101 protein-coding genes, 3 tRNA genes and 1 pseudogene (2 of these 105 only partly in view) are annotated in these 114,628 nt (G+C 63.9%); 59 read left to right on the top strand and 46 right to left on the bottom strand.

All coding sequences use genetic code 11. The annotated features are described in order from the left end of the window. From JMY29_RS14910 to JMY29_RS14890, 5 genes are all read left to right on the top strand, one after another. A protein-coding gene (locus JMY29_RS14910; RefSeq protein ID WP_189075304.1) for an LLM class flavin-dependent oxidoreductase crosses the window boundary here: on the top strand, positions 1-246 show its 3' end. Its footprint begins 798 nt before the window's first position; only the last 246 of its 1,044 coding nucleotides appear in the window; its start codon lies off the left edge, out of view; its stop codon occupies positions 244-246. Positions 247-365: 119 nt separating this feature from the next. Then, the gene (locus JMY29_RS14905) at positions 366-1,277 is read left to right on the top strand and encodes a glutaminase (RefSeq protein WP_055971492.1); all 912 of its coding nucleotides are present in this window, start codon (positions 366-368) and stop codon (positions 1,275-1,277) included. 112 nt (positions 1,278-1,389) lie between these two features. Further along, the gene (gene cobA, locus JMY29_RS14900; RefSeq protein WP_039242585.1) at positions 1,390-2,652 is read left to right on the top strand and encodes a uroporphyrinogen-III C-methyltransferase; all 1,263 of its coding nucleotides are present in this window, start codon (positions 1,390-1,392) and stop codon (positions 2,650-2,652) included. Positions 2,653-2,672: 20 nt separating this feature from the next. Continuing rightward, positions 2,673-4,139, top strand: a complete 1,467-nt coding sequence (locus tag JMY29_RS14895) for an FAD-dependent oxidoreductase (RefSeq protein ID WP_055971495.1) — start codon at positions 2,673-2,675, stop codon at positions 4,137-4,139. Positions 4,140-4,220: 81 nt separating this feature from the next. Beyond that, positions 4,221-5,600 carry an MBL fold metallo-hydrolase gene (locus tag JMY29_RS14890; protein ID WP_189075303.1) on the top strand — a complete coding sequence of 460 codons (1,380 nt, stop codon included), beginning with the start codon at positions 4,221-4,223 and terminating at the stop codon, positions 5,598-5,600. A gap of 8 nt (positions 5,601-5,608) precedes the next feature. Here the strand turns inward: JMY29_RS14890 and JMY29_RS14885 are convergent, their stop codons facing one another. The 3 genes from JMY29_RS14885 to JMY29_RS14875 form a co-directional block, all read right to left on the bottom strand. Continuing rightward, positions 5,609-6,289, bottom strand: a complete 681-nt coding sequence (locus tag JMY29_RS14885) for a FadR/GntR family transcriptional regulator (protein ID WP_079580847.1) — start codon at positions 6,287-6,289, stop codon at positions 5,609-5,611. After that, positions 6,286-7,566, bottom strand: a complete 1,281-nt coding sequence (locus JMY29_RS14880; protein ID WP_189075302.1) for an MFS transporter — start codon at positions 7,564-7,566, stop codon at positions 6,286-6,288. Before JMY29_RS14880 ends, JMY29_RS14885 begins: the two co-directional genes overlap by 4 nt. Positions 7,567-7,630: 64 nt before the next feature. After that, the gene (locus JMY29_RS14875; RefSeq protein ID WP_018776810.1) at positions 7,631-9,073 is read right to left on the bottom strand and encodes a PucR family transcriptional regulator; all 1,443 of its coding nucleotides are present in this window, start codon (positions 9,071-9,073) and stop codon (positions 7,631-7,633) included. A gap of 143 nt (positions 9,074-9,216) precedes the next feature. On the opposite strand from JMY29_RS14875, the gene JMY29_RS14870 reads away from it, so the two are divergent. The 4 genes from JMY29_RS14870 (at position 9,217) to JMY29_RS14855 (ending at position 12,979) form a co-directional block, all read left to right on the top strand. After that, complete coding sequence (locus JMY29_RS14870) at positions 9,217-10,647, top strand: gamma-aminobutyraldehyde dehydrogenase (protein WP_018776809.1); 1,431 nt, start codon at positions 9,217-9,219, stop codon at positions 10,645-10,647. Positions 10,648-10,719: 72 nt separating this feature from the next. Further along, positions 10,720-12,075, top strand: coding sequence for a 4-aminobutyrate--2-oxoglutarate transaminase (gabT, locus tag JMY29_RS14865; protein ID WP_018776808.1), 1,356 nt, complete (start codon positions 10,720-10,722; stop codon positions 12,073-12,075). Positions 12,076-12,272: 197 nt separating this feature from the next. Then, the gene (locus JMY29_RS14860) at positions 12,273-12,659 is read left to right on the top strand and encodes a hypothetical protein (protein ID WP_189075301.1); all 387 of its coding nucleotides are present in this window, start codon (positions 12,273-12,275) and stop codon (positions 12,657-12,659) included. 23 nt (positions 12,660-12,682) lie between these two features. Beyond that, a complete protein-coding gene (locus JMY29_RS14855; protein ID WP_189075300.1) occupies positions 12,683-12,979 on the top strand; it encodes a hypothetical protein in 297 nt (98 codons plus the stop codon). A 48-nt stretch (positions 12,980-13,027) separates the two neighbouring features. On the opposite strand, the gene JMY29_RS14850 is transcribed toward JMY29_RS14855, so the two are convergent. The 3 genes from JMY29_RS14850 to JMY29_RS14840 form a co-directional block, all read right to left on the bottom strand. Beyond that, complete coding sequence (locus JMY29_RS14850; RefSeq protein ID WP_229778564.1) at positions 13,028-15,448, bottom strand: polysaccharide lyase 8 family protein; 2,421 nt, start codon at positions 15,446-15,448, stop codon at positions 13,028-13,030. Positions 15,449-15,579: 131 nt separating this feature from the next. Further along, the gene (locus tag JMY29_RS14845) at positions 15,580-16,674 is read right to left on the bottom strand and encodes a LacI family DNA-binding transcriptional regulator (RefSeq protein ID WP_189075298.1); all 1,095 of its coding nucleotides are present in this window, start codon (positions 16,672-16,674) and stop codon (positions 15,580-15,582) included. Then, positions 16,674-17,699, bottom strand: a complete 1,026-nt coding sequence (locus JMY29_RS14840; RefSeq protein ID WP_227453546.1) for a hydroxyacid dehydrogenase — start codon at positions 17,697-17,699, stop codon at positions 16,674-16,676. Before JMY29_RS14840 ends, JMY29_RS14845 begins: the two co-directional genes overlap by 1 nt. A gap of 256 nt (positions 17,700-17,955) precedes the next feature. On the opposite strand from JMY29_RS14840, the gene JMY29_RS14835 reads away from it, so the two are divergent. From JMY29_RS14835 to JMY29_RS14815, 5 genes are all read left to right on the top strand, one after another. After that, complete coding sequence (locus JMY29_RS14835; RefSeq protein ID WP_018776804.1) at positions 17,956-18,999, top strand: ABC transporter permease; 1,044 nt, start codon at positions 17,956-17,958, stop codon at positions 18,997-18,999. Further along, the gene (locus JMY29_RS14830) at positions 18,983-19,912 is read left to right on the top strand and encodes a carbohydrate ABC transporter permease (protein WP_018776803.1); all 930 of its coding nucleotides are present in this window, start codon (positions 18,983-18,985) and stop codon (positions 19,910-19,912) included. Before JMY29_RS14835 ends, JMY29_RS14830 begins: the two co-directional genes overlap by 17 nt. 31 nt (positions 19,913-19,943) lie before the next feature. Further along, positions 19,944-21,593 carry an extracellular solute-binding protein gene (locus JMY29_RS14825; RefSeq protein ID WP_189075296.1) on the top strand — a complete coding sequence of 550 codons (1,650 nt, stop codon included), beginning with the start codon at positions 19,944-19,946 and terminating at the stop codon, positions 21,591-21,593. A gap of 68 nt (positions 21,594-21,661) precedes the next feature. After that, complete coding sequence (locus JMY29_RS14820; RefSeq protein ID WP_189075295.1) at positions 21,662-23,611, top strand: DUF2264 domain-containing protein; 1,950 nt, start codon at positions 21,662-21,664, stop codon at positions 23,609-23,611. Then, the gene (locus JMY29_RS14815) at positions 23,611-24,972 is read left to right on the top strand and encodes an alpha-L-fucosidase (protein WP_189075449.1); all 1,362 of its coding nucleotides are present in this window, start codon (positions 23,611-23,613) and stop codon (positions 24,970-24,972) included. Before JMY29_RS14820 ends, JMY29_RS14815 begins: the two co-directional genes overlap by 1 nt. On the opposite strand, the gene rarD is transcribed toward JMY29_RS14815, so the two are convergent. Next, on the bottom strand, positions 24,973-26,043 hold the full coding sequence (gene rarD, locus JMY29_RS14810) for an EamA family transporter RarD (protein ID WP_189075294.1): 1,071 nt from the start codon (positions 26,041-26,043) through the stop codon (positions 24,973-24,975). Positions 26,044-26,161: 118 nt separating this feature from the next. On the opposite strand from rarD, the gene JMY29_RS14805 reads away from it, so the two are divergent. The 6 genes from JMY29_RS14805 (at position 26,162) to JMY29_RS14780 (ending at position 33,970) form a co-directional block, all read left to right on the top strand. Beyond that, complete coding sequence (locus JMY29_RS14805; RefSeq protein WP_064721539.1) at positions 26,162-27,601, top strand: FAD-dependent oxidoreductase; 1,440 nt, start codon at positions 26,162-26,164, stop codon at positions 27,599-27,601. A gap of 145 nt (positions 27,602-27,746) precedes the next feature. After that, positions 27,747-29,090, top strand: coding sequence for a helix-turn-helix domain-containing protein (locus JMY29_RS14800; protein WP_189075293.1), 1,344 nt, complete (start codon positions 27,747-27,749; stop codon positions 29,088-29,090). Between the two features lie 96 nt (positions 29,091-29,186). Further along, a complete protein-coding gene (gene exaC, locus JMY29_RS14795; RefSeq protein WP_018776796.1) occupies positions 29,187-30,710 on the top strand; it encodes an acetaldehyde dehydrogenase ExaC in 1,524 nt (507 codons plus the stop codon). 95 nt (positions 30,711-30,805) lie between these two features. Further along, the gene (adhP, locus tag JMY29_RS14790) at positions 30,806-31,828 is read left to right on the top strand and encodes an alcohol dehydrogenase AdhP (protein WP_179128300.1); all 1,023 of its coding nucleotides are present in this window, start codon (positions 30,806-30,808) and stop codon (positions 31,826-31,828) included. A gap of 11 nt (positions 31,829-31,839) precedes the next feature. Continuing rightward, positions 31,840-32,256, top strand: coding sequence for a DUF779 domain-containing protein (locus JMY29_RS14785; RefSeq protein ID WP_026267023.1), 417 nt, complete (start codon positions 31,840-31,842; stop codon positions 32,254-32,256). Between the two features lie 166 nt (positions 32,257-32,422). Then, entirely contained in the window at positions 32,423-33,970 is a 1,548-nt protein-coding gene (locus JMY29_RS14780) for an amino acid permease (RefSeq protein WP_018776793.1), read from the top strand. Positions 33,971-34,147: 177 nt separating this feature from the next. Here JMY29_RS14780 and JMY29_RS14775 read toward each other — a convergent pair whose 3' ends face one another. The 4 genes from JMY29_RS14775 to JMY29_RS14760 all read right to left on the bottom strand — a co-directional run bounded on the left by JMY29_RS14775 (position 34,148) and on the right by JMY29_RS14760 (position 37,708). Further along, the gene (locus tag JMY29_RS14775) at positions 34,148-34,783 is read right to left on the bottom strand and encodes a DUF2461 domain-containing protein (protein WP_189075292.1); all 636 of its coding nucleotides are present in this window, start codon (positions 34,781-34,783) and stop codon (positions 34,148-34,150) included. 148 nt (positions 34,784-34,931) lie between these two features. After that, entirely contained in the window at positions 34,932-36,413 is a 1,482-nt protein-coding gene (locus JMY29_RS14770) for a catalase (protein WP_189075291.1), read from the bottom strand. Between the two features lie 14 nt (positions 36,414-36,427). Further along, positions 36,428-36,907, bottom strand: a complete 480-nt coding sequence (locus tag JMY29_RS14765) for a Fur family transcriptional regulator (RefSeq protein WP_189075290.1) — start codon at positions 36,905-36,907, stop codon at positions 36,428-36,430. A 30-nt stretch (positions 36,908-36,937) separates the two neighbouring features. Continuing rightward, positions 36,938-37,708: a hypothetical protein gene (locus tag JMY29_RS14760; protein WP_229778563.1), complete on the bottom strand. Its 771-nt coding sequence runs from the start codon at positions 37,706-37,708 to the stop codon at positions 36,938-36,940. A gap of 63 nt (positions 37,709-37,771) precedes the next feature. Between JMY29_RS14760 and JMY29_RS14755 the strand changes: the two genes are divergently transcribed. Continuing rightward, positions 37,772-39,043 (top strand): MFS transporter, encoded by a 1,272-nt coding sequence (locus JMY29_RS14755; RefSeq protein ID WP_189075289.1) that lies wholly within the window; start codon positions 37,772-37,774, stop codon positions 39,041-39,043. 112 nt (positions 39,044-39,155) lie between these two features. Then, positions 39,156-40,025: a zinc metalloprotease HtpX gene (htpX, locus tag JMY29_RS14750; protein ID WP_039242510.1), complete on the top strand. Its 870-nt coding sequence runs from the start codon at positions 39,156-39,158 to the stop codon at positions 40,023-40,025. 17 nt (positions 40,026-40,042) lie between these two features. Here htpX and efeB read toward each other — a convergent pair whose 3' ends face one another. From efeB to JMY29_RS14730, 4 genes are all read right to left on the bottom strand, one after another. After that, the gene (gene efeB, locus JMY29_RS14745) at positions 40,043-41,317 is read right to left on the bottom strand and encodes an iron uptake transporter deferrochelatase/peroxidase subunit (RefSeq protein ID WP_233461361.1); all 1,275 of its coding nucleotides are present in this window, start codon (positions 41,315-41,317) and stop codon (positions 40,043-40,045) included. A gap of 131 nt (positions 41,318-41,448) precedes the next feature. Then, positions 41,449-42,621 carry an iron uptake system protein EfeO gene (efeO, locus tag JMY29_RS14740; RefSeq protein WP_189075287.1) on the bottom strand — a complete coding sequence of 391 codons (1,173 nt, stop codon included), beginning with the start codon at positions 42,619-42,621 and terminating at the stop codon, positions 41,449-41,451. Between the two features lie 65 nt (positions 42,622-42,686). Continuing rightward, positions 42,687-43,541, bottom strand: coding sequence for an iron uptake transporter permease EfeU (gene efeU / locus JMY29_RS14735; protein ID WP_189075286.1), 855 nt, complete (start codon positions 43,539-43,541; stop codon positions 42,687-42,689). Positions 43,542-43,758: 217 nt separating this feature from the next. Continuing rightward, complete coding sequence (locus JMY29_RS14730) at positions 43,759-44,250, bottom strand: YajQ family cyclic di-GMP-binding protein (protein ID WP_018776783.1); 492 nt, start codon at positions 44,248-44,250, stop codon at positions 43,759-43,761. A 183-nt stretch (positions 44,251-44,433) separates the two neighbouring features. Between JMY29_RS14730 and JMY29_RS14725 the strand changes: the two genes are divergently transcribed. Continuing rightward, on the top strand, positions 44,434-44,700 hold the full coding sequence (locus tag JMY29_RS14725; RefSeq protein ID WP_018776782.1) for a hypothetical protein: 267 nt from the start codon (positions 44,434-44,436) through the stop codon (positions 44,698-44,700). Between the two features lie 127 nt (positions 44,701-44,827). Further along, positions 44,828-44,909: transfer RNA gene (locus JMY29_RS14720), tRNA-Tyr, on the top strand. 224 nt (positions 44,910-45,133) lie between these two features. Here JMY29_RS14720 and JMY29_RS14715 read toward each other — a convergent pair. Then, positions 45,134-45,892: a potassium channel family protein gene (locus JMY29_RS14715; RefSeq protein WP_026267022.1), complete on the bottom strand. Its 759-nt coding sequence runs from the start codon at positions 45,890-45,892 to the stop codon at positions 45,134-45,136. A 49-nt stretch (positions 45,893-45,941) separates the two neighbouring features. Continuing rightward, entirely contained in the window at positions 45,942-46,160 is a 219-nt protein-coding gene (locus JMY29_RS14710) for a hypothetical protein (RefSeq protein WP_026267021.1), read from the bottom strand. Between the two features lie 209 nt (positions 46,161-46,369). On the opposite strand from JMY29_RS14710, the gene JMY29_RS14705 reads away from it, so the two are divergent. Beyond that, positions 46,370-46,915 (top strand): acyl-CoA thioesterase, encoded by a 546-nt coding sequence (locus tag JMY29_RS14705; RefSeq protein ID WP_079581001.1) that lies wholly within the window; start codon positions 46,370-46,372, stop codon positions 46,913-46,915. Here the strand turns inward: JMY29_RS14705 and JMY29_RS14700 are convergent. From JMY29_RS14700 to JMY29_RS14690, 3 genes are read right to left on the bottom strand one after another with little or no spacing between them, the layout of a single operon-like run. After that, on the bottom strand, positions 46,912-47,712 hold the full coding sequence (locus JMY29_RS14700) for an ABC transporter permease subunit (RefSeq protein WP_189075285.1): 801 nt from the start codon (positions 47,710-47,712) through the stop codon (positions 46,912-46,914). The two genes, JMY29_RS14705 and JMY29_RS14700, sit on opposite strands and share 4 nt — an antisense overlap. Next, positions 47,705-48,697: an ABC transporter ATP-binding protein gene (locus JMY29_RS14695; RefSeq protein ID WP_064721549.1), complete on the bottom strand. Its 993-nt coding sequence runs from the start codon at positions 48,695-48,697 to the stop codon at positions 47,705-47,707. The genes JMY29_RS14700 and JMY29_RS14695 overlap by 8 nt, the downstream gene beginning before the upstream one ends. Next, on the bottom strand, positions 48,694-49,371 hold the full coding sequence (locus JMY29_RS14690; protein WP_064721551.1) for a TetR/AcrR family transcriptional regulator: 678 nt from the start codon (positions 49,369-49,371) through the stop codon (positions 48,694-48,696). Before JMY29_RS14690 ends, JMY29_RS14695 begins: the two co-directional genes overlap by 4 nt. A 141-nt stretch (positions 49,372-49,512) precedes the next feature. On the opposite strand from JMY29_RS14690, the gene trxA reads away from it, so the two are divergent. Beyond that, on the top strand, positions 49,513-49,902 hold the full coding sequence (gene trxA, locus JMY29_RS14685) for a thioredoxin (RefSeq protein ID WP_018776775.1): 390 nt from the start codon (positions 49,513-49,515) through the stop codon (positions 49,900-49,902). Between the two features lie 98 nt (positions 49,903-50,000). Here trxA and JMY29_RS14680 read toward each other — a convergent pair whose 3' ends face one another. Continuing rightward, positions 50,001-50,279, bottom strand: coding sequence for a putative quinol monooxygenase (locus JMY29_RS14680; protein ID WP_018776774.1), 279 nt, complete (start codon positions 50,277-50,279; stop codon positions 50,001-50,003). 83 nt (positions 50,280-50,362) lie between these two features. Between JMY29_RS14680 and JMY29_RS14675 the strand changes: the two genes are divergently transcribed. Together JMY29_RS14675 and JMY29_RS14670 are read left to right on the top strand one after the other, a co-directional pair. After that, positions 50,363-52,039 (top strand): AMP-binding protein, encoded by a 1,677-nt coding sequence (locus tag JMY29_RS14675; protein WP_189075284.1) that lies wholly within the window; start codon positions 50,363-50,365, stop codon positions 52,037-52,039. Between the two features lie 132 nt (positions 52,040-52,171). Next, positions 52,172-53,092 carry an endonuclease domain-containing protein gene (locus tag JMY29_RS14670; protein ID WP_189075283.1) on the top strand — a complete coding sequence of 307 codons (921 nt, stop codon included), beginning with the start codon at positions 52,172-52,174 and terminating at the stop codon, positions 53,090-53,092. A gap of 67 nt (positions 53,093-53,159) precedes the next feature. Here JMY29_RS14670 and JMY29_RS14665 read toward each other — a convergent pair whose 3' ends face one another. Next, positions 53,160-54,131, bottom strand: a complete 972-nt coding sequence (locus JMY29_RS14665; RefSeq protein WP_055971556.1) for a DNA-3-methyladenine glycosylase family protein — start codon at positions 54,129-54,131, stop codon at positions 53,160-53,162. A 143-nt stretch (positions 54,132-54,274) separates the two neighbouring features. Here JMY29_RS14665 and JMY29_RS14660 point away from each other — a divergent pair, with 143 nt between their 5' ends. Genes JMY29_RS14660 through JMY29_RS14645 form a run of 4 tightly spaced genes read left to right on the top strand, consistent with a single transcriptional unit; the run spans position 54,275 to position 58,603 of the window. Beyond that, positions 54,275-54,667 (top strand): VOC family protein, encoded by a 393-nt coding sequence (locus JMY29_RS14660; protein WP_189075282.1) that lies wholly within the window; start codon positions 54,275-54,277, stop codon positions 54,665-54,667. Between the two features lie 45 nt (positions 54,668-54,712). Next, positions 54,713-56,098 carry a cystathionine beta-synthase gene (locus JMY29_RS14655; protein WP_018776769.1) on the top strand — a complete coding sequence of 462 codons (1,386 nt, stop codon included), beginning with the start codon at positions 54,713-54,715 and terminating at the stop codon, positions 56,096-56,098. A 47-nt stretch (positions 56,099-56,145) separates the two neighbouring features. Beyond that, the gene (locus JMY29_RS14650) at positions 56,146-57,315 is read left to right on the top strand and encodes a cystathionine gamma-synthase (RefSeq protein ID WP_018776768.1); all 1,170 of its coding nucleotides are present in this window, start codon (positions 56,146-56,148) and stop codon (positions 57,313-57,315) included. Between the two features lies 1 nt (position 57,316). Next, positions 57,317-58,603 carry a glycosyltransferase 87 family protein gene (locus JMY29_RS14645; RefSeq protein ID WP_189075281.1) on the top strand — a complete coding sequence of 429 codons (1,287 nt, stop codon included), beginning with the start codon at positions 57,317-57,319 and terminating at the stop codon, positions 58,601-58,603. A gap of 90 nt (positions 58,604-58,693) precedes the next feature. Here JMY29_RS14645 and JMY29_RS14640 read toward each other — a convergent pair whose 3' ends face one another. Further along, positions 58,694-60,808, bottom strand: a complete 2,115-nt coding sequence (locus tag JMY29_RS14640) for a phosphocholine-specific phospholipase C (RefSeq protein WP_229778562.1) — start codon at positions 60,806-60,808, stop codon at positions 58,694-58,696. Positions 60,809-60,972: 164 nt separating this feature from the next. Here JMY29_RS14640 and JMY29_RS14635 point away from each other — a divergent pair, with 164 nt between their 5' ends. After that, positions 60,973-61,506 carry a winged helix-turn-helix transcriptional regulator gene (locus JMY29_RS14635; RefSeq protein WP_055971564.1) on the top strand — a complete coding sequence of 178 codons (534 nt, stop codon included), beginning with the start codon at positions 60,973-60,975 and terminating at the stop codon, positions 61,504-61,506. Beyond that, positions 61,503-62,873 carry an MFS transporter gene (locus tag JMY29_RS14630; RefSeq protein WP_189075279.1) on the top strand — a complete coding sequence of 457 codons (1,371 nt, stop codon included), beginning with the start codon at positions 61,503-61,505 and terminating at the stop codon, positions 62,871-62,873. Before JMY29_RS14635 ends, JMY29_RS14630 begins: the two co-directional genes overlap by 4 nt. A gap of 75 nt (positions 62,874-62,948) precedes the next feature. Here JMY29_RS14630 and JMY29_RS14625 read toward each other — a convergent pair whose 3' ends face one another. The 4 genes from JMY29_RS14625 to JMY29_RS14610 are packed head-to-tail and all read right to left on the bottom strand — an operon-like array spanning position 62,949 to position 69,225. After that, positions 62,949-66,035 carry a glycoside hydrolase family 2 TIM barrel-domain containing protein gene (locus JMY29_RS14625; protein WP_189075278.1) on the bottom strand — a complete coding sequence of 1,029 codons (3,087 nt, stop codon included), beginning with the start codon at positions 66,033-66,035 and terminating at the stop codon, positions 62,949-62,951. Beyond that, complete coding sequence (locus tag JMY29_RS14620) at positions 66,036-66,950, bottom strand: carbohydrate ABC transporter permease (RefSeq protein ID WP_039242474.1); 915 nt, start codon at positions 66,948-66,950, stop codon at positions 66,036-66,038. Next, positions 66,947-67,894 (bottom strand): carbohydrate ABC transporter permease, encoded by a 948-nt coding sequence (locus JMY29_RS14615; RefSeq protein ID WP_189075277.1) that lies wholly within the window; start codon positions 67,892-67,894, stop codon positions 66,947-66,949. Before JMY29_RS14615 ends, JMY29_RS14620 begins: the two co-directional genes overlap by 4 nt. After that, entirely contained in the window at positions 67,891-69,225 is a 1,335-nt protein-coding gene (locus JMY29_RS14610; protein WP_189075276.1) for an ABC transporter substrate-binding protein, read from the bottom strand. Before JMY29_RS14610 ends, JMY29_RS14615 begins: the two co-directional genes overlap by 4 nt. 144 nt (positions 69,226-69,369) lie before the next feature. Here JMY29_RS14610 and JMY29_RS14605 point away from each other — a divergent pair, with 144 nt between their 5' ends. Then, positions 69,370-69,984: a TetR/AcrR family transcriptional regulator gene (locus tag JMY29_RS14605; protein ID WP_018776759.1), complete on the top strand. Its 615-nt coding sequence runs from the start codon at positions 69,370-69,372 to the stop codon at positions 69,982-69,984. A 37-nt stretch (positions 69,985-70,021) separates the two neighbouring features. Here the strand turns inward: JMY29_RS14605 and JMY29_RS14600 are convergent, their stop codons facing one another. Then, a complete protein-coding gene (locus JMY29_RS14600; protein ID WP_018776758.1) occupies positions 70,022-71,197 on the bottom strand; it encodes an acyl-CoA dehydrogenase family protein in 1,176 nt (391 codons plus the stop codon). Positions 71,198-71,329: 132 nt separating this feature from the next. On the opposite strand from JMY29_RS14600, the gene JMY29_RS14595 reads away from it, so the two are divergent. Beyond that, a complete protein-coding gene (locus tag JMY29_RS14595) occupies positions 71,330-72,688 on the top strand; it encodes a glycosyltransferase 87 family protein (RefSeq protein WP_229778561.1) in 1,359 nt (452 codons plus the stop codon). A 72-nt stretch (positions 72,689-72,760) separates the two neighbouring features. On the opposite strand, the gene JMY29_RS14590 is transcribed toward JMY29_RS14595, so the two are convergent. The 3 genes from JMY29_RS14590 to JMY29_RS14580 are packed head-to-tail and all read right to left on the bottom strand — an operon-like array spanning position 72,761 to position 76,214. Further along, positions 72,761-74,287: an APC family permease gene (locus JMY29_RS14590; RefSeq protein ID WP_189075275.1), complete on the bottom strand. Its 1,527-nt coding sequence runs from the start codon at positions 74,285-74,287 to the stop codon at positions 72,761-72,763. Next, the gene (locus tag JMY29_RS14585) at positions 74,284-75,489 is read right to left on the bottom strand and encodes a glutathionylspermidine synthase family protein (protein WP_018776755.1); all 1,206 of its coding nucleotides are present in this window, start codon (positions 75,487-75,489) and stop codon (positions 74,284-74,286) included. Before JMY29_RS14585 ends, JMY29_RS14590 begins: the two co-directional genes overlap by 4 nt. Positions 75,490-75,491: 2 nt before the next feature. After that, a complete protein-coding gene (locus JMY29_RS14580) occupies positions 75,492-76,214 on the bottom strand; it encodes a hypothetical protein (RefSeq protein WP_018776754.1) in 723 nt (240 codons plus the stop codon). A 152-nt stretch (positions 76,215-76,366) separates the two neighbouring features. Between JMY29_RS14580 and JMY29_RS14575 the strand changes: the two genes are divergently transcribed. The 9 genes from JMY29_RS14575 (at position 76,367) to JMY29_RS14535 (ending at position 85,329) form a co-directional block, all read left to right on the top strand. Beyond that, positions 76,367-77,884: a sensor histidine kinase gene (locus JMY29_RS14575; protein WP_189075274.1), complete on the top strand. Its 1,518-nt coding sequence runs from the start codon at positions 76,367-76,369 to the stop codon at positions 77,882-77,884. Further along, positions 77,881-78,555, top strand: coding sequence for a response regulator (locus tag JMY29_RS14570; protein WP_018776752.1), 675 nt, complete (start codon positions 77,881-77,883; stop codon positions 78,553-78,555). The genes JMY29_RS14575 and JMY29_RS14570 overlap by 4 nt, the downstream gene beginning before the upstream one ends. Positions 78,556-78,587: 32 nt before the next feature. Next, positions 78,588-79,244: an MOSC domain-containing protein gene (locus JMY29_RS14565; RefSeq protein ID WP_055971594.1), complete on the top strand. Its 657-nt coding sequence runs from the start codon at positions 78,588-78,590 to the stop codon at positions 79,242-79,244. A 381-nt stretch (positions 79,245-79,625) separates the two neighbouring features. Continuing rightward, a complete protein-coding gene (locus JMY29_RS14560; protein ID WP_079580800.1) occupies positions 79,626-81,812 on the top strand; it encodes a DEAD/DEAH box helicase in 2,187 nt (728 codons plus the stop codon). Positions 81,813-82,024: 212 nt separating this feature from the next. Beyond that, positions 82,025-82,567 (top strand): LysM peptidoglycan-binding domain-containing protein, encoded by a 543-nt coding sequence (locus JMY29_RS14555; protein WP_189075273.1) that lies wholly within the window; start codon positions 82,025-82,027, stop codon positions 82,565-82,567. 118 nt (positions 82,568-82,685) lie between these two features. After that, positions 82,686-82,757 (top strand) — tRNA-Thr (locus tag JMY29_RS14550). A gap of 61 nt (positions 82,758-82,818) precedes the next feature. Beyond that, positions 82,819-82,892 (top strand) — tRNA-Met (locus JMY29_RS14545). Between the two features lie 81 nt (positions 82,893-82,973). Next, on the top strand, positions 82,974-83,630 hold the full coding sequence (locus JMY29_RS14540) for an SDR family oxidoreductase (RefSeq protein ID WP_189075272.1): 657 nt from the start codon (positions 82,974-82,976) through the stop codon (positions 83,628-83,630). A 127-nt stretch (positions 83,631-83,757) separates the two neighbouring features. Next, positions 83,758-85,329 (top strand): Na+/H+ antiporter, encoded by a 1,572-nt coding sequence (locus tag JMY29_RS14535; protein WP_039242464.1) that lies wholly within the window; start codon positions 83,758-83,760, stop codon positions 85,327-85,329. Positions 85,330-85,397: 68 nt separating this feature from the next. Here the strand turns inward: JMY29_RS14535 and JMY29_RS14530 are convergent, their stop codons facing one another. Beyond that, a complete protein-coding gene (locus tag JMY29_RS14530) occupies positions 85,398-86,627 on the bottom strand; it encodes an ROK family protein (RefSeq protein WP_189075271.1) in 1,230 nt (409 codons plus the stop codon). Between the two features lie 279 nt (positions 86,628-86,906). On the opposite strand from JMY29_RS14530, the gene JMY29_RS14525 reads away from it, so the two are divergent. The 5 genes from JMY29_RS14525 to JMY29_RS14505 all read left to right on the top strand — a co-directional run bounded on the left by JMY29_RS14525 (position 86,907) and on the right by JMY29_RS14505 (position 92,817). Continuing rightward, positions 86,907-88,139: an ABC transporter substrate-binding protein gene (locus JMY29_RS14525; RefSeq protein WP_189075448.1), complete on the top strand. Its 1,233-nt coding sequence runs from the start codon at positions 86,907-86,909 to the stop codon at positions 88,137-88,139. A 22-nt stretch (positions 88,140-88,161) separates the two neighbouring features. Next, complete coding sequence (locus tag JMY29_RS14520; protein ID WP_189075270.1) at positions 88,162-89,106, top strand: carbohydrate ABC transporter permease; 945 nt, start codon at positions 88,162-88,164, stop codon at positions 89,104-89,106. Then, positions 89,106-90,014, top strand: coding sequence for a carbohydrate ABC transporter permease (locus tag JMY29_RS14515; RefSeq protein ID WP_179128299.1), 909 nt, complete (start codon positions 89,106-89,108; stop codon positions 90,012-90,014). Before JMY29_RS14520 ends, JMY29_RS14515 begins: the two co-directional genes overlap by 1 nt. A gap of 78 nt (positions 90,015-90,092) precedes the next feature. Continuing rightward, complete coding sequence (locus JMY29_RS14510; RefSeq protein ID WP_055971610.1) at positions 90,093-91,847, top strand: glycoside hydrolase family 13 protein; 1,755 nt, start codon at positions 90,093-90,095, stop codon at positions 91,845-91,847. 52 nt (positions 91,848-91,899) lie between these two features. Then, positions 91,900-92,817: an aldo/keto reductase gene (locus JMY29_RS14505; RefSeq protein WP_039242560.1), complete on the top strand. Its 918-nt coding sequence runs from the start codon at positions 91,900-91,902 to the stop codon at positions 92,815-92,817. Between the two features lie 108 nt (positions 92,818-92,925). On the opposite strand, the gene JMY29_RS14500 is transcribed toward JMY29_RS14505, so the two are convergent. From JMY29_RS14500 to JMY29_RS14485, 4 genes are read right to left on the bottom strand one after another with little or no spacing between them, the layout of a single operon-like run. Next, complete coding sequence (locus tag JMY29_RS14500) at positions 92,926-93,864, bottom strand: TauD/TfdA dioxygenase family protein (RefSeq protein ID WP_055971613.1); 939 nt, start codon at positions 93,862-93,864, stop codon at positions 92,926-92,928. Between the two features lie 55 nt (positions 93,865-93,919). Next, entirely contained in the window at positions 93,920-94,840 is a 921-nt protein-coding gene (locus JMY29_RS14495) for an ABC transporter permease (protein ID WP_055971616.1), read from the bottom strand. After that, entirely contained in the window at positions 94,840-95,727 is an 888-nt protein-coding gene (locus tag JMY29_RS14490; RefSeq protein ID WP_026267016.1) for an ABC transporter ATP-binding protein, read from the bottom strand. Before JMY29_RS14490 ends, JMY29_RS14495 begins: the two co-directional genes overlap by 1 nt. A gap of 2 nt (positions 95,728-95,729) precedes the next feature. Next, on the bottom strand, positions 95,730-96,758 hold the full coding sequence (locus tag JMY29_RS14485; protein WP_189075269.1) for an ABC transporter substrate-binding protein: 1,029 nt from the start codon (positions 96,756-96,758) through the stop codon (positions 95,730-95,732). Positions 96,759-97,149: 391 nt separating this feature from the next. On the opposite strand from JMY29_RS14485, the gene JMY29_RS14480 reads away from it, so the two are divergent. From JMY29_RS14480 to JMY29_RS14450, 7 genes are all read left to right on the top strand, one after another. Then, entirely contained in the window at positions 97,150-98,013 is an 864-nt protein-coding gene (locus JMY29_RS14480; RefSeq protein ID WP_018776736.1) for an HpcH/HpaI aldolase/citrate lyase family protein, read from the top strand. Between the two features lie 19 nt (positions 98,014-98,032). Then, positions 98,033-98,950, top strand: a complete 918-nt coding sequence (locus JMY29_RS14475) for a DUF2797 domain-containing protein (protein ID WP_110503822.1) — start codon at positions 98,033-98,035, stop codon at positions 98,948-98,950. 95 nt (positions 98,951-99,045) lie between these two features. Then, complete coding sequence (locus JMY29_RS14470; RefSeq protein ID WP_018776734.1) at positions 99,046-99,270, top strand: DUF3188 domain-containing protein; 225 nt, start codon at positions 99,046-99,048, stop codon at positions 99,268-99,270. A gap of 54 nt (positions 99,271-99,324) precedes the next feature. Continuing rightward, positions 99,325-99,774 carry a MaoC family dehydratase N-terminal domain-containing protein gene (locus JMY29_RS14465; RefSeq protein WP_189075268.1) on the top strand — a complete coding sequence of 150 codons (450 nt, stop codon included), beginning with the start codon at positions 99,325-99,327 and terminating at the stop codon, positions 99,772-99,774. A 2-nt stretch (positions 99,775-99,776) separates the two neighbouring features. After that, a complete protein-coding gene (locus JMY29_RS14460; protein ID WP_018776732.1) occupies positions 99,777-100,214 on the top strand; it encodes a MaoC family dehydratase in 438 nt (145 codons plus the stop codon). Positions 100,215-100,267: 53 nt separating this feature from the next. Then, the gene (locus JMY29_RS14455) at positions 100,268-101,557 is read left to right on the top strand and encodes an MFS transporter (protein WP_189075447.1); all 1,290 of its coding nucleotides are present in this window, start codon (positions 100,268-100,270) and stop codon (positions 101,555-101,557) included. 9 nt (positions 101,558-101,566) lie between these two features. Further along, entirely contained in the window at positions 101,567-102,634 is a 1,068-nt protein-coding gene (locus JMY29_RS14450) for a UDP-N-acetylmuramate dehydrogenase (RefSeq protein WP_189075267.1), read from the top strand. 87 nt (positions 102,635-102,721) lie between these two features. Here the strand turns inward: JMY29_RS14450 and JMY29_RS14445 are convergent, their stop codons facing one another. Then, complete coding sequence (locus JMY29_RS14445; RefSeq protein ID WP_018776729.1) at positions 102,722-103,201, bottom strand: hypothetical protein; 480 nt, start codon at positions 103,199-103,201, stop codon at positions 102,722-102,724. Between the two features lie 85 nt (positions 103,202-103,286). On the opposite strand from JMY29_RS14445, the gene JMY29_RS14440 reads away from it, so the two are divergent. Continuing rightward, complete coding sequence (locus tag JMY29_RS14440) at positions 103,287-104,408, top strand: winged helix DNA-binding domain-containing protein (RefSeq protein ID WP_189075266.1); 1,122 nt, start codon at positions 103,287-103,289, stop codon at positions 104,406-104,408. A gap of 195 nt (positions 104,409-104,603) precedes the next feature. After that, positions 104,604-105,437, top strand: a pseudogene (locus JMY29_RS20940) (type IV toxin-antitoxin system AbiEi family antitoxin domain-containing protein); the annotation flags it as partial. 183 nt (positions 105,438-105,620) lie between these two features. Here JMY29_RS20940 and asd read toward each other — a convergent pair. From asd to mshD, 9 genes are all read right to left on the bottom strand, one after another. After that, complete coding sequence (gene asd, locus JMY29_RS14430; RefSeq protein WP_055971632.1) at positions 105,621-106,763, bottom strand: aspartate-semialdehyde dehydrogenase; 1,143 nt, start codon at positions 106,761-106,763, stop codon at positions 105,621-105,623. Between the two features lie 95 nt (positions 106,764-106,858). Then, complete coding sequence (locus tag JMY29_RS14425) at positions 106,859-107,092, bottom strand: NF038396 family protein (protein WP_018776726.1); 234 nt, start codon at positions 107,090-107,092, stop codon at positions 106,859-106,861. A 2-nt stretch (positions 107,093-107,094) separates the two neighbouring features. Beyond that, the gene (locus tag JMY29_RS14420) at positions 107,095-107,712 is read right to left on the bottom strand and encodes a dihydrofolate reductase (RefSeq protein ID WP_189075265.1); all 618 of its coding nucleotides are present in this window, start codon (positions 107,710-107,712) and stop codon (positions 107,095-107,097) included. Continuing rightward, entirely contained in the window at positions 107,709-108,470 is a 762-nt protein-coding gene (locus JMY29_RS14415; protein WP_052247255.1) for a thymidylate synthase, read from the bottom strand. Before JMY29_RS14415 ends, JMY29_RS14420 begins: the two co-directional genes overlap by 4 nt. Positions 108,471-108,505: 35 nt before the next feature. Next, complete coding sequence (locus tag JMY29_RS14410; protein WP_018776723.1) at positions 108,506-108,916, bottom strand: GntR family transcriptional regulator; 411 nt, start codon at positions 108,914-108,916, stop codon at positions 108,506-108,508. Then, entirely contained in the window at positions 108,913-110,556 is a 1,644-nt protein-coding gene (locus JMY29_RS14405; RefSeq protein WP_189075264.1) for a hypothetical protein, read from the bottom strand. The genes JMY29_RS14410 and JMY29_RS14405 overlap by 4 nt, the downstream gene beginning before the upstream one ends. 76 nt (positions 110,557-110,632) lie before the next feature. Next, entirely contained in the window at positions 110,633-111,601 is a 969-nt protein-coding gene (locus JMY29_RS14400; RefSeq protein WP_039242427.1) for an NUDIX hydrolase, read from the bottom strand. Between the two features lie 7 nt (positions 111,602-111,608). Next, the gene (locus JMY29_RS14395) at positions 111,609-113,858 is read right to left on the bottom strand and encodes an RNA degradosome polyphosphate kinase (protein ID WP_018776720.1); all 2,250 of its coding nucleotides are present in this window, start codon (positions 113,856-113,858) and stop codon (positions 111,609-111,611) included. A 103-nt stretch (positions 113,859-113,961) separates the two neighbouring features. Beyond that, positions 113,962-114,628: the 3' portion of a mycothiol synthase gene (gene mshD / locus JMY29_RS14390; protein WP_189075263.1), read on the bottom strand. 305 nt of this gene lie beyond the right edge of the window; only the last 667 of its 972 coding nucleotides appear in the window; the start codon falls outside the window, past its right edge — the gene reads right to left on this strand; its stop codon occupies positions 113,962-113,964.

Genomic DNA, 114,628 nt, shown 5'->3' with positions numbered 1-114,628 from the left:
CAGGCGGACAGCCAGGACCAGGTCGGGATCCTCGACGGAGCCTTGTCCAGGTTCGGCAAGAGCTACATCGGAGAGCCGGACGCCCTTGCGGACGAACTGGCCAATGACGCAGCTGTCCAGGCTGCGGACACCGTCCTGCTGACGGTACCCAACCAGCTGGGAGTGGAATACAACGCCAAGCTGCTGGGGAATGTGGCCAAACACATAGCGCCAGCGTTCGGATGGCAGGCCAACCACGTAGTGTGAACCGGACGGCCCCTAACGGCCGGTAGTGTTGCTCGCTGTGCGCGGTTGCCGTGCACCCCAGGAGCACTTGTGCGCCACGTCAACGACGACGGGACGCACCCAGACATTAGAGGTTTCCCATGGACATTCAGAATCTCCTCGAAGACATCGTCGGCGCAGTCCAACCGCACGTTGGCCAAGGGAAGGTGGCCGACTACATTCCACAGCTGGGATCCGTAGACCCGGACCAGTTCGGGATCTCGGTGGTTACCCGGGAAGGCGAGGTGTTCTCGGCCGGGGATGCCCATGTGGAGTTCTCCATTCAAAGCATCTCCAAAGTCTTCGCCCTCGCCTTGGTTCTGGCTTCCGACGGCGACCGTATCTGGAAGCGCGTCTTCCGCGAACCCTCGGGCAACCCCTTCAACTCGCTGGTCCAGTTGGAAAGCGAGGAAGGCATTCCCCGGAATCCGTTCATCAATGCCGGTGCGATCGTCGTGACGGACCGGCTCCTGAGCCTGACAGGCGACGCTGCGCACGCCGTCCGGGAATTGATGCGCCAGGAAACCGGAAATACGGGCCTCGATACGGATCAGGTCGTGGCGTCGTCCGAACTGGGCAAAGGGCACCGGAATGCTTCATTGGCCCACTTCCTGGCCAGCTGCGGCAACTTGGAGAACCCGGTCGATGATGTCCTGGACTCCTACGCCAAGCAATGCGCCCTGGCCATGACCTGCGAAGACCTGGCGCTGGCGACCCGGTTCCTCGCTTCGAACGGCCTGGGAGCCGACGGAACCCTGGTGCTGTCACCGGCGCAAACCAAGAGAATCAACGCCGTGATGCTCACCTGCGGGACGTACGACGCCGCCGGGGAGTTCGCGTACCGGGTGGGCCTGCCGGGGAAGAGCGGGGTTGGTGGCGGAATCGTGGCCGTGGTTCCGAACAAGTGCGCCATCAGCGTGTGGAGCCCTGGGCTGGGGCGTTCCGGCAATTCCGTGGCAGGTGTGGCCGCGTTGGACGAGTTCACCACGCGCACCGGGTGGTCCGTCTTCTAGCCCGCCGGATCCCGGGGCCCTTTGCAGACTTTTTGTGACGTTGGATTACCCAGCGTTACCGGTTGTTTCCGAGCCTTTGAAGCATATTACGGCGCCGCCCTACAGTTTTTTCATGGCAATACAGGACATTTACCCCACCGCGCTGAGGCTGCTCGGCCGCCCGGTGCTGGTCGTGGGCGGCGGCCCCGTCGCGGAACGCCGCGCCAAGGGGCTGCTCGACGCCGGTGCGAAAGTCACCGTGGTCGCTCCCATTGCCACTGAAACACTTCAAGGCCTCGACGCTTCGGGACTCCTCTCCTGGGAAGCGCGCGAATACCGCACGTCAGACCTCGACGGCGTCTGGTTCGTCCAGACGGCGACCGGCACATCCGCCGTGGACACCCAGGTGGCAGCCGACGCCGAGGCGCAGCGCATCTGGTGCGTCAACGCCTCCGACCACGAAGCTTCAGCCGCGTGGACGCCTGCCGTGGCCGTGGTGGACGACGTCAAGATTGCCATCAACGCCGGAGGAGACCCACGCCGCGCCATGGCACTGCGCAACGCTGTGGCCACAGCCCTTGAAACAGGTGACCTCCCGCTTCGCAGGCACCGCAAGCCGGGCGCAGGCGGCTCTGTGGCTCTGGTCGGTGGCGGTCCGGGCGACTCGGGACTCATCACCGTCCGCGGCAGGCGCCTGCTGGGCCAGGCCGACGTCGTTGTTGCCGACCGTCTTGGTCCCCGCGAGCTGCTCAAAGAGCTTGCGCCGGACGTCCGCGTGATCGAGGTCGGCAAGACGCCAGGCCACCATCCCGTGCCGCAGCTCGAGATCAACCGCATCCTCGTGGACGAAGCCCTGAAGGGCAATCGTGTGGTCCGCCTGAAAGGCGGCGACCCCTACGTCCTGGGGCGCGGTGGCGAGGAAGCAGAATTTTGCCGGCAGAACGGCGTCGAGGTTGAAGTGGTGTCCGGCGTGACGTCCGCGATTTCGGTTCCGGCAGCCGCCGGCATCCCGGTGACCCACCGCGGCCTGGCGAAGGGCTTCAGCGTGGTCACCGGCCACGAGGAGCTGTCCGAAGTTCCCGCACGGCCCGATCACACTGTGGTGTTGCTCATGGGAGTGGCGCAATTGCGCGATTCCGCGGCTGCCCTGGCAGGCTCGGGTCTGCCTTTGGACACTCCAGTGGGTATCGTAGAGAACGGGTATTTGCCGGACCAGCGCGTCACCATCGGCACTTTGGGAAGCATTGCGGACCAGGCGGAAGCCGTGGGTGTGGCCAATCCAGCGGTCATCGTGATCGGCGACGTCGTCCGGGTCAGCCCCTTTGCGCCCCAGCATTTCAAGACCGCCGACTACAGCACCATCACCCCCAACCGTCCCCGCGTCCGCAGTAACTGAGAAGAAGAAGGAACACAGCCGTGTCAATTAGCACCCCCGTAGGTTCTGCGGACCGTCCGCTCCGCGTCGCCGTCATCGGCTCCGGCCCCGCCGGCGTGTACGCAGCTGACATCCTGACCAAGAGCGAGGCCGTCAAGAGCGGCGAACTCAACGTCAGCATCGACCTCTTCGACCGCTACCCGGCCCCCTACGGCCTGATCCGTTACGGCGTTGCTCCGGACCACCCCCGCATCAAGGGCATTGTCAACGCCCTGCACAAAGTGCTGGACCGCGGCGACATCCGCTTCTTCGGCAACGTCGATTACGGCACGGACATCTCCATCGAGGACCTCCGCAAGCACTACGACGCCATCATCTTCGCCACCGGTGCCATCAAGGATGCCGACCTGAACATCCCGGGCATCGAGCTTGAGGGTTCCTTCGGCGGCGCGGACTTCGTGTCCTGGTACGACGGTCACCCGGACGTTTCCCGCGAATGGCCCCTGGACGCCAAGGAAATCGCCGTCCTGGGCAACGGCAACGTGGCCCTGGACGTGGCACGTGTCCTGTCCAAGCACGCTGATGACCTCCTGGTCACCGAGATCCCGGACAACGTCTACGCCGGCCTGAAGAATTCCCCGGTCACGGACGTCCACGTCTTCGGCCGCCGTGGCCCGGCCCAGGTCAAGTTCACCCCGCTGGAACTCCGGGAGCTTTCGCACTCCAAGGACGTCGACATCATCCTCTACGCCGAGGACTTCGAGTTCGACGAAGAGTCCGACCGCCAGATCCAGACGAACAACCAGACCAAGACCATGGTCGGCACTCTCACCAACTGGATCGCCGAGCAGCCCGAGGACCTGTCCGAGCTGAAGGCTTCCCGCCGCCTGCACCTGCACTTCCTGCACAGCCCGGTGGAGATCGTCGACTCCGCGGAGACTCCGGGCAAGGTTGCCGGCATCAAGTTCGAGCGCACCGAGCTGGACGGCACGGGCAACGCCCGCGGCACCGGCGAGTTCATCGACTACCCGGTCCAGGCCGTGTACCGCGCCATCGGCTACTTCGGTTCGGCGCTGCCGGACGTCGAGTTCGACCACAAGAAGGGCGTCGTGACCAACGACGGCGGCCGCGTCCTGGACGCCGACGGCCAGCACGTTCCGGGCCTCTACGCGACCGGCTGGATCAAGCGTGGTCCCGTCGGCCTCATCGGCCACACCAAGGGCGATGCCCTGGAAACCGTCACCTACCTGCTGGAGGACCGCGAAAACCTGCCGCTGGCTGAGGTCCCGGCGGCAGACGCCGTCGTGGATCTGCTGGATGCCCGCGGCGTGAAGTTCACCAGCTGGGAAGGCTGGCTGGCACTGGATGCCCACGAGCTCGCCCTTGGCGCAGCAGCCACCGAAGCCGGCGGCTCCCACGGCGTCGAAGTCCAGCGTGAGCGCATCAAGGTTGTGCCGCGTGAGGACATGGTCGACATCTCCCGCGATGGAGTCTCGGCACAGGTCTAAGACCAACGCGGGGTCACTTAGGGCCCATTCGGAGCTTCCGGATGGGCCCTAAGTGACCCCGCGTTGTTTTAAGGTGGGGGTATGGACGTCGTCGTCATTGAAACGCCCCAGCTGGGGGACCGGAGCTACCTTGTCCACGACGGTGCCGTCGCCCTGGTGATCGACCCGCAACGGGACATCGACCGGGTGGAAGCGGCAGCCGCCGACGCCGGCGTCCGGATCACCCATGTGGCCGAGACCCACCTTCATAACGACTACGTCACTGGCGGCCTCGTCCTGGCTGAAGCGCACGGAGCCGAGTACTGGGTGAACGCTGCGGACGAGGTGTCATTTGCGCGCGTCCCCGTCTCCGACGGCCAGGTTCTCCGCGTCGGACGGCTGTTGGTGAAAGTGGTTGCCACTCCGGGGCACACCCACACGCACCTCTCATACGTGGTCCGCGATGACGCGCCCGACGGCGGTCCGGAGGCTGTGTTTTCAGGCGGCAGCTTGCTCTACGGTTCCGTTGGGCGGACGGACCTGGTGTCACCCCACGACACCGCCAAGCTGGCCCACAAACAGTATTCTTCGGTCCGTCGGCTGGTGGACGCGGCACCCCCGGACGCGGCACTCTACCCAACCCACGGATTCGGCTCGTTTTGTTCCAGCGGACCCGCGAGCTACCAGGATTCATCGACGATCGGCGAGCAAGTCCGGTCCAACCATGCCTTGACGGATCCCCATGAAGACCACTTCGTCTCCGAGTTACTGGCGAACATTACGGCCTACCCTGCGTACTACGCCCACATGAGTCCCCTCAACGCGGCTGGTGTTGGTCCGGCGGAGCTGGGGGTGCCGGACTCCGTGGATGCCACGGAATTGGACAGGCGTCTCAAGGCGGGGGAGTGGGTGGTGGATCTGCGCAACCGCGTGGCTTTCGCCGAGAGCCATCTGCACGGCAGCGTGAGCTTCGAGTACGGGAAGGGGGACAACTTCACCAGCTACCTCGGCTGGGTGATCCCGTGGAACCAACCGCTCACCTTGCTGGGACCGCGGGACGAGGTGGAGAAAGCGATCCGGGACCTGGCGAGGATCGGCATCGAAAGGCCGGATGCCGCCGTCGGGCCTGACGGCGGAGCCGTGGACATAGGTGCCTTGGCGCCGGAGTCTCCACAGGCGAGCTACCCTCACGGTGACTGGGCTGCACTCCTCAAGGGCAGGGAACCGGAGGACATGGTGTTGGATGTGCGCCGCCCGGAGGAATTCGAGGCGTCCCACATCAAAGGCGCCCTGAACGTTCCTGTCTACGAGCTCCTCGGCAGGATCACCGAGCTGCCCGACGCCAGGATCTGGGTGCACTGTGCCACGGGATACCGCGCCAGTGTTGCTGCCAGCCTGCTGGACCGGGCCGGCCGTGACGTGGTGCTGATCAACGCAAGGTTCAGGGACGCGGCCGGAGCAGGGATCGAGACCACGCCGTAATTGATGGGCTAGCGCGGGTTTTGGTCCGAGCAATAGTCGAGATTCCGGTAGACGCTGCGGACAGCGGCGTCGGGATCCCGCGCTTCCAGGGCGTCCACCAGTTCGTCGTGGCCCTCACGGGGAATGCCGTTGAAGCCGCCCTTGCGTTGCTGCCGCAAGAGATCGTTGTGGAACACGCCGCCAAAGGAAACATAGAGCTGGTGCAACAGCGGATTGCCTGATGCCAGGGCGACGCGTTCGTGGAACTCCCAATCGGCGCTGGCCCATGCAGGGTAATCTTCCGCAAGCCATGCATCGTGGCGGGCGGCAAGGAGCCGGCGCATCTCTGCCAGATCCTCCGTGGTGGCGTGCTTGGTGGCCAGGCGGGCAGCCTGGGTGTCCAGGCCAAGCCGGACTTCCACGATGTGTTCCTGCGTGTGCTCGAGGTACATGCGCTGGGCTGCCCCGGACATCTCGCTGTTTGCACGCACATACGTGCCGTCACCGCGGCGGACTTCGAGCATGCCTGAGTGCGCCAGTGCTTTGATCGCCTCGCGGAGGGTGCCTCGGGAAACCCCCAACGTGGACATGAGCTCGGGCTCAGCCGGGATGCGTTCCTGCAATGGCCACTCGCCGGACTTGATCATGTCCCGCAGCTTCGCGGTGATTTCCTCGGCCAGGGCCGGGCGGTGGGAAGGCGTCAGGGTCATACGGTCCTCGGTGCGGTCTTGGTGGCAGTGCGCTTGCTGGTGAGCAGGTGGCAAGTGACCATGAGCGCCACAGCCACGATGGACAGCAGGCTCATGGGCAACACCCAGCCGCCGGTGGCGCTGTGGAGCAGCCCCATCCCGAAGGGGCCGATTGCCGCAATCAAGTATCCCAGCGATTGGGCGATGGTGGAGAGTGCGGTGGTTTCCGCCGTCGAACCTCCGCTTCGGCTGATGATCACCAAAACCAGCGGGAAGATGCCCAAGCCGAAGCCGAACAGCACAGCCGGCACCACGGCCATCGACGTCGGCAGCCACAGCATGGCGGCGATGGCCACCAGCGTGGAGCTGCTTGCGAGGTAGAGCGCGGGGCGGAGCATGCCGGGCCGTGAGCCGAAAGCGAGGAGGATCATTCCGGCCGCCACCGAAACCAACTGCATGACGCCGAACTGGAGGCCGCTTTCGGAGGCACTCAGCCCTTGGGAGGTGAGGATATAGGCGAACCAGCTCATCACGGCATATGCGAGGAAGGCCTGGAAGGTGAAGATGGCGGTGATCAGGATGCCGAGGCGCGTGCGGAGCAGTGGCCACATGGAGACGCGCGGGCGGTCGGTCTTGGTGGTGTTCCGGTGCGTGTGCAGGACTACGGGCAGGAGACCGAGGAGCGCCGCGACACCCAGCAGGCCCCATGCCGCCAGCCCCATGGACGGCGAGCCGAGCTGCTGTGCCAAGGGAACGCTGACCGCTGCGGCGAAGGTTGCGCCGCCGGACATGGTGAACGTGTAGAGGCCGGTCATCATGGACGTGCGGTCCGCATAGTGCTCGCGGATGAACGACGGCATGGCCACGTTGCACACTGCCAGCCCTGACATGGCCAGGACCGTGCCGCCCAGCAGGGCGCCAGTCACCGGCACGCCACGGACCAGCAAGCCCGCAGCCAGGAGGGCCAAGGCGATGGCAATGGCTTTTTCGACACCTACGCGGCGGGTCAACCACGAGGTTCCCATGCCCGCCACCGCGAAGCACAGCAGAGGGATGGATGGCAGGACCGATGCCACCAGGGCCCCGTAGCCCAGGACCTGCTGCAGCTCGTGGAACAGGGCCGCGGCACTGGTAATCCCGGCACGCAGGTTCAGGCCGATGAGCACTACGGCAATAATGCCGACGACGGCGACGACGCGCGTCCTGGGGACTGCCTGGCTGGCCGAAGCGGAAGAAGCCTGGGTAGCAGCAATCGTCGGGATGTTTCCTGTCGTGGGTGTCAGAGGGGTCGTCGCCATATTTAAAGGTTAGACGTTTGACGTCTAATGTCTACAGTTTTGTGGCGAAGCTCTCCGGGAGCGGCTACCTGGGGTTGCGGGAGCCGAGCCGTTGGACCGCCAAGGCGAGCCATAGCTGCACCCGGTCCTGGGTTTGCGAGGGGTCGTAGCCGGTCAGTTCCGTGATCTGGGCCAGACGGTACCGCACGGTGTTCCTGTGGAGGGTAAGCGCCTCGGCAACCGCGGCCACGGAGCCGTTGTGGTTCAGGTAGCTCTCCAGGGTGGCCACCAACTCTGCGCCATGGGCGGCATCAAACTTGCGCAGCGGGGTGAGGGACTCGCTGGCCATGTCCGCCAACGGAACATCCTCGCTGGCCAGCAGCAGTGACGTCAGGCTCAGCCGTTCGGGCTCGTTCACCGGCAAGCCGTGCGCCGCGGCGTCGCGCGCTTCGAAGTAGCTCCACCGCAGGCCGTTCGGCTTGGTGTAGGCCCCGCCGATGCCGATCACGGCGTGAATGCCGGCCTCTTGCAGGTGATCGCTAAGGCTCTTGGCCAGGGCGGTGGCGGAACTGCCGTCGTCGCTGACTACCGTCACCAAATCCTTGCCGACGACGGCGCTGACGCCGCCTTCCAGCGCCTGGGGCAGGGAAATACTGACCAGCTGTTTGTGGTGTGCCGTGGACTCGGCAACCAGCACGACGTTTTTCCTTGTGCTGTTGATCCCGACACCTGCCAAACGGCGGGCTGCCTCGATGGTTTCCAGGGTGCCGTGGATGACGTCGTCCAGCACCTGCCCGGCCATGGCACGCTGGGACTGCCGCTGCTTGACCATGTTGTTGAGCTCCACGCTGATCAGGTTCTGCGCGTAGCTGACGATTCCCGAGTCGATGAAAGGCTGCCGCAACCAGAGCGTGCAGGCGTCCCTGCGGCCGGTGGGAATCGGATACGAAGCCCAACCGTCCGCCGTCGGGGCCGGTTTCCCCACCACGCTGTTATAGAGCTGCGCGCTGAACTGGGTGAGCACGACGTCAGTTCGCAGCATGCTGCCAAGTTGCTTGAGGAGTTCATTGAGGCCGCCGCCGGTCAGCAGTGAGCGGGCAAGGATCTGGTGCCCGGCCAGGAGGCGTTCGAGGTTGGAATAATGGTCGGCGGAGTGGGACTCTGCCACGAGTTTGCCGATGGCGATGAACGGGATTTCGTAGGGCACCTCCACCAAGGGCAATCCCCAGCGGTTGGCCTCTGCGATCAGGGCTTCGGGAACCGATTCATGGGTGAGGCCTATACCGAAACCGATCCCCACAGCACCCGCGCGTTGGACCTGGCGGACGAAGCGCCGCTGATCAGCCGCGCTTTTGAGGCGAAGGCCCGTGGTGAGGACCAGCTCGCCGCCACTGAGGAAGCGTTGCGGGTCTTCCAATTCGGTCACCGCGACCCAGCTGATGTCCTGGTTCCACGTGGTCTCGGCGAGGCCGGACTGACGGAGTTTCAGGGAGGGGACAGCGACGAGCGAAGCGAGGGACAGAGCCATGTTTAAAGCGTAACCCGGCGCTGGGCAAGCGCACTAAGCGGGGTGTGCTTGTGTGTGCAGCTGACTATTCCTTGCACCCCCTCCCTGGCATAGGCTCTGATCAGCTAAATCCATGCCCAGACACCGAAAGAGGGTTGCACGCCGTGGTTCAAACCTTGCAGAACTTCATCAATGGCGAATTCGTCACGCCGGCAGGTACGGGTCTCCTGGACATCGTTAACCCTGCCACCGGGGAAATCGTTGCCAAGTCGCCCATTTCGGTGCAAGCCGACGTGGACGCAGCCATGACCGCCGCCAACGAGGCCTTCAAGACCTGGAAGAAGGCAACCCCCGGCCAGCGCCAGCTCATGCTGCTCAAGCTCGCCGATGCCGTGGAAGCCAACAGCGACGAACTGGTGGAAGCCCAGCACCGCAACACCGGCCAGGTCCGCTCCCTGATCGCATCCGAGGAAGTTGCGGCCGGCGCCGACCAGCTCCGCTTCTTCGCCGGTGCCGCCCGCATCATGGAAGGCAAGTCCGCAGGCGAGTACTTCGAGGGCCACACCTCCTACGTGCGCCGCGAACCGATCGGCGTCGTAGCCCAGGTTGCGCCGTGGAACTACCCGTTCCTCATGGCCATCTGGAAGATCGGCCCCGCCTTGGCCGCGGGCAACACCGTGGTCCTGAAGCCCTCGGACACCACCCCGGAGTCCACCCTGGTACTGGCACGCCTTGCCGGCGAGATCTTCCCGGCCGGCGTCCTCAACGTTGTCCTGGGCACCGGCGAAACCGGCGCCATGATGGTTGACCACAAGGTTCCCGGACTGGTGTCCATCACGGGCTCCGTCCGCGCAGGCATCGCAGTTGCCAGCGGCGCAGCCAAGGGCCTCAAGCGTGCCCACCTGGAACTTGGCGGCAAGGCTCCGGCCATCGTCTTCAAGGATGCCGACATCAAGAAGAGCGCAGCGGCCATCGCCGAGTTCGCCTTCTTCAACGCCGGCCAGGACTGCACCGCCATCACCCGCGTGCTCATTGAGGACTCCGTCCACGATGACGTCGTGGCAGCCATGGTGGAGCACACCAAGACCCTGCACACCGGTTCGCAGAACGACGAAGACAACTACTTCGGTCCGCTCAACAACGTGAACCACTTCAACGCCGTGACCTCCGTGGTGGAGCACCTCCCGGCGAACTGCAAGATCGAAACCGGTGGCCACCGCGCAGGCGAGAAGGGCTTCTTCTTCGAGCCCACCATCATCACCGGCGCCAAGCAGAGCGACGACATCGTGCAGAAGGAAACCTTCGGTCCGGTCATCACCGTGCAGAAGTTCAGCACGGAAGAAGAAGCACTCGAGCTGGCCAACGACGTCGAATACGCCCTGGCGTCCAGCGTCTGGACCACCGACCACGGGACGGCCATGCGCATGAGCCGCGACCTGGACTTCGGTGCGGTCTGGATCAACACCCACATCCTCCTGACGGCAGAGATGCCGCACGGCGGCTTCAAGCAGTCCGGCTACGGCAAGGACCTCTCCATGTACGGCGTCGAGGACTACACGCGGATCAAGCACGTGATGAGTGCATTGGATGCATAACGCAATTGCATAACGCAGTTGCGTAACGCGTCCGCGTAACCCGTACGAATTTCCCAGAAAGGCAACCACCCCATGACCACCACCGCGAACGAACTGTCGTACCGCATCGAGCAGAAGCGCAACATCAACGGCGCTTTCCCCGGACCCAAGTCGCAGGCACTGGCCGAGCGTCGCTCCGCCGTCGTTGCTGCCGGCGTCGCCTCGGGCGTCCCCGTCTACGTTGAAGACGCCGACGGCGGCATCATCCGCGACGTCGACGGCAACTCCTTCATCGACCTCGGCTCCGGCATCGCCGTGACCAGCGTCGGCGCGTCTGATCCCGCCGTCGTCGCCGCTGTCCAGGAAGCTGCAGCGCACTTCACGCACACCTGCTTCATGGTTACCCCCTACGAGGGCTACGTTGCAGTTGCCGAGCAGCTCAACCGCCTCACCCCGGGCGACCACGCCAAGCGCACCGTGCTGTTCAACTCCGGCGCTGAAGCCGTGGAGAACGCCGTCAAGGTTGCACGCCTGGCCACCGGCCGCGACGCCGTGGTTGCTTTCGACCACGCCTACCACGGCCGCACCAACCTGACCATGGCACTGACCGCCAAGGCCATGCCGTACAAGACCAACTTCGGCCCGTTCGCGCCCGAGGTCTACCGCATGCCAATGAGCTACCCGTTCCGTGAAGAGAACCCGGAGATCACGGGTGCCGAGGCAGCCAAGCGCGCCATCACCATGATCGAGAAGCAGATCGGTGGCGACCAGGTTGCCGCGATCATCATTGAACCCATCCAGGGCGAGGGCGGCTTCATCGTTCCGGCCGAAGGCTTCCTGCCGGCACTGTCCGCATGGGCCAAGGAAAAGGGCATCGTCTTCATCGCCGACGAAGTCCAGTCCGGCTTCTGCCGCACGGGCGAATGGTTCGCCGTTGACCACGAAGGCGTTGTCCCGGACATCATCACCATGGCCAAGGGCATCGCCGGCGGCCTCCCGCTGTCCGCGATCACCGGCCGCGCCGACCTGCTCGACGCCGTCCACCCGGGCGGCCTCGGCGGCACCTACGGTGGCAACCCGGTTGCCTGCGCAGCAGCACTCGCCGCGATCGACACCATGGAACAGCACGACCTCAACGGCCGCGCCCGCCACATCGAAGAGCTCGCCCTGGGCAAGCTGCGCGAACTCGCTGAAGAAGTTTCCGTGGTCGGCGATATCCGTGGCCGTGGCGCCATGCTGGCCATCGAGCTCGTCCAGCCCGGATCCAAGGAACCCAACGCCGAGCTCACCAAGGCCGTTGCCGCTGCTTGCCTCAAGGAAGGTGTCATCATCCTCACCTGTGGCACCTACGGCAACGTGATCCGTCTGCTCCCGCCGCTGGTCATCAGCGACGAACTGCTCCTCGACGGCCTCGAGGTCCTCGCCGCAGCCATCAAGGCCAACGCGTAACTTTCACCGCTGTACACAGAAGGAGGGCCGGGGTTTCCCGGCCCTCCTTCTGTGTGTGCGCCGGGTTCGCTGGGTTCGCTGGAGTGTGCCGGGATCGCTGTTCCTCGCCGAGTTCGCCGTTGCTATCCAGCGATCCTGCATGGCTCCCGCGATTTCGACGCCGGAGCGCCCTAGGTGCCCAGCGTCAGGTTCTTCTGGTGACCGTGTCCGTCCAGCTGGACCTCGTTGACCACGGGCCCGGCACTGACCAGGCCCACGCCGGGATCACCGTAGCGAGCCGAGATCGCCGGAGTGGGCCGAGATCGCCGTTGCTATCCAGCGATCCTGCATGGCTCCCGCGATCTCGACGCCGGAATGCACGAGGTGCCCAGCGTCAGGTTCTTCTGGTGACCATGTCCGTCCAGCTGGACCTCGATGACCACGGGCCCGACACTGACCAGGCGCACGCCGTCGCCGGGCCACGCCGTCGCCGCAGTGGGCCGAGTTCGCCGGAGCGCGCCGAGTTCGCCGGACTGCGCCGAGATCGCCGTTGCTATCATGCGATCCTGCATGGCTCCGGCGATCTCGACGCCGGAACGCCCTAGGCGCCAAGCCTCAGGTTTTTCTGGTGGCCATGTCCGTCCAGCTGGACCTCGATGACCACGGGCCCGACACTGACCAGGCGCACGCCGTCGCCGGAGCGCGCCGAGATCGCCGTTCCTTGCCGAGGTCGCCGTTGCTATCCAGCGATCCTGCATGGCTCCCGCGATCTCGACGCCGGAACGCCCTAGGTGCCCAGCGTCAGGTTCTTCTGGTGACCATGTCCGTCCAGCTGGACCTCGATGACCACGGGCCCGACACTGACCAGGCGCACGCCGTCGCCGCAGTGGGCCGAGTTCGCCGGAGCGCGCCGAGATCGCTGTAGCTAGACAGCGATCTTGCATGGCTCCTGCGATTTCGACGCCGGAGCGCCCTAGGTGCCCAGCGTCAGGTTCTTCTGGTGGCCGTGTCCGTCCAGCTGGATCTCGATGACCACGGGCCCGGCACTGACCAAGGCCACACCGTCGTCGGCCTGTACAACGGTGCGCCACTGAGAACCAGGCAGTGTGATCCGGACGCTGGCTTGGGTCCGGGATGGGTCGGCCACGGACAGTGTGAGCTGGTTCCCGGCCTGGTGGGCTGCCAGGGTGCACGAGCCGGAGACGGCATAGCCGCCTGCAGTGCCTGCTGCGAAGAAGTTGGCCAGGACGAGTTGGTCCTTGACCATCTCAACCATCTGGACCTCCGACGAATTGGCCAGGACGTTGACATCGGGGTTGGCCGACTGGGAGAACGTAGTGGAATGGCTTGCCGCGGGCAACACCATGTAGGCATAGCCCGACCCGGATGGATCCACACCGTGGCGGTGCGTGACGGTCACATAGTCCCGGGTAACAGGATCGGTTGACCCGCCGGTGTCTGCTCCGGAGTTCACGTCGAACCAGCTCCCCGTTCGGCGGACCACGGCCACTTCAGGCACCCCGGACACTCCCGGCGCATCAAGGAACACGTAGCCGCCGTGCCCCTCGATGTGCACGGACTTCTGGAGCTGTACTGCTGCATCGCCGGGTGCCATGCGACGGTTCCGGGAATCGGTCCGCAACGCAGGCACGGTTCCTGACGCGAACGCCCTGTTCTCCAACGTGGTCTGGACGGCAGCCCCACCCGTGCCGGTGATGCCCGCCCCCATGCAGACCACCGCGTCATCAAGGAAGAACCAGGACTTCCTGCCGGACAAGGTCTTGTTGTGGTTGAGATGGTCCATGCCGATGACGCCCCACCGGCCGTCCACGGTGAGGCCACCGGCAAAAGCCTGGAAAGCGCGCGGAATTCCGGTCCCGGCGCCTCCCGCGCCGCTGGCCCGTGCTTGGTCATTGACCGTGGTGCCGGGAAGGGCGTAGGGATCCACCGTCGGCCAGAAATCGGAGCTGAACTGCGAGGGGTCCTGGCGGGTGTAAACGAACGTCATGCCGTCTCCCTGGTACCAGCCAAGGTTGTTCTCGCTGTTGCCCCACTCGTACCTGCCGATGCGCTTGGAGGACAGGTTCACCGTGCAACCCCACTGGGGGCGGTGGTGGACCAGTCGGTCCTGGTCGGCGAACATGCGGCTGTACACCGGTGCCGGCGCGGAGACCACGGCGGTATTGGAGAGGACGTCCAGGGACAACAGGGACTTTGCCAGACTCTGCGTCGGGTGCCCTACGAGTTTCTGGTCTGCGCAGCGTTCCAGCCAGCCCTTGGCCAAGGCCAGGAACCGGGAACGGTACGGCTCCTCGCAGCCCGGCGCCAACAGCAGCACCGCGGAGATCAGGCCGAAGCCGCTGACGTAGTCGGGTTCCCGTTGCCGCGACACGGCACGGCCGCGGACGGTGTCCATGATCCGGCCGTCCCACACGAACGGGGCATAGGTCTGTTCCACTGCCTCAAGGAGTACGGTTCTTTTCGGGTCGCTGACGGCCCACAAGCTCCCGCCCAGCATGGCAATGATCTCTGCGATACCGGCTAACGCCACCACGCCGTAGGTCCCGGCATAAGGCAGGTACGTGTGCTGCACGAAGGAGCCGTCGGTATAGAAGCCGTCGCCGCTGGTCACGTAGGTGAACACGCTGTTGACTCCACCGCGGACGGTGTCGCTCAGGGCATCACGTCCCAACGCGATTTCATCCGGATTGTTGTCCAGGATGCCGCGCATGCAGCAGGCCAGCGCCTTGTCCACGCGGTTGGCGCCTGTCTCGGCGAAAGATGTAGCACGGCCGCGCCAATTCGGGTTCGGTGCGAACCAGCGGACAGCTGCCAGCAGGGACGTCCGCAGGGCTTCGGGGACCTCGGTATGAAGCAGTGTCAGGATATCCACTGACTTGCGGGGAACACCGATTTCCCAGAACCACCAGTTTCCGGCAGCGCGCATCCCGGGCTTGTACGCGGTGTCATTGAGGAGCTTCAGTCCGGCAACAATGTCAGCGGCCAGTTCCGGGTTCCCGGCGTAGGGGTTGCCGGGGACCGCGTAGCCCAACGCCATGTCGTAGAGGCGGTTGAAGTGCAGGCCCATGTTGCTGGTAGCCGCGGTGGACTGTCCTATGCCCGTCAAGGGGATGTCGCTCCACAGAGAGGTCCGGACCGGCGCCTTGTCCATGGAGGTCCACCACGTACCGGCGGTGCTGCCCATCCCTTCGAGCTGCCTTGCGAGTTCGGGGACATCCGCGGCGCTCCGGCTCCCGGTAAGGACCAGGCGTCGACGATCTATGAGTTCCTGCAAGCCGGCGTCGCCGGCTGCCATGGACGGCGCTGTCTGGGACAGCAGTGCCCCGGCGAGGGCGGCAGCCCCCGTGGTGCGGAAGAGATTTCGGCGGCTCATGGTGGGTCCAGTGAAGTTCAAAACTGCTCCGTTCAAAACTGTTTCGGGGGTGATGGGAATGCGGCTGCGGTGAAGCTCTCCGCAGCTTTATGTCCGGTTCCCGGGCCCCTCAACAGCAGTGAACGGAGAGTTCACGACTGTTTGGGAGGTGACACCGAGTCCCGGATGACTATGTGCGTGCCGACGGTGAGGGTGTTGTCGGAGGAGGCGCCGGCGTCGTGCGGAGACTGGGCCAGCGCCAGCCGCACGGCTTCGCGTCCCAGTTCCTCGAGCGGCACCCGCACAGTTGTCAGGCGGGGACGCAGCTCGCTGGCCACGGGAACGTCGTCGTAGCCAACAACCGAAATGTCCTCCGGGACCCTGATTCCGCGTTCTTCGAGAGCCTCCAGGATTCCGGCGGCGACGAGGTCGTTGGCACCAAAGACGGCGGTGAACCCAAGGTCCTGCTCCAACAGTTCGCGCATCCGGCTGTAGCCGAAGCCGCGGCCAAAGGCTCCTTCGTGGACCAGGGCAGGATCGCGTTCGATACCGCGGGCATCCAGGGCGCGGTAGAAACCGGCCAGCCGGGACGCCGTCGTCGAAAAATCACGGGGGCCACCGACGTAAAGGATCCTCCGGTGTCCCTGCGAGATGAGGTAGTCGGTGATGGCGAAGGCGCCTCCTTCGTTGTCGTAGGTGACCATCTTGGTGGGAACACCAGGGCCCAGGGACGGCCTGCCGCACAGGACCAACGCGGAGCCTGCCGCGGCAAGCGCCCGGGCACGGTCGGCCATCTGCTTCCGGTAACGGGGGTCGTCCGACGCTCCGCCCACCACGATCACCGCATCAGTCCGCTGCTCGCGCATGAGGTCCACCAGCGCGAGCTCCCGTTCCTTGTCGCCATGGGTGGCGGTGATCAGGCACAGGCGTCCCTCGGCGCTCGCCTGCCGCTCCACACCCCGGGCAATGTAAGCGAAGAAAGGGTCGGCGACGTCGTTGATGATGATTCCGACCGTGCGGGTAGTGGCACCGGCCAGGGCACGGGCATGCGCGTTGGCCACGTAGCCGAGGTCCGAGACGGAGCGGAAGATCCGCTCACGCGTGGCTTTGGCCACCGGGTAGTTGCCACTCAGGGCCCTGGAAACGGTGGCCACGGACACGCCTGCCGCCTGCGCGACGTCGGCAATGGTGGCGCCGCTGCCGCCGCGGGCATGGATCGGATCTGTGGGGGAGCTTTTGTCAGTCACTAGGCGATTCTCGCAAGATCCGCCGCCAATACCGGATAAGCCAAGGGCAAGCCCTCGCTCAATCGCCGGACTTCCGTGACGGCGTGGCTGCCCAAACGGTGGATCTCGTTGCCCATTGCCCCCGCGATATGAGGCGTCAGCACCACATTGGGCAGGGTGTGCAGGACCGAGTCGGCAGGCAGCGGTTCCGGATCCGTGACATCCAGATACGCGTCCAGCCGCCCCGACACGAGTTCCGCCGTCAAGGCTGCTGCATCGATCAGCGCGCCGCGTGCGGTGTTGATGACCAGTGTCCCGTCCTTCATGAGGGCAAGTTGCTGCGCACCGATGATGCCGCGCGTTTCAGCGATGTCCGGAGCGTGGATGCTCACCACATCGGAAAGGGCGCAGAGCTGGTCCAGGCCAACAGTTTCAACACCCAGTTCGGCGGCCTCGACGGCGGTGAGGTAGGGGTCGTAGACCAGTACCCGCGCGTCGAGGTTCTTGAGCAGTCCGATCACTTGGCGCCCGACGCGGGAGGCGCCCACCAAGCCGATCGTGACGCCGTTGGTTCCGATGGTGGGAAACCCTGCGGCGTTGCGGGAGGCGCCTGTCATGCGCAGTTGCTCACTGAACCTCCGGGCCCTCTTCAGGCCCATGACGATCGCGGCGAACGTGAACTCGGCCACCGGCACGGCATTGGCCGCGGCCGACGACGACACCTGGATTCCCCGGGTGTACACCTCAGGGGACAGAAAGGTTTTCACGGTGCCTGCCGCGTGGACGATGCAGCGCAACCGGGGCAAGTGGTCCAGCACGAAGGCATCAATGAGAGGGGCGCCCCACCCGGTGATGAGCAGTTCGGCGTCTCCGAGGCGCTCAAGGGTGCCCGGGACGGTGAAATCGGAGACGGGCTCGGGATCCAGCAGTGTGACGATTCCACGGAGCCGGGCAAGGTCCTCGGTGCTGAACAGGGTGGGCAGATTACTGCGGCCCATCACGAACGCAGCCTTGATGGTGCCGGCGTGCTGGAGGTTGGTGGTCACTGCAGGTTTCCGTCCGGTCGTGGTGATGGAAGCATAGAAAGCGCTTGCTATTTGCATGTCAGCGTAGGTGCGTCGAAGAATGGCTGTCAATCCCAGATCCCAATCAATATATGGATCCTTATGTGTTATTGACATCACACAATTCTTCTGGGTAGCTTGTTCCCCATAGTAAACGCTTACTATTTCTAGCCGTCGAGCGCTTCCGGGCGCCGGGCCACTCCACATCCGCCGGCTTCGGCGCAGACAGAGGAAATACATGAGCAGCAACAGCCAGACACTCACGCCCCAGGCGACGCCCGACGTCGGCGGGCCGGCGCCGGTGGCGGAAGGCCGCCGTCGGGGCCGCCCACCGGGGGGACCTGCCGCAGGCCGCGGCCGCAAGAAGAGCCTCATGGCCCGGATCCGCCGCGACAAAGTGATGTTGCTGCTGATCGCGCCGGGCTTCCTGTACTTCGTGGTGTTCCACTATGTCCCGCTGGCCGGCAACATCATCGCTTTCCTGGACTACAAGCCCTACCTCGGATTCGTGGACAGTGTCTGGGTTGGCCTGGACAACTTCGCGGCCATGTTCCAGGACGGCGCCTTCTGGGAAGCCCTGCGCAACACCCTGGTGATCACGGGCCTCCAGCTGGCCCTGTTCTTCCCGGTTCCCATCTGCCTGGCACTGCTGCTGAACAGCATCGTGTCCGACAGGATCAGGAAGTTCGTCCAGAGCGTGGTCTACCTGCCGCACTTCATTGGCTGGGTGATCATCGTGGCAGTCTTCTCCGAAGTCCTCGGTGCCACCGGCGCTGTCCCGCACCTGCTGGAGAGCCTGGGCCTTCCGCGCTTCGACGCCATGACCACTCCCGAGTTCTTCCCGTTCCTGGTCACCATCCAGTCCATCTGGAAGGACGCCGGATGGGGCACCATCATCTTCCTGGCAGCCCTGATGAACGTGGACCAGGAACTCTACGAAGCCGCGGCCGTGGATGGAGCCAATGCACGCCACCGGCTGTGGCACATCACCCTCCCCGGAATCATGCCGGTGATCATCCTGCTCCTCATCCTCAACCTGGGCAGCATCCTGTCCGTCGGTTTCGAACAGATCGTTCTCCAGCGCGACAACGTGGGTCCCGGTGCCGGAGAAGTCCTGGATACCTATGTGTACTTCCACGGCATCCAGGACGGGCAGTGGGGTCCGGCGGCAGCCGTGGGCCTGGTGAAGGGCATTGTGGGCCTGATCCTGGTGCTCGGTGCCAACAAACTCGCCCATCTCTTTGGACAGGAAGGTGTCTATTCCAATGGCAAATCCAAGTAGCACCCTGGTGGCCGGCCTGGGCCGGCTGAAGCCCAAGGACACACGCCCGATCTGGATGGAGAAACCCAAGCCCGCCGTCCAGGTTGCCAAGACCATCGCATTGGTCATCATCTGCTTCCTGGCCCTGTACCCGCTGCTGGCCGTCTTGGCTACGAGCCTCTCCAGCCAAAGCGAGATCGCCAACAACAACGGCTTGGTCCTCTTCCCCAAAGAGCCCACGTTCGCTGCCTACCAGACCATCTTTGCCGGGGGAGTGGTGACTGATGCGTTGATCCGTTCACTGCTGATCACCACCGTGGGCACGGCCCTCTCCCTGGTGGTTACGGTGGCCATGGCCTACGGCCTCACGCGCCGGGACCTGGTCGGCGGGCGCTTCTTCCTCATGACCGCCCTGTTCACCATGCTTTTCAGCCCCGGCATCATCCCCAGCTTCCTCATGGTCAAGGAACTCGGACTGCTGGACAGCTACGCGGCGCTGGTCCTGCCCACCTTGATGAGTGCCTTCAACCTGGTGGTGGTCCGGTCCTTCTTCATGAACCTCCCGCAGGAACTGTTCGAGGCCGCGAAGATCGACGGCGCGGGAGACTTCCGCATCCTGGTCCAGATGGTGCTGCCGCTCTCGCGAGGCGTGCTGGCCGTCGTCGGACTGTTCTACGCGGTGGGCTACTGGAACGCGTTCTTCAACGCCATGCTCTACCTGAACGATGACAAGTGGCCGCTATCCATGATCCTGCGGCAATACGTGTTGCTCGGCCAGCCCATGGGCGACTCCGCAGTGGCCGAGATCGCGGTGCCGTCGCAAGCGATCCAGATGGCCGTCGTCGTGATTTCCCTGATCCCGATCGTGATCGTGTTCCCGTTCCTCCAGCGCTACTTCACCAAGGGCGTCCTCACCGGCGCCATCAAAGGCTAGTCCAACTCTCCATTCTTGAAAGGGAAGACCCATGAACGCAGTACCCTCTGCCGGCCCCAGCCGCCGGAACTTCCTCTCCGTAGCAGGCATCGGTGCGCTGGCTCTCTTCAGCGGCGGGGCCCTGGCCGGCTGCGGGCAGCGCACCACCAGTGTCGCCTCGAACGCCAGCGAAGCATTATTGCCCACGCACATGCCCCTCCAGGCAGCCGCTGCCGACATCCCCGGTACTGCGCAAGGTGTGCCGTCGGCGTTCTACAAGTACCCCGCGCCGTTCCGCAGCGTGCAGACAGCACCGCTGAAGGGAGGCAAGATCACGGCCATCACCAACTTGTTCGGCACGGCCCCGAACGCGCGGGCGGACAACCCTGCGTGGCAGGCCATCGAAGCCCGTCTGGGCGGGCAGGTGGACATTACCTCGGTCTCCTCGGACGACTACGCCACCAAGTTCAACACCATCATCGCGGGCGGCGAGTTGCCGGACCTCATGCTCAACGACGGCGCCGCCGTGCCCAACATCGTGGAGTTCCTGCAGGCCAAATGTGCGGACCTGACACCGTTGCTGGGTGGCGACAAGATCAAGGACTATCCCAACCTGGCCGCCATCCCGGAGGTGTTCTGGAAGCAGACCGTCCAGGCAGGCAAGCTGTATTCGCTGCCCATTCCGCGCAACCTCACCGGTGGGTCCGGCTTCGTGAACCAGACGCTGTTGGAGAACGTCGGCATCAAGTCCACCGAGGACATCAAGGACAAGGACGACTTCTACAGGGTGGCCAAGGAACTCACCAACCCCTCCAAGAACCAGTGGGCATTGGGCAGCACCAAGTTTGGGCTCACCATGCTGCACCACATGTTCCGCACACCGAACGTCTGGAAGAACGACGGCGGCAAACTCACCAGGGCGTTCGAGACGGACGAATACATGGCCGCGATCGAGTTCGGAGCCAAACTCTACAAAGATGGCTTGTACGTTCCCGGCTCCGAAGGTTGGACGAAGTCGCAGATGGTCAACTCCTTCATCTCCGGCAAGGTGGCCATGATCTACGACGGACTCCCGGCCTACATCGGACCCACCGGTTACGGCCGCAGCGTTCCCGCAGCCAACAAGGCCAACAAAGCCGTCCCGTTCATCCCTGTGGGCCACGACGGCGGCAAGGCGCAGACCTGGTTGGACAACATCACGTTCGGCACCGTGATGCTCAAGAAAGCCGACGAAACCAAGCTCAAGGAAGTCCTGGCCGTGGCCAACTTCCTGGCGGCTCCGTTCGGCAGCGAGGAGTACCTGCTGCTCAACTACGGCGCAGAAGGGGCCGACTACACCTTGGACGCCAGCGGTAATCCCGTGGTGACCGATCGCGCCCTGCTGGACAACGCCGTGCCGTGGAAGTACCTGGCCGCACCGCAGCAAGTGGTGTACGACCCCAGCAACAAGGACATTGTGGACGTCATGCATAATGCCTACTCGAAGCTCATCCCGTTGGGTGTCGAAGATCCCTGTGGCACGCTGTTCAGCCCCACCAATGCCAGCAAGGGTGCCAAGCTGGGCCAGCCCGTCTCCGACGCCGCCACAGCAGTCATTGCCGGACGTGGCACCATGGACGCACTTAAGACTGCCGTGGCGGACTGGAAGAAGAATGGTGGCGACACCATCCGCGGCGAATACGAATCGGCGCTGGCAAAGTAGCCGATCCGCCCCTCCCCGGTCCGCTGGACCGGCCAGCACAACCCGGCCTGCACAACCCAAGGAACCCTGTGACACAGCTCCCGCCAGTAACCCAGCCCTGGCTTCCCCATCCTGATCCCGTCCTGTCCCCGCTCACGGGCTGGACCCGCGGCCATTGGGAAGCCACGGCCGACCATTGGCTCGGACACATCCGTGCCTACTCCAGCCCGCTCAAGGCCAGCCCACGCCTTCCGGGCCCGGTGACGCGTGACGGCGAGCGCCGGGAAGGCATGGAGACCATCGGACGGAGCATGCTGATGGCCGCGCCGCGGATCGCCGGTGCCCGTGGCCGGGACCGCTTGGACTTGGCGGCTTGGTACCGGGAGGCGCTGCTGGCCGGTACCGATCCTGACGGTGCAGAACGTTGGCCGTTGGGTGTCACGTGCAAGTCACCCTTGCTGGGCGTGACCAACTCGATCGTGGAAGCGGCGAACATCGCTTTCTCGCTCCACATCGCCAGGGAGTGGTTGTGGGAACCGTTGGATGCCGATGAAAAGAAGCAGGTTGCCGGCTGGTTGCGGCACCATGCCCGGCTCGAGGTGTGGGGTAACAACTGGCAGCTCTTTCCGGCAATGGCGGAGGGTTTCCTGCGTTCGGTGGGGGAGGACGTGTCGGGCTGCACGGGTGCGCGGAATGTGGCCCGGGTGGAGTCCTGGTATCTGGGCGATGGGTGGTACACCGACGGGCCGGAGCACGCCATCGACTACTACAACGCGTGGGCCATCCACCCTTATTTGTGGGCCTGGTACAAGATGACCGGCCGTGAGGATACCCCAGGGGGTCGCCGTCATCTGGAGCGTCTGCGCGAATTCGTGGGTACGCAGAGCCTGATGTTCGCCAGTGATGGGGCAGTGCTGCACGTCGGGCGATCCTTGGCGTACCGCACGGCCGTTCTGGCCGCCTTGTGGTGTGCCGAGATCTCTGGCGTGAACCCGTTGACGCCGGGTGCCACGCGTCGCCTGGCGTCCGGGGTCCTGGCGAACTTCACGGCGAAGGGCGTTGGCGTTGATGGGCCGCCGAACCTGGGCTGGTATGAAGAACACCGGGGCTCCTGCCAGGCGTACAGCGGGTTCGGTTCACCGTATCTGGCAGGCATCGGCTTCCTGGGGTTGGCGCTGCCGCCGGAGCACAGGGTATGGCAGGAGGTGGAAGAGCCGCAGCCCACAGATGGCCCGGCCGCTGTTCGGGCGTTGCCGGATGCTGGTTGGACTGTGATCAGCGATGGCGGCTTGGTCCGTCTCACCAACCACGGCAGCGACCATTGCGGCCTGCCCGTGGGCGGCGGCACGGACCCCGATGATCCGCACTACGCCAAGTTCTCTTATTCCACCCATACAGCGCCAGGTACAGGCCCCGCGTGGGAGGACAACGTGGATGGTCACCTTGCGTTGTTGGGGTCCGACGGCGTGGCGAGCCGGCGCTGTGCCCTGCGCGCCACCCGCACGGACGGCCTCGTCAGCGGATCCGTCCACATCCCTCAGTTGCACGGAAAGACCCTGCCCGGCACGGCCGTCACTACAGTTTCGGTGGTGCACGGCATCCACGAGCTTCGCTGCCATTTGGTCCGTGGCCCGATGGAGTATTCCGTCCGGGAGGGTGGCCATGCTGTAGCCGGCGCCACGCCGGTGGATGTTGGAACGACGGACAACACCGCGTGGGCCGGCAACGGTGATGTCTACGTCGCTGTGACGGCGGTGCACGGCTGGGACGAGCCTCGGACCACGCGGTATATGGATGCCAACGCCATGGGCAAGCACTCAGCAGTCCCCAGCCTTGTCGCGGAGCGCAACAGTGAGGAAACGGTCCACTTTGCCCTCCACACGCTGACCCGGGGACCGGCTCCTTCGCCGGAAGCGCTCCAGGCGGCTGCCGCCGTCGTGGTTTCCGGTACGGAAGTGTCCGTGACGTGGGCCAGCGGCGCTTCGCAAACTTTCGATCTGCGGACGTTTGTCCCTTGGGATGGGCAGGTGGGTAAGTGATGGACCTCAAGTACGGCGCGTCGCGGGAAAATCCCCGCGAGGACGCAGCGATGCAGCGGTTCCGCGGCCATCGTGTGGGGCAATTCATTCACTGGGGTCTTTACGCCCTGCCGGCTGGTCGCTGGGAAGGCAAAGACGTGGAGTTCGCCGCTGAGTTCCTGCCCCGCGTGGCGAAGATTCCGCAACAACGCTGGGAGGCGCTCGCGAACGATTTCACCCTGGCGGATTTCGACGCCGAGCGGTGGGCGGACACGGCAGTGGCGATGGGCGCCCGCTACATGACCATCACCACCAAACACCACGATGGTTTCTGCCTGTGGCCGAGCGCGCACACGGACTTCCACATGGGGAACACGCCCTCCGGCCGCGATGTCCTGGGTGAGCTGGTGGCCGCCTATGAAGCCCGGGGGATTGACGTCAACTTCTACTACTCGGTGCTGGATTGGCGGCACCCGGACTGGCGCTTCACGCTGGAGAACGACGCCGACAACCTGGCTTTCGCCCGCTACCTCGACTTCGCGATGAAACAGTTGGAAGAACTGGCCGAACGCTATCCGAGCGTGAAGGGCTTCTGGTTCGACGGCACGTGGGACGAATCCGTGAAGGCCAACGGGTGGTGGACCTGGGAGGTCGAACGGATGTTGAAAGAACGTCTTCCCGGCGTGGTGGTCAACAGCCGCTTGCGGGCGGACGACCTTGGAGCCAGACACGTGGATACCAACGGCTACCTCATGGGCGACTACGAAAGCGGTTACGAGCGCCGGCTTCCCGAGCCTTGGGACAGCAGCGTTGCCACCCGTGACTGGGAAGCCTGCATGACCATTCCGCAGGCGAGCTGGGGATACCACCAAGGCCCGTGGGCGCAGTCGACGCTCAAGCACCCTTGGGATGTGGTGGACATGATCGCCCACTGCACATCCCTGGGTGGTAACTTCCTGCTGAACTTCGGCCCCCGAGGCGACGGCTCCATGGCCCCTGCCGAGGTGGAGATCGCCAGCACCGTGGGGGAGTGGCTCGCGGTCAACGGTGAAGCAATCTACGGGTGCGGGTACGCCGAGGGCTGGGACTATCCGGGGTGGGGGTACTTCACCCGCGACACCTCCAGCGGACAAGTGTTTGCTGTGGTCACGCGCCTGCCGGCGTCGGGGCGGGTGCGCCTGCAGCTCCCCGCGGGCCTGGAGCTCACGGGGCTCCGGACACCCGGGACCGGCGCGCACCCGTACAACAGGCTGGCAGATTCCGTATTTGAGGTGGAACTGCGGGCTGGCTTAGAGGCTGGTCCGGCCGTTCTTGCCCTGGGAACTGGACTCCTTGCCGGGCCTGCTTCCGAAAAGGAGCCCAATCCGGACGTGCTCGACTAGCTAAGCTCCGGCCGCTGCCACCCGGGCCTTCTTCCTCAGCACGGAATTCTTCCTGGTGGTCCGCAGCATGTCGATGGTCAGCAGGACCAAAGCAAGCCAGACAACGCAGAAGCCGATCCAGCGGGCCGTCGTCATGGTTTCGTGGAACACCAGCAGCGCCACAACAAACTGGAGGATCGGCGCGAAGTATTGGAGGAGGCCGATAGTGGTCATCGGGAGGCGACGGGCAGAGGCACCGAAGAAGAGCAGCGGAACAGCGGTGATCACGCCGGAAGCCACCAGCAACCAGAAATGTCCGGCGCCCATCGTCGTGAGGGTTTCAGCCCCCGTGACCCCCAGGACCACCATGGTGATGGCAGCAAAGGGAGCCAGCACCACGGTCTCAACGCTCAGGCTCGTCAAGGCATCCACCTTGGGACCAACGCGCTTCTTCACGAAACCGTACAAGCCAAAGCTGAACGCCAGAATCAGGGCGATCCAGGGGAGTTGCCCGTACGAGAAAGTCAGGACTCCCACCGCAACGAATCCAATGCCCACGGCCGTCCACTGCAAGGGGCGCAGCTTCTCCTTGAGGACAAAAACACCCAGGAGGACCGAGACCAGCGGGTTGATGAAGTAGCCCAGGGAGGTCTCAACAGCATGTCCGGTAGTGACGCCGAACGTGTAGGTGAGCCAGTTGATGGCGATCAGGCCGGCGGCGAGCGCGAGCGGCCCGAAGACGGTGCGGTCCTTCAACGCTGCACCGAAAACCCGCCAGGCCCGAGTGATGGTGATCAGGAGGGCGCAGAAGATGAGGGACCAGACAATCCGGTTGGCCACGATTTCGATCGCCCCGGCAGGCATGAGGATAAAGAAGTAGAGGGGAAGCAGGCCCCACAGGCCGTAAGCGCCGATGCCAAACAGGATTCCCGCCGTCGACTCGCTCCTCACAGGCTTGGCGGAACCGCTGGTTCCTGCTCCACCGCCCTTGGCCGCCGCCGTCGGGGGCTGGTTTGAAGGGGAGCCTGAGATGATCTGTTCCGGAGTCGACACATTGTCGCCAACACCGGGTACTGCTGCAATATTCCGCAATTTTTGTGAATCTCTGTGACTCCTGCCATATAAGCGGCCGGGTGTAGGGTCGACACCTAGAATTGAAGTCTGCGCGCCCCCAACAGCGGCGTGGCTCACTGCTTCGGAAGGGCTAACGGTGTCCAACTCAGCCGCAACCATCCCCAATCGTCCCCTTCGCGTTGCCATTGTCGGCGCAGGCCCCGCAGGGGTTTACGCCGCGGATATCCTGACCAAGTCCAACGAGGTCAAGGACGGGCACGTTGAAGTGAGCATCGACCTCTTCGAGGCGTATCCCGCGCCCTACGGACTGATCCGCTACGGTGTGGCGCCGGACCATCCCCGCATCAAAGGAATCGTCAACGCCCTCCACAAAGTGCTGGACCGTGGCGACATCCGCTTCCTGGGCAACGTCACGTACGGCCGCGACCTTACTTTGCACGATTTCCGCTCCTTCTACGACGCCGTGATCTTCTCCACCGGCGCCATCAAGGACGCGGACCTGAACATTCCCGGCATCGACCTTGAAGGGTCCTTCGGCGGCGCCGACTTCGTCTCCTGGTACGACGGCCACCCGGACGTGCCCCGGGAATGGCCGCTGGATGCCAAGGAAATTGCCGTGATCGGCAACGGCAACGTTGCGCTGGATGTAGCACGGATGTTGGTCAAGCACCCTGAAGAACTGTTGGTCACCGAGATCGCGGACAACGTGTTCGCAGGCCTCAAGAATTCGCCCGTCACCGATGTCCATGTGTTCGGGCGCCGCGGCCCCGCCCAGGTGAAGTTCACGCCGCTGGAGTTGCGCGAGCTCTCGCACTGCAAGGACGTGGACATCGTGCTGTACCCGGAGGACTTCGAGTTCGACGAAGCCTCGGATGAGGCGATCCGCAGCAACAACCAAATCAAGATCATGGTTAACACCATGACCAACTGGCTGGTAGAGGAGCACGCCGAATCCGAGCAGCCGTCCTCCCGCCGCCTGCACCTGCACTTCCTGCACAGCCCCGTGGAGATCCTTGACTCGCCGGAGACGCCCGGCAGGGTGGCCGGCATCAAGTTCGAACGGATGGAGCTGGACGGCACAGGGAACGTCAAGGGCACCGGGGAATTCGTGGAGTACCCCGTCCAGGCCGTGTACCGCGCTATCGGCTACCACGGCTCGCCGCTGGATGAACTTGAGTACGACGCCCGCCGCGGCGTCATCCCGAACGACGGCGGCCGCGTCCTGGACGCCGACGGCAAGCCCGTGCCGGGAATCTACGCCACCGGCTGGATCAAGCGCGGACCCGTGGGGTTGATCGGCCACACCAAGGGTGACGCCCTGGAAACCATCGGCTTCCTCCTGGAAGACCGGCTCAACCTGCCGCCGGCCGAAAACCCGGACCCGCAAGCCATCATCGACCTCCTGGAAGAGCGCGGGGTGGAGTACACCACCTGGGAGGGCTGGAACCGGCTTGACGCCCACGAGGCCGCACTTGGTGCTGCCTGGTCAGCATCCGACGAGAATCCGGACGGTGTGGTTCGTGAGCGCATCAAGGTTGTGCCGCGTGAGGAAATGATCCGGATCTCCCGCGGCTGACCCTTGGAGTTTTTGTACACCTAATGCCCCTATTCGGACGCTTTAGGGTCATCACCTGTACAAAAACTCCATCTGGCGAATTAGACTCTCTCGTACTGTGCTGCCCACCGCGCGCGGCCCAACGCACAGAATGTCAGGGAGTTCGATGAGGAATCCAGTCCACCCGCCGGTTCCAGGCAGCGATGCCGCGGAGCTGCTGCAGAAGCGTGCCCTGGCCGGCCATGAACGCCTCGAATCCTTGCGCATTGGCGTGCCGGAAGATATCGTCGGGCTGCGCCGGCTGGTCCGGGAATCCTGGCAGCGTTCGGCGAGTCTCCAGGCCAACCCCGACGTCGCCGAAGCCCCCTTGGCGATGGACCGCGATGAGCTGGAGCAGTACCGCCGGCAGCACCCTTTGGCCACCATCATGCCCGTGATCAGGAAACTGCTGGTTCAGCCCAGCCATGACAGCGGTCTTCTCGTGGCCGTGGGGGACGACGTCGGGCGGCTCTTGTGGGTGGACGGCGATCCGGTGATGCAGCGGCGGGCCGAAGGCATGATGTTCGTGGCCGGCGCCGACTGGTCCGAAGCCTCCGTGGGCACCAGCGCACCCGGCACGGCACTCGCCCTCGACCGGAGCATCCAGATCTCCGGAGCCGAACATTTCAAGCGCTCCGTCCATCCCTGGAGCTGTACCGCGGTTCCCTTCCACGATCCCGATTCCGGCGCCGTGCTGGGCGTTGTGGACATCACCGGGACAGAAACGGCCGTGGCGCCGCACACCCTGTCCCTGGTGGAGGCGACGGTCGCAGCAGCCCAGGCGCAGCTGCGGATTGAACGGCTGCAGCTCGCAGCCGCCGTTCGCGACAAACCACGACGCCGGAGCGCGGCCGCCGCCTCAAGCCCCGCTTTGTACCGCAACAGCCTGCAGTTGCTGGGGCGTGACAATGCCCTGCTCAGCATCGCCGGCCGGACGGTCTCGTTGTCCGCACGGCACAGCGAAATCCTGGCCATCCTGGGCAACCATCCGGATGGACTGAGCGCCGATGACCTCTGCGCCCTGCTGTACCCGGGCGACGGTTCTTCCGTGACGCTCCGGGCGGAGATGGTGCGGCTCCGGAAAGTCATCCAGGAGATCAGCCCGGACGCGGTTCCCGAATCCCGCCCCTACAGGCTGCCGGTCGAGTTGCTTCCGGACTCCGGACAGGTCCTCAATTGCCTGCAGCGCGGCGCCCACCGCATTGCCCTGGAAATCTACAAAGGTGCGCTTTTGCCGCGTTCGGAGGCACCCGGCGTCGTGCAGTTGCGGGAGCGGGTGTCCCACCTGCTGCGGGAGGCACTGCTCAGCGACGGCAGCGTCGATTCGCTCCTCAAGTATGCGGAACTGCCCGAGGCGAAGTACGACGTCGACCTCCGCCTCGCCGTGCTGAAGCTGCTGCCGCCGCGCTCACCGAAGCGGGCGGCCGTGGTCGCCGATCTTGAGCGGATCGACGTCGAGTTGAAAGCGTGAGCTGACTCACACTGTTGCAACGTAGCTGCAACCCCCTGGCTCCTAGGCTCGGATCAATGGCGACAGCCACCGTGATTCGCAGCAAAGGAGCTAGCAATGACTGTTTATGCACAGCCGGGTGCCGAGGGTTCGAAGGTCACCTTCAAGGACCGCTACGAGAACTGGATCGGCGGCGAATGGGTTGCCCCGGTCAAGGGCGCCTACTTTGAGAACATCACCCCCGTGACGGGCAAGGCCTTCTGCGAAGTTGCCCGGGGGACGTCGGAGGACATCGAACTGGCCCTGGACGCAGCACACAAGGTTGCACCGTCCTGGGGGAAGACCTCCGCCACCGAACGCGCAGCCATCCTGAACAAGATCGCCGACCGCATTGACGAGAACGTGGAGCTCCTGGCTGTTGCCGAGACCTGGGACAACGGCAAGCCCGTCCGCGAGACCTTGAACGCGGACATCCCGCTGGCCGCTGACCACTTCCGCTACTTCGCCTCCGCCGTCCGCGCCCAGGAAGGCCACCTCTCCCAGCTCGACGAGGACACCACGGCGTACCACTTCAAGGAGCCGTTGGGCGTTGTCGGCCAGATCATCCCGTGGAACTTCCCCATCCTCATGGCCGTGTGGAAGTTGGCGCCCGCGCTCGCAGCCGGCAACGCCGTGGTCCTGAAGCCGGCTGAGCAGACGCCGACGTCGATCCTGGTTTTGATGGAACTCATCGGTGACCTCCTGCCTGCCGGTGTGGTCAACGTGGTCAATGGATTCGGTGTGGAAGCAGGCAAACCGCTGGCGTCCAGCCCCCGCATCCGCAAGATCGCCTTCACCGGCGAGACCACCACCGGCCGGCTGATCAGCCAGTATGCGTCCAACAACCTCATTCCGGTCACGCTGGAACTTGGCGGCAAGAGCCCGAACATCTTCTTCGACGACGTCGCCGCCCAGAACGATGCCTTCTACGACAAAGCGCAGGAAGGGTTCACGCTCTTCGCCTTCAACCAGGGCGAAGTCTGCACCTGCCCGTCCCGCGCACTCGTTCAGGAAGGTATCTACGACTCCTTCATGACCGACGTCGTGGCCCGGACCAACAAGATCATCCAGGGCAACCCCTTGGACACCGACACCCAGATCGGCGCCCAGGCCTCCAACGACCAGTTGGAGAAGATCCTCTCCTACATCGACATCGGAAAGCAGGAGGGCGCCAAGGTCCTCACCGGCGGGGCCCGGGCAGAGCTGTCAGGCGACCTGGCCGGCGGCTACTACGTCCAGCCCACCATCTTCGAAGGCCACAACCGGATGCGGATCTTCCAGGAGGAAATCTTCGGCCCGGTGGTGTCCGTGACCAAGTTCAGCGACTACAACGATGCCATCGGCATCGCCAACGACACCCTCTACGGTCTTGGTGCCGGCGTCTGGTCGCGCAACGGAAATGTCGCCTACCGCGCGGGCCGGGAAATCCAGGCCGGCCGTGTGTGGGTCAACAACTACCACGCCTACCCGGCAGGTGCCGCCTTCGGTGGCTACAAGTCCTCAGGTATTGGCCGTGAAAACCACGCCATGATGCTGGACCACTACCAGCAGACCAAGAACCTCCTGGTCAGCTACAACGAGAACAAGCTCGGCTTCTTCTAAGAGTTTTTGTACAGCAGATGCCCTTATGGAGCGGACTTAGGGGCATCAACTGTACAAAAACTCCCATCATTCGTACAGATCAAAGGAGATCGTCAATGACCACCACTATGCAAGCAGCAGTAGTCACTGAATTCGGAACCGACCTGAAGGTCATGGAGGTCGAACGCCCGACGCCGGGTCCCGGCCAGGCGCTGGTCCGCCTCATTACGTCGGGGGTATGTCATACCGACCTGCACGCCGCCGAAGGCGACTGGCCCGTCAAGCCGACACCACCCTTCATTCCCGGGCACGAGGGTGTCGGCGAAGTGGTAGCCCTCGGCGAAGGGGTCACGGACGTGGCGGTCGGCGACCTGGTGGGCAATGCCTGGCTGTGGTCGGCCTGCGGAGACTGCCAATACTGCCGGACGGGGTGGGAAACCCTATGCGAGTCGCAACAGAACGGCGGCTACAGTGTGGACGGATCGTTCGGTGAATACATGCTGGTGGACACCCGCTTCGCTGCCCGCATCCCGGCAGGCTCGGATCCGGTGGAGGTTGCACCCGTGCTTTGCGCCGGCGTCACGGTGTACAAGGGCTTGAAGATGACCGAGGCCAGGCCGGGGCAGTGGGTCACCATCTCCGGCATTGGCGGCCTGGGGCACATCGCCGTCCAGTACGCAGTGGCGATGGGTCTGAGGGTGGCAGCGGTGGACATTGCCGACGACAAACTGGCGCTCGCCAAGGAGCATGGTGCCGAGTTGACGGTCAATGCACTGCATGAGGACCCGGCGGAGGTCATCCAGCGCGAAACGGGCGGCTGCCATGGCGTGCTGGTCACGGCCGTGCACCCCTCGGCGTTCGGACAAGCCATTGGCATGGCCCGGCGCGGTGGAACGATCGTCTTCAACGGCCTTCCGCCCGGAGATTTCCCGGCGCCGATCTTCGAGATTGTCCTCAAGGGCCTCACGGTCAGGGGATCGATCGTGGGCACCAGGCAGGACCTCGAGGAAGCGCTGGAGTTCTATGCCCAGGGGAAGATCAAGCCAACGGTGTCCACCCGGGAGCTCTCGGAAGTCAACGCAGTCTTCGACGAGATGAAGCACGCCAAGATCGACGGCCGAGTGGTTCTGAAGTTCTGATGAACGCCAACATGTCCCAGGACATCCTGGAAGCTTCGGTGACGCTGCCCGGGGAGGACTTCTCCCGGGTGGCGCTCACCGGAGCATCCGTGGAGCTGCTCCTCAAACTCTGGGAGCAGCACGGCCCTTTGATGTTCCACCAATCGGGCGGCTGTTGCGACGGCTCGGCTCCCATGTGCTACCCGGCGGGGGAGTTCTTGACAGGTGACTCCGACGTTCTCCTTGGGCGGTTCGACCTCGGGCCCGATGGAAATGCCAAACCACTGGAGTTCTGGATGTCCAAGGAGCAATTCAATTACTGGTCCCACACCCACCTCACCGTGGATGTGGTTCCGGGCCGAGGCAGTGGGTTCTCCGTTGAGTCTCCCGAGGGGAAGCGATTCCTGATCCGATCAACGCTCATGGACTGGGACGTGCCAAGCATTTAGGGTGGATGGCTGGTGTGATGAGGGTTACGGGCCTTCATCACACCAGTCACACCTGTCACGCGAATTCGGCAGGCGTCTCACTATCTGGGATAAATATGGCCGTCCATTGGTCGGACACTATTCTTGATGAGTCCTATACCACCCCCATCCAGAATGTGGCATTTTTATGAACATTTTCAGGACCAAGTCGATTGAGCAGTCGATCGCCGATTCCGACGAGCCTGGTCGCAAGCTCAAGCGCAGCCTGAGCACGTGGGACCTCATGATCATGGGCGTCGCCGTCGCTGTCGGCGCCGGGATCTTCTCGGTGGGCGCGAAGGCTGCCGCCAACTTTGCCGGCCCCGCCGTCACCATTTCCTTTGCCATCGCAGCAGTCACCTGCGCGTTGGCCATCATGTGCTACGCGGAGTTCGCGACCGCAATTCCCGTTGCCGGTTCCGCCTACGTCTTCACGTACGCCACCATGGGCGAAGTCCTTGCCTGGATCATCGGCTGGAACCTCATCCTCGAACTTTTCACCGCCGCGGCAGTGATCGCCAAGTACTGGGGCATCTACCTCAGTACGGTGTTTGGCTTGATGGGCGTGGAGATGCCGCCCTCGATCAGTGTGTTTGGCGTTGACCTTTACTGGGGCGCCTTCCTCATCGTCGCGATCTTCACCGTGCTGCTGGTGCTGGGGACAAAGTTGTCCGCCCGCGTTGGCAACGTCTTCACGATGATCAAGATCGCTGTAGTGCTGTTCGTGATCGTAGTGGGCTTCAGCTACGTGAAGTTCTCCAACTACACACCCTTTGTTCCGGCCTCCGAACCGACTGCCGGAACGGGCGCGGCCGATGTCATGAAGCAGTCCTTCTTTGGCTTCCTGACCGGTGCTGCTCCGGCCCAGTACGGAACGCTTGGCATCTTCGCAGGCGCTGCCTTGGTCTTCTTCGCCTTCATCGGCTTCGACGTGGTGGCCACCTCCGCCGAGGAGGTCAAGAACCCGCAGAAGACCCTGCCCCGGGGTATCTTCGGCGGCCTGGCGCTGGTGACATTGCTCTACATCCTGGTCTCCCTCGCCCTCACGGGAATGGTTTCCTACACGCAGCTGGCCGAAGTCAAGAACCCCACCCTGACCACGGCTTTCGAAGCTGTGGGCAACACTGACGCCGCCAAGGTCATCGCTTTCGGTTCCCTGGTAGGCCTCACCACCGTCATCATGGTGCTCCTCATGGGCTTGTCCCGCGTGGTGCTTGCCATGAGCCGAGACGGTCTGCTGCCCCGCTCCCTTTCCAAGACCAGCGAGAAGCGCTCCACCCCGGCCCGCCTGCAGATCATCTGCGGTGCCGCCGTGGCGATCGTGGCAGGTGTGACCAAGGTGGACCTCCTGGAGGAAATGATCAACATCGGAACGCTGTCCGCGTTCGTGATGGTCTCCCTGGGCATCCTTGTGCTCCGCAAGAAGCGCCCCGACCTCAAACCGGCGTTCCGCGTTCCGTTCGGCAAGGTCCTGCCCTGGGTCTCCGCCGTACTGTGCGTCTACCTCATGACCAACCTGGCCGTGGAAACCTGGATCTTCTTCGCGATCTGGCTGGTGATCGGCATGGTGATCTACTTCTCCTACGGCCAGCGTCACTCGCGGCTCAACGAGAAGTTCGCAGCCGCCAAAGCCGCTGTCGCAGGCGGCGGCAAGACCACCGGCGACGAGGACGAAGACACCTTCACCAAGGTCTGACCCATCGCTGCTGCTTGTCAGACAGCTGCTTTTGTCATAGCTCAAGGGGAACGCCCGGGAACCGCTGGTTTCCGGGCGTTTTCTGTTTCCGGGAGCGCACCCGTCCAGAGGGCCCTTCACTGGGCGCCAGCCTTGGGACCCTAGCCCTCACAGCGCTGGCCCCAACGCCACCAGCCCTCACGGCGCCGCGTACTCACTGACCCACTCCACCAGGGGCCTCAGCGTCTCCCATCGAGAGACAATCTCATCCTTGGCCGCTGCGGTGGACAACCACGCCGGCTGCCCGACTTCCACACCGGCCGACAAGGACTTGTGCTTTAGCAGCTCCGCTCGCGGATGGTCCTTGTCAAAGCCGCGGGGAACGGTTTTGAGTTTTTCCCCTTCAATCGCAAAACCAGAAGCGGAGACGGCGTCGGTGATCTCTTGCAGCGCCAGGCCACTGTCCGGCGCGTCGACTGCGGCCCGGTAGCGTGCCAACTGGGCGGGCGTGTGGGAGTGGTAGCCCCCACCGATCAGGAGACCGTCTGCGCTGATCTGGACGTAGTAGCCAACGCCCTCCCGGGTGGCTGCGAAGGCTCCTTGGGCCGTTTTATAGGGTGACTTGTCCTGGGAGAACCTGATGTCCCGGTTGGGGCGGAAGATCTTTGCGGGCCCGAACCTCGGCTCCAATTCCGCGAGGAGAGCCGTCAGCGGTTCCCTGACCTCGGCGTCGTATGTCGCTTTATGCTCCAGCCACCACTCGCGGTTGTTGTTCTCTTCAAGGTCCTCGTAGAAGCGGAAAGCGGCTGCCTGAATGCCTTCAAATGTGTTCATACAGGGATCCTATGGAGCGGCATGAGGGCGCAGCCATAGCTGGAGGCTGCTATGTGGAAACAAGGGCTATGTGGAAAACAAAAAGAACACCCCGCCGCGGAGTGGATCCGCGGCGGGGTGTTCTTGGAAGTGCTTGGAGCAAAGACGCTTAGAGCTTGTTGGCTGCTTCGGCGTCGGACTCGGTCTGGCCTGCGCCCAGGTTGGCACGGAGCTTGGCGCCGAGGTCGGCGTCAACGTTCGTCCAGTACTGGATGGCGCGTTCCTTGATGTCGGCGTTCTTCACGCCGCCAACAGCACCGGTGATGGTGTCCAGGAGGCGGGCCTTGGCGGCGTCATCGTAGACCTCGCGGTACAGGGTACCGGCCTGGCCGAAGTCGTCATCCTCAGCGTGCAGGGTGTGGGCGGAGAGGGTGAGCTCGCCGTCGTTCTCCCAGCCACCGGCGGGGGAGGTCGGCTCGACAGCAGCCGGGCCACCAACGGAGTTCGGTGCGTAAACCGGGGTGGACGGAGCGTTGAACAGGTAACGTCCCTGGCCATCCTGGCTGTAGTTGTTGACCTGGTTCTTGGGCTGGTTCACCGGGATCTGCGCGTGGTTGGTGCCAACGCGGTAGCGGTGTGCATCGGCGTAGGAGAAGATGCGGGCCTGCAGCATCTTGTCCGGGGAAGCAGCGATGCCCGGCACGAAGTTCGACGGCGCGAAGGTGGCCTGCTCGATCTGCGCGAAGTAGTTCTCCGGGTTCTTGTTCAGCTCCATGGTGCCCACGTGGATCAGCGGGTAGTCGGAGTGCGGCCACACCTTTGTGAGGTCGAACGGGTTGAAGCGGTACGTCTTGGCATCCTCGTACGGCATGACCTGAACGTGGAGTTCCCACGACGGGAAGTTGCCGGCCTCGATGTTCTCGGAGAGGTCGCGGATGTAGAAGTCTGCATCCGAACCGGCCAGCTCTTCAGCCTGGTCACCAGTGATGGTCTTGACGCCCTGGTTGGACTTGAAGTGGTACTTGACCCAGAAACGCTCGCCGGCGGCGTTGATCCACTGGTAGGTGTGCGAACCGTAGCCCTGCATTTCACGCCAGGAAGCCGGCAGGCCACGGTCGCCCATGAGCCAGGTGACCTGGTGTGCGGACTCGGGGGAGAGGGTCCAGAAGTCCCACTGCATGTCAGCGTCACGCAGGTGGGTACCCGGGAGGCGCTTCTGGGAGTGGATGAAGTCCGGGAACTTGATGCCGTCGCGGATGAAGAAGACGGGGGTGTTGTTGCCCACGAGGTCGTAGTTGCCCTCGGAGGTGTAGAACTTCACGGCGAAACCGCGGGGATCGCGCCACGTGTCGGGAGAACCGTTCTCGCCTGCAACGGAGGAGAAACGGATCAGCATGTCCGTCTCGGCACCCGGCTGCAGGAAAGCAGCCTTGGTGTAGGCAGAAACGTCAGAGGTGGTCTTGAAGGTACCGAAAGCTCCGCCGCCCTTGGCGTGCACTACGCGCTCCGGGACCCGCTCGCGGTTGAACTGGGCGAGCTTTTCCACCAGGTAGTGGTCGGTCAGGATGATGGCACCGTCAGCGCCGACGGACTTCGAGTGCGCGTCGGACGTAACGGGGGCACCTGACTGGGTCGTTGAAATGGCAGTCATTGTTCTCCTTTTTCCTATTTCTGAGTTACTGAAGTATTTACGGGAAGCTGTTGTTTAGCCTGGCAATCCTGGCAGATGCCTTGGTAAAGGACGTCTGCGATCTGGATTGTCATGGGCTTGGAATTTTCGTTCCAGTGCGGTGTGAGGCACGGTGTGTGGCCCACTGCGCAGTCCACGTCCTCCACCTTGCCGCAGCTGATGCAGACGGCGTGGTGGTGGTTGTCGCCTACCCGGGTTTCGTAGAGCGCTGGGGAGTGCGGGGGTTCAAAGCGGCGCAGCATCTGCAGATCCGTAAGGTCGCTGAGCACTACATAAACGGACTGCGCCGTCAGTTCAGGCAGTTCCTGGCGGGCAGCGGCAAGGATGCCTTCTGCCGGGGAGTGCGGATGGTGCTGGACTGCGGCCAGCACTGCCAGCCGCTGTTTGGTCACACGCCTGCCGTGGGCATGCAGGGCCGCGGCCCATGCTTGCTGCTCAGCAGTGTGATCTGTCATGCATTCATTCAAACACTTATTTTGATAAGTTCACAATAAGGCAAGGCTAACTTCCGGTGAACGAAACAATTCCACTACCGGGTTGAGTTCTTCCGCGGCCGAGCGGCCGAGCGCATGCACCCGCAATGGCGTTCCCGGGGTCAGCGACTCCACGGCCAGGCAACTGAACCCGCTGACGCCACCGGACAGCGGCAGCGCGCCCAGCGATGCACCGATCGCCAGAAGGTCAGCAGGCAGGAAGTCCCGAACTGAGGCCACGCCGCTCACGGGCTCCATGACGGTATGGCGCTCACCCGCAGGAATCGTCCGTACCAGCACTGCGGGGTCCGGAACAGGTTCGACGGCGGCCCTGGCCGCGTCTGCGGACGCCACGATCGCGTCGGGCAGCTCGCGGCGCAGTGACTCACGGATCGCCTCGTCGGTCGCCTCCAGTTCGGACTCGGGGAGGGCCACCCGACGGTGCGCCGGCAGCGAGAGCTGATGTCCCGGCGTCGTGGTTTCGCCAGCCCAGCGTCCAAAAAGATGGAACGTCGGAGTTGACGATTCAGCCACCGGTTCACCCAGCCCGGCTCCCAGCGGATGCCACTGATGGGCGAACATGACGGCGCAGTGCTCGACGCCCAGGACCTTCGCCAAGGCGGCGCGTGCCAGATGGTGGCAAAAAAGCCAGTCTGTTGCGGACGGGAGCGCGAAATCCGTGGACGGATCAGACAACCTGACCACTACGTGCGCGGCTGTGAGGGGATGACGTGGCCGGGCGATCTCCCAAAAGCCCGAACGGTACAACAGTCGTCGTGACATGACCATGTCAACTCCTTCCCCGGGGTGAGCCTACCAAGCCGTGGCGCTGGTTAGGGTTGGACGGTGGCAAAACTACTGGCAGACATCACTCCGCTCAAGGAGAGTCCTGCTTTTCGTCGTCTCTGGCTGGGGGCGTCCGTTGCCGCCATCGGCACCCAACTGACCCTCGTGGCTGTCAGCCTGGAGGTGTACCGGCTCACGCAGGAAAGTTTCTATGTGGGGCTCCTGGGTATCTTCGCGCTGGTTCCCATGGTCATTGCCGGCCTCTACGGTGGATCCATCTCCGATGCCTACGACCGACGCAAAGTGGCCTTGATTGCATCCCTCGTCCTATGGGCTTCCACGGCCGGCCTGGCACTGCAGGCGTGGCTGGGTCTGGGCAACATTTGGGTCCTTTATGCGTTGGTAGCCATCCAAAGCGGAGCGCAAGGCATCAACGGCCCGGCCCGGAGCGCCATCATTCCACTCCTGGTCCGCAAGGACCTGCTCCCCGCGGCCAACGCCTTGAGCATGCTGACCTTTGGCCTCTCGATGACCGCCGGACCACTCCTGGCCGGGGTACTCGTGGCAACCATCGGCTTCGGGTGGACCTACACGATTGACGTCATCAGCTTCACCTTCGCGCTGTGGGGACTTTTCAGGCTTCCGCCGCTGCCGCCCTCCAAGGATGCCGTCCGGCCCGGGTTCCGCTCCGTGGTGGAGGGCTTCCGGTTCCTGGGCGGGCGGCCCAACGTCCGCATGACCTTCATCATCGACCTCATCGCCATGATCTGCGCGCAACCCCGGGCCCTGATGCCCGCCATTGGCGCCGTGATGATCGGTGGAGGCGAAACCACCGTGGGTGTGCTGCTCGCTTCCACGGCTGTGGGAGCGTTCCTTGCGGGCCTCTTCTCTGGTCCGTTGGGAAGGGTACGCCGGCAGGGCAGCGCCGTGGTGTGGTCCGTGATGGGGTGGGGCGCCTCAATTGCCGGCTTTGGACTGGTGGTGCTCCTGGCAGGTGACGCCGGACGCAATGGAACCACGCCGTGGCTGATACCGGCTGCGCTCTGCTGTGCGCCCGCAGGTATTTCGGATTCCGTGAGTGCCGTTTTCAGGACCACGATTCTCCAGGCTGCTACCCCGGACCATCTCCGCGGGCGGTTGCAAGGGGTGTTCATCGTGGTGGTAGCTGGCGGGCCCCGGGTGGGAGACATGCTTGCCGGTGGAGTGACCCAGTTCCTCAGCGAAGGCGGGGTGCTGTTGCTGGGTGGAGTTCTGTGCATTGCCCTGGCATGGCTCGCTTCCCGTGTCCAACCCGGCTTCGTCGCCTACGATTCAAAGCATCCGGTGCCCTAAGCAGGCGGGGGCCAAGCCAGGAACCGGCGCCTGGGCCCGGAACAGGCGGACCGGCGTCGGCGTTAAACGAAGCAAAGCCCTGCAAGAGCTGAAGAAAGAGAACGAGAGCAACGTGCATAAACACAACAATGGACTCAAGACCGCGGCACTCTTCGGTGTGCTGTGGGCGGTGTTGTTGGGTTTGGGCGCCATCATTGCCTCAGGAACCCGGAGCACCGCCCCCATCTGGATCATGGCCCTGATCGGCGTGGGCACCACAGCGTACGGCTATTGGAACAGCGACAAGATCGCCATTCGTTCCATGGCTGCCTACCCGGTCACTGAGGCCCAGGCTCCCCAGCTGTACCAGATCGTCAGGGAGCTGTCCGTGCGGGCGAACAAGCCCATGCCACGGATCTACCTTTCACCCACCATGACACCCAACGCCTTCGCCACCGGCCGGAACCCCAAGAACGCCGCTGTCTGCTGCACCGAGGGCATCCTGCACCTGCTGGACGCCCGGGAACTCAGGGGCGTGCTGGGCCATGAACTGATGCACGTGTACAACCGCGACATCTTGACGTCGTCCGTGGCCGCGGCTGTGGCCGGCGTCATCACATCCGTGGGCCAGATGCTGCTGATCTTCGGAGGCGGCGACCGGCGCAATGCGAACCCCTTGGCGACCATTGCCATGGCGCTGCTGGCACCATTTGCGGCCTCGCTCATCCAGATGGCGATCTCCCGCACCCGTGAATTCGACGCGGACGAGGACGGCGCCCAGCTCACCGGGGACCCGCTAGCACTGGCCTCGGCGCTGCGCAAGATCGAGTCCGGGGTGAGCCAGTTGCCGCTTCCGCAGGACCAGAGGCTGGTCAATGCCTCGCACCTCATGATCGCCAACCCGTTCCGTGGCGGCGGCATGCGGCGCATGTTCTCCACCCACCCGCCCATGAAGGAACGCATCAGCCGACTGGAGGGAATGGCAGGGCGCCCGCTCGCCTGACGTGCTTGCAGGGACTGCTACGCGAACAGTCCTTCGCCGATGAACCCGCCGGCCTGCACCCCGGGAGGAACCGCAAACAAACCCGATCCGGTGTGCTTCAGGTACTCCACGGACAACGTGTCGCCCTTGGCCATTGCCAGTTGCATGGGCACGTAGTGCGTCCGCGGATCCTTCACGAAAGCGATGAAGAAGAGACCGGCATCCAGGTGCCCCAGCCCATCCGAACCGTCCGTGAAGTTGTAACCTCGGCGGAGCATCCGCACGCCGTTGTTCTGGTCCGGGTGGGCCAGCCGCATGTGCGAGTCCATGGGAATCAGCGGCTCGCCATTGCGGCCCGCCATGGCAAAGTCCGGTGTGCTGAACTCATCGCCGCCTGACAAAGGAGCCCCGACGCCCTTGGTACGCCCAATCAGCCCCTCCTGCTCACGCAGTGAGGTGCGGTCCCAGATCTCAATGTGCATCTGGATCCGGCGGGCCACCAGATAGCTGCCGCCTGCCATCCACTGTTCGGATGCAGGGCCGCCAGAGGCCACCCACACGTGCTCGTCCAGCAGCGCGTTGTCCTCGACTTTGAGGTTGTTGGTGCCGTCCTTGAAACCGAAGAGGTTGCGGGGAGTCACCTGTGCCCGGGACGTTGAGGAGGTGCGCCCGAATCCGAGCTGGGACCAACGGACGCGGACCTTTCCGAATCCGATTCTCGCCAGGTTGCGGATGGCGTGCACCGCAACCTGCGGGTCATCGGCGCAGGCCTGGACTACTATGTCTCCGCCTGTGCGCCCGGGCTGGAGGTCGTCGCCCGGGAAGTGGGGGAGGTCGATCAGAGCTTCGGGTCGCCGCCCGTCCAGGCCGAACCGAACCTTGCCGTCCTTTTCGAACAGTCCGGCACCAAAACCAAACGTCAGGGTCAGTTTCGACGCCGCCAGGTCCAAGGCCTCGCCGGTGTCCTCCGGCGGGGCGTCATAAGGTCCATCGACGGCGCCGGTCTTGCCGGTGGGGTCCCCGGCCGCCATCGCCTGCGCCGCGGCAGTCCAGTCCTTCAGGAGCTTGATGAGTTCCTTGCGGTCCTCGGTGGTGACATCGAACGCGGCCATGTGGAGACGGTCCTGGGCAGGGGTCGTGATGCCTGCCTGATGGTCTCCGAAGAACGGAACTACCGCTTCTCCGGCGGCCGGAACGGAGGCAGATGCTGCGGATGCCGTCACGGCGTCGTGGCCCAGGAAGCCGGCGGCCAGGCCGGCAACGGCTCCGGCCCCGCCCACGCCCGCCAGTGACAGCAGGCCACGGCGGGACATCCGGGGGGTGACGGTTTCAGCGGTAGCCGCTGTGCCGCCGTCGGACGCCCCTCGGGAGGTTACGACGTCGTTCGGCTCACCGGAACGCTCGACGCCGGCGGCGTCACCGGTGTGCCCGAAGGGGCAGCCGCTCACAGGACCACGGCTGAGGTGAGCTTGGAAAGGGGCTCACCCAGCGAGTCAACCAGCGAAGCCAAACCCTGGACCTGCTCCGGGCTGAGCTCGTTGTAGTAGGCAAAGCCGTCGCCCTTTGCGTGCTTCTTCAGTTCGGCCTGCAGCGCCGCGAACTTTTCATCCAAGGACTTGGAGAGCTCTGCGTCTTTCTGCTCCAGGGCCGGCTTCAGGCTCTCGAAGGCGATGCGGGCGCCGTCAACATTGGCCTGGAAGTCCCAGAGATCCGTGTGCGACCAGATTTCTTCTTCGCCGGTGACCTTGCCGGTGGCCACTTCATCCAGGAGTTCCTTGGCGCCATTGCCCAGCTTGTCCGCAGTGAGCTCCACGGTACGGGTGCGGGTGGCGAGGTCCTCGGTGTCGGCGACCAACTGCTTGGAGATGGCGGTGCGCTCAGCAACGGTCATGGCCGTGTAGCCTGCGGGCGGGAAGAGGTCCTTTTCGGCGCGGTGCCATCCGGTCCATTCCTGTCCGGGCTCAAGGTCGGCTTCGCGGGCATCCAACTTGGGGTCGAGGTCGCCGAAGGATTCAGCCACCGGCTCGATCCGTTCCCAGTGCATGCGGGTGGCTGCGTAAAGCTCGCGTGCCTTCGCGGCATCACCGGCTGTAAAAGCGTCGGCGAATGCCTTGGTGCCGGTGACGAGCTGTTCGGTCTGGTCCTTGACGTAGGCGGCGTACTGCTGGGTGCCGGTGTCCAGGAGCTTCTGGAAATCGGCGTCGACGCTGGGCTTGTTGCCGGACTCGGTGACCTCGAAGGAAGCGCGGATGCCATCGCCCTGCATGCCGGGCTTGCACGCGGTGTTGTACTTGCCGGCCGGGGCCGTGACCACCAGGTTGCGGGTGATCCCGGGTCCGATGTTCTCCACTTCGCCCAGGATGCGCAGGCCGTCTTCTGCCAGCAGGTAGAACTCCGTGACCTCGGTGCCTTCGTTCTTCACCGCGAAGGTGAGGTTGCCGCTGGGTGCGGTGGCAGCGGAAACCTTGCACTCGTTGGCCGTGCTGCTGACCTGGATGGGGCCATCCGCGGCGGCTGTGGTCTTCGTGTTGTCAGTGCAACCGGCGAGGACCAGGGGTACGGCCGCGGCCGCGCCGATCACGGCAAGGGTATTGCGGAGTTTCGTTGAAACGGGCATGGGTGAATCCTTTGTCTATGAACGGGCGCACGGCGGTGTGCCTGAAGGCGTAAGGGGAGACAGCCTTAGGGCTGTGCTGCGACTGCGGGAGCTGGGATGGTGCCGGCGGCTTTGGGACGGGAGGAACGGTTGGCCCGGATGTACAGGGACAGCACGGGGATCACGTACAGCAGCCAGGCTGCCGCTTCCAGCCACGTGGTGGCGGGGGAGAAGTTGAGGGTGCCTTTCAGCAGGGTGCCGTACCAGGACGACGGCGGGATGGCGGCTGAGACATCGAAGGCCAGGTTGTGCAGTCCCGGGAGGATGCCGGCTTCCTGGAGGTCGTGGACACCGTAGGCCAGTACGCCGCCGGCGATGATGATGAGGCCGACTCCGGTCCAGGTGAAGAAGCGGCCCAGGTTGACCTTCAGGACACCCCGGTGCAGCAGATAACCCAGCCCGGCGGCCGCGACCAGGCCGAGCAGCGCACCGAGCAGGGGGAGGGTTGTTTCGCCTGTGGCTTGGGCTGCAGCCCAGATGAAGAGGGCAGTTTCCAGCCCTTCCCGGCCCACGGCCAGTGCCGCCACGAGCACGAGGCCCCATGCGGCGCCGTCGGCCGCTTTGTCCACTTGGGAGCGCAGCTCGCCGCCGAGGCTGCGGGCGGTCTTGGCCATCCAGAAGACCATCCAGGTCACCAGTGCCACTGCAATGATGGAGAGCCCGCCGCCGATTGCTTCCTGGGCCTCGAACGTCAGCCCGCGGGGGCCGAAGGTCAGCAGTGCGCCGAAGCCGAGGGAGATGCCCATCGCGATTCCCACGCCGATCCAGAGGCAGGGAATCAGGTGCCGCCGTCCGGTCTTGATGAGGTAAGCCATCAGTAGGACCACGATGAGGGAGGCCTCCAGGCCTTCGCGCAGTCCGATCAGGAAGTTGGCGGTCATGGTGAGTGTTCTTTCGCTAAGGGGAGCCGTACTTAGGCTCGCCTAAGGAAGAAGAATACTGTGCCGCGGCTATTACGCAAACTAATCGTGCTCTAATTTTCCCGTCCATTACGACAGTCGCTGTAGTTACAGGCAACGAAAAAGCCGGGACGCGCTGCCCCGTGGGGCGTGCATCCCGGCTTTGGCGCGCCCTGGCCAATGCCGGGCGACCGCTTGGTTAGCTGCGGAAGTTCACGAACTGGAGGTCGGCCTCTTCGAACTTCTTGAGGATGTTCATGGTTTCCTGAAGGTCGTCGCGGGACTTGGAGGTCACGCGGAGTTCGTCGCCCTGGATCTGGGACTTGACGGACTTGGGGGCTTCATCGCGGATGATCTTGTTGATCTTCTTGGCGATGTCCTGGGCGATGCCTTCCTTGATGGTGCACTCCAGGCGGAATTCCTTGCCCGAGGGGTAGGGCTCGCCCTGGTCGAGGGACTTCAGGGAGATGCCGCGCTTGATGAGCTTGGACTGGAAGACGTCCAGGACTGCAAGGACGCGGTCCTCCGAGTTGGCCTTCATGAGGATCTTTTCGCCACTGAAGTCGATCTCCGCGCCGACACCCTTGAAGTCGTATCGCTGCGCGATTTCCTTCTGGGACTGGTTCAGTGCGTTGGCGACCTCTTGCTTGTCTACCTTGCTGACGACGTCGAATGTGGATTCGCCTGCCATGACTCTCCTTAGGTTGGGGGCCCTGTGAGGGCGGGTTGGGTCTGGCATCCAGCCTAGTACGGAAGCCGGCACTTGGGACGGTGGAGGGCTTTCACAGTTCGCTCACAGCACACGCAAGGTGGGAACCGAGGTAGCTGGCCGAGAGTTGTACCAGTTGAAAGAACGTATCGTCGGAGGATCAGCATGAGCAGCAAGGCCGTCCAGTCCATCAGCAAGTCCGCCTCGGCAGCAGCCGGTTCGATTGGCACGGCAGCCGTGGCAGCTGCAAGCGCCGTCGCTGCGGCGGCCGTGGCTGCGTCGATCGTACTGAGCCCGGTTCCCGATGCCACTGCCCGGATGGACGGCGTCCACGCAGATCTTCTGCGGGCCGTGCAGCTCAACCAGATCACTGCCGAACAGGCCGAGAGGTTTGAAGCCAAACTCGCTGGCAGGATCCTCGGACAGGCCTGAAACATGCGGAAAATCAGGGTGTCTGCGTCCGATTAGATTCTTCGCTGAAACTTCTGTAAGGTTGTCTCTGCCTTCGGTTACCGGATCGAAAGAAATGGTCTCCGGAAGTGATCTTCTTTTGAAGTTCGGCAGATTACCCGAGCGGCCAAAGGGGGCTGACTGTAAATCAGCTGGCAACGCCTACGGGGGTTCGAATCCCTCATCTGCCACCCAAAGAAAATCCCCGGAACCACTGGTTCCGGGGATTTTTTGTGCCCTGGTGGAATCTCGCGATTTGAGCTGCCATTTTCGTCCGGGCCACGACAATGGACGAAGGACACCCAAATTTACGTGTCATTGGTCCGGGGCGATGTCCGCAGTGAATGTGGGTGTCCCCGGCCAGCGCGAGCCGGGCCCGGGGTGGGGCGTCTGAGCCGGGGGCAGAAGTGGCCCTTCAGCGACTCTCCGAGATTTTCCGGAGCTCCGCAATCTCCAGCCGCAAGGCCGCGATTTCGCTCACCAGGTCCGCCATTTCAGCCCGGACTGGTTCTTCGGCCGCTGCTGCCTTTTCTCCCGCTGCGGCGGCGACCCCCTCGGCGTTCTCCTCGATCCGCTGGACAAGCCAGGAAGCGATGGAGGCCGTCACGATACCGAGAACAGCGATGCCGCTCATCATCAGGGCGGCAGCTACCACCCTGCCAATGGGCGTCACCGGGTACAGATCGCCGTAGCCCACGGTGGTGATGGTGGTGACGGCCCACCATGCTGCGTCGCCGAAGGTCAGGATCTTGGCGTCGGGGGCGTTCTGTTCAACATCCAACACCGCCAGGGCGCCGATGAGGATGAGCATGGCGGCGGCCCCGGCGACGTAGGTTGCCACCCGGCCACGGAGGGTTTCGCCCACGGTGCGTTGCAGCACGGAGAGGAGGGTGACCAGGCGCAACAACCGCAAAGGCCGGAAGAAGGGGAGCACCACGATCAGGAGTTCGTGGAGGTTCCACACAAACCAGCGCATGCGGTCCTCGGCAAGCCAGAGGTTGATGAAATAGTCCAGCGCGAAAATTCCCCAGGTGATCCACAAAATCACCTCGAAAGGGACTGCCGAGGGCCCGTCGACCCGGCCAATGACCTGCCACGCGTAGGCGGCGAGGAATATCAGTGCCGTGGCCATGAGCGGCCATTCGACGAGGTCCCGGTATCGCGCTTGAGTCATACGGGAATACTAGCCACAGGCCGGGCCGGCCGGGGGCTTGCGGAGTTGCTCAGGCGGTGGTTTCCAGCCAGTAGCCGTCCAAGTGGTGTATCAGTTGACGGCCCAGGCCGCCCTTGAGCTGGATCCAGAGGGTGCTGCGGTCGTCGGTCATTCCGTCCAGGGTTCCTTCGATGCGGTTCCCGCGCGCGTCCTGGAGCACCACTGTCTGGTGGCGCTGGAGTTCGGGCCAGACGTCGCCGCTGGGCCTGCTGGTTTGCAGCGTACTCAAAGGGATCTCCCTGATGTTTTCTTCCAATACGAGTTCCAGATATTGTGCACGTCTTTGATGAACCAGCGGTAAACGTTAGTGCAATCGTTGGACATAAAGTTGAACAAACAGCGAGGCCCGTGCTCGTTCCTTTGGCTGAATCCAGCAGAGCGTCCCACAATGCGGTCGGCATCTTTCGCTGGAAGTTACTCATGGGTAACATTGTTGCCATGCATCTGCTTCTACGCACCCTCATGTTGCTGTTCACGTCCTCCAAGCGCACGCCGTTGAACGTTTGGGACGAATCGTCGCTGCCCTTGCGGGTGCTTCCCACGGACATCGACATCGCCATGCACGTCAACAACGGCATGTACTTTTCCCTGATGGACCTGGGCCGGTTCGACCTCATGGTGCGCAGCGGGATCTGGAACAAGATGCGCAAACGGGGTTGGAGCCCGGTGGCTGCCGGGGAGACCATTGCGTTCCGCAAATCCTTGCAGTTGTGGCAGCGCTACACCATTGAAACCCGCATCATCGGCCTCGATACCAAAGCGATCTACTTCGAACAGCGCATGGTGGTGGACGGTGAGATCTACGCCCGTGCCCACATCGCCACCCGCCTGGTGGCCAAGGGCAAGCCCGTGACACAGGAGGAGATCATCGCCGAGTTCGGTGCGCCGCCGGCGGACCTTGAACTGCCCGAATGGATCCACGAGTGGCGCGAAAACAACGCGCTGCCCGGAGCGCGCCGTCCCGCACCGCACGTCTGGAACTAGACCCCAACGTCCCGCCGCTGCAAGGCCAAAGTTCCCAGCGCAATCAGTGCCGCCGATATGCACAGCAGCCCTGTCACGGCGCCCCAGTCAGCCCCGTTGGTCACGGGTGAATTGCCGTACGCCCAGTGATACGGCGAAAGGTTCAGCAGCCACTCCACATCGGGGCTTTGCCGCCCCACCGCATTGAATACGTAGCCGAGGACCGCAACAGCAGCACCGGCAGCGACTCCGTACACCTTCCGTCCCGTGAGGGCGCCGGCACACAGTGCGGCTGTACCGCTCAGAAGGGCCAAGGCGGCGAACAGCAGCACGGCGCCGAAAAGATGCCCGACGTCGATCTCAAGTTTTGCGGGTCCGTTCAGTACCAGCACCAGCACGAAGACCAAGGCGGTGAGCAGCGCAATGCGGACCAAAATGGCCGACGCCCGCTCCAGGACCACCTGCACGCGGGTGACGCTGTGGGCGAGGGTGAGTTCCAAAAGCCCGGACTCCTCGTCACCTCCCACCGCCGCCGCGCCCCAACCAATGGAGGCCATGGACATCAGCAGGAAGCCGATGAGTCCGAAAAGGGTGGCCTGGGTGTAGCCGGGTCCCGTGGCTATTTGGTCGTAGTTCAGGGCCTTGGTCATGCCTTGAGGGAGGGCATCAATCATTTGCTGCATCTGGGCGCTGCCTCCGATGGACGGATACAACGGCAGGTACAGCATGATCGCGCCCGTCAGTCCCAGCGCCCAAGCCAAGGTGGAGCGCCACGAGTCAGTCAGTGCTTTGGTGAAGAGCGGCAATGGCCTAGGCACGGTGGGCTCCTTCCGGTTGATGGCCGGCTCTCTGGGGATTTCCCATACTGGAGGGCGCTTCGCCGCCCGTATAGAGGGTCAGGACGGCTTCTTCCAGGTCCGGCTCTTCCAGGACCAGGTCTGTCAGGTGCAGCCGTGCCAGTTCCTGGACCAAGGGCTGGATATGGCCGGACAAGGTGGCCGTGGCTTCCACGGTTCCGCTCGCATGGCCGTCTGCGGGCAGTTCCCGCACCGCGATATTGGCGACGCCCGGCACCCGGGCCAGCAGCGCGCCGACGTCGTGCGCTTCTGTTCCTGTGCTGTTGAACCGCAGCTGCCTGACCGCCGCCGTCCTCAGAGCCTCCACAGTGGAAACGGTGACGATGTCGCCGTCGCGGAGGATGGCGACGGCGTCCGCGGCCTGCTGGACTTCGCTCAGGACATGCGAGCTGAGGAACACGGTGGCGCCGCCGTCCACGGCCTCGCGGACCATGGCATGGAAGACCTGCTGGACCAAGGGGTCAAGTCCGCTGGTGGGTTCGTCCAGGACCAGGAGCTCAGGCTTGTGCATGAACGCCTGCAGGAGGCCCAGCTTCTGCTTGTTTCCCTTGGATAGCTTGCGGGTCTGCCGGTCCAGGTCCAACTGAAGGCGGTCTGCGAGATCGTTGACGTGCCGTTCATCCACCGGGCCGCTGATGGCAGCAAAATGCTCCAGCATGCGGCGGCCCGTGGTGCGGTTCTCCAAATGCAGTTCCCCGGGCAGATAGCCGATCCGCCTTCGCAGTGCTGTGCCGCCCCGCCTCGGATCCTGTCCCAAGACGGAAATGGAACCGCCGCTGGGCCGGATGATGTCCAGCAGGCAGCGCATGGTGGTGGTCTTTCCGGCACCGTTCGGTCCGATCACCCCGAAGACTGTCCCGGGTTCCACCGCGAAATCCAGCCCGTGCAGAACCTCGCGTTGACCGAACTTCTTGCGTAACCCCTTGACGACGATTGCCTGGGTCACGGGGCATGCTCCCTTCCGTTGTTGGTGTTGTTTCCTTCCAGGGCTTCGCGGGCTGCGTGCAGGAACCGCGCGTCCGAATAGAAGCCATGCGTATAGATCTCAAGAAGAGGCAGGGTGAGCTGGCGCAGAAGGTCGGGGCCGATGCCGTTGGGTTCCGGGGCCGGAGTGCCCAGCGTCCGTGAGAGGTGCCGGCCCAGCATGAGGATCGAAAGACTGTTGGACGCGATGATCACCGCGATGGACCGGATGTCGTCGAATTTCCGGATGGTGCCTGCTTCGATGCCGGTGTGGATGATGTCCTGGCACTGGTTCACCACAGCGTCGAAGAAGGCGTCTCCGGCGTCGGATTCATCACCCAGGCTGCGCCGGATGTAGGCGATCTCTTCCGTGTACTGGTCCGGGTTGTTCAAGTAGTCCTGGATGAGCCTGCCGGTGGAACCGGGGTCTGCTTTTTCCCTGCCCTGAGTGGCTGTGAGGGCCAGGACGTGTTGGTCACAGGCCTCTCGGAGACCGGCTTTGCTGCCGAAATGATGGATGACCAACCCCGGGCTGACGCCGGCAATGGAAGCCACTGCCCGGACTGTGGCCCTGGAGAAGCCATCGCGACCGAAGAGTCCGATCGCGGCGTCCCGGATGCGCGCCCTGGTGGTCAAATCGTCTGCGGTTGAACGCATGTTTCATACGCTAAACACTTGTTCAATGCGAATCAAGAGATTCCTGAAACGGCGGGTTGCCGCTTTATTCCCAGTGACGCGGGAAGCGAACAGGGGCCCGCCCGGCGGGAGTTCACAGACCGGGACGCGTACCGTGGAACCATGGCTACAGTTGACATCACTGGTGAACAGTTCGCATCGACCATCGAAGACAACGACATTGTCCTGGTGGATTTCTGGGCTGCATGGTGCGGCCCCTGCCGGCAGTTCGCGCCCACGTACGGAGCGGCATCGGAAAAGCACTCTGACGTAGTCTTCGCCAAAGTGGACACGGAAGCCGAGCAGCAGCTCGCCGCCGAGGCCGGGATCACCTCCATCCCCACCTTGATGGCTTTCCGCGAAAAGGTGCTCGTCTTCTCGCAGCCCGGCGCCCTGAACGCCCAGCAGCTTGAGCAGGTCATTGATGCAGTGAAGGGCCTGAACATGGAAGAAGTCCACGCCCACGTTGCAAAGTCCCGTGCCGAGGCTCAGGAAAAGGCACAGGAAAACTAGACTTCATCCGGCGAAATCGCCGTTAAAGCCCCGAGGTCGCCGTAAATTTACGGCGACCTCGGGGCTTTAAGGCGTAACTGCAGCGTTTAGGCGTTCTCTCAGAGACGTTCCAGCTTTACGGGTTCGGCAAGCAGCGCGCTGAGTGACTCGTTCAGGTCCTGGACAGCGATGCCCTTGGAGTGCTTGTCCAGCAGCTCCTCGGATTCCCAACGCTCGGTCAGGACAAGCTTTTCCTCGGTGGCTTCGGTCAGTTCGTAGCGGATGCAGCCAGGCTCGTTGACGACCTCATCGATCGCGATTTCCAAAGCGAGCTTCACGCGGAAGAACTCGCCCTCGTTGGGGATGAACGTGGCCTGCAGGTCAATGGGTGCACTCATGGCTCCAACCCTACCGGCAGGACACGGCGCCGCTGGAGGTGGTTACGGTTCTGTTGCGCGGCCGGGCTTGGTAGCGTTCCGTCATGTTGTCCTACACCGCCGGAGACACTGACGTCCCGCTGCTAGAAGAGACCATTGGCGCCAACTTTGAGCGCATCGCCGCCCAATTCCCTTTGCGGGACGCCCTCATCGAGGCCGCCGCCTCGCCCGGCGAAGACGCCCGCCGCTGGAGCTACCAGAAACTGAACGACGACGTCGACCGCCTCGCCCGCGCGCTGCTCGCCACCGGCGTGGCCAAGGGGGAGCGGATCGGCATCTGGAGTCCCAACTGCGCCGAATGGACCATCCTCCAGTACGCCACCGCCAAAATCGGGGCCGTGCTGGTGAACGTGAATCCCGCCTACCGGAGCCATGAACTGGAATTCGTGGTGAAGCAAAACGGGATGCGGATGCTGGTGACCGCCCCGTCGGACAGGAACAGCGACTACGTTGCCATGGCCAGGCAGGCAGCGGCTGCCTGCCCTGAACTCAAGGAGATTGTGTTCCTGCCGGGAGATCCTGCGGTGGGACTCCGCGCGGGCGTTCCGGAAGCCGGCCATGAACTCACGTACGGCGAGCTCCTGACCCGGGCGGACGGCGTCGGGCCTTTAGCGGTGCGCGACCGCATGGCCCAACTGGACCCGCACGATCCCATCAATTTGCAGTACACCTCGGGCACCACGGGATTCCCGAAAGGTGCAACGCTGACGCACCACAACATCCTCAACAACGGGAACTCGATCGGGCGGCTGCTGGGCTACACCGAGCATGACCGCGTGGTGATTCCGGTGCCGTTCTACCACTGCTTCGGGATGGTGATCGGCAACCTCAACGCGCTCAGTTTCGGGGCGGCCACCATCATTCCGGGCCGGGGCTTCAACCCTTCGGCCGCGCTGGAGGCTGTGCAGGATTTTGGCGGGACCTCGTTGTACGGTGTGCCCACCATGTTCATCGCGGAGCTCGCGCTGGAAGACTTCGGCTCCTACGATCTCTCAACCCTGCGAACCGGAGTGATGGCGGGGTCGCTGTGTCCCATCGAAGTGATGCGCCGCGTCATCGATGAGATGCACATGGTGGATGTGGCCATTTGCTACGGCATGACCGAGACCTCGCCCGTGTCCACCATGACCCGCGCCGGGGACACCCTGGAACAGCGGACCTCCACAGTGGGACGGACCATGCCGCACCTGGAGAGCAGGATCGTGGATCCGGGTTCCGGGGAAGTGGTGGAGCGGGGTGTGATCGGTGAACTCTGCACACGCGGCTATGCGGTGATGCAGGGGTACTGGGGCCAGCCCGACAAGACGGCCGAAGCCATCGACGGTGACGGCTGGATGCACACGGGGGACCTTGCCCGCATGGACGAGGACGGGTACCTGGTTATTGAGGGCCGCATCAAGGACATGGTGATCCGGGGCGGGGAGAACATCTACCCCCGCGAGATCGAGGAGTTCCTGTACCTGCATCCGTCCATCCAGGATGTGCAGGTGATTGGCGTGCCGGACCAGAAGTACGGCGAGGAACTCATGGCCTGCATCATCCTCAAACCCGGTGCGGAACCGCTGACGGCCGCGGACCTGGCCGACTACTGCCGGGGCAAGCTGGCCCACTACAAGATTCCGCGTTACATCGATGTCCGTGAGAGCTTCCCCATGACGGTGTCCGGCAAGGTCCGCAAGGTGGATATGCGCCAGGAAGCCGTATCGCGGCTCCACCTCTAAAGCCAACGCGGGGTCACTTATGGCCCATGTTTCCGCCATTTATGGGCCATAAGTGACCTCGCGTTGCAGTTGTCGGGAGGCAACCTGTGGATAACTCCATTCGATGGCCGCATTGCCGAGACACTGGATTGCATGGTTCGCATCAGTCCCTTGCCCGAGGTCCTCGGCGCCCGTCCTTTCACCGTCTATGAGTCACGCGCCTTGGGCGTGCCCAGGAAACGCCTTAGGGCAAAGGACATCAAGGATGGCGGCCGGCTTATCTATCTGCCAAGGGAAACAGATCCGGATCTCTTCGAGCGCGCTCGGGTGCTTACGGCAGCTACCCCCGGTGCCTGGGTTTCGCACGAAACCGCGGCCGAACTGACCGGGTTGGGGCTTCCGCCGTGGATGGGGAACGGCGAAACGGTGCACTTGAGCAAGCCGCATGAACTACCCCGGGTTCGACGGGCCGGTGTAACTGGTCACAGAGTTCGTGTTTTTCCGGGCGAGGTCATGGATCACCAAGGCATTCCGGTATCGGTCCGCCCCAGAACTTGGCTTGATTTGGCGAAGTCGTTGCCGCTTCCGTATGTGATCGCGATGGGCGACCAACTTATCCGTCGGCCAAGGCCGGCCCTGGAGATGCGTACTGAGCCGTACGCCCATAGTTCCGGATTGAGGTTGCTCATCCGGCAACATCCCAACCTCCAAGGGGTGGAGAAGGCGCGTTTGGCGTTGGACGAAATGCGGGTGGGCGCGGACTCGTTTCCTGAGACGTTCCTGCGCCTGGCTATGCGGGACGCCGGTCTTCCGGAACCGGAACTGCAATTGCCGCTGAATCTCGAGGACCCGTGGTCGCCGACGGCCGATCTCGGCTATCGACGCTTCCGGATCGCGATCCAGTACGACGGCAGACATCACCTTTCCAGGGAACAGCAGTCAAGGGACAACCGGCGTGATGAAGCGTTCCTCAGCGCGGGGTGGTCGTATTTCAAAGTGAACGCCGATGACTTGGCGGAGGGGTTCGCCGGAGTGATCTCACGCATCAGATCGGTGAAACTCCGCGCCCTGTAAGCCAACGCGGGGTCACTTATGGCCCATAAAAGGGGGAAATATGGGCCATAAGTGACCCCGCGTTGCTTTAGTGGTGGCGGTGATCCTGGACGGTCATCCGGGGCCCGAAAGTGGGCTTGCGGAAGCCGCTCAAATACAACATCCGCACCAGGCGTTGCCTCTGCCCGCGCCACGGTTCCAGCAGTTCGATCATGCCGGCGTCGTCCGTCTTCTGCCCGGTCAGGGCGTAGCCCACATAGGACGCCAGATGGTAGTCGCCGACGGAGATTGAATCCGGGCAACCGTGGGTCCGCTGGACAACCTCGGCCGCGGTCCACACTCCGATCCCCGGAATCGTCTGCATCCGGGCGCCGGCCTGCACTGAATCCAGCGCCGCCAAACGTTCAAGCGCGACGGCGGATTGCAGCGCCCGCATGACCGTCGCCGAACGCTGCGGGCCAACTCCGGCTTTGTGCCACTCCCATGACGGAATGGCCAGCCACTGCCGGGCCGTGGGAGGAACGAGGAGACCGGCCGGCGCTTTGCCTGGAGCAGGCGTTCCATAGCGGTACATCAAGTAGCGGTAGCCACGCCTTGCCTCCAAAGTGGTGACCTTTTGCTCCAAAATGGTGGGCACCAGGGAGTCAACCACCCGGCCAGTGGAGGGCAGGCGAACGGCCAGGTTCCGGCGTCGTGCTTCTGTGACCCGGCGCGGGAGGGTGGCGTGGAAAGCGGGTTCATCGAAAGCGGACCAGTCGTCATCGGCGCCCAGCAATCTTGGCACTCCGGCCACTGCGTCCGATGCGCCCGGACCCCATGCCTGGGCATCGACGAACGAATCGGAACCGGAACCACCCCCGGACAGCCGAAGCGTCACCGGGCCGGAGGCAGCCGTGAAGGCCATCCAGAATCCGCTGGAGTGTGCGGCGAAGGACGGATCCGCGTTGCCGCGCATGAGCGGAAACATGGTTTGGTCCAGACGGAAGGGGGCTCCAGGATGCCATCTGACGGCCGCATCTGCCGCGGCCGCCACAAGGGGCGGGGCGTCTGCGATGGTCATGTTTTCATGGTCGCACGCCGGGCTGACAATCCCATCAAAAGCCTCTTTCAGTGATGGCCGCCCGGGGCTAGACTCCGTGCTGTGGCGTGGGTGGGCCGCGCCGGAACCAGGGAACAGAACCCCAAAAACGAGGAGTGCCAGCCATGGCCGCCATAGTGCATTTTGAGATTCCCACAGAAGACACCGAACGGGCCAACAACTTCTACCGGACTACTTTCGGGTGGAACCTGAGCCCCATGCAAGGGATGGATTACACCATCGCGCTCACGGCTCCCTCCGATGAACAGACGGGCACGCCGAAGGAACCGGGCGCCATCAACGGCGCGCTGTTCCCGAGGACTGATGCGCTGAAGACACCCGTCCTGACCATCGACGTCGACGACATTGACGCAGCTTTGGGGCAGGTCGAGTCCGCCGGAGGGTCGGTAGTCCAGGCCAAGAACCCGATACCCGGCATGGGGTGGTACGGCTACTTCAAGGACACCGAGGGCAACGTGATGGGTGTGTGGCAGACCGATCCATCGGCAGCGAGCTAGCCGGCCGGTCCGGCCCCAAAGCGGGCAGGCGGTAACTTTGTATCTATGAAGTACGCCCAGTCCGTGTTGGACCTCATCGGCAACACGCCGCTCATCAAGCTCAACCACGTTACGGACGGGATCAGGGCCACGGTCCTGGTCAAGCTCGAATACATCAATCCCGGCGGATCCATCAAGGATCGGATCGCCGTGAAGATGATTGAAGAGGCCGAGAAAGACGGACGCCTCAAGCCGGGCGGAACCATCGTAGAGCCGACGTCGGGCAACACGGGCGTAGGGCTGGCCCTCGTCGCCCAGCAGAAGGGCTACAAGTGCGTTTTCGTGGTCCCGGACAAGGTGGGCGAGGACAAGCGTGCTGTCCTGAAGGCGTACGGCGCCGACGTGGTGGTGACCCCCACCGCCGTGGCTCCTGACAGCCCGCAAAGTTACTACGGTGTCTCTGACCGCCTGGTCAAAGAAATCCCGGATGCCTTCAAGCCGGACCAGTTCTCCAATCCGGCCGCCCCCGGCAGCCACTTCGAGTCCACCGGCCCTGAAATCTGGAACGACACCGATGGCCGCGTCACGCACGTGGTGATCGGAGCCGGGACCGGCGGCACCATCACCGGCACCGGGCGGTACCTCAAGCAGGTTTCGGCTGACCGGCCGGAGTCCGACGGCGGCCCGGTCAAGATCATCGGCGCGGACCCGGAAGGTTCGGTCTACTCCGGCGGTACCGGCCGTCCTTACTTCGTCGAAGGCGTGGGCGAAGACATGTGGCCCGCCAATTACGATCGTGCCGTCCCGGATGACGTCATTGCTGTTTCGGATGCCGATTCCTTCGCCATGACCCGCCGCCTGGCAAGGGAAGAGGGCCTCCTGGTGGGCGGTTCCTCGGGTATGGCGGTGGTGGCTGCGCTGCAGGCTGCCAAGGACCTGGACGAGTCCGCCGTGGTGGTGGTCATCCTTCCTGACTCTGGCCGTGGCTACCTTGCCAAGATCTTCAACGACCAGTGGATGCGCTCCTACGGCTTCCTTTCCGGGGGCGAAGAAGCTTCCGTGGGCGAGGTGCTCAAATCCAAGACGGGAGAAATGCCGGACCTGGTCCATATCCACCCCAACGAGTCCGTCCGCGACGTCATCAACATCATGAACGAATTCGGCGTCTCGCACATCCCGGTCCTCTCGCAGGAGCCCCCGGTGGTGATGGGCGAAGTCCTGGGCGCGGTGGACGAGCGAAGCCTCACCAGCAAGCTGTTCCGGGGTGAAGCGAAGCTCACGGACAAGATCGCAGAGCACATGGGGGAGCGTCTCCCGGTGATCGGCTCATTGGAGACCATTTCTGCCGCGCGCGAGCTGCTGTCCGACGTCGATACCGTCATGGTGACTTTCGCCGGCGCGCCGGTGGGCATCCTGACCCGCCACGACCTTCTCGCCTACCTGAGCAACTGAAGCGCCCCGCTTCATCCATACCGTTGAACGAACAAAGAGGAGCTTCCATGTCTGCCAACACCAACGCCGGGTTCAACACGCGCGCTGTCCACGCCGGACAGGCCTTCGAACCCCGCACCGGCGCGGTTGTCCCGCCCCTGCACTTCAGCTCAACCTACGCCCAGGACGGGATTGGCAACCTGCGTTCGGGCTATGAGTACGGCCGCGGCGGCAACCCCACCCGCGATGCCCTCCAGGAACAACTGGCAGCCCTGGAAGGTGGCTCAGCCGCATTCTCCTTCGGTTCCGGACTCGCCGCGGAAGACTCCCTGATCCGTGCCGTGGCCCGTCCCGGTGACCACATCGTTCTTGGCAACGACGCCTACGGTGGCACCTACCGGCTCATCAACCGCGTGCTCGGCGACTGGGGCATCGGAAACACCCCGGTGGACATGTCAGACCTCGACGCCGTTGCTGCCGCGGTTGCCGCGAATAAGACCCGCATGGTGTGGGTTGAGACGCCCTCCAACCCGATGATGAAGATCACCGACATCGCGGCGCTCGCCGCCGTGGCGCACGACGCCGGGGCCCTCCTGGTGGTCGACAACACCTTTGCGTCTCCCTACCTGCAGACCCCGCTCGCCCTGGGCGCCGACGTCGTGGTCCACTCGACCACCAAGTACATTGGCGGGCACTCCGACGTCGTGGGCGGCGCCATTGTGGTCAAGGACGCCGAACTGGCCGAAAAGATCGGCTTCATCCAGTTTGCCGTGGGCGCCGTTTCCGGTCCCATGGACGCCTTCCTGACCACCCGTGGCTTGAAGACCCTGGGTGTCCGCATGGACCGCCACAGTGACAACGGCCAGGCCGTGGCCGAGTGGCTGCTGCAGCGTCCGGAGGTGGAAGCTGTGCTGTACCCGGGCCTGCCGGACCACCCCGGCCATGAGCTTGCCGCGAAGCAGATGAAGAAGTTCGGCGGCATGGTCTCCGTGCAGTTCAAGGGTGGAGAGGCCGCAGCGCGGACCGTTGCCGAGAACACGTCCGTATTCACACTTGCCGAATCGCTGGGCGGCATCGAGTCCCTCATGAACTACCCGTCGGAAATGACGCATGCTTCCGTGAAGGGTACGGAACTGGCTGTCCCCGTCAACCTCCTGCGCCTGTCCTGCGGCATCGAGGAAGCCGAGGACCTGATCGCGGATCTTGAACAAGCTTTCGCCAAGATCAGCAACGGCTGACATGGCGGCTTCTCCTTCACAGATGGTGGCTTCCACCACCAAACGGGGCTGGATCCTCACGGTGGCAGCAGCCGTGGCCCTCGTGGTGGCAGTGTGCTTCCTGTACGCATACTACGAGCCCGCACTGAACGACTTCGAGGTTTACTTCTACGGCGGCGGCAAAGTCATGGAGGGCGGTGACCTCTACGCCATCCGTGATGGATTGCCGTTTACCTATCCGCCGTTCGCCGCCCTGCTCTTTGCCGGGCTGGCGGCGCTGGGGTTCTTCGCGGCCAGTATGGTTTTCATTCTGGTGGCCCTTGCCGGTGCCGCCATTGTGGCCGCCTGGCTGGCCAGACACTACTTCGGCCTCAAGACCTGGCGGGAGGCTTTTTCCGATTACCGTTTCAGGACTACGGCGCTGCTGGGAACCGGTGCCATTCTGTTCCTGGGCCCGTGGCGTGACACGTTCGTCTTCGGGCAGATCAACATCATCCTGATGGGTGTGATCCTGGCTGACTTCGCCCTGTACGGGAAAGCCCGTGCGGGTGCCATCCGGTGGCCTGCGGGTTTGCTGATCGGCCTGGCTGCCGGGGTGAAGCTCACTCCTCTGGCCTTTGGTTTGTACTTCCTGGTCCGTCGCGACTTCAAAGCCCTGGGGTGGATGGCCGCCGGGTTCTTTGGTTCGATTGCGGTGGCCTGGGCTGTACTGCCCCAGGCTTCGCTGGATTTCTGGACCAAGATCCTTCCCGATACCGGCCGGATCGGCGGACCGGCCTACGTCGACAATCTGTCCGTCAAGGGCCTGCTCCTCCACTTCGGCATGCCGGACTCTTCGGTCACCAACCTGGTGTGGATGGTGCTGTCCTTGGCCCTGGTGGTCGTCGCCGGCCTCATCATCAAGTGGTCGGTGGCTGTAGATGAGAATTTCGTGGCAGTATCCGCCACAGCCGTCCTGATGCTCCTGATCAGTCCGGTGTCGTGGTCGCATCACTGGGTTTGGGTTGCCGTTGCCCTGCCCAGCATGGCCTTTGCGATGCACCGGGTGCCGTCCCGCAACGGCCGGATGCGACTCGCGGGGTGGGTCATTGTGGCGTGCTCCACGGTTGCCTTTTACATGACGCCCAAGAACCTGGCCGTGTGGGCGGGCGCTGCCGAATGGGGCAAAGACCCCCAGACCCAGTGGCAACTCATGGTGTCGAGCCTGGGCGTGGTGTGCGGGATCGCGATGATGGTCTATTGGGCATTGGCGTACCACCCGTCCCGGGCCGGACTGGTTCCCGGTGGAACCAGCCTGAAACAGCGCTGACCCCTCCACGCAGGGCACCCCGCCCTTGCCCGCCGCCACACCCTTTTGCGGTGAGGAGGCAGGACAAGGGCAGGATGCGCCAATCGTCCGTTAGCCGGAGATGCCTTCCTGTCCGTCTTCCTGGCGACCGGTCAGCCGGCGTCGGAACGTAGCGTCCTCGGCTGCGGTGACCTCCAGGTCATACCAACCGTTCAAGGTTTCCCAGCCGATCTTCTTCGAGTGCCCGGCTTTGAGCTTCACACTTTCGTGGCCCTGTGCGTACTGCAGCGACTTCAGAATCAGGGTCACTGTGGCCTTGCCGTTGTTGCGCACTTCCAGTTCCACGGCCTTGTTGCCGCGACGTCCGTTGACTGAAACGTCGACGCCGGAGGCCGCGCCCGCCGTCGTTCCCTTCAGTTCGTACTGGAAACGGTTGGGGCCGGTGACGACGACGTCGAACCCGCCTGAGGCAGGCGCGAGCTCCACCGTGGCATTCCCGAGGACGTCCACATGCCGTGGCTCCGTGACTTCGCCGGCGTAACCGTAGATGGCGAAATGGGTCGACCGGGTGCCTGAGTTCCCCAGTGCCAGGGTGATTTTGCCGGGCAGCACAGCGGCCGAAACCTGCGGGCGGTAGGGGAGGGGCCTGGCCGGGCGCGTGCCACTTTCCTGGATCGGCGCCACTTGGACGGCGGGTGGGGTGGGCCGCCAACGGCTGATCTTGGCGGGCACGGATGCTGGGTGGTCCAGAACCGGCGGCTTACCTGGCGAGCTGAAATTGAAGACGCCGGTCAGGTCGCCGCAGACTTCCCGGCGCCAGGGAGAGATATTGGGTTCCTGCACACCGGTCCAGCGTTCGAGGAAGCGAAGGACTGAGGTGTGGTCGAAGATTTCGGAGCTGACATAGCCACCCACCGTCCAGGGGGAGACCACCGTCATGGGTACCCGTGGACCCAGCCCGATGGGCAGCGCCGTGGTCCAGTCGGCGGATTCGCCTGTTGACGGCCGCGGCTGGACGGGTGGCGGGACGTGGTCGAAGTAGCCATCGTTTTCGTCGAAGTTGAGGAAGATCGCGGTGCTGTCCCAGGTCTCGGGGTTGCTCGCTACCGTATCCAGGAGGCGGTAGACGAAGTTTGCGCTGCCCACCGGTGTCGAGGCTCCGGGATGTTCGGAGTCGGCGGCCGACGGTACCAACCAGCTGACCTGGGGGAGGGTGCCTGAGGTGATGTCGGCGCTGAGCCGTTCCAGGAGGGTGTCCGGGCGGCCACGCCACATGGCTTTGTCGAAGAGCGACCTTTCGGCCTCCGTGAGGGTGGCGCGGCCCTTCTCCAGCTGGGCCAGGAGGCGCTCCTGCTCGTCGGCCGTCTTGCCTGCCAGTTGGTCGTAGAACTCCTCGGTGGTGCGCAGCTTGCCGTCAACCGAGGCCAGCATCTTCCGCCCGATCACTTTGAAGGTCTGGAAGTACTCCACGGCGTTGTCCGTGAAGTTGTCCCAGTCCTGGTAGATCCTCCATGAGACCCCGGCCTGTTCCAGCCGTTCAGGGTAGGTGGTCCAGTCGTAGCCGCCGTGGTCATAGCCGTAGGCCGCATTGGTCACAGCCCGGTTGTTCGTGCCGGGCTCCTTGCCGGTGGTACCGCTCCAGAGGTAGTTGCGGTTGGGATTGGTGGAGCCGTTGACGGAGCAATGGTAGGCGTCGCAAATGGTGAAGGTGTCTGCGAGCTCGTATTGCAGCGGGATGTCCTGGCGCTCGTAGAAGGTCATGGTGGATGCGCTCTTGGCAGGAATCCACTGATCGCACCAGCCGTCGTTCCACGCCCGGGTGGTCCCTTTGAAGGAATGGTCGAGGTCGCCCAGGTATTGGATGTCGGTTCCGGGTCGTCCCGCGAGTTCGGCTGCCTTGCGCAGGGAGAACGGCAGGACGGTTTCCCCGGTGGCGCGTGGCTGTTCGAACATGGATTTTCCGTTGGGCAGCCGGGTGACGGAATGGTCGCCGTAACCCCGGACTCCGCGGAGCGAACCGAAGTAGTGGTCAAAGGAGCGGTTCTCCTGCATCAGCACGATCACGTGCTTGATGGATTGCAGGCTCCCCGGCGGGGTTGGCCTGGCCATTGCCGCCTGCACGGAGGGGGGAAGCAGTGATCCGGCTGCCGCCAGCGCCGTCGCTGCCGCTGCCGTGCCAAGGAATCCACGCCGGGAGATTCCGGGAGATTCGGTTGAACGTTTCACCAAGTCAGGGTTGTTCAAGGACATTCAGGGTGCCTTTCGTGGTCAGAGTAGACCCGGCAAGCGTAGGCACCCCAGATGAACCGTGAGTGAACCTGGCAAAACCTGCAGGGTGTGTCGCCGTCATCCTCTAGCTTTCTTTAGGAAAGTCAACTAGCTTGGTTCGCATGCCTCTTCGCTCTGACTGGTCTGCCCGCACGTGCAGCCTCGCCCGTGGCCTTGATGTCCTTGGCGACCCTTGGGGAAGCCTGGTGCTGCGGGAAATCTTTTTCGGCAACGGCCGTTTCGACGCCATCAAGCAAAGGCTCGAAGTAGCCGATACAGTCCTCAGCAAGCGCTTGGGATGGTTGCTCGAGGCCGGTTTGCTGGCACAGCGCCCCTACCAGGACGGGAGCCGCACACGGCAGGAGTATGTCCTCACCGCCAAGGGCGAGGACTCCCTGCCCGTCCTGAACGCCATCATCATCTGGGCAGAGAAACACTTGGACGCACCCAACGAGGTATCCCACATGCGGGTCATCCACACGGACTGCGGACAGGCGACGTCGTCGGCCGATACCTGCACCCACTGCGGCACCCGACTGACCGCCGCCAACACGAGCTGGCACAGCTTCAAGCGGACGGACCACCCGGTTCCGCTCGCCGTGGCGCCATCTGAAGCAAGCACAGCAGCTCCCTCTGAAACGGAGATCCCCGCATGACCGCTCCCGACGTCACAGGGGTCCCCACCGAACCGCCGCGGCTTCCTTCCGGCAAGCGTCGCCGTCTCCACCCTGCCTGGATCGTGGCGGCGGTGGCCTTCCTTGCGCTGGTGGGAGCTGCCGGTTTCCGTGCAGCACCGGGCGTGCTAATGGTCCCGTTGCAGCAGGAGTTCGGCTGGTCCACCACGGTGTTGTCGTTGGCTGTCAGCATCAACCTGGTTCTCTTCGGACTGACGGCACCTTTCGCTGCGGCCCTCATGGAACGCTTCGGCATCCGCAAAGTAACCGCGTTGGCGCTGTGCCTGATCGGTCTGGGTTCAGCTTTGACGGTCCTGGTGAACCAGTCGTGGCAGATCCTGCTTACGTGGGGAGTGCTCATCGGGCTGGGAACGGGATCCATGGCACTCGTCTTCGCGGCGACCATCGCCAACACCTGGTTCGCCAAGAGCCGCGGCCTGGTCATCGGCATCCTCACGGCAGGAAGTGCCGCCGGCCAGCTGGTGTTCCTGCCCTTCATTGCCGCCCTAGCGCAGAACCCCGGGTGGCGTGGAGCCTCCCTCCTTATCGCTGCGGGTGCGCTCGCAGTGGTACCGCTGGTGCTGCGGTGGTTGCGGAACTCGCCGGCCGACGTCGGGGTGTTGCCTTATGGGGCTGAGGAACCGGTGGTTCCCGCCGCCGACGCCGGAGCCACCTCTGCGGCGTCCGGCAAGCCTGAGCCTGCGCTTCCCAAAGACTCCGCGAACGCTGCCGTCCGAGCCCTGAAGGTGCTCAAGCGGGCCGCCAAAGTGCGGACGTTCTGGGCCTTGGCCGCGGGCTTCGCGATTTGTGGAGCCACCACCAATGGGCTGATCGGCACGCACTTCATTCCGTCGGCACACGATCACGGCATGCCCGAAACCACGGCGGCAGGCTTGTTGGCCGTCGTCGGGATTTTCGACATCGTGGGGACCATCGCCTCCGGCTGGCTGACCGACAGGTTCAACCCGAAAGTCCTGTTGGCCGTGTACTACCAGTTCCGGGGGATCGGGCTGCTGGTTCTGCCGTTGCTGCTGGGCTCATCCGTGGAACCGAGCATGATCATCTTCGTGGTGGTGTACGGACTCGATTGGGTAGCCACCGTGCCGCCCACCGCAGCCATCTGTCGCTCGGTGTTCGGCGCAGACGGTTCTGTGGTGTTCGGCTGGGTGTTTGCCGCCCACCAGCTCGGGGCCGCTGCGGCCGCCCTGGCTGCCGGGTTCATCCGCGACGCCACCGGTCACTACAACTACGCCTGGCTGGGGGCGGCAGCCATGTGCACGGTGGCTGCGGTCATCAGTGCCACCATCCGCAAGGACGCGGCGAAGAAGGAACCCATCGCTGTTGCCTGACGATGTTGCGGGGCCCGCTCTGCGCTCCATTCTCCTCTGGAGTCGCGCAGAGCGGGCCCCACAACGGAAGGGGTACTAGCCCGCTGCGGTGATCCGGAAGGTCAGCGAACGGGCTTCGGGCCGCAAGGCGTAATCCGGCCAGACGTCCGGTCCGCATGCCCTGGAACCTAGGCCGTGCTGTGCCGCGTCCAGGTACAGGTAGCTGCCTTGGCTAGCCGGCAGCTCATGTGGGTGTGCGGCCGCGGAGATCTCCTGGGCTGTGTACCGGGAAAGTGTGAAGCCCGGCAGGCGGCCACGGGAGTCCGGGGAGGCATTGAGCTGCAACCAAGGACTACCGGAGTCCTGCAGTTCCAGTGACCGTACGGCACTGCGATGACCCGACTCCTGGGGTTTGGCGTACGGAACTGCGAGATCGTCGATTCCTGCCGAATACCGTCCCACCAGTGTCGCGCGCATGCTGTCGGGGTAGGACTCGCGGGGACCCGTGCCGAACCACGACGCGCCATCTACGGAACCTGGAAGATCCAAGCGGACGCCCACCCGTGGCCAGATGATGTCCCAACCGGTGCTCGGTACGATGTCCACGCGAAGCCACAGTTCGCCCTCGCACATTTGCCAGTTTTCCTCCACGGAGACCCAACGGGCGGTGTCGGCTGCGGAGTAGCGGGTCTGGATCACCACACCCGAATCGTCGGCGGACACCTTTTCAACCCGGCCCGTGAGCCGGTCCAGGCCAGCGGCGCGCCAGACGGTTTCCATGGAAGGGGCCGGAACGCCGTCGCCGTTGTTGAGCCAAGGATCAGCGAGGTCGTAGCTGCCGCGTCCGGCGCCGGCGTCGTTATCCGTAGGGGCGCGCCACAACTCCAGACGGGGACCGCCAACCGGCAGCCCGGCCAGCGAAACCAGGCGTCCTTCTTCGAACCGGGCAGGTCCAAGGTTGAGCGTTGAATCCACCGCCGCCATGGCCCGTCCGGCCGATCCGAGGGGTCGCGGGGCTGCCAAGCGGGGACGTGTCACCGCCAGTTCCAGCTGTGCCGCGGAGATCACGTGCCCGGCCTCGGCCCAGGCAGTGTCCTTGCGGAGCACCGCCTCAACCGTGAGCCAGGGTTCGCCGCTTCCATTACTGTCCAACGGTGGAAGTTCAATGCGCGCCGTGCTACCGGCGCCGAGTGACGCGCCCGTGGAATCAACAACGTCGAGCTCCCCGGACACGCCAAGCACGCCGTCCACCTCGGTTCGCCAGCGCAGCACGACATCCGACGCATCAGCGGTGTGCCTCAGGTTGGCGACGGAGACGAAGCGGCGAGTGCCGCCGTCGTTCGTTTCGGTGGAGAAGCCCAAGCGGATCGGTGCGACGATCTGCTTGTACTCAAAGAGGCCCGGGCTCGGCGTGGAGTCGGACAGCACCATGCCGTCCATCACGAAGTTGCCGTCGTGCACTACCTCGCCGAAGTCCCCGCCGTAGGCGAAGAATTCCGTGCCATCGGCGGTGGTGGTCCGGATGCCGTGGTCCCGCCACTCCCAGACGAAGCCGCCGTGCAGCCGGGGGTAACGGTCCACCAGGTCCTCGTATTGGTCGATCGCGCCCGGGCCGTTGCCCATGGCGTGCACGTACTCGCACAGTATGAAGGGCTTGGTGCGTTGCCGGGCCGACTCCGCAGCGGAGCAGCCGAGCAGGAGGGAGCCTGAATCATCGCGCCCGATCGCCTCTGTTTCCGGTACGGACGAGTACATCCGCGAGTACACGTCCGTATAGGCGCCCGTGTAGTCACCCTCGTAGTGGACGGGGCGGCCGGCATCGCGGGCGTGGGTCCACGCGGACATCGCAGCGAGGTTGGCGCCGGTACCGGACTCGTTGCCCAGCGACCACATGACGATGGAGGGATGGTTCTTGTCCCGCTCCACCGTGCGTTCCATGCGGTCCACGTACGCCTCACGCCAGGCGGGGTCGTCACTGGGGTTGCCCACCCAGCCGTGCCGTTCGAAACCGTGGGTCTCGAGGTCGCATTCCAGAATCACCCAGAAACCCAGTTCGTCCGCGATGTCCAGCAAGCGGGGGTGCGGCGGGTAGTGGCTGGTGCGGATCGCGTTGACGTTGAACTGCTTCATCATGGCCAGGTCCGCGGGGGCAAAGTCCTCGTCGAACACGCGGCCGCGGTCCGGATGCGTCTCATGCCTGTTCACGCCGTGGAACACCACGCGCCGGCCGTTCACCAGGAACCGGTCGCCCCGGATTTCCACGGTCCGGAAGCCCAACCGCAGCGAAACGGTCTCGCCTTCGCTGGCCACCGTCGCGTTGTAGAGGCGCGGAACCTCCGCGGACCAAGGCTCGACGGCGGGAATCGCCACCGGGGCGACGTCGGCAGCGGAGTTCCAGACGACGTCGATGTCCAGTTCGGGGACGGACAGGCGAACCGGGTAGGCGGCCTCACTTGCCGTGATCTCCGGGTCAATGATCCCGGCGCCGCCGGTGAAGGACGTCCGCAACCAGACGTCGTCGAGACCCTTCCGTGGCCGGGCTTGTAGTGTCACATCGCGGAAGATGCCGGGCATCCACCACTGGTCCTGGTCCTCGATGTAGCTTGAAGCGGACCACTGATGAACGCGGACAGCTATGACGTTCAGGCCCGCACGGACAGTGTCAGTGATGTCGAATTCCTGGGCCAGGCGGCTGCCTGTCCCCACTCCGATCTCGGTGCCGTTGAGCCACACCTTGTAGCGGGACTCGACGCCGTCGAAACGCAGTACTGTCCTGTCTGCCGTGTTCCAATCCGAGGGGAGCTCGAACGTCCGGCGATAATCGCCGGTGGGGTTTTCGTCCGGGACATGGGGTGCATCCGTGGGGAACGGAAACTGGACGTTGGTGTAAATGGGCCGCCCGTAGGCGTCGTCTCCCTCCAACACCCAGTGCGCGGGAACGGGGATCCGGTCCCAGCCGGCATCGTCCAGGTCCTCTGCGGCAACACCCTCCACTGCTTCGCCCGCAGGGAGGACGCCGCGTCCGCCCGGGGTACCCGGCGCCCCGGGCAGCAGGCGGAACCGCCACTGGCCGTTCAATGAAAGAGCGGGCGCATCGCTGTGCAGCCAGCTCCGCGCCGAGAGGCGGTTGCCCGTGCCCGGCCCTGGATCCGTGATGTAGCCGGCTGTTTGGTAGGTGGTCATTTACTTGACGGCTCCTTCTGTCAGTCCACCGCGCCAGAAGCGCTGCAGGACAATCATGGCGATGCTGAGCGGAATGATGGAAAGCAGCACCCCGCCGGTAGTCAGTTCGTAGAATTCGGGCAAGCGGTCCACCTGGCTGAGCCAGTTGTTCAGGCCCAAAGTGATGGGGTAGAGCTCGGAGTCGGAGAGCATGACCAGCGGCAGGAAGTAGTTGTTCCAGATACCGACCAGCTGGAACAGGAACACCGTGACCAGCGCAGGGGTCAGTACCTTGAGCCCGATCGTATGGAAGATGCGGAGTTCGCCGGCGCCATCGATCCTGGCGGCCTCGATCAGCGAAGTGTCCACCGTTGCCTGCGCGTAGATCCTGCACAGGAACAGACCGAACGGCGAGACCAGCGAAGGCAACAACACACTCCAGTACGTGTTGGCCAGGCCCATCTGGCTGAACAGCAGGAACAACGGAAGCGCCGTCGCTGTACCGGGAACCAGCACGCCGCCGAGGATGGTGCCGAACACCAGGTTGCGTCCCTTGAACTCGTACTTGGCCAGGGCGTAGCCGCCTGCTGCCGCGAAGTACGTGGCCAGGAGCGCGCCGACGCCGGCGTAGATGGCCGAGTTCAGGAACCAGCGGCCAAAGATTCCGTTGTCGTAGCTGACTACGCGGCCGATGTTTTCCCACAGGGAGAACGTGGGAGCGAACCAGAAGCCATTGGTGGAGAAAAGGTCGGACGTGGACTTCGTGGAGGCGACGAAGACCCAGTACACGGGAATCAGGAAGTAGAGGGCAACCACCACCAAAAGGGCGGTGACAATGATGGTGGACGACCGGCGTCGTCCGGCTGATCGGTCCGGACCCGCGGACCGGGCCTTGGCAGCGGCTGTCGCGGGTGACTTGGTAGCTGTAGCGGTCATGATGACTTCCTGTTGGTCAGTGCGAGGAAGGCGAACGAAAGGGTGAAGGCGGCGACGGCGATGATGACCGACTGGGCGGCCGCGACGTTGTAGTCGTTGTAGGCGAAGGCCGTGGTGTAGGCGCTCAGGTTGGGCGTGTACTGGCTGTCAATGGCAGGGGCCACGGTTTTGAGGACCTGCGCTTCAGCGAACAACTGCAGGGTGCCGATGATCGAAAACACCGTGGTGAGCATGAGGGCCGGACGGATCAGGGGAAGCTGGATGCTGCGGGCAACCCGCCAGGTGGACGCTCCGTCCACCTTTGCCGCCTCGTAGAGTTCCACCGGAATGGCCTTGAGCTGCGCCACGATGATCAGCATGTTGTAGCCGGTGTAACTCCAGGTGACGATGTTGGCGATGGACCACAACACGCTGTTGGCGCCCAGGAAGTCCGGGGTAAGGCCGACGAGCTTGGCCGCGTCGAACAGGGGGCTGAGGCCGGGCACATAGAGGAAGGACCACAGGATGGTGGCAATGACGCCGGGAACGCCGTAGGGCATGAAGTAGGCGGCGCGGAAGAAGCCGGGCCATTTGGCCGATGCCGATTCCAACATCAAAGCCAGGACAGTGCAGAGGACGATCATGACGGGGACCTGGACGATGCCGAACAGCAGCATGCGGCCGATCGATGCCACGAAACTGCCGTCTGCCAAAGCCTGGGCATAGTTGCCGAACCCGGCGAACTCACTGGTCACGCCCGCCTCGCCGAAGAGCCCGCTCCTGCTCACCTTGGTGAAGCTGGAGAGGATCGCCACCACAATGGGCAGCAGGAACGTGAGGGCGAAAAGCGCCAGGAACGGGGCCAGGAGAAGCCAGGGCGCGCGCGCCGCTGCGCCGGTGCGCTTGCCCCGGCGGGGTGCTTCTTCGTGACGCTCTGCGGTAGGTGCCATGCGGGTGGTCGTCATGCCGTTTCCTTCCGGATGGTGAGGCCCTTGTTCTTGAAAACGGTGATGATTTGCTGCTCGGAAGCGGCAATCGAGTCCACCAGGGAGGTCCCGAAGGCCTTCTTCCGGAAGCCGTCACTGAGGATGTTGAAGGACTGCTGGGTTACGGGCCACCAGGACCAGTCAGGGTTTTGCTGCTGGGCTGCCGGGACGAAGATGTCCTGGTTGTAGTTCTGGCCGCCGAAGAAAGCCGAAGGTTGTTGCCGGTCCGTGCCAATGAAATCGGGATTCGGCGACCACCCGATGCCGCTGTTTTTGATCTCGGCGTCGATGCCATCTTTCGAAGTTGTCAGCCAGACGGCGAACTCCACCGCTTCCTTGGGGTGTTTGCTGTTGGCCAGGACGGCTGCGGTGGAACCGCCAAGGTAGCTGGAGCCGAATCCGGTGCCGCCCCACGTGGGCATGGGGGCGACGCGCCACTTTCCCTCCGAACCGCTGACGCCCTCGACCAGGGCATCGCCCCAGCTGCCGGTGACGGTGGAAGCAATGCCGCCCTTGCCTGCGGCAGCGAACCAGCCCGGTGAGAAGGCACCGTACGCAGTGGTGACGAGGTCGTCGTCGATCGCTTTGTCGAAGAAGCGCGCGGTGTTGAGCGTGGCGTCGTCGGTCATGTTGATGACCCAGCCATCCTCCTCCGGACGCAGCCATGCGGCTCCTGCCTGTCCGGCGAAAGAAGCGAAGGGTGAGGCGTCGCTGATCGGGAAGCAGTCCAGGTACGTGTCCACGGAACGAAGCTCGCGGGCCAGTCCGGCCCATTCGTCCCAGGTTTTAGGGGGAGTGCCGCCCACCTTGTCCAGAATGGCCGGCTGGTAGAACATGGCCATCGGACCTGAGTCCTGGGGTATTCCGTAGACGCCGCCGGTGTAGCTGACCTGTTTCCACAAGGTGGGGTCGTAGAGGTGCGCGTGGTCGTTGGCGCCGTAGCGGGAGATGTCCACCAGCCCGTTGACCAGCATGAACTCCGGAATCGACCGCAGCTCAACCTGCGCCAGATCCGGGCCGCCCCCGGCCGCCAGTGCCGAGTAGAGCTTCTGGTAGCCGCCTGCGTTGCCGCCGGGGATCCAGACGACGTCCACTTGGATGTTTGGATTCGCTGCATTCCAGATGTCGGCAACGTTCTGGAAGTCCTTCAACCAAGCCCAATACGTAAGCCGCACAGGACCACTGGCGGTGGGGATGGTTGGTGCACTGTTCACGGACTGGGTTCCCGGAGTTGCGCAGCCGGACAGCAGCCCCATGGCTGCCGTGCCCAGGCCAGCGCCCAGAAGTTGTCTTCGAGTGAAACGGGTCATGAGCCTTCACCTCTTTGTGTCAGGTTGACGCTGCCGGCACCCGGAGGGCGGGCCCCGGCACGTCGATTGTGACCACGGTAACAGATAATTCGAGTGGTCACTCGAATTTCAAGAGGGGCCGGGATCCGCGTACACTGGCTAGCCATGACCACAAAGGACGTGGCCCGCGCAGCGAAGCGCGGCCCTTACGCGAAATCCGAGGAACGGCGCCAGACGATTCTGGACGCTGCGCATGCGGTGTTCGCTGCCCGTGGCTACCGCGGGGGATCGCTGCAGGACGTCGCGGACCGTGCAGGGATGAGCCAGACAAGCTTGCTGCACTATTTCCCGTCCAAGCGCGACCTCCTGATGTCCGTCCTGGAACGTCGGGACGAGATCACCAGTGGCGCTTTCCCCGACGACATGGAAGAGGGCTTGGCCGATTCCGTCATCCGGACGGCCCTCTACAACGAGGACATTCCCGGAGTGATCGAGCTCTATACGGTCCTCTGCGCCGAATCGGTCACGGATGAGCACCCTGGCCGGGACTACTTCACCGAGCGCTACGAGCGGTTGCGCGCAAGCTACGGCCGGCGGTTCGAGGAACTCGCAGCTGTTGGCAGGCTCCGCCCGGGCGTGGATCCGGACCAAGCTGCGACCTCCTTGGTGGCTCTCTGGGACGGACTCCAAACCCAATGGCTCCTTGCCCCGGACCAGGTGGACGTGGCCAAGGGCCTTCGCGGCTACCTGGAACTGGTGATCCTCCCGGAACCCAACTAGGGGTCAGCAGGCCAGTTGGGGCAGCCGCGTGGGCGGGTCAGCCGCGGAACGCCCCGATGCCCGTGATGTGTTGGCCCAGGATCAGGGTGTGGACCTCGTCCGTGCCCTCGTACGTTCTTACCGATTCCAGGTTGTTGGCGTGCCGAAGGGGCGAGTAGTCCAGTGTGACGCCGTTGCCGCCCAGGATGGTGCGGGCTTCGCGGGCGATCTTGATGGCTTCCCGGACATTGTTCAGCTTGCCCATGGAAATCTGCTGCGGCTGGAGCTGCCCGGCATCCTTCAACCGGCCGAGGTGAAGGGCCAGCATGGTGCCCTTCTGGATTTCCAGCAGCATGTTCACCAGCTTCTCCTGGGTGAGCTGATAGCCGGACAACGGTCGCCCGAACTGCAAACGGTCAGCGGCATAGGAAAGTGCGGCCTCGTAGGAATCACGCGCCGCCCCCATGGCGCCCCACGCGATTCCGTAGCGTGCCTCGTTCAAGCAGGAGAACGGGCCCCTCAGTCCCAGGGCACCCGGGAGGATTGCCGCCGGCCCCAGCCGAACGGCGTCGAACGTTACATCGCACTGAACGGACGCGCGCATGGAGAGCTTCGGCTCGATCGGCGTGGCGGTGACGCCGTCCGTCCCGGCTGGAACAAGGAAGCCGCGGATTCCGTCATCAGTCTTTGCCCACACCACCATCACATCGGCAATGGAGGCGAGGCCGATCCAGCGCTTGGCGCCGTGGAGAATCCAGCCCTCGGATGTCTCACGGGCCTCGGTGGTCATGGACGACGGATCGGATCCTGCCGTCGGTTCGGTCAGCGCGAAGCAGCCGATCAGTTCGCCCGCAGCCATCCGGGGGAGCCATTGCTCCTTCTGCTCCTCCGAGCCCCACTTGTGGATGGCGGTCATGGCGAGTGAACCCTGCACCGAGACGAAGGTCCGGATGCCGGAATCGCCGGCTTCCAGCTCCATGGCTGCCAAGCCATATTCGACGGCGGTCCGGCCGGGACAGCCGTAACCGTCCAGGTGCATGCCCAGGACGCCGAGCTCGCCCAGTTCAGGAGCGATCTCCCGGGGAAAGACCGCGTCTTCGTACCAGCGTGAGATGTTCGGGCGGATCCGCTGGCTGGTGTAATCGCGGACTTTATCGCGAAGGGCCAGCTCTTCATCCGAAAGCAAGGAGTCCAGGGCGAGGATGTCGGAGGTGTTCGTCGTTGAATCTCTCATTCCAGCATCGTAGGCGCCCGCAGCTGCCGGAGCTCCACCCGCTTCAGCGGATGCCTGGAGGCCCTTCAGTAGGATGGGTGCGGGGGCGACACACTTCCCCCATTGAGACTTTGCTATTTTGGGGGATTTTGTATGGCACTGCCTGACGTCGATCCAAGGGCCACAGCGGCCGCCTCGCGACCACAAAGAACTGCGCCGACGTCTTCGGTACTGCTGCGACTGCTGCCCGTGGCGGCGGTGGTGTTTCCGGTGTGGATCATGCTCGCCGAATGGGCCAAACAGGGCCTGGACTTCAGCGTGTACTGGTTCGGCGGGAGCATCCTGAACCAGGCCGGTGCCTCACCCTCAGACCTTTATGGCCCCACCGTGGCGACGGCCGGCGGCCCCCAGCTTCCTTTCACCTACCCGCCCTTTGCCGCGCTGGTGTTTGGGTTGCTGGCCCGGTTGCCGCAAACCATGGCACTCAACCTTTTCAACGTTGCCGGTGTTGCCGTAGCCGGATGGGTGGCGGTCACGATTGTCCGTTACTGGTCATCCAAGGCAGACCTCCGGGGCGCGCTCTCCTCCACGAAGGGCTGTTGGATTGCTGCAGCCCTCTTCCTTGCGATCCTCTTCCTGGGACCGTGGCGCGAGACTTTGGCCTTTGGCCAGATCAACATCCTGCTGATGGGCCTCATGGTACTGGACTTGCTGGTGCTCTCCAGGCGCAGGGGTTCCCGGGCAAGCGGGTTCCTGGTGGGTGTCGCCGCAGGCATCAAGCTGACACCCCTGGTGTTCGGACTGTATTTCCTGATGCGCAAAGACTGGCGTGGCCTGGCGAACATGTCCCTGGGATTCGCCTTTACCGTCCTGCTTGGCTGGGTTGTGCGCCCGGCGGAGTCCTTGAAGTTCTGGTTGGAGATCCTGCCCGACACCTCCCGGATCGGCGGGGCCGGCTACGTGGACAACCTTTCCATCAAGGGTGCGCTGCTGCACTTCGGAGTACCCCAGGATGCCGTGACCTTGCCCTGGCTCGCCCTGAGCCTGGGCACGTTGGTGCTGGCGGCCTTCCTGATCAGGGCAGCGAGCCAACAGGGTGCCCGGGTCGTGGCCGTCTCCACCACAGCCCTGGCCATGCTCCTCATCAGCCCGGTTTCCTGGTCTCACCACTGGGTCTGGATGGCCGTGGTCCTGCCCGCGTTTGCCTGGACCATCAAGGACACCCCGGTGCGCCTGAAGGCCCAGCGGACGGTGATGTCAGCTGTTCTCGTTCTCGCCACCTTGGTGTTCTTCTTCTCGCCCAAGACCATCGGCACAATGCTCGGCGCCGCTGACCTGAACGTCCAGACGCCCGGTGTGTGGATCATGGCCTCCAGCGCCGGCGTTTTCTGCGCCGTCGCCATCCTTGCGTGCTGGCTTGGGGCGCTGCGCCGGAACGCTATCCGCACTGACGAGGTGCCGGACGTTCCCACACGGCTGCGGGAGTGGGCCGCAGCCCAAGTCCGCAACTGAGCAGCCCCAAGTCCAGTTGAGCTGCCCCGACTCCGCAGTTGAGCTGCCCCGACTCCGCAGTTGAGCTGCCCGCTACTCGCCGCGTACCACTCCGGCGTCGGCCCGCTCACCCGTGAAGTAAGCCCGGGTGGAGGGAGCGAAACGGCACACAATTGCCAGGACCACGCCGAGTGCCAGGAGCAGCACGCCGCTCACGAAAGCTCCGCCGATCCCGAAGATCTGCGTATCGCCGTACGCCGGGTCCCACATCTGGACCGCGGAGATGAAGAACGCCGCTGTGAGTGACAGCGCGCCCAGGAGTGGAAGGATGCCCCGGAACCAGAGATTGCGGGCGGAGTCCCGGAGTGTCGAGCGGAAGTACCAGACGCAGGAGAACCCGGTCAGTGCGTAGTAGAAAGCGATGAACAGGCTGATGGCGCTGATGGAGTCGGAGAGCAGGTTTTCGCTCAGGAAGCTCATGGCCACGTAGTAGACCACGGCCACCGCGCCCATCACCTGGGTGGAGAAGCCCGGCGTCATGAAGCGCTCGTGGACCTTGCCGAAGCGTGCAGGGAGGGCACCGTGTACACCCATGGACAGTGTGCCGCGCGCCGTCGGCAGGATGGTGGTCTGCGTGGAGGACAGGACGGACGCCAGGACGGCGACGACTATCAGCCAGCCCCAGGGGCCGAGAACGACATCCTTCATGGCCAGGAAGACGTCGTCCTGGTTTGCTTCGTTGCCCAGTCCGATGCCGTCGGTTCCAATGGTCGCGTACATCATCACCAGCAGGGCGACGGAAACGTAGATCGCCACCAGCACGGAAGCAGAGATCACGGCACCGCGCCCGGGAGTCTTGGCCGGGTTCTCGGTTTCTTCGTTCAGGGCGAGGCAGGTGTCCCAACCCCAGTAAATGAACAACGCCAGCAAGGCGCCGTGGACCACGGCACCGGGATCGGCGAACGCCCCAGCGGGGTTGAACCATTCAAAGTCGAACGCCTGCCCCTCGGGCGCGCCGCCTGCGATCCGGAAAATGATCGCGACCGCGAAGATGCCCAGCGAGATGTACTGGATGTAAGTCAGTGTCCTCTGGACGTGTTCGCCCAGCCTGATGCCGCGGTGGTTCACGTAGGTCATGAACAAGATGAACAGCACTCCGGTCGCGGTCACCAGCCACTTGTTCTCCGCCAATGAACCATCCCCTACCAGCAGCCAGAGGTACTTCCCGGCGATCTGGGCAAGATTTGCCAGCACCACGATCCCGGCCAGGGCCACGCCCCAACCTCCCAGCCAGCCGGCCCACGGACCAAACGCTTTGCGGGCCCAGAAGAACGTTGTTCCACAGTCCGGCATGGCGCTGTTGAGTTCACGGAAGGCATAGGCAATGAACAGGACGGGGATGAAGCCGAGGACCAGGATCAACGGTGTGTAGTTCCCGTTGACAGCAACAATGAGGCCCAGCGTGGCCGCCAGCGAGTACACAGGCGCGGTGGACGCCAGCCCCAGCATGACGGAGTCACCCAGGTCCAGGATCCCTGCGTGGAGGCCTTTGGAAGGTACGACGGCGGTACGGTCGCCGCCCGCCGTGCCGCCACCCGGCGTCGAGGTTTCAGTGCTCATAGTGCAGCTCCATAGGAAGTAGCAGGGGGCGCGACAGGCGCGGGGGAGTCGATGGTGTTGGGAACAAAGCGGCAGAAGTAGTCCGTGATGGGCCCGTCCGACTCGCGGATTCCGCACCCCACAGACTCGCCGTCCACCACCCACAGGCCCAGGACCGGGTGGTTTCCGTCGTAGTCGGGGAGCGGATGGTACTGCTGGTAGCACCAGCCTTCCCTGCCATATCCGCCGGGCTGGGAGATGTCGATGCCGGGTGCATGGATCCGGATGTTGTCTCCCTCGCGTCCGTGAAGTGGCTTGGCCACCCATTCCTTCAGCGGTCCGGGGTCTCCCAGGTAGGCGGGCAAGAGGTTTTCATGGTTCGGGTAGAGGTGCCACAGGGCGGCCAGCAGGGCTTTGTTGGACAGCAGCATTTTCCATGCCGGTTCCACCCAGCGCGGGTTGTGGGCGCGCTGCAAAAGGCGGTGCCCGAAAGGCTCCTTCATCATCAGTTCCCACGGGTACAGCTTGAACATGGTGCTGATCATGAAATTGTCCAGGTCCACGAACCGGTTCAGGTTGGGATCCCAGCCGATGTCGGACATGTTGATGCCGATGGTGGTCCAGCCGCCCTGGCTGGCCACATCGCGCATGTAGGCAGCCGTCATCCAGTCCTCGCCGGACTCCTCGGCTTCGGAATGGGCAACATGCAGGGTGCTCATGCCGGTGCGGAACTGCAATTTCTTCCACTGCCGGATCAGGGCCTCGTGGATGCCGTTCCATTGGTCCTTCTCCGGGAAGACATCCTGCAACCAGAACCACTGGGCAACCGACGCTTCGATCAGTCCGGTGGGGGTGTCGGCGTTGTACTCCAGCATCTTCGCCGGGCCGCCTTTGCCGTCATAAATGAAGTCGAAGCGGCCGTAGATGTCCATGTCCCCGGCTTGGAGCGACTCGGCGGCAAGCTCCAGCGCCTGGCGCCCGATGCCGATGTCGCCCATGGCGCCGCTGGCAAGGTACTTCGCTGCCTCCAGGCACATGAGGTGCATGTCCTCGGCGGTCTTCTCGAGGGTTTCCACCTCGTCCATGGTGAACTCGTAGTAGGCCGATTCGTTCCAGTACTCGATCTTGCGGCCATCGGGCATGGTGGTGGTGGAGAAAACCAGGCCCTGTTCTTCGATCTTTTGCTTCCAGTCCGGCCTGGGCGCGGAGTGCAGTCGACGCACGCCTAGCCTCCCGAGCTTCCGCCGCTTTTGGAACTGCTGCCGAAGCCACCACGACTGACCGTGCCGCCCTTGGTGCTGTATCCCGTGGAGGACTTGGCTCCCTGGGGCACCGTCTTGGTGGCGGTCGGGTAGGAGCTGCGGTTCTGGCCGACGGCGGGCACACTGGCACCGCGCGAGTAGAAGTACCAGGCATAAACCCCGGAGCTCCGGCCTGCGGAGCTGCTGTTGTTGCACTGGTCATCGTCAACGCGCTCGCCGGTTTCTTCGTTGAAACAGACCTGGGCGTAGTCAGCTTCCTGCTCGTTGGAGGCGACGATGGCGGTGATGGTTCCAGCCAGCAGGGCCGTCACGCCCAAGCCCACCACGACGGTGCGGCGCTGGGAACGCTTCTTCTTCTTGGCTGCGGCGGCGGCATCACGTTCGCGTTCGCGTTCGAACGGGTCCACGACGGGGAGGGGTTGCCCCGGCTGGGGTTGGCCTGCTGCGCCGCTGGCAGCTGTTGCCCCGGCTGGTACCTTCTTGTTCCTTGCCGGCTTGTTCTTTGCCGGCTTTCCGCCCTCTTCCGGACCGTCTTCGACAGGGGTGAAGAGCTCAGGATGGAGTTCCGGCTTCGGTACCTGCCATGGCGGCGGCTTGGGAGGGTTGTTGGCCGCGTTGAAGGCATCGTTGTTGTCTCCGCCGCTGCCTTTGTTGCCGGCCGCGTCAGGGCTGTCTTTCGGGTCCATGTGTATCCCCCTGGATAGACCGTGGTGTGCCCGGCGCCACGCCGGGACCGGAATGCTCAGAGCAAGCCTAGTCCTTGCGAACGCCGCAGGCACTCACCCCGGCGGAAAGTGGGGAGAAGTACCCACCTTTGGAACCGTGTAAGGATGTAGCCATGGCGGGAACTGAGCCTCAGGGCAACGGCGATGACGGCGCGCTGCTGAGGTTTCCCACTGTGCGCGGAATCGGCCGTGGACGGGTAACGGCAGGACTGGTCCTGGCGCTTGTGCTGCCGCCGGCGGTGGAACTGGCGGTTACTGTCCTTAATTTCCGCAACTTCGCCATGATCATGCTTCTCCAACTGGCTGTGGCTGTGGCGGTAGCGGCCATTGGGGGTCTCTGGCCGGCCGTGGTGGCAGCGGTCCTGGGCAGCTTCCTCCTTAACTACTTCTCCGCAGACCCTGTTGGTTCGTTGTCCATTGCGGATCCCACCACGTTGTTCACCTTGGTGGTCTTCCTGGCCGTAGCCTGCGGAGTGGCCTTGGCCGTGGGCCTGGCCAGCCGCCGGGCGCAGGAAGCGGCAAGGTCGGGGGCGGAGGCCACGGCACTGAGTGAACTTGCCCTCCGGATCCTGAGCTCGGATGGGAGCCTGGAGACCTTCCTGGAGAAAGTACGCGGCAATCTCGGCATGGATGCCGTGACGCTCCTCGGCTCGACGGCCACAGCCGCCCGAGGCGCTCCTGCCGAATGGCGGGTCCTCGCCAGCGCCGGCCCCAATCCGCCGGTGACGCATGCCGCTGCCGACCACGCCGCCGTCGTCGATCCGCATTACACGTTGCTGCTGCGCGGAGGGCCCTTGTCTCCGCAGCATCAGCGGATGCTGGTGGCGTTTGGCGCGTTCGTGGTGGCGGTGCGGGAGCGGCAGCAGTTGGTGAAGAGCAGGAGGGACAACATCCGGCTGTCCGAGGGCAACAAGATGAGGACGTCCATCCTCCGGGCGGTGTCCCACGATTTGAGGACTCCCTTGGCCGGAATCAAGCTCGCTGTCAGCAGTCTCCGGCAGGAGGATGTGACGTTTCCCCGGGAAGTCGAGCGGGAGCTGTTGGAGACCATCGAGGATTATGCGGACCGCCTGGACCACCTGGTGGACAACCTCCTGGACATGTCCCGCATTACTGCCGACGCAGTAAATCCATTGTTGAGCGGGATTTTATGGGCGGATGTGCTGCCGGACGCGTTGCGGGGCGTGCCGCACGAGCGGCTGCGCAACGAACTGCCACCCAATATGCCGCCCGTCCAGGCGGACGCAGGGATGCTGGAGCGGGTTGTCGCCAATATTGTGGAGAACGCCATGAAGTACGCCCCCGACTCGGATGTAGTGCTGACGGCCAGGACCGGCGAGGGCATCACCCTGGGGGAGCAGCCCGCCAGCGAACTGCGGATCACGGACCACGGGAAGGGTGTGGGCCACGAGGAGGTCCTCACCATGTTCCAGCCGTTCCAGCGCTTTGGTGATTCGTCTGCGGGCGCGCCCGCGGGAGGGACGGGCACAGGCGGCGGAATCGGTTTGGGGCTTGCCGTGGCGAAGGGCTTCAGCGAGGCCATGGGCGGCAGGCTCGCGGCGGAGCCGACGCCGGGTGGCGGCTTGACCATGGTTGTCACCTTGCCGCTGTGGGCAGGTGATCCGCTGTGACGCTGGTGTTGATCGTTGAGGACGAGGCCCGCATTGCCCGGGCCATGCAGGTCACCCTCCAAGCCCACGGATACCAGGCCCTGACAGTGGGCAACGGAGCCGACGCGCTAAGTGCGGCCGCGAAGCATCCGGTCAACATCGTGGTGCTGGACCTTGGTTTGCCGGACATCGATGGCGTGGAGATCATCCGCCGCATCCGCGGCTGGAGCAGCATGCCCATTATCGTTTTGTCGGCCCGGCACGCTTCGGAGGACAAAGTGGAGGCGCTCGACGCCGGTGCGGACGACTACGTGACCAAGCCCTTCGGTTTGGATGAGCTTCTTGCCCGGCTCCGGGTGGCGTCGCGTCGTGTGGTCACCGGGGCCGAAGAGCCAACGTTGGCCACCGCCGATTTCGTGGTGGACCTGGCCGGCAAGCGGATAGTGAAGGACGGGGCCGAAGTCCGGCTGACCCCCACTGAGTGGAACATCCTCGAACTGCTGGTCCGGAACAAAGGCAAGTTGGTCAGCCAGCAGCAGATCCTCACCCAGGTCTGGGGGCAGGCGTATGCCAAGGAAACCCAGTATCTGCGCGTCTACATCGCCCAGCTGAGGCGCAAGCTGGAACGGGACCCCGCTGAACCCCGCCACCTGCATACGGAAGCGGGGATGGGCTACCGTTTTGATCCTTAATCCCCTGCCCGCCCATCCGTAGACTGGTGCCCATGAACACCGCTTCCGTCCTTGCCGTTTGCCGCGTCCATCAACTGCTTCCCGATCCCCTGGGAAGCGTGGGCGTCACCGCCATCGATAAACGTCCCATCGAGGGACCGGTCAAGGTCCACAAGCTGGGTATCCATGGGGACGTGCAGGCCAGCCGTCTGCATCACGGTGGGGAAGACCAGGCCATTTATGCCTACTCGCAGGAGGACGCCGATTACTGGTCCGGCGAGTTGCAGCGGGACCTTCCCTCGGGAATCTTTGGCGAGAACCTGCGTGTATCCGGCATTGAGACCACGGGTGCTGTGATCGGCGAAAGGTGGAAGGTCGGACTGGATGTGGAACTTGAAGTGACCTCTCCCCGCACACCCTGCGCCACCTTCCAACGCGTTTTGGGGGAACCAACGTGGGTCAAGCGCTTTTCCGAGGCCGGGCGGGTGGGCACCTACCTGCGGGTGGTCAAGACGGGAAGCATCTCAGCGGGGGACCATGTCCACCGCACGTTCATTCCCAAGCACGGCATCACCGTTGGCCAGTGGTTCAGCGATCCGACTCCGGAGCTGGTCCAGACCCTGCTTGATGCGGAGGCGGACGGGGAGATCCGTTTGCAGGAGGATTACCGCCCCGAGTTCGAAAAAGTGCTGCGGAGGAGCGGACTCTAGCAGCTCCGGATGCCGGGTGTGAACAAGCTCACCCGGACATCGCGGGGTCTTAAGTCGCGGTGGGGCCACCCTGTGCCCTACACTTGAAATATCCCCCACTCCGGAAATCCCTTTATCCTGCCCAATTCTTGAGGCAGGACTGGTAAGTGTTGGGGCCCGCAAATGTGTGCGGGCATTTTCATAGGGAGAGCCGGCTAAAGAAAACGCTGTACAGACTGCTGGGATAGCAGCCAAGAGATGCAGCGGGAAGTCCTGCCATGGGATTGCGATAGCGCCGGACTTCTTGCGAAAGCAGGGCACCTTGCCTGCTTTTGCGACGAGTAATGCGGCCAAGCCCAACCGGGCCGCGCCGACTGCCCTATGGATGAGGAATTTCCCCCTATGACCGAAAATCTCAACGAAAACTTCGACGCACGGAACACCGACTCCGCTGAAACAGCAGAGGTCACCGCACCCGCCGAAGCTGAAGCACCGGCTGCTGCCGCTGCCCCCGTCGAGACTGCCGCAGCTGAGTCTGCAGCCCCCGCCTTCACCGAAGCTCCTGCCCCCAAGGCAGAAGAGACCGAAGCTCCTGCCCCCAAGGCAGAAGAAGAGGAAGAAGAAGGCGTTAAGTTCGTCGATCTGGGTATCGATGGCCGCGTTCTGGCCGCCCTGCAGGATGTCGGCTACGAAAAGCCGTCCCCCATCCAGGCAGCCACCATCCCCCTGCTGCTTGAAGGCCGCGACGTCGTCGGTCTCGCCCAGACCGGTACCGGCAAGACCGCAGCTTTCGCTGTTCCTGCCCTTTCCCGTCTGGCCGAACTCCACGACCTCAACGGCCCGTCCCGCAAGACCCAGGCCCTGGTCCTGGCTCCTACGCGTGAACTGGCCCTGCAGGTTGCCGAGGCGTTCACTTCCTACGCCAAGCACATTGATGACTTCACGGTCCTCCCGGTGTACGGTGGCTCGGCTTACGGCCCCCAGCTCGCCGGCCTGCGCCGCGGTGCCCAGGTTGTTGTCGGTACCCCCGGCCGCGTGATCGACCACATCGCCAAGGGTTCGCTGGACCTCTCCGAGCTTCAGTACCTTGTTCTTGACGAAGCTGACGAAATGCTGCGCATGGGCTTCGCCGATGACGTGGAGCAGATCTTCCAGCAGACCCCGGAGAGCCGCCAGGTTGCCCTGTTCTCTGCCACCATGCCGGGCCAGATCCGCCGCATGTCCAAGCAGTACCTGAACAACCCTGCCGAAATCTCCGTGAAGTCGAAGACCACCACGGGTGCCAACACCAAGCAGCGTTACCTGCAGGTCATGGGCCCGCACAAGCTGGACGCCCTGACCCGCATCCTTGAGGTTGAAGACTTCGACGGCGTCATCGCCTTCGTGCGCACCAAGATGGCTACCGAGGACCTCGCCGACAAGCTGAAGTCCCGTGGCTTCCAGGCTGCCGCCATCAACGGCGACATCCCGCAGCAGCAGCGCGAACGCACTGTTGACGCGCTCAAGGAAGGCCGTATCGACATCCTGGTGGCTACCGACGTCGCGGCCCGTGGCCTTGACGTTGAGCGCATCAGCCACGTCATCAACTACGACATCCCCCACGACACCGAGTCCTACGTGCACCGCATCGGCCGCACCGGCCGTGCAGGCCGTTCCGGTGACGCGATCCTCTTCATGACGCCGCGTGAGAAGTACTTGCTGCGTTCCATCGAAAAGGCCACCCGCCAGCCGGTGGAGCAGATGCACCTGCCGACCGCGGAGACCGTGAACACGCTTCGCCTGGGCAAGTTCGCAGAGCGCATCACCGAGACGCTCGCGTCCGAGGATGTTGCTGCGTTTCGCGACCTCATCGCCTCCTACGAGGAAGAGCACAACGTTCCGGCTTCGGAGATTGCAGCCGCCCTGGCCGTCATGGCGCAGGGTGGACAGCCCTTGCTGGTCAAGGAACTGCCCGCAGCTCCGGAGTACCAGAAGCGCGAGCGCTCCAAGGACGGCTTCGGTTCCCGTGGCCCGACCCGTGCGCTCACCGAGGGCAACGCAACCTACCGGATCGCCGTCGGACGCCGCCAGCGCGTCATGCCGGGCTCCATCGTGGGTGCCATTGCCAACGAAGGCGGCATTTCCTCCGCACAGATCGGTGGCATCGACATCCGCTCGGACCACTCCCTGGTGGAGCTCCCGGCAGACCTGAGCCCCGAGCAGTTGCGCGCACTGTCCCGCACCCGCATCGGTGGCGAGCTGATCCACCTTGAGCTGGATAACGGCCGCAGGCCCAACAGCGAGCGTGGCGGCTACTCCGGTGGCGGACGCGGCGGCTACGGCGACCGTGAAAACCGCGGAGGCGGCAACTTCAAGGGCAACGGCGGATTCAAGAAGGAATTCCGCAAGTCCGACGGCGAGCGTTCCTCCGCTGACCGTGGCGGCCGCTCCTACAGCGACCGCACCGAGCGCACGGCAGGCAGCTACGGCGACCGCGACCGCGGCCAGGCCAGCGGCTCACGCTTCGGTGGTCACGGTGACGGTGCCCGCAAGCCCCGCACGGGTGGCGAAGGCAGCAACCGCGACTTCAACCGCAAGGGCAAGTGGTAAACACCAGCCCGGTAGTAAACATTAGGTAGTTCCCTTCAGGGGGCCGGCTTTCGAGCCGGCCCCCTGAGGCATTTAACGGGCCAGTCCCGGTCTTGTTCGCCCGACCCTTCGCGTTGTGCAGCGGGATATCGGGCAGGACCGGGTTCCGCCCGGCTGACACCGGCCGTACGATCGAGGCACAGACCGAACCGCGCAGAACAGGGGAGTGCTCCATGGGATTGCTGGATAACTTGAAGAAGAACCTTGGCTTCGGGGACAAGAAAGACGGGGACCGAGAACATAGGGACACAGAGCACGACGACAGGCAGCACACGGACAGCGTTCCTGCGGACAGCGTCACGTCCGCGCCCCAGGAGGACCAGACTGCCGTGACCCAGGCCGCGGAGGACGCCGCCGCCGTCGAGGTTTCAGCATCGGACACTGCCGCAGCCGAAGCCGCGGCAGCCCAAGCTGCGCAGCAGCAGGCAGCAGCGGACGCTGCAGCCGCAGAGGAGGCCTCGCAGGAGGGACTGGAACCCGATGCCCCGGAAGTGCAGCCACAGGCGCAGGAGGCGGCCGCTGAGGCCGCAGCAGGGACAGGACAGCCAGGGCCGGTGGCGCCGCGTGTCACCGAAGTCGTGGTGGAGCAGGGGGACACCATGAGCGGGATCGCTGCGCAGTTCGGAGTGGACCTTGGTGCCTTGATCGCAAGCAATGCGGACACGGTGCCCAATCCCGACCAGATCTACCCGGGCCAAGTGCTGCGCCTGCCCTGATTTTCTCCGTTTGTAGATCAGCAAAAGTGCGTCTTTGCAAATTGTGTCGACGCCGTTTTTCCCCGTCGATTCGCCGATTTGTAGCTTCTGAAAACGTCCGGTAGAGTATTTACTCGTTGCCCCCCTAGCTCAGTGGTAGAGCGCGTTCTTGGTAAGAACGAGGTCACCGGATCGATTCCGGTGGGGGGCTCTGGATGAGGGCCTGTGTCAAGGCGGTTTTGACCGGCTTGGCACAGGTTTTTCTCATTCGTGGCGGTGTAGCTCAGTTGGTTAGAGCGCACGACTCATAATCGTGAGGTCGGGAGATCGAGCCTCCCCACCGCTACAGAGCAAGACCCCGCAGATGTTGTCTGCGGGGTTTCTCGTTTATCTGCGGGGTTTTTCGTTTATGGGACACAATGGGTCCATGAGCCGAATCGCGATTATTGGCGGCCACGGGAAAGTGGCCCTGCATCTGTCCCGGATTCTTAGTGGTGAAGGTCACGACGTCACGTCGTTCATCCGCAATCCCGACCACGTGGCGGATGTCACGGAGACGGGCGCCTCCGCCGAGGTGCTCGACGTTGAAAATTCGACGACGGCGGAACTCGCCCAAGCGCTCCGGGGCCATGACGCCGTGGTCTGGTCCGCAGGCGCAGGCGGAGGCAATCCTGCCAGGACATACGCCGTGGACCGGGACGCTGCCATCCGTTCCATGGTCGCCGCGGCAGAAGCGGACGTCCAAAGGTATGTCATGGTTTCCTACCTCGGTGCTTCCAAGGATCACGGGGTCCCTCCGGAGAACCCCTTCTTCGCCTACGCGGAGTCCAAGGCCGCGGCCGATGACTACCTGCGCGGCACCGAGCTGGACTGGACTGTTTTGGGCCCTGGCACCCTGACGGACGACCCCGCCACTGGCCTGATCGAGCTGAACCCGGAAAACCCGGGCGGGGGCACCGGGACCTCCCGGGCCAATGTTGCGCTCGTCGCTGCGGCTGTCCTGGAACTGCCCGGGACCGTTGGACGTACCATCCCGTTCAAGGACGGGACCGAGGACGTGGTGGACGCCCTCACCAAGGACTGACACCCGGACCGGTTCCATCATGGGTGGGCTGCGGTCGGGGGAAGGCCTGTGCCTCGGGATATGTTGGTAGGGAACTTTTCCGGTGTTGCCCGGGGAAGGGCCTTACACCATCCGGGGAAGCAGGAACATGGATCAGCTGGCGCTCATAGTCGGATTGCTGCTTGCAACGGTGGTTGCTGTTGGCCTGGGGGACCGGCTCCGGCTTCCTTATCCGGTCCTGATGCTGCTCCTTGCGGTCGCGCTCACCTTCATTCCGGGCTTCCCCGAGTTTGAGATTTCGCCGGAACTGATCCTGCCGATCTTCCTTCCTCCGTTGCTGTTCGCCACGGCGCAGAAGAGTTCGTGGGCGGTGTTCCGGGTGCGCTGGCGGACACTGCTGCTGCTGGCAGTTGCCCTGGTCGTGGTCTCCACGGCTGCGGTGGCCGGTGCTGCCTGGCTCATGATTCCGGGCATTGGAATCCCTGCTGCGATCGCCTTGGGTGCCATGGTGGCGCCCCCCGATCCCGTGGCGGTGGAGTCCGTGGCCGGGCGGGTGCATATGCCGCGCCGGCTCGTGACGGTCCTGCAAAGCGAAGGCCTCTTCAACGATGCCGCGGCCATCGTGATCTTCCAGGCCGCCGTGGCCGCCACGATGTCCGGCAAGGAAGTGGGCCCGGAGGTGATCCCCCAGTTCGTGCTGGGCGCGGCACTGGCTGTGGTGATCGGCATTGCCATGGGCTTGCTGACCCGGTTCATCACCAAGCTGGTGACGTCCATGGTGGCCCGCAGCGCCGTGACCTTGGTGGTTCCTTTTGCGGCGTACATCCTCGCCGAAGAGCTCCACGCCTCAGGTGTGGTGGCCGTCGTCGTCACCGCTTTGGAACTGCAGCGCCATGCGCGTCCGCAGGATGCCGCTGAGCGCGTCACCAGGACGGCGTTCTGGGACGTGGTGGAGCTGCTCGCCACGGGCCTTGCCTTCGGCCTGGTGGGGCTGGAAATCCGCCAGGTCATCCGGGACGAAGGAACAGCCATCTTCGGGATGATCGGGATGGCGGTTGTCATCTGTGTTCTTGTTTTCGTGGTGCGGTACCTATGGCTTGGGCTGCTTGCCCTGACGGCCCGACGGCGGCGCAACCTCCTGCAGCCCACCTCGCCCAAGGAGGTGCTGATCCTGACCTGGTGCGGAATGCGCGGGCTTGCCACGTTGGCGCTTGCGTTGGCACTGCCGCTGACGTTGCCTGATGGCAGCGATTTCCCGGCCCGGCACGAGATCCTGGTCATTTCCTGCGCCGTGCTTCTGGCCACCCTGGTTCTTCCCGGGCTAACCCTCCCATGGCTGATGCGGGTTCTGGACGCCACGGAGGACGGCTCCCATGAAAAGGACGCAGCCAAGGAGCTGGCCAAGCGGGCCCAGTCTGCCGCAGTTGCCGCGCTCAAGGAGCACGATCTCATGAAGGAACTTCCGCCGGAGAAGGTTGCCTTGATCAAGGAGAAGATGCGGCGTCTCCACGCCGAACTGCTGGACGGCACCTTGCGGAATGAATCGGCGGCCGAAAAGCGCAAGCGGGGACGCGAACTGTCCATCGCCGTGCAGACCATTGCCCTCGATGCGGCACGCCAGGAAGTGGTGGCAGCCCGCAACGAATTGGGGACCGACCCCGAGGTCGCGGACAGAGTCCTGCGTCAGCTGGACCTGCGCACCATGTCGATGCCGGACTAATCGGCCACTCTGTTTTTCGGCGCTTTATGTGTCGACGCTTAGTGTTTCTGCGCTGTATGTGTCGACGCTTAGTGTTTCGACGCCGGGTGTTTCGGTAAGGACGCCGGGTAAAGGTCCAGGGCGTGTTCCTCTACGTAGTCCAGGGCGTGGCGGATCGCGCCAAGCGACACGATCCCGTCGCCCAGGACCGAGGCAGCCAGCCGCGGGGGAGTGAATGTGAAGTCCGGCAGCTGCTTCGCAATGCCAGGAAGCAAAGCTTGGGCCGAGGGTGCCACGCCGCCTGCAATGACCACCAGCTCAGGGTTGACCAACGTGGAGATGGAACCGATCACCCGGGCCATGCGCCCTGCCACGCGCTCCAGGGCCTTCAAGGCGGCGTGGTCGCCGTCGGCCGCTGCCTTGAAGACCATTTCAGCGGTCAGTGCGGCGGGATCGTGGCCGCAGAGTTCGCCCAGTACCGAGTTGTCCCCCGGCGATTCAAGGGCCTCCTGTCCCCAGAGCACTGCGTAGTGGGCTATTCCGTAGGTGTCGCCCACGCCGTCCACGTTTTCGAGGAACCCGAGCTCCCCGAATCCGCCACGCTGGCCGTGCAGCAAGCGGCCGGACTCCAGGATGCCGGAACCCAGCCGGTCGCCGGCCAGCATGACCACCAGGTTGTCCACGCCTTGGGCTGTGCCCTGCCATCGCTCGGCCAACGCGGCCAGGTTGGCATCGTTTTCCAGGAGTACTTTCCATCCATGCCGCTCGGAGATGATCCCGCGGACATCGAAGGACTTCCAGAATTCCTGGGCGGTCAGGACTTCCCCGTCACGGCTGACCGGGGCAGCAACTCCGACGGAAACGGCCAGTACGGAGTCCGCTGTCGCGCCCGCCTTCTCCAACGCGTCGGCTGCGATCTTGTCCAGGACATCGGCACGCTCATCGGCGCCCACGGTGTCCGTCCGGAAGGACATGGTGACTTGGGAGAGTGGAGTGCCGGCCATGTCAGCCACGATCGCGGTGATCTTGTTGGCGCCGATGTCGATTCCGATCACGGTGGCCGCGCTGTCGTCGAAAACGAAGCGTCGGGCCGGCCTGCCTTTGACGTATTCCCCGGCTCCCCGCTGGTTCTCCAGTTCCTGGAGCCACCCGAGCCTGACCAGTTCGTCGCAGATGGAGATGACCGTGGCGCGGGAGAGTCCGGTGGACGCCATCAGTTCCGTGCCTGTCACCACTCCGGCGCCGCGCATGGCCTTGAGCATCGCGCCGGCATTGACCCGGCGGACGAGTTGGGTGGACGGAGCAGTTCCGGTCAGCATTCCGACTCCCGATGGATGAGGAAGCCGCCCATCGGAGTGACGGGACGGTGCATCTAAATTTAGTGCATAAATTTAGATGACAACACATTTCGTCCATCACTTGACGCTGTGGCGCCCATCACCCAACATTATCGATGGGTTATAAATTTATCACCTATCAAAAGTTGGGGACGAGGCCGCGGCCGGCCACTCCGCCATGGCATGGAAGCCATCCGGAGTTCCCGCGACGAAAGGACTACGGAGTCTGTGAAAGCAACGCGCAGGAAACGCCTGGCGGCGATGGTTTTGGGGTTGGCCCTCCTGGCCGGTCTCCTCTCGGGCTGTACCGGGGCACCAGGCAAGGAGACCATCCGCTTCACCTTCAGCAAGCGGGAGGCCATCGGCTTCATGACCAAGCTCGTCGCAGACTACAACGCCTCCCAGGACAAAACCGAGGTAGTACTGGACACCTCTGGCGTTGACGTCGTTTCGGCCAGCTTCGTCAGGGGCAACCCGCCGGACGTGGCCTTGGCGAACTACAACATGGAGACTTCCCGCTTCGTGCAAAGGGGAGCACTCAGTGACTTGTCCGGCACTGAAGCTGCCGGCCGTATCCGTGGGGACCTCCAGCCGCTTATGGACCAGTACGGTTCCTATCCCGGCCGCACCAGTGCATTGCCGTACTCGGTCATGGCGTCCTCGGTGATCTACAACAAGGAGATCTTCGCAGCGCACAACATCGCCGTGCCCAGGACCTGGAGCGAACTGATCGCAGCGTGTGATGCCCTGAAGGCAGCGGGCGTCACCCCCTTCTACGCCACGTGGAAGGACGACTGGACGATTGCGCAAGGATGGTTCGACTACTCGGTGGGCGGCCAAGTGGACACCCTTGACTTCTTCAAGAAGCTCGACGCCGAAGGCACCCGGGTGGGGCCGGATTCATCGGCGTCCTTCCAAAAGGACTTTGACCAGCCCGTGGGGAAGATGCTGACGCTGGCGCAGAACTACGTCAACAAGGATGCCGCGAGCCGGGCGTACGGGGACGGCAACCTCGCGTTCTCCCAAGGCAAGGCGGCCATGTACCTGCAGGGCCCCTGGGCGTTCAGTGAAATTGCCAAGACGGCCCCCGGCATGGACCTGGGTACGTTCCCCTTGCCGATGACCGAGGACCCCCAGGATCTGCGCGTCCGCGTCAACGTCGACCTTGCGGCCTGGATCCCGGAAGCGTCACAGCACAAGGAAGCCGCGCGCGACTTCCTGGAGTACCTCTACCGTCCTGAAGTAATCGACTCCTACAACGCATCGCAGCTGGGCTTTGCGCCCACCAAGGATTCCGCCAAGGCCACCGACCCCCGGGTTGCGGGAATGGTGGAGTACTTCGAGCAGTCCCGCGTGTACCAAGGCCCATCGGTACTGGTTCCGCGCACCATCCCCATCATGAACTACACGCAGGCAATCGTCTTCGGCGCATCCCCTGCATCCACCCTCCGCACACTCGACGCAGATTGGGCGCGGCTGGCGTTCCGCCAGTAGTGCAGATTCCAGGGAGTCAGACATGTCCAGCATGACCACGTCATCCACATCCACCACGTCCGGCCAAGAGCGAGCCCGCCGGCAAAAGGCCGGCCCCGCACTGCGGAGCAAGCGCCGGGTGGAACCCATCTTCTACTTCTTCCTGGTGCCGAGCCTGGTCCTGTTCACCCTGGCCATCACGGTTCCCGGCATTATCGGCATCTTCTTCAGCTTCACCGACTCCATCGGAATCGGGGACTGGGACTTCGTCGGCCTCACCAACTACATCGCGATCTTCAGTGATCCTGCCATCCTGCAGAGCTACCTGTTCACGTTCGGTTTTTCGATCGTCACGGTAATCGCCGTCAACCTGGTTGCCTTCCTGCTGGCTGTGGGACTGACCGCGCGCATCCGGATGAAGACAGCACTGCGGACGGTCTTCGTTATTCCGATGGTGGTCTCCGGCATCATCATCGCTTACGTCTTCAACTTCCTGTTCTCGAATTCCCTGCCCGCGGCCGGCGCTGCGGCAGGAATCCCGTGGTTGGAAAACAGCCTGCTGGCCAACCCGGACCTCGCATGGATCGCGGTGGTGCTGGTGACTGCCTGGCAGGCCGTTCCGGGAGCATTGCTGATCTACATCGCGGGGCTGGTGGCCGTGCCGGGGGATGTCTACGAGGCCGCCGAGATCGATGGTGCCGGAAAGTTCCAGCAGCTGACAAGGATCACGCTTCCACTCGTTGCCGGCTATGTGGTAATCAACGTCATCCTCGGTTTCAAGGGCTTCCTGAACGCCTTCGACATCATTGTGGGGCTGACGAATGGTGGCCCGGGAACCTCCACCAGAAGCATCGCCATGACAGTGATTGCGGGCTTCAATGGCGGGGACTACGCCTACCAAATGGCCAACGCCACGATCTTCTTCGTGGTCGCCATCCTGATCTCTCTCCTTCAGCTTTCGCTGACTCGCGGACGGAACGCACTCTGATGACCACTCAAGCCACCCTCACCATTGATGACACCCAACGCGGGACCGGTACCCGGACCGACCGGCGGAAGAAAGCTGTTCCGTCCCCGGAGCGCGTCAACTGGCCGGCAACCACCATCCTTGTGCTGTGTGCGGTGACTGTCCTGCTGCCCCTGTATGTGACGATCTCCATGGCCTTCAAGACCCAGGGCCAGGCAGTGGACGGCAACGCATTTTCCCTTCCCGCACCGTTCAGCATTGACGGCTTCGTCCAGGCATGGACCTTGACGAATTTCCCGGTGGGCGCTGCGATGTCGTTGCTGGTCACGGCGGGGACCGTCGTGGCCACCATCGTCCTGGCTGCCTTTGCCTCATATGCAATCGTGCGCAACTGGGAACGCCGGTTCTTCAGGTACTCGTTCTTCTACCTGCTGGGTGCCATGTTCATTCCGTTCCCGGTGGTTGCCCTCCCGCAGATCCAACTCACGGGCCGCCTCGGACTGGACAACCCTTTCGGCGTCATCCTCTTGGCTACCATGTTCCAGCTGAGCTTCAGCGTGCTGCTCTTCACGGCGTTTCTGCGTTCAATCCCCATGGAACTTGAAGAGAGCGCCAGGATTGACGGAGCCACCACGTGGCAGACCTTTTGGAAGCTGATCTTCCCGCTCCTGGCACCCATGAGCGCCACAGTAGGGATCTTTGCCTTCCTCTATGCGTGGAATGACTTCATGATGCCGTCGCTGATCATTTCGGATCCGGCGCTGCAGACGCTTCCGGTCCGGCAAAACCTGTTCCAGACTCAATTCAGCAACAACTACCACGTGTCTTTTGCCTCGTACCTGATGGCGATGGCACCGGCAATCATTGCCTACCTTTTCACGCAGAGGTGGGTCATGGCCGGTGTCACCCAAGGCGCCGTCAAGGGCTAGACCAAATATTGACCTTCCGCGACCGGCGTTTCATACTGGTCCCGGAGCTAAATTTAGATTCTAAATCAAAGGAGTTTCGTGAGCACCTCCGCCACTCAGGCACACCGAACCGACGCAGACCGCATGTCCGATCCCAACTGGTGGCGCCAGGCGGCTGTCTACCAGATCTACCCGCGTAGCTTTTATGACGCGAACGGAGACGGTCTGGGCGACATCAAGGGCATCACGGCCAAGGTTCCCTACCTGAAGGAACTGGGGATCGACGCCGTCTGGCTGAGCCCGTTCTATCCGTCAGCGCTCGCCGACGGCGGATACGACGTCGACGACTACCGCAACGTGGACCCGAAGCTCGGGACGCTCGAGGACTTCGACGAGATGGCAGCTGCCCTGCACGCAGCCGGCATCAAGATCGTGGTGGACATCGTTCCCAACCACTCCTCCGACCGTCACGAATGGTTCAAGGAAGCCCTGGCATCGCCCAAGGGCTCAGCGGCTCGCGAACGCTACATCTTCCGTGACGGCAAGGGCGAGAACGGCGAGTTGCCGCCGTCGGACTGGGACTCGGTGTTTGGCGGACCCATCTGGGAACGGATCACCGAACCCGACGGCACCCCGGGGCAGTGGTACCTGCACATCTTCGCCAAGGAGCAGCCGGACTTCAACTGGGAGAACCCGGAGATCCGGGAGGACTTCCTGAAGACCCTGCGCTTCTGGTCGGACCGCGGCGTGGATGGTTTCCGCATCGACGTAGCCCACGGCATGGCCAAAGACCTTTCCGAGCCGCTGCCCATGAAGGCGGACCTTGAGGCAAAGGCCCACGGCACCGACGGCTTCATTGACGGTTCCCACCCGTTCTGGGACCGCGACGAAGTCCACGAGGTGTACGCCGAGTGGCGCAAGCTTTTCAACGAGTACAACCCGCCGCGCACCGCTGTGGCCGAGGCCTGGGTCCACGAGTCCCGCCGTGCCCGTTACGCCAGCCCGGAAGGTCTCGGCCAGGCATTCAACTTCGACCTGCTGCAGTCCGACTTTGATGCCGCGTCGTTCAAGAAGATCATCACGGACAATCTGGTGGCCGCCAAGGAGTCCGGAGCTTCATCCACGTGGGTCTTCTCCAACCACGACGTCGTCCGGCACGCCACACGCTACGGCCTGCCCAAGGGTGGTTCCGTGGCGCAGGGAACCAACGCGGCGCAGGACATCACGGGCGGAGAGCCCAAAGGCCAGGACGGAAAAGGCTGGCTGCTTGCCGGCGCGCCGGCCGAGGAGCTCGACGTCGAACTCGGCTTGCGTCGCGCCCGCGCCGCGACGCTCCTGCTGCTTGCGCTTCCGGGCTCCGCTTACCTGTACCAGGGGGAGGAACTGGGCCTTCGCGAAGTAACGGAAATCCCCGACTCCGAACGCCAGGACCCGTCGTTCTTCAGGAACCCGGGCGTGGAGATCGGCCGCGATGGTTGCCGTGTCCCGTTGCCGTGGACTGCGGAGGGCTCCTCCTTCGGCTTCGGTACCGGCCAGGCGCACCTGCCCCAGCCCGAATGGTTCGCGGACTACGCCGTAGCAAAGCAGGAAGGCGTCGAGGGTTCCACCCTGGAACTGTACCGGCGGGCACTACGCCTGCGCAGTGAACTGCAAACGGATGAAGAACTCGAGTGGGTGGAGACCGGCAACGCCGAGGTGCTGCACTTCAGCCGGCCCGGCGGATGGCACACGGTCACGAACTTCGGCGGGGAGCCCGTTGACCTGCCGGAAGGTGAGCTTGTCGTCGCAAGCGGTCCGTTGGACAACGGAAAGCTGCCGTCCGACACCACGGCCTGGATCGTTGCCAAGGCCTAAAGGAGCCACATTGACCAATGCGAACGGGCGGGGACGCCTCATCTATGGCTGCATGGGGCTCGGCGGTCCTTGGGACGGCACGTCCTACGGTGCTGCCGAGATTGACCAGGCCGCCGCTGTGATGGACGCTGCACAGGGCATCGGGATAAGCCTTTTCGACCACGCGGACATTTACCGCAACGGAAAGTCCGAGGCCGTGTTCGGCGAAGTCCTCGCCCGTTCGCAGGGTCTGCGCGAAAAGATCACGCTCCAAACCAAGTGTGGAATCAGGCTGGGGGAGCGGGGCCTGCAAACCCACTACGACCTGAGCCGTGAAGCGATTCTCGAACGGGTCAACGAAAGCCTGAAACGCCTTCAAACGGACTACGTGGACGTCCTGCTCCTTCACCGGCCGGATCCTTTGATGGACGCGCGCGAGGTAGCTGACGCCGTCGGGCAGTTAATGGCCGAAGGCAAGGTGCGGCAATTGGGTGTGTCCAACATGTCCGGCGCTCAGATCGCTTTCCTGCAGGACGCGCTGGAGACTCCCATAGTGGCCAACCAGCTTGAAATGAGCCTGCTTCGCAGCGACTGGCTGGAGAGCACCGTGCTGGTCAATCATCCCGGGGATGCGGGCTACAGCTTCCCGCACGGAACCTTGGAGTACTGCATGTCCCACGGGATCGAGCTGCAGGCCTACGGTTCCCTGGCCCAGGGGCGTTATACAGGTGCGAAGTCCGGTGACCTGTCCCTGGCTGAGTCGGCAACAGCGACGATGCTCGAAGAACTGGCCGGCGTGCACGGCACAACCCCTGAATCGGTGCTGCTTGCCTGGCTGATGAAACACCCGGCCCGCATCTCGCCGGTGGTTGGAACGACCAATCCCGCCCGGATCACAGCGTGCGCCGACGCGGCCGCCGTGGCCAAGGACATGACCCGGGCGCAGTGGTATGGCCTGTGGACAACGGCGCGCGGAAGCAACCTCCCCTAACCCTTACTGACCTTAACCCGGACTGAGTCGCAGCCGGGATCGTTCCCGGCGTTCGGAACGATCCCGACTGCGACTCAGCCGGGTTAAAACAGCAACACATACAGGCCCCTACGAAACGGCAGGCGCAGTCACCGGAGCGACCACGGAGTACGTGCTTGAGTCGCCCTGGAGCGCCTGGCTCGGCTTGCCTTCGATGCTGAGCGGGATGTCACCGGCAATGGTCACCCGGTTGAGCTTGCGCGGCTGGCCGTCGTAGTTGTCCGGTGCGTAGTGCTGCGTGATGCGGTTATCGAACAGGACCACCTGGTTCGGCTCCCAATTCACCCGGACCACGTTCTCCGGGCGTGTCACATACGCCTGCAGCAGACGGATGATGTCCTTCGATTCGGTGTTGGACAAGCCCACGATCCTGAGCCGTTGCGCGAAGCCCCCAATGAACAATCCGCGCTCGCCGGTCAAAGGGTGGACCCGCACTACAGGGTGGGCCGTCTCGAACTTCAGCCGGGTGAATTCCTTGCGGCGTTCCTCGGCGTTCTGGTGTTCCAGGTTCTTGGGCACCGAGTAGTCGTAATCGTTGGTGTGGATGGCCCACAGGGAATCGGCAAAGGTGCGCAGCTCATCGGGGAGGTCCTGGTACGCGCCGGCTGAGGACGCGATCAGGGTCTCGCCGCCGTAGGCGGGCAGGTCGATGCTGCGCAACGTGGAAGCCTGCGGCGGGTTGACCACGAAAGTGACGTCCGTGTGCCAGTTGTTGGCCGAGCCGTTCTCGCTGTCCACGGGAAGGACGTTCTCTTCGCCCTCCACCGATGCCACTGTCGGGTGCGCCTTGGTGAGCGGGCCGAAGTGCGAAGCGAACTTCACCTGTGCCTCATCGCTGAGGATGTTCGCCTCCCGGAACACCAGCGCCTTGTGTTCGTTGAGCGCTGCCCGGATCTGCGCCACAGTGTCCTCGCTGAGGTCTCCGCTGATGTCCAGCCCGCGGATTTCGGCGCCGATGCGTGAACCGAGTTTGGCGAATTCGAGCTTGGTTTCGGTAATGACGGTCATGGTTCTGTTTCCTTACTTGTTGTGATGGTTGCGGCGGATGCCGCGGGGGTGGTTTCTAGGAAGCTGCGGCGCCCACGGCGGTCCGCCAACGGGAGAAGTGCCGTTCAAGTCCGACCAGCAGGAAGTTCACGCCGAGTCCCAGCAAGGACACCGTGAGGATGCCCGCGTACATGTCCGGGATCAGGAAGCTGCTCTGCGCGTTCACGATCAGGTAGCCCAAACCGGCCTTGGCGCCCACCATTTCAGCAGCAATCAGCACCAGGATGGACGCGGTGCCGGCCATGCGGATGCCCGTGAAGATCGTGGGAACGGCAGAGGGCAGGATGACCTTCTGGAACAGCCGGAAGCTGTTGAGTCCCAGCGACCGCGCAGCCCTGATCAGCAGCGGGTCCACGGTCTTCACACCGGCGATCGTGTTCAGGAGGACCGGGAAGAACGCAGCGTACGCCACGATGCTGATCTTGGATTCCTCGCCAATGCCCAGCAGCAGCGTGAACACCGGCAGCAAGGCCAGCGCTGCCGTGTTCCTGAACAGCTCCAGCAACGGGTTCAGCACCGAGTTCAGTCGTCCGTACCAAGCGATGAGGAGGCCCAGCGAAACGCCCGCCACCAGGGCCGCGCCGAAGCCGGCTACCGAGCGGGTCAGGCTGGCCGCGATATGGCCCTGGATGGTCCCGGATTCGAACAGCTTTCCCCACGCCAGCAGGACCTCATGCAGCGGAGGCAGGAACACCCGCGTCGATGGACTCGCCAGGTACGTCGGCCCCAGCTCCCACAGCGCCAGGAACGCCACGATCGCTGCGGACTTCCACAAGCCCGAGCCCAGCGCCGCGGTGACCCGCCGGACCCGGCTGGCTGCCGGCGTCGAACGTTCCTTGTGGGGGTCCTGCGTGCGGGAAGGTGCGACGGCGGTCCTCGCACCGGTCACGACGCCGGCCTGGGGTGCCGCTTCTTTTTGCGTAAGCGTGGTGGTCATCAGGCTGCGCTCCTTTCGGAGATGGTGGCGGGTTCGTCAGGGGCGCTGCCGTCGGGCAGGATCTTGCGGTGGCCCGCGTCCTGTGCCCGGCGGACTTCGTCGTGCAGCAGGGTCCATACCTGATGGCGGTGCTCCACGAAGGCGGGGTGGGAACGGATGTCCTCGTCGCCCTCCCGGTCCGGGATATTGATGTCCACGATTTCCTTGAGGCGTCCCGGGCGGGCGCTGAGCACGGCAACGCGCTCGCCGAGGTACACGGCTTCGTCGATGCCGTGGGTGATGAACACGATCGTCTTGCCCGTGGCCTTCCAGATCCTGAGGAGCTCGTCCTGGAGTTGCTCGCGGGTCTGCGCGTCCAGGGCTGCGAACGGCTCATCCATCAGCAGCACATCCGGCTCGTAGGCCAGGCTCCGGGCGATGGCTACACGCTGCTTCATACCGCCGGACAGCTCGTGCGGGTAGCGGTCCTCGAAGCCCGCCAGGCCCACCAGCGCCAGGTACTCGCTGGCTTTCGCGGCGCGCTCACGGCGGTTCAGTTTCCTGCCATCCGGGCCGGCTCCTTCAAGCCCGATCGACACGTTGGCCGAGGCCGTGCGCCAAGGGAACAAGGCGTACTGCTGGAACACCACGGCCCGGTCCTTGCCCGGTCCGGTTACTGCCTTGCCGTCCACCAATACCTCTCCCGAGGTGGGCGTGGAAAGCCCGGCAAGCAGGTCCAGAAGTGTGGTCTTGCCCGAACCGCTGGGCCCCACCAAGGTGAGGAATTCGCCGTCGCGGACATCCAGGCTGAGGGAATCGATGGCTGTGAGCGTCGTCGCGGGAGTGGACTTCGAGGCCCGGACCGTAAATTGTTTGCTGACGTTCCTGAGGCTGATCTTCGCGGTCATGGTCATCCCTTCTTCGCAGCGGCGAGATCGTTGAAGTCGTTGGTGTAGTACTTGGACGGCGTCAGCTTGTCCTTGACGATTCCGGCCGAGTTCAGCCACGCCTCCCACCGCGTGAAGTCCTGGTCCTGGATCACGCCTGCATCCGGCACGCCGGGGCTCTTCCAGAACTTCAGGTTTGCCGTGCTTTCGTTGCGTCCGCGGCTTTCGATGATCTTGGTGAACCGGGCAATGACTTCATCACGCGGTGTTTCCGCAGCCCACTTGATGGCCTTGGCAACGCCCGTGGTGAAGGTGCGTGTGGTGTTCGGGTTCTTTTCAATGAAGTCGCTGCGGAGGACGATCTGGCCGCCGGCGAAGTTGCCGAAAAGTCCAACATCGCTGAACAGGGACCGCAGGCCGCCGGCCTCAATGGCCCGGTCCTGGAGGACACCGCCCAGGGTGCCCGCATCCACCTGTCCGCGGCGGATTGCTTCTTCCGTGTCGTTGGGGGCCAAAGGAACCAGCTGGACCTGCTTGATCTCGTCCTGGCTCAGGCCGTTCTTGGTCAGGTAGCTGTTGATGACGGCTTCATGGTGGGCGCCAAGGGTGTTGACCGCGATCTTTTTTCCGATCAGGTCGCGGGGTTCCTTGATGGAGCTGTCCGACTTGACGTAGTAGCCGCTGAAGGTTTTCTCATCCGAACCGTAGTAGTTGACCACAGCCTTGACGGGGGCTCCGGCCTCGATCAGTTTGACTACCGCGCCGGAGAACGCGCCGCCGAAGTCTGTCTGGTTCGTCGCAGCGGACTGGATGTCCTGGGGACCGCTGGTGGTGTTACCCACCCAGTCGAGTTTCAGGTCGCCGAGGTATCCGAGGTCTGCCGCCAGTTCGGGGAAAGTCACGTTGTTGGCCGAGCCCTGGTACCGAAGTTCTTTGACTTCGTTGCCAGGCTGGCCGCCTTGTCCGGCTTCGGCTGCACCGCCGCAGCCGCTCACCGTCAGCGCTAGTACGACGGCGGCCGCGACGCTCAGGAGGGGCAGATGCAGTTTCATGGGAGCTACTTTCGATGGGTTGGGGTGGGTTGGGTTGGGTGTCGGGTGAGCCGGCTGACGCAATGGCCGGGGACCTTGCGCAACGGCTTGGGAACGATGAAAGCCCATGGCGACGGCGTGTGGGAAGTGGCGCGGTAACGCCCGGAAACGCTGCGAAACAGCCCGAAACCGGGCGAAATCCTGAGCCACGTCCGGCAACCGGAGGACTCAAAGACGCCGTATTGAGTCCCGTGAACAACAGCGACAGGTGCGCCTGAAATGACTGGCGCGGACCGCCGTCGGACGTTCATACTGCGGGACTCCACAGTCATATGGGGTTTAGTTCGTATTGATCCTCACAAGGAGGCCGAATTCTTCGCCTAGCGGGCGGCAGGGCAGATACGGTAGATACATGACGTCTAGCATCGCCGCCGAATCCATTCGGCCCACCCGCAACATTCCCGCCGACATCGCCCGCTCATGGCTTCTTGTGAACGCGATGAAAACGGAGCTTTTCGACGAATCCGCGGGTTCGCGCGCTGACGCCATCATTCTTGACATCGAAGACGCCGTGGACCCGTCCCAGAAGGACGCTGCGCGCGAGAACGTGGTGAACTGGCTGACCGCAGGTGGCCAGGCCTGGGTCCGTATCAACGATGCAACCAGCAAGTTCTGGGCCGACGACCTCGCAGGACTGCGCGGAACTCCCGGCTTGCTCGGCGTGATGCTGGCCAAGACCGAGTCCGCCGACCAGGTCACCGAGTCCTACCACCGCATGGACGGCAAGACTCCCGTTATTCCGCTGGTTGAGTCCGCCCTCGGCATCGAGGAAGCCAACAACATTGCCCGTGCGCAGGGAGCATTCCGGCTCGCGTTCGGTTCGGGCGACTTCCGCCGCGACACCGGCATGGCGGCCACCCCGGAAGCCATGGCGTACCCGCGGGCCAAGCTCGTCGTCGCCAGCCGCGTCGGCAACCTGCCGGGACCGATCGATGGCCCCACCGTCGGCACCAACCACCCCATCCTGCGCGAGCAGACCGGAATCACCGTGACCATGGGCATGACCGGCAAGCTTTGCCTGGCCATTGACCAGACCACTGTGATCAACGAGGTCATCAGCCCCACGCCATCCGATGTCGCCTGGGCCACCGACTTCATGAACGACTTCGAAGCCAACGGCCGCGTGATCCGCGACGGCTCCGACCTCCCGCGCCTGGGCCGCGCCGAGAAGATCATGAAGCTCGCCGTCGCCTTCGGAGTCCAGCCTTCGCTGTAGGCATGCCGGTCAAGTAAATATGCTCGTCCACGGAGTCGTATGGGACTCGTTCTCTGCGGCGTTGCGGCTTTGGTCGCCGGAGTCGGAGTTCACTGATGTTGCGTTGGCCCGGGGCTCAGCCCTGGGCCTGCGCGTTTCCCCCGGTTTGTGGTGCCTGGGCCACAGCAAGGTCCACGGCCCGGGAGAGCGCACGCACGTTCCCTGCCCCAGTGGCTCTCCTGCTGAACGGGGCAAGCAATGCGGGACCTGCTTCGCCCGCGATGATTCCCGGCTGATGCACGACTTCCACCGGGGCGGCTCCGTTCCCACGGGCCTCCGCGCGTACCTGATGCAACCGCATTGGCTCTACGTGGCTACCTTCGCGAACGGGGCTACCAAAATCGGTACCGCGTCGGCGCCGCGCAAATGGAACAGGCTCGCGGAGCAGGGAGCGGTTCACGCTTCCTACGTGGCCCATGCCGAAGATGGCCGTGTTGTCCGGGTCCTGGAGGACCTTGTGACCCGCGAGCTCGGCCTCGTGCAGCAGGTCCGTTCCGCTGCCAAGGTGGCCGGACTCGTGGAGCCGCGCGACGCCGTCGAGCTTTCAGCCGTGAACCGGCAGCACGCCGGGCGCGTGCGCAGCTTGCTGGGCGGGCTGGCCATGACCGGTTTTGCCGTTGTGGAGGAAGAGTGGGACAGGCCCGCCCTGGCCGACACCCTCTGCACTGTCCGTCCCGGCGGCGTGCGTCACCGCTACCCGGCAACGTTCGACGACGGCGGGCACGGTCTGCGGATCCACTCACTGTCCGGGGCGATCGCCTTGGCGGGCCTGCCGGACGCTGCAGGCAACGAGGTCGAGGGCAGCTTCGTTGCCGACCTGGGCGCATTGAAGGGCCGCAAGATCGAATTCGGTCCGCACACTACCGAGATCCCGGCCTTGCAGGACTCGCTCTTCTGACCTCCCGTTGCGGCGAGGGGCGACATCCCGACCCTAAAAAGCGCTTCTTTCCCTTGAAAGCCAACCCCTCGCACCCACCCCGCTAGACTTGGACGGTGCTAGAACAATTCTGGGCCACCGCCTCCACCTCCTACAAAGCGCTGGTTTTCAGCGCCATGGGACTGATCGCTGTGGGACTCATCCTGTCCATTGTTGGGAACACCACAGGGAACCAGGCGCTGGCCATGGCCTCTTTGCCCGTGATCGGTGTCGGCTTGATCCTGCACGTCACCGGAATGGTGGTCCGGGGCCAGAAGATCCGCAAGAGCTACAAGAAGTAGCGTGCCCGCGGTTTTCACGCTGCCCGGGAAGCCGCCGCCCGATAGGGTTGGACCATGAGTATCAATCCGGACCTGCAGGGCCGCAGCTACCCTGCCGCAGAGATATACGACGTCGGCCGTGAAAAAATCCGCGAGTTCGCCAAGGCCGTGAAGGCCACCAACCCGGCGCACTTCGATGTTGAGGCAGCAAAGGCCCTGGGCCACAGCGACCTCGTGGCACCGCCAACGTTCGCCATTATTGTCGCCCAACGTGCCGATGCCCAACTGGTTGAGGATCCCGAATCGGGCATCGACTTCTCCCGGGTGGTCCACGCCGACCAGCGGTTCACGCACCACCGCGCGATCGTTGCCGGCGACCGTCTGGTAGCCGAGCTGCATGTCGACGGCGTCCGGGCCATGGGTGGGGGAGCGATGATCACCACACGCTCCGAAATCTCCACGGAAGCCGGCGAGAAGGTCGCCACCACCACCTCGTCCATTTTGGTCCGCGGAGAGGGACAGTAACCATGAGCCACACATTCGAAGAACTCAGCGTTGGCCAGGAGATCGGCACGCGGAGCATTCCCGTCACCCGCCAGGACCTGGTGAAGTACGCAGGAGCGTCGGGGGACTTCAACCCCATCCACTGGAACGAAGCGTTCGCTACCTCCGTGGAACTCCCGGGCGTCATCGCCCACGGCATGTTCACCATGGGCGCCGCAGTCCAGTTGGTGAGCGACTGGGCAGGCGACCCTGCCGCCGTCGTCGATTACCAGACGCGCTTCACCAAGCCGGTCCTGGTCGCCGACACAACCGGCACGGATGAGGCCGGCGCTGTCATTGACGTCACCGGCGTGGTGGGAGCGCTCGACGCCGATGCCCGCACCGCCCGCATCGACCTCACCGTGGTAGCGGCCGGACAGAAAGTCCTCATGAAGTCGCAGGCGGTTGTGAAGGTCTCTTGAACCAACAGAACACCACCCCACACGGCAGCAAACCGAGCGCCACTGCGACTGCGATGTTGCGGTGGCGCGCCGCTGTTCTGGCGTCCTATGCTGCCAGCGGGGTGGCCTTCGCTACCTGGGTGTCCCGGCTGCCGGCCATCCGGGACGGCCTGGACCTGACTCCAGGCGGCATCGGGCTGCTGCTGATGTGCATGACGGTGGCGTCCTTCATCTCGATTTCAGCCTCGGGCCTCATCGTGCTTCGGCTCGGTCCCAAGCTCACCACGAGAATCGGCAGCTGCATGGTGGGGGCGGGGCTGGTTGTGGTCGGCATCGGGACCTCGCTTGCCGCCAATCCGTTAGTGGTTGCCGCAGGACTGGTGGTCCTCGGCCTGGGTACGGCAAGTTGGAATACGGCGTCCAATGTCGAGGGTGCGGCGCTTGAACGCGAACTTGAACGGCACATCATGCCGCACCTGCACGGCGCGTTCAGCCTGGGAACCGTGGCTGCGGCGGGCTTCGGGGCCTGGGCAGCTGCCGTGCACATGCCGGTGTTCTGGCACTTCCTGATTTCCGGCTTCGTGGTGACGGCCTCGGTGGTGACTGCCGGCTTCTGGTTCCGATCGGAAAAGACCGCCCAAGCCACCACTAAATTCAGCCCCCACGAGACCGATACCTTCCGGGACCCCTCCACGGGCCCGCTGCCTGTTATTACTCCAACGCCGGCCGGCCAAGAGGGCGGCAAGGCAACCGCACCGCTGGACAACAAACGGCTTGTGGCCCTCGCATGGCGTGACCGCCGGACGCTGCTGATCGGAGTCCTTGTCCTTGGCCTGGCTTTGGCTGAGGGTGCGGCGGGTGACTGGGTGGCTCTGGCACTGGCAGACGGGCACGGCCAAAGCGACGCAGCGGGCGCCGTAGGTTACGGGGTGTTCGTGACGTTCATGACCATCGGCCGCTTCACGGGGACAGTCATCCTCGACCGGTTCGGGCGGGTGCTGGTGATGCGCTGGTGCTCGGCCACCGCCGTCGCGGGTCTTGCGCTTTTCGTGTTTTCACCGGTTCCGTGGCTTGCGTTCGTTGCGCTGGCGGTGTGGGGACTGGGCGCCTCGTTGGGCTTCCCCGTCGGTATGTCTGCTGCCGCCGATGATCCCGTTCATGCCGCCGCCCGCGTCTCCGTGGTGTCAACCATCGGCTACGGGGCGTTCCTGTGCGGTCCTCCGCTCCTTGGATTGCTGGCAGAGCACTTCGGCATCCTCCATTCGCTGCTGGCCCCTCTGGCGCTGTTGGTGGTCAGTTTCTTCCTGGCACCCCTGGCGGGCAAGCAAAAGGCCTCGTCGGTGGAGCCGGCCGATGCCCGTTAGGCTTGATTAGTGACCCAGATGCTTCTTTCAGACTTGACCACAGCTGCCGTCGGCGGCCCCGCAGGGAACTACATTGAAGCCCGCACCGAAGCCGAAATCATCGACGCCGTCCGCTCGGCAGACGCCGCCGGAGAGAAACTCCTGATCATTGGCGGCGGGTCCAATCTGCTGATCTCCGACGACGGTTTCCCCGGCACCGTGGTAAAAATCGCTTCCGAGGGCTTTACCGTGAACTCCGAGGACAGCTGCGGCGGTGTCTCCGTGGTGGTACAGGCGGGCCACAACTGGGATGCGCTGGTGGAATATTCCGTGCTGCACGCGTGGTCAGGCTTGGAGGCGTTGTCCGGCATCCCGGGTGCCACGGGCGCCACCCCGGTGCAGAACGTTGGCGCGTACGGCGCGGACGTGTCACAAACCATTGCCGCGGTCCGGACATGGGACCGGGAGCGCAACGCTGTCCAGACCTTCACCAATTCCGAGCTGAAGTTCGGCTACCGTGACTCAATCCTGAAGCAAACCACTGTTGAGGGATCCCCCCGCTACGTGGTCCTGACCGTGGAGTTCCAGCTGCCGTTGGGCCGGATGAGCGCCCCGGTCCGCTACGCGGAATTGGCCCGGGCGCTGGGCGTAGAGGCAGGCAAGCGTGCCTACTCGAACGACGTCCGCCGGGAAGTCCTGCGGCTCCGGGGATCCAAGGGCATGGTCCTGGACGCGTCCGATCGCGACACCTACTCCACGGGTTCCTTCTTCACCAACCCCATTGTCCCCGCCGACCAGGCGGCAGGGCTGCCGGAGAATGCCCCCAAGTATCCGGCCGGTTCAGATGGCCTGGTAAAGCTCTCCGCCGCGTGGCTGATCGACCAGGCCGGATTCGGCAAGGGCTTCGGGCTGGAGGAGACCAGCGTTTCCGGGGGGAGGGCTTCCCTGTCCACCAAGCACACCCTGGCCATCACCAACCGAGGCTCGGCCTCCACGGAGGATATGCTCGCCATCGCGCGCGAGGTGAGGGCCGGCGTCGTCGAACGCTTCGGCATTGAACTGCACCCGGAGCCGCTGCTGATCGGCGCCAGCCTCTAATCCCCTCGCGTGTTCCCGCGAGGGGCAAGCTTTCGGGTGTATAGGGCGTGGCTTAGGGTTGAGATCCCGCCCCTCGGCGCGTGTGGGCTAGCGTGTGCGGCGTTCGGCGATTGGCAGCACCTTGTTGAGCAGCAGGAACGTGAGTCCGCAGCTGACCGATCCCAACAGGAAGATCTGGCTGAACGCGATGCTTTGCGGCGACGGGCCGCTGGGCATGAACACGCCGGCCGTGGCGAATCCCACCAAGCCGAGCAGCAGCACGATCGCTCCGAGGAGGAAGCTGCGGACCTGCGCTGCCGCGGCGGGGTAGTACCAGGGTTCCGGGGCGTCGTCGTGGCGATCCGCAAGGGGCTGGCTGGCCGCTGCCGTTCCTATCAGCAGCGCGGCCGCAGCGGTTGCCACCAAGCTGACGGTCTGGATGGCTTGCATGGAGGGGGAGAGGCTTACTCCCGTTCCCACCGCCACGATCAGCCCGGAGCCAAGTCCCACGAGCGTGCAGAACCAACCGGCGGTTGCCAACCACCGGCTCAACGGCCGCACAAACGGAGCGAGATCACCAAAAAGCATGAATTCATCCTAGGAGCCGCTGCTGGGTGACGGCTGGGAGGCGCGGCAAGGTTCCCTGTACTTGCCGGTCCATTTAGGATGAAGCATGCCTGCACCCCTCACCCCGCGCGTCCTGGGCCGCTTGCGGCTGGCTGCCCAAGGCCTGTTGGGTAACGGCCTTCCGACCGTCCCCGATGCCGTCCGTTGGATGACCGCCATGCAGGCACAGGACCTTGGCGCTGCGCTGTGGGCTTTGGGGCAGCGGGTTCCCGGTATTGCGGCCTCCGACGTCCGGGCGGCCCTCGACGCCGGGACGGTGGTGCGTTCGTGGCCGATGCGCGGCACGTTGCATCTGCTGGCACCAGAGGACCTCCGTTGGATCCTGGGCATCACCAGTGGCCGCTTGATGAACATGGTGGCCGGGCGCCACCGGGAACTTGCCATCACGCCCGACGACATAGCCCACTGCCGGGACATCGCCTTCACAACTTTCGACACGCTCAAGGCCGAAGGCGCGCCGGGCGCAAGCCGCGAGCAGCTTTTCCTTGCGTTCGAGGAGGCCGGCCAGCTCACCAAAGCCCAACGCGGCATCCACCTGCTCGGCAGCCTCTGCCAGCGTGCATGGCTGGTTCAGGGGCCCATGGCGGTGTCCAACGGCAAGGTGGGCGTGCAGCAGCTGTTTGTGCCTTTCGATGAATGGATCCACCAGTCACGGGAGCTGGACAGGGAGGAAGGCATCACTGAGTTGCTCTTCCGCTATCTGAGGAGTCGCGGGCCGGCCACCATCAAGGATTTCTCGTGGTGGAGCCAGATCCCCTTGAAGGAGGCGCGGGCTGCCCTAGATACAGTCCGGGACGGCCTGGTTGAGCTGGAGTCCGGCGGCACCAGCTACTGGCTCTCGCCGGAGTCAGCTGCAATGCTCGACGACGGCGTCCCCGGCTCGCGCTCGTTGCTGGCTCTTCCCGGGTTCGACGAATACCTGCTCGGCTACCAGGACCGGAGCCTGGTCCTTGCCCCTGAATTCGCGGAGTTGGTGGTCCCGGGAAAGAACGGCGTGTTCAAGCGGATCATCGTCTCCGGGGGTGAAGTGATCGGGACTTGGGCGAGGACGGCGAGTGGCAAGACCATCGGAGTCGAGCCTGAGCCGTTCGCGGGGACGTTGGGGCCGGCGGCGGTACGGTCGTTCCAGGCACAGGGCCGGGCCTACCTGAAGTTCATGGCCGGCTGACCTGCTCGCTACGCCTCAAAGTCGTTGTCGGCCCGCTGTTTCGTTGCAGCCCAACGACGTTGTTGCGGGTCCGCGACGTTATTAGGGGCTGCGCGCCAAGGGCCGTCTCCGCGCGGGCATGGTTTGATGCAGCACTTGTCCACATACGGCGGAAATGGGATGTCCTGACATCCTGGACCAACTCACGATGAATGCATGCAATCGCGAAAACTGGATGCACTAATAGCCGCCAATTGGCCTGACAGCACCATTGCTGTTACGTCGGACCTCGCAGGAAAAGGCTTGGGCGCCCGCGTGCTGACAGCGGGTGTGCGCTCCGGCAAGCTTATTCGGGTAAGACGGGGCGCATACGCCCGAAGCTCAGACTGGCGTCGCCGACCTCCCTGGGAGCAGGACCTGCTGAGAATCCAAGCACACCAGCTTAGTTCGCGCTCGGCCATTCTTTACAGCCATGCCAGTGCCGCGCGCCTGCATGGATGCGCACCGTGGGATGGTGGGCCCCTGGTGCACGTCACCACGCCGTTCTCGCCGGCCCAGACAAGTTCCGGGGAGGATGTACGGGCACATGGTGCAGCGCTGGAAGCTGCCGAGATTGTTGAGATCCTGACTCCTTGGGGGCGACCCGCCAGAGTGACGAGCCTGGAGCGCACTGTCGTCGATTGTGCCCGGACCCTGGAATTCGAACGGGCACTGGTGGTCGCAGACCAAGCCCTTCGCAGAGGGGCGGATCCGGTGTTGATTCAGGCTTATGTGGACGGGGGCCGGATCACGAGAGGCGCTCGACGCTTGCGGCGGGTGCTGGACGCAATGGATGGCCGTTCCGAATCTGTGGGCGAGACCCGGACGCGTGCTCTTTTGGAGAGGCTGGGAATCCCGGAAGCCGTGCTTCAGCTCGAAGTCGATACTCCCATCGGTCGCTACCGCGGAGACTTCGGATGGCCGGACAGCAAAGTTATTCTCGAGTTCGACGGCCGTACCAAGTACTTCGACTATGCGCCCACTGACGAGGTGGTCTTTCAGGAACGGAGACGTGAGAAAGCACTCAATGCATTGGGCTGGGACGTTATCCGAATCGAGTGGCAGGATCTCGGCAGGCCGTGCGAAGTGGAACGGCAAGTGAAGACTGCCTTGTCGAGGCCAGAACGTCGAAACCCGCTGTTCCGTTGCGGGAAAGCAGCGGAACAGCGGATTTCGAACGAGAGGCGGAGAAGCCTAGAGCTTGCCCGTCACAATGTTGAGCATGCGGCGCAGGGGCTCGGCTGCGCCCCACAGGAGCTGATCGCCCACGGTGAAGGCGCTGATGTATTCCGGACCCATTTCGAGCTTGCGGATACGGCCCACGGGGATGTCCAGCGTGCCTGATGCCGCAACCGGGGTCAGGTCTGCCATGGAGGCTTCCTTGGTGTTCGGAACAACCTTGGCCCACTCGTTGTCCTTGGCCAGGAGGTTTTCGATCTCCGTCACAGACAGGTCTTCGCGCAGCTTCAGCGTGAGGGCCTGGGAGTGGGAACGCATGGCTCCGATGCGGATGCACAGGCCGTCCATGGCGATGTGGTCTTTGCCCGCGGTTCCGGTTCCGGTGCCGAGGATCTTGTTGGTCTCGACGCCGGCCTTCCACTCTTCCTTGGACTGGCCGTTGCCGAGGTCGGCGTCGATCCACGGAATCAGCGAGCCCGCGAGCGGCACACCGAACTGCGTGGCGTCAACCCCGGTGCGCTGGGTGGCAAGCACCTTGCGGTCGATCTCCAGGATGGCCGATGCCGGGTCGTCCAGTTCGCTGCTGACCTCGTTGTTGAGCGTGCCGAACTGGTTGAGGAGTTCGCGCATATGGCGCGCGCCACCGCCGGAAGCGGCCTGGTACGTCATGGACGTGCCCCACTCCACGAGGTTGTTCTTGAACAGGCCGCCGAGGCCCATGAGCATGCAGGAGACCGTACAGTTTCCGCCGATGAAGTCCTTCACGCCGCCGGAGAGTCCGGCGTCGATGACGTCGCGGTTGATGGGGTCCAGCACGATGATCGAGTCATCGTTCATGCGCAGGGTGGAGGCAGCATCGATCCAGAGGCCGTCCCAGCCGCGGCTACGGAGTTCACCATGGACCTGCTTGGTGTAGTCGCCGCCCTGCGCGGTGACAATAATCGGCAGCTTGGCAAGCGTCTCAATATCGAACGCGTCCTCGAGCTTGCCTGCCCCCTCTGCAAAGGACGGGGCGGCACCTCCTGCGTTCGAGGTGGAGAAAAATACCGGGTTGATGTTGGCGAAGTCGTTCTCTTCCTGCATGCGCTGCATCAGGACTGAGCCGACCATGCCACGCCAACCGACCAGTCCAACGGACGGATTAGCTGCTGTAGTCATTCACCAAGTCTAAACTTTCGAAGCAAAGTGCCGCTGTTGGTTACGTCACGCACGCGAAGCACGACGCCGGCACCCGCCACAGTGATGCTGCTGACTCAGTCGCGGGGAGCAGGCAGTGCGTCCGACTCCTGCAGCAGGGCGGCCTTGCGCTTGCGCAGGGCAAAGAAGGCACCGAAGGTGAACACCTGCGTCACGACCACCAGGACGATGATTCCAACGATCTTGTTGCCGCCCAGGATCATGGTCAGGCCAACAATGGCTGAGAGCAGGGCGAAGAGCGGCAGCAGCATGTAGCCCAGCACGAACAGGGTTTCGGGTTTTTTCAGCATGCTTAGTCTTCCTGGCTTTTCTGGCTTACGTTCCGGCGCCATGTAGTGAACCGGTAGTTGGTGCCGTTCTTGGCGGTGAGCCACCCTTCGGCGGGCGCCATGGTGTCAAAGGTCCAGTCATCGCCGAGTTCGGGCGCGTAGGTGTCACCCTCCACATCGGTGTCGATGATGGTGATGACCGCCAGGTTGGCGATACCCATGGACTGGCGGTAGATGTCGCCGCCGCCGACAATCCACACCTTCTGGCCTCCGGGTGCAAACTGGGATTCCAGCAGTGCCTCGTCCAGGGAGGAAACCACGACGGCGCCTTGGGCCTCGGGCGTGGATGCCCACTTTTCGTTGCGGGTCACCACGATGTTGGTGCGGCCCGGAAGGGGACGGTACTTTTCCGGGAATGATTCCCAGGTCCGCCGGCCCATGATGACGGGGTGCCCGGTGGTGATCCGGCTGAAGTGCTTCATGTCTTCAGGCAGGTGCCACGGCATGGTCCCGTCCTTGCCGATGACGCCGGACTTGGTCTGCGCCCAAATCATGCCGATGCCGGTCATTCTGGCAGCGGTTTCCTGCGTGAAGATGACGCCGGGAAGCTGGGCCGGATCCTCGGAGGAAGGAGCGCTCATACCGCGATCGGTGCCTTGATGGTGGGGTGGTGGCGGTAGCCGACCACCTCGAAGTCGTCAACGGTGTAGTCGAAGATGGAGTCCGGCTTGCGGAGGATCTTCAGCTGCGGGTACTCGTACGGTTCACGGCTCAGCTGCTCCGCGACCTGCTCCACATGGTTGTCGTAGACGTGGACGTCGCCCCCGGTCCACACGAATTCGCCGGGTTCGAGGCCAAGCTGCTGGGCCACCATGAGCGTCAGGAGCGCGTAGGAGGCGATGTTGAAGGGGACACCCAGGAAAGTGTCGGCCGAGCGCTGGTACAACTGGCAGGAGAGCTTGCCGTCGGCAACGTAAAACTGGAAGAACGCGTGGCACGGCGGCAGCGCCATGTCCTTGAGTTCGGAAACATTCCATGCGGAGACGATGTGGCGCCGGGAGTCCGGGTTCGCGGCGAGGCTCTTCATCACTTCGGAGATCTGGTCGATGTGGCCGCCGTCGGGGGTGGGCCAGCTGCGCCACTGCACGCCGTAGACGGGGCCGAGTTCGCCGTCCGCGTCCGCCCACTCGTCCCAGATGGTCACTCCCTGGTCCTGCATCCACTTCACGTTCGAATCCCCGCGCAGGAACCACAGCAGTTCCACGGCCACGGACTTGAAATGGACCCGCTTGGTGGTGATGAGCGGGAAGCTCCCGGCGAGATCGAACCTCAGCTGGCGGCCGAAAACGCTGCGCGTTCCGGTGCCGGTGCGGTCTGATTTGTGTGTGCCGTTGGCCATGACGTCGCGCAGGAGGTCTTCATACGGGGTGGGAATCACGGTTCAAGCTTACTTGTACCGTGCCCATTAACCGCCAGCCGTCCACGAAGAAGATCAATGAGCGTTGCGTCACCCACACCCGCGTCGCGGGCGGCCAGGATCAAGCCGTCGACGGCGGCGATCACCGCAGCGTCTCCGCCCGCCACGCGGTGCGGCGCCCGAGGCGGCCCGACGACGACAGTGCCGTTCCGGCGTCGTGATTCGATGACGCCGGACTGCTCCAGTTCCTTGTAGGCACGCGCCACCGTCCCTGCGGCGATGCCGAGGTCCGCGGCCAGGCTGCGCACTGTTGGCAGGCGGTTTCCAGGTTCCAGGACCCCGACGGCGATCAGGGAGCTGAGCTGCCGGCGGATCTGTTCGTAGGGCGGAACCGGGTCTGCGAGGTCGATGGAGATTCCGGCGGTCATGGCGTCGGCTGGTTCTGCTTGGGTTCGGTGCCCCTGGGAATCGCCCGGAAAAGGCTCCGGACTGGCGTAACCGCGACGACGACGGCAATGACGGCTACAACGACTCCTGTCATGTACACAGGACTCGGTCCCAGCTGATTGAAAGCCGGGAACAATGTTCCCCATGCTTCGGCGTTGCCAAGCATCATCACCGCTGACTGTGCCAGAAGGAATGCTGCCAGGGTTCGGACAATCCGGTACATCGAAATGGCGCGCAGTGCGGCATCAAGCCCGCTCTCGTCCCCCACTTCAGGAAGACCTCGACGACGGCGCGTGGCCAGGATTGCGGCAGCGCCCATCAGTCCGACCCCCATCGTGAGAAAGAGGTTGGCGGGCCAGGCGGGTGGGCCGACCAGGAGTGATTGGCCTGTACCTGTAAGGACGAGCGTTACCGCAAAGACCGTGGCCGAAACGATGCTGAAGGTGAGCAACCCCTTGGACACCGGCTGCCGCGGCCAACCGAGGGGCACCTCCGGGTGGCCATAGTTGCGGGCGATCAGTAACTCGCCTGCAGCAATGGTGAGCAGGACCAGGACGGCAGACACGGTGACGACAATCGCCGGGGCAAGGGAGCGCTGGCCTTCTACCGGAATGAAACCGAACCAGAACACCAGTGTCACAAGCGGCAAGACGGCGGCGACTCCCAGGACCGCTCCGAGGGAAACGCTGAGTTTTGCTGCGCCGTGGGTGCGGGGATCGGCGCGGAGAGCAGTGCCGCTGATGGCTTTCGCGGATGCCTGAAGCGAAGGAAGGACCGGCACCTTCCACCACCACATGACCAGCAGCACAGCCATGTTGACAAGACCCAAAACGTTGAACCACGACGGTTGCCACGTTGCCCCAGGCGTCGGGAGGGCGGCAAAATTTCCCGCGATGCTGGCGAGGCCTGCGGCGATGGTGGCAACGGTCCGCAGCAGCCTGTTGGCTGCAATGGCTCGAAGCGTGCGGTTGTCGTCGCTGCTTAGCGTCTCCAGTTGGCGCCGCCGTGCGATGAGTACCAGGACGAGCCAGGTCCCTGCAACAAGGACCACTAAGGCGCCGCCAAGCCACCCGGCAAGTTCCGAACCCGCGATCCTTCCATCCTGGCCCTGGCCTGTGTAGACCGTCGTTTCCATTGATGATGCAGGAGCGGGGACGGGACGCACCGGTGCGTGAGCGGGCAGGGCTGCAATCGAGACTATGGCGGTACCGGCATAGGCAACGATCACGCCTGTTGTCCAGGCGAGTTTCGCCTGGAGGAAATCGCGGATCCTGCGGACGGTGAGTTCAGCGTACCTGTGCGGGGATTTGGGGGCCGGGTAGCTCCACTGGCCCAAGGCATGGACCACCAAGGACGCGGCGATCGGCCAAGCCAGGGCCGCCAGGAGGTCTTCCGAGGTGAAGGGCGCATTTGATGAGGTCGGACTGGCCCGGATCACACCCGCGCTCATGGCTCCTTGCAGGGAGCTGGCCATCCAGCCAATGATGCCGACCCACAGGCCGTGTGATGCCACAGAGGTGGCGTCGGGCTTGGACCACACTTGTACCCGCAGGAACAGGTACACCAAGACGGCGCCCACGACGGGCCCCACCAAAAGCAACGGCGGCACATCAAAGGACACGGTAAAGACCCCCAAGTCTTAGAAACATTGTGTCAAGTATTTGATACAAAGACGTGGGAGTCAACCGTGCCGGTACCTAGTCGTCGAAAGGCTTGACCTGCTCCACGGAAACTATCTTCCGCTCGGATCCCCGCGCCACCTGGCACACGATGACCTCACCCGGCGAAAGAAAGGGATCCGCGGAGGGGAGGACTGCGCGCAGGTTTTGGGGCATGTGCTGCCCCAGTTGCTTCAGTGCGGTAGGCAGGGCGGGCCTGTGCGTGCAAACGGCTATGGGCAGTTGCTTGTCGAACAAGGCCTCGATGGCTGCAGCCGTCTTTTTCGGAGAACGCTGATGGTGGTGCTCGGTGAGCGCCTCCACCAACTTGACCTTCGCCCCCGACGCTTTCGCATAGGGCGCTATGGTTGCCACACAGCGGGTCCATGGACTGGTCACCAGGCGCTGCGGTTTCCAGACGTCAAGAAGGCGCTGCACCGCAATGGCCTGCCGCTGGCCAGTGGCCGCCAAAGGACGGTCGCCCTCGGCCTTGGTCCAGGACGATCGCGGCTTGGCTTTTGCATGACGGATCAGGATCAAAGGCCACGTGTCGAGTTCACCCCGGACGTGTGCCTTCTCCAAATATTCCAAGGGTTTCACGTCCGTGGGATTGCTGAGGAATGACGCCGCCCGGTCAGGGCTGCACCACATCACGCTGTCCACTTCCTTGCCATCGGGACGGAGCGGTTCACCGTTGACTTTGGCGGCCCAATACTGGACCACCTTGAGGCCCGCCGACACGTGATAGTGGATGGCCGGGAGGGGAATGCCCAGCGGTGCCCGCAGGCCAATCTCTTCCCACACTTCACGGGCAGCGCATTCCGGAACCGTTTCGCCGGCGTCGAGCTTTCCCTTGGGCCATGACCAATCGTCATAGCGGGGCCGGTGGATCAACAGAACCTCCAAGGCACCCTTGTTGAGGCGCCACGGGATGGCGCCGGCAGCGACGACGGCTACCGGCTCGCCGGGGTGGTCTGTCTGATCCTCCACGGGGGTATCGCTGTTCAAATCTTCCTTACCTCCGTGCCGACGCACGCTGGCGCGAACGCGACTCCAACAGCCAGGACTGCATGTCCAGCAACGGCTTGCCATCGGCATCCAGGTGGTGCCTGGTCCAGTGCCCTTGGTTATCCAAGTGCCAGCTGGCCGTTCCGTCGTCAACATAGCGGCGCATCAGATCCATGACCGTGGTGATGTCCTCCTTGCTGGACAGCTGCACCAGGGCCTCCACGCGGCGGTCCAGGTTGCGGTGCATCATATCGGCGGAACCGATGTACACCACGGGATCGCCGCCGTTGCCGAAGGCGAACACCCGCGAGTGTTCAAGGAAGCGGCCAAGGATGGACCTGACCGTGATGTTCTCGCTGAGGCCGGGAACACCGGGGCGGAGGGAGCAAATGCCACGAACCACGACGTCCACCTTCACGCCCGCCTGGGACGCGCGGTACAGGGCGTCGATGATGGCTTCGTCAACCATGGAATTGACCTTGATCTGCACCAGGCCGGGAATGCCGGCACGGGCGTTGCGGATTTCAGTTTCAATCCGCTCCACAAGGCCGGCCCGGACGGAGCGCGGTGCCACCAGCAGCCTCTTGAAGGTGGACTTCGGCGCATAGCCGGACAGCTGGTTGAAGAGCTTGGAAAGGTCTTCGCCCACCTGCTCGTTGGCGGTCAGCAAACCGAGGTCTTCGTAGTAGCGGGCCGTGCGCGGGTGGTAGTTGCCCGTGCCAATGTGGCAGTAGCGGCGGAGGCCATCCACTTCCTGGCGAACCACCAGGGACAGCTTGCAGTGGGTTTTCAGGCCGACGATGCCGTACACAACATGGACACCGGCCTGTTCCAGCTTGCGCGCCCAGGAAATGTTGGCTTGCTCATCGAAACGGGCCTTGATCTCCACCAGGGCCAGAACCTGCTTGCCGGCCTCCGCAGCGTCGATCAGCGCGTCCACGATCGGGGAGTCACCGGACGTCCGGTAAAGAGTCTGCTTGATGGCCTGGACCTTGGGATCCGCTGCAGCCTGTTCGAGGAACGCCTGGACCGAGGTGGAGAAGGAGTCGTAGGGGTGGTGCAACAGGATGTCCCTGCGGCGCATTGCCGCGAAGACATTCGCCGCCTTGGAGGTCTCGGACTCGTTGAGGTAGCGGGATGTGTGCGGGACGTGTTTCGGGTAGTGGAGATCGGCACGGTCGATGCCGCTGATCGCGGAGAGCCCCCGCAGGTCCAGCGGCGCGGGCACGGAGTACACCTCGGACTCCTCAACGCCCAGTTCCCTGATGAGCAGGGCCTTGATGTTCGGGTTGATGTCCGTGGTGACTTCCAAACGCACGGGAGGGCCAAAACGGCGTCGCAGGAGTTCCTTCTCCAAAGCCTGCAGGAGGTTCTCGGCGTCGTCCTCTTCAACTTCCAGGTCCTCGTTGCGGGTCACCCGGAAGGTGTGGTGTTCCAGGACCTCCATGCCCGGGAAGAGCTTGTCCAAGTGGACAGCGATGACTTCTTCCAAAGCGATGAACCGGGCAACGCGGCCGGGAATGGCACCTGCGCGCGGCCCGTCCACGGAGATCAGGCGGGGCAACTGGTCCGGAACCTTGACGCGGGCGAAGAGCTCCTTGTCACTGATCGGGTTGCTGACGATCACGGCCAGGTTCAGGGAGAGTCCCGAAATGTACGGGAAGGGGTGGGCAGGATCCACGGCCAGGGGAGTCAGGATGGGGAAGACCTTCTCCTGGAACATGACGCTGATCCGCTGCCGGGCATCCTCATCCAGCTCATGCCAATGCATGAGGTGGATGTGTTCGTAGGCCAGGGCCGGCCGGATCTGCTCGGCAAAAACGCGGGCGTGGCGTTCCTGCAGCTTGTGGGCCTCTTCACCGATCTGCTCCAGCACCTCGATGGGGCTGAGCCCCGCGGGGGAGGGGACAGCCAGTCCGGTGGCGATACGGCGCTTGAGGCCGGCCACGCGGACCATGAAGAACTCATCCAGGTTGGAAGCGAAGATCGAGAGGAAGTTGACGCGCTCCAGCAGGAACAGATCGGGATCCTCGGCAAGCTCCAGCACGCGGGAGTTGAAGGCAAGCCAGCTGAGCTCGCGGTCCAGGAAGCGGTCCGGGGAGATGTCGCCTTCGGGTTCCAGGCTCGGCGCGAATTCGGGAATATCGATGCGGTCCTGGGTGGCCCGCGAGGCCGGCACTTCAGACGATCCGAAGCGCGGAGGCAGTGTCGCCCCCTTAGAGGTGGATCCGGCGATGCCGACGGGGTCCGGCTGCATGGGGCTCTCCTAAGCTCAGGACTGGGTTTCCTCCCACATTACAAGCAATCGCGGTGTCCGAATCCAATGAGCCGCCGCCTTTCCCTGCGGTGATCGCGCCAGGTTAATTTTTCGTTAACGGACCGTACATCACATCGGTGTCCCAGCGGATGAATCCCAGTTTCTGGTATAGGGCCACAGCAGCCTGGTTGTCGGCGTCCACGTACAGCATCACGGCGTGGAGGCCCTGATCCTGGAGGTGTTTGATTCCGGCAACAGTCAAGGCTTTGCCGAGCCCCGAACCCTGTGCAGCCGGAGTAACGCCCACCACGTACACCTCGCCGATTGCCGGGTGCGGCCCTTGCCGGGGGTGGACCTTGGTCCAGTGGAAGCCCAGGAGTTCGTCTGCGTCGTTGACGGCCAGGAAGAATCCTTCGGGATCGAACCAGTCTTCTGCTTTCCGGGCCTCGAGGTCCTCGAGCGTCATGGAACCCTGTTCGGGGTGGTGGGAAAAAGCGGCGCGGTTGGCGGCCAGCCACGCCTGCTCGTCCTGGCCCGGCACGAAGGCGCGCAGCGAAACGCCGTCCGGGAGGGCGGCGTCGGGCAGTGCGGATGTCGACGACATCAGCCGCATCTTCCACAGTTCGCGTACCGGCCCGTAACCGAAACGGGTGGCCAACTGCGCAGCGGCCTCGTGGCCGCCGTGCGACCAGGCGCTGAGGCCTTCAAGGCTCCGTTCCTTCTGCAGGGCGTCCAACAGCCGTCCGGCCACCCCCTGGTTCCGGTAACTG

The organism is Paenarthrobacter nicotinovorans, from assembly GCF_021919345.1.
GTDB classification, from domain to species: Bacteria; Actinomycetota; Actinomycetes; order Actinomycetales; family Micrococcaceae; genus Arthrobacter; species Arthrobacter nicotinovorans.
This window is presented reverse-complemented; position numbering and strand designations above follow the sequence as displayed.

Bases quoted from the DNA above. Each gene is read 5' to 3' on its own strand.
- JMY29_RS14905 (WP_055971492.1), top strand. From the start codon at position 366: ATGGACATTCAGAATCTCCTCGAAGACATCGTCGGCGCAGTCCAACCG.
- cobA (WP_039242585.1), top strand. From the start codon at position 1,390: ATGGCAATACAGGACATTTACCCCACCGCGCTGAGGCTGCTCGGCCGC.
- JMY29_RS14890 (WP_189075303.1), top strand. From the start codon at position 4,221: ATGGACGTCGTCGTCATTGAAACGCCCCAGCTGGGGGACCGGAGCTAC.
- JMY29_RS14885 (WP_079580847.1), bottom strand. From the start codon at position 6,289: ATGACCCTGACGCCTTCCCACCGCCCGGCCCTGGCCGAGGAAATCACC.
- JMY29_RS14880 (WP_189075302.1), bottom strand. From the start codon at position 7,566: ATGGCGACGACCCCTCTGACACCCACGACAGGAAACATCCCGACGATT.
- JMY29_RS14875 (WP_018776810.1), bottom strand. From the start codon at position 9,073: ATGGCTCTGTCCCTCGCTTCGCTCGTCGCTGTCCCCTCCCTGAAACTC.
- gabT (WP_018776808.1), top strand. From the start codon at position 10,720: ATGACCACCACCGCGAACGAACTGTCGTACCGCATCGAGCAGAAGCGC.
- JMY29_RS14850 (WP_229778564.1), bottom strand. From the start codon at position 15,448: ATGAGCCGCCGAAATCTCTTCCGCACCACGGGGGCTGCCGCCCTCGCC.
- JMY29_RS14835 (WP_018776804.1), top strand. From the start codon at position 17,956: ATGAGCAGCAACAGCCAGACACTCACGCCCCAGGCGACGCCCGACGTC.
- JMY29_RS14830 (WP_018776803.1), top strand. From the start codon at position 18,983: ATGGCAAATCCAAGTAGCACCCTGGTGGCCGGCCTGGGCCGGCTGAAG.
- JMY29_RS14825 (WP_189075296.1), top strand. From the start codon at position 19,944: ATGAACGCAGTACCCTCTGCCGGCCCCAGCCGCCGGAACTTCCTCTCC.
- JMY29_RS14815 (WP_189075449.1), top strand. From the start codon at position 23,611: ATGGACCTCAAGTACGGCGCGTCGCGGGAAAATCCCCGCGAGGACGCA.
- JMY29_RS14800 (WP_189075293.1), top strand. From the start codon at position 27,747: ATGAGGAATCCAGTCCACCCGCCGGTTCCAGGCAGCGATGCCGCGGAG.
- exaC (WP_018776796.1), top strand. From the start codon at position 29,187: ATGACTGTTTATGCACAGCCGGGTGCCGAGGGTTCGAAGGTCACCTTC.
- adhP (WP_179128300.1), top strand. From the start codon at position 30,806: ATGACCACCACTATGCAAGCAGCAGTAGTCACTGAATTCGGAACCGAC.
- JMY29_RS14785 (WP_026267023.1), top strand. From the start codon at position 31,840: ATGTCCCAGGACATCCTGGAAGCTTCGGTGACGCTGCCCGGGGAGGAC.
- JMY29_RS14780 (WP_018776793.1), top strand. From the start codon at position 32,423: ATGAACATTTTCAGGACCAAGTCGATTGAGCAGTCGATCGCCGATTCC.
- JMY29_RS14775 (WP_189075292.1), bottom strand. From the start codon at position 34,783: ATGAACACATTTGAAGGCATTCAGGCAGCCGCTTTCCGCTTCTACGAG.
- JMY29_RS14770 (WP_189075291.1), bottom strand. From the start codon at position 36,413: ATGACTGCCATTTCAACGACCCAGTCAGGTGCCCCCGTTACGTCCGAC.
- JMY29_RS14765 (WP_189075290.1), bottom strand. From the start codon at position 36,907: ATGACAGATCACACTGCTGAGCAGCAAGCATGGGCCGCGGCCCTGCAT.
- JMY29_RS14760 (WP_229778563.1), bottom strand. From the start codon at position 37,708: ATGTCACGACGACTGTTGTACCGTTCGGGCTTTTGGGAGATCGCCCGG.
- efeB (WP_233461361.1), bottom strand. From the start codon at position 41,317: ATGTCCCGCCGTGGCCTGCTGTCACTGGCGGGCGTGGGCGGGGCCGGA.
- efeO (WP_189075287.1), bottom strand. From the start codon at position 42,621: ATGCCCGTTTCAACGAAACTCCGCAATACCCTTGCCGTGATCGGCGCG.
- efeU (WP_189075286.1), bottom strand. From the start codon at position 43,541: ATGACCGCCAACTTCCTGATCGGACTGCGCGAAGGCCTGGAGGCCTCC.
- JMY29_RS14730 (WP_018776783.1), bottom strand. From the start codon at position 44,250: ATGGCAGGCGAATCCACATTCGACGTCGTCAGCAAGGTAGACAAGCAA.
- JMY29_RS14725 (WP_018776782.1), top strand. From the start codon at position 44,434: ATGAGCAGCAAGGCCGTCCAGTCCATCAGCAAGTCCGCCTCGGCAGCA.
- JMY29_RS14715 (WP_026267022.1), bottom strand. From the start codon at position 45,892: ATGACTCAAGCGCGATACCGGGACCTCGTCGAATGGCCGCTCATGGCC.
- JMY29_RS14705 (WP_079581001.1), top strand. From the start codon at position 46,370: ATGCATCTGCTTCTACGCACCCTCATGTTGCTGTTCACGTCCTCCAAG.
- JMY29_RS14690 (WP_064721551.1), bottom strand. From the start codon at position 49,371: ATGCGTTCAACCGCAGACGATTTGACCACCAGGGCGCGCATCCGGGAC.
- trxA (WP_018776775.1), top strand. From the start codon at position 49,513: ATGGCTACAGTTGACATCACTGGTGAACAGTTCGCATCGACCATCGAA.
- JMY29_RS14680 (WP_018776774.1), bottom strand. From the start codon at position 50,279: ATGAGTGCACCCATTGACCTGCAGGCCACGTTCATCCCCAACGAGGGC.
- JMY29_RS14675 (WP_189075284.1), top strand. From the start codon at position 50,363: ATGTTGTCCTACACCGCCGGAGACACTGACGTCCCGCTGCTAGAAGAG.
- JMY29_RS14670 (WP_189075283.1), top strand. From the start codon at position 52,172: ATGGTTCGCATCAGTCCCTTGCCCGAGGTCCTCGGCGCCCGTCCTTTC.
- JMY29_RS14665 (WP_055971556.1), bottom strand. From the start codon at position 54,131: ATGACCATCGCAGACGCCCCGCCCCTTGTGGCGGCCGCGGCAGATGCG.
- JMY29_RS14660 (WP_189075282.1), top strand. From the start codon at position 54,275: ATGGCCGCCATAGTGCATTTTGAGATTCCCACAGAAGACACCGAACGG.
- JMY29_RS14655 (WP_018776769.1), top strand. From the start codon at position 54,713: ATGAAGTACGCCCAGTCCGTGTTGGACCTCATCGGCAACACGCCGCTC.
- JMY29_RS14650 (WP_018776768.1), top strand. From the start codon at position 56,146: ATGTCTGCCAACACCAACGCCGGGTTCAACACGCGCGCTGTCCACGCC.
- JMY29_RS14645 (WP_189075281.1), top strand. From the start codon at position 57,317: ATGGCGGCTTCTCCTTCACAGATGGTGGCTTCCACCACCAAACGGGGC.
- JMY29_RS14635 (WP_055971564.1), top strand. From the start codon at position 60,973: ATGCCTCTTCGCTCTGACTGGTCTGCCCGCACGTGCAGCCTCGCCCGT.
- JMY29_RS14630 (WP_189075279.1), top strand. From the start codon at position 61,503: ATGACCGCTCCCGACGTCACAGGGGTCCCCACCGAACCGCCGCGGCTT.
- JMY29_RS14625 (WP_189075278.1), bottom strand. From the start codon at position 66,035: ATGACCACCTACCAAACAGCCGGCTACATCACGGATCCAGGGCCGGGC.
- JMY29_RS14620 (WP_039242474.1), bottom strand. From the start codon at position 66,950: ATGACCGCTACAGCTACCAAGTCACCCGCGACAGCCGCTGCCAAGGCC.
- JMY29_RS14615 (WP_189075277.1), bottom strand. From the start codon at position 67,894: ATGACGACCACCCGCATGGCACCTACCGCAGAGCGTCACGAAGAAGCA.
- JMY29_RS14610 (WP_189075276.1), bottom strand. From the start codon at position 69,225: ATGACCCGTTTCACTCGAAGACAACTTCTGGGCGCTGGCCTGGGCACG.
- JMY29_RS14605 (WP_018776759.1), top strand. From the start codon at position 69,370: ATGACCACAAAGGACGTGGCCCGCGCAGCGAAGCGCGGCCCTTACGCG.
- JMY29_RS14600 (WP_018776758.1), bottom strand. From the start codon at position 71,197: ATGAGAGATTCAACGACGAACACCTCCGACATCCTCGCCCTGGACTCC.
- JMY29_RS14595 (WP_229778561.1), top strand. From the start codon at position 71,330: ATGGCACTGCCTGACGTCGATCCAAGGGCCACAGCGGCCGCCTCGCGA.
- JMY29_RS14590 (WP_189075275.1), bottom strand. From the start codon at position 74,287: ATGAGCACTGAAACCTCGACGCCGGGTGGCGGCACGGCGGGCGGCGAC.
- JMY29_RS14580 (WP_018776754.1), bottom strand. From the start codon at position 76,214: ATGGACCCGAAAGACAGCCCTGACGCGGCCGGCAACAAAGGCAGCGGC.
- JMY29_RS14575 (WP_189075274.1), top strand. From the start codon at position 76,367: ATGGCGGGAACTGAGCCTCAGGGCAACGGCGATGACGGCGCGCTGCTG.
- JMY29_RS14565 (WP_055971594.1), top strand. From the start codon at position 78,588: ATGAACACCGCTTCCGTCCTTGCCGTTTGCCGCGTCCATCAACTGCTT.
- JMY29_RS14560 (WP_079580800.1), top strand. From the start codon at position 79,626: ATGACCGAAAATCTCAACGAAAACTTCGACGCACGGAACACCGACTCC.
- JMY29_RS14555 (WP_189075273.1), top strand. From the start codon at position 82,025: ATGGGATTGCTGGATAACTTGAAGAAGAACCTTGGCTTCGGGGACAAG.
- JMY29_RS14540 (WP_189075272.1), top strand. From the start codon at position 82,974: ATGAGCCGAATCGCGATTATTGGCGGCCACGGGAAAGTGGCCCTGCAT.
- JMY29_RS14535 (WP_039242464.1), top strand. From the start codon at position 83,758: ATGGATCAGCTGGCGCTCATAGTCGGATTGCTGCTTGCAACGGTGGTT.
- JMY29_RS14530 (WP_189075271.1), bottom strand. From the start codon at position 86,627: ATGCTGACCGGAACTGCTCCGTCCACCCAACTCGTCCGCCGGGTCAAT.
- JMY29_RS14525 (WP_189075448.1), top strand. From the start codon at position 86,907: ATGGTTTTGGGGTTGGCCCTCCTGGCCGGTCTCCTCTCGGGCTGTACC.
- JMY29_RS14520 (WP_189075270.1), top strand. From the start codon at position 88,162: ATGTCCAGCATGACCACGTCATCCACATCCACCACGTCCGGCCAAGAG.
- JMY29_RS14515 (WP_179128299.1), top strand. From the start codon at position 89,106: ATGACCACTCAAGCCACCCTCACCATTGATGACACCCAACGCGGGACC.
- JMY29_RS14505 (WP_039242560.1), top strand. From the start codon at position 91,900: ATGGGGCTCGGCGGTCCTTGGGACGGCACGTCCTACGGTGCTGCCGAG.
- JMY29_RS14500 (WP_055971613.1), bottom strand. From the start codon at position 93,864: ATGACCGTCATTACCGAAACCAAGCTCGAATTCGCCAAACTCGGTTCA.
- JMY29_RS14495 (WP_055971616.1), bottom strand. From the start codon at position 94,840: ATGACCACCACGCTTACGCAAAAAGAAGCGGCACCCCAGGCCGGCGTC.
- JMY29_RS14490 (WP_026267016.1), bottom strand. From the start codon at position 95,727: ATGACCGCGAAGATCAGCCTCAGGAACGTCAGCAAACAATTTACGGTC.
- JMY29_RS14485 (WP_189075269.1), bottom strand. From the start codon at position 96,758: ATGAAACTGCATCTGCCCCTCCTGAGCGTCGCGGCCGCCGTCGTACTA.
- JMY29_RS14480 (WP_018776736.1), top strand. From the start codon at position 97,150: ATGACGTCTAGCATCGCCGCCGAATCCATTCGGCCCACCCGCAACATT.
- JMY29_RS14475 (WP_110503822.1), top strand. From the start codon at position 98,033: ATGCTCGTCCACGGAGTCGTATGGGACTCGTTCTCTGCGGCGTTGCGG.
- JMY29_RS14465 (WP_189075268.1), top strand. From the start codon at position 99,325: ATGAGTATCAATCCGGACCTGCAGGGCCGCAGCTACCCTGCCGCAGAG.
- JMY29_RS14460 (WP_018776732.1), top strand. From the start codon at position 99,777: ATGAGCCACACATTCGAAGAACTCAGCGTTGGCCAGGAGATCGGCACG.
- JMY29_RS14455 (WP_189075447.1), top strand. From the start codon at position 100,268: ATGTTGCGGTGGCGCGCCGCTGTTCTGGCGTCCTATGCTGCCAGCGGG.
- JMY29_RS14445 (WP_018776729.1), bottom strand. From the start codon at position 103,201: ATGCTTTTTGGTGATCTCGCTCCGTTTGTGCGGCCGTTGAGCCGGTGG.
- JMY29_RS14440 (WP_189075266.1), top strand. From the start codon at position 103,287: ATGCCTGCACCCCTCACCCCGCGCGTCCTGGGCCGCTTGCGGCTGGCT.
- asd (WP_055971632.1), bottom strand. From the start codon at position 106,763: ATGACTACAGCAGCTAATCCGTCCGTTGGACTGGTCGGTTGGCGTGGC.
- JMY29_RS14425 (WP_018776726.1), bottom strand. From the start codon at position 107,092: ATGCTGAAAAAACCCGAAACCCTGTTCGTGCTGGGCTACATGCTGCTG.
- JMY29_RS14420 (WP_189075265.1), bottom strand. From the start codon at position 107,712: ATGAGCGCTCCTTCCTCCGAGGATCCGGCCCAGCTTCCCGGCGTCATC.
- JMY29_RS14415 (WP_052247255.1), bottom strand. From the start codon at position 108,470: ATGGCCAACGGCACACACAAATCAGACCGCACCGGCACCGGAACGCGC.
- JMY29_RS14410 (WP_018776723.1), bottom strand. From the start codon at position 108,916: ATGACCGCCGGAATCTCCATCGACCTCGCAGACCCGGTTCCGCCCTAC.
- JMY29_RS14395 (WP_018776720.1), bottom strand. From the start codon at position 113,858: ATGCAGCCGGACCCCGTCGGCATCGCCGGATCCACCTCTAAGGGGGCG.